The following is a 114,277-nucleotide window of genomic DNA, read 5'->3' as shown; positions in this document are numbered from 1 at the left end:
CGGTCAGTTCGGTCGCTCCGGGATTTGTCGCAACACCGAGACAGCTGTCGAAACTCGATGGCGCGGAGGGAGATGCTCTTCGAGCGCAGAGCCCTTTCGGGCGCGTCGGCACTCCGGCCGAGATTGCGGAAGCCGTGTTCTGGTTGGCTTCCCCCCAGGCAGTGTGGTCGTCGGGCGCCATTCTGGACGCGAACGGCGCGTCCTACCTCCGGACGTAGCACCGACAATCACATCTTTCTATCTAACGAGGAAGGAACAGGGAGGCCGTTTCGCCCTGAAGCTGACGAGCTATCGAGGGTCGATCGAGGACGACATTGATCCAGTCGAATCGCCCGTCGCGGAACCGGTACATGGCGAACTCGAGGAAGTGGATCTGCGCACCATTGGGCTGAAGTCCAAGCCACTCTTTCGTGGGCGTTCCATGATCGAGCAGCCTGACGAATACGTCGTTCTCGTCGATGACGAATTCGTCTACCCACCACGTGAAGTCGGGCACGCTGTCGATGTGAACTTCCATCGCCGCCCGGTACTCGGCGCGCGTCATCTGTTGGCCGTTGAAGCTCAGCGAGTCATGGGTGAACTGCTCCAGTTCATCGAGACGGCGGTGATTGATCGCGTCGATGTAGCGGCCGTACAGATCGCGAATGTGGTTCTCGTTCTGGCTCATGTCATGTCTCCTCATCGGTCTTGGTAGCACGGCGCTCATCTCGATTGAGGATGAAGATCGTGGTTGAGCAAGAGAACTCGCGCCGGTTACACTGTAGCCAAAATAGTGCGACCTAGGCAATCCGCCAGCAGGTGGCCCGTGATCGAAATGGTGGGACTCATGAGTACGTGGTTCATAACCGGAACTTCGTCTGGATTCGGTCGGCTGATGACGGAGAGGCTGCTCGATCGAGGACATTCGGTAGCGGCAACACTCCGCCGCCCAGAGGTGCTGCGCGACCAATTTCCCGATGCCAAGGATCGGCTCTGGCTGGCCGAACTGGACGTGACCGATAGTGTCGCTGTTGAACGAGTCGTCAGTGAGGCCTTCGCTCATTTCGGTGTCATAGATGTACTCGTCAATAACGCAGGATATGGCACGTTCGGCGCAGTAGAAGAGCTCACTGGGGAGCAGATCAGGCGAGCGATCGCGACGAACCTCGTTGGTTCCATTGACGTTGCCAAGGCCTTCATTCCTCGGCTGCGCGCCCAGGGCCACGGGCGCATCATTCAGGTTTCATCGGCGGGTGGTCAGACTGCCTACCCGGGGTTCTCGGCGTACCATGCAAGCAAGTGGGGCATTGAGGGCTTTATGGAAGCTCTGGCGGCGGAGGTTGCTCCATTCAACATCGGTGTCACCTTGGCTCAGCCGGGTGCCACTCCCACCGGATTCACGGCCGGACGCGACGACGGTGTCATCCTCGAGCCGTACGACGTCGGGCCGGTTGGCGACACGCGTCGCGGCATAGCAAACGGAGCTTTTCCGATTCCTAACGATCCCGCAAAAATAGTGGACGCCATCATCGACAGTGCGTTGGCCGATAATCCACCAATGAGATTGCCGCTCGGGCTCGACACCGATGCCGATCTTCGGGCTGCCTATAGACGGCGCCTTGAAGCTCATGACGCTCTGCAGGAGACTGCCCTCAGCGTCGGCCTGGATTGAGCCTCAAATACCGGTGGTTTCGTGAAGCCGGCTCGATTCCGAGTCGCCGTTTTCTAGTCTGAAAGGCAACGTATGGAACTGCATGGCAGCACGGCCCTCGTGACGGGCGCTAATCGTGGAATCGGACGGCATTTCGCCATCGAGTTGATCGATCGTGGAGCAAAGGTCTACGCCACGGCCCGCCGTCCCGAGCTCGTGGATGTGCCGGGAGCAATCGTGCTTAAGTTGGACATCACCGACGAGGCATCAGTCCGAGCGGCTGCCGATGCAGCGGAGGATGTGAATGTCCTGATCAACAACGCTGCGTCCACAGTTGGCGGGAATCTGGTGACCGGAGACCTGTCCAGCATCCGAGCAACTATGGATTCGAGCTACTACGGCACCCTGCACATGATTCGCGCTTTCGCGCCTGTTCTGGCCGCAAATGGCGGCGGGGCCATTTTGAATGTCCTATCGGCGGTTGCATGGACAACGATTGACGGCAACACCGCCTACGGAGCCGCAAAGTCCGCAGAATGGGGTCTCACCAACGGGGTTCGACTGGAGTTGGCCGCGCAGGGCACCTTGGTCTCGGCTTTGGTGCCTGGAGTGACTGCGACGGAAACGATGCGCGAGTACGCCCAGGAGGCCGGCATTCAGATTCGTGACGGGGCCCTGAATGAGCCAGTTGATCTCGTTCGTCTGGCTCTGGATGGCCTTGAAGCGGGGGACATCGAAATCCTTGACCGGTTCGGCCTTGAGGCCAAAGCGACTCTGGCTGGTCCGCCGCAGGCTTTCGACCTCAACAGGGCTCTTCGCTGACCCGTTCGTCCGTGGCCGTGGCCTAACGGTCGACAGCTGGCCCATTCGCCGTAACCCTTGACTTGTTCACTGAACAAGTAGAGACTCGTCGCGATGACCGATGCCTGGCGTGATTCGTCTGCAGTCATCCGCCGGAGCATGTTTGTGCGCCGGATGGGTCTCAGATGAGGGTGGTATGCGTGGACGCCGTAAATGTACAGGTCGACGGGAAATCGGGCGGAACCGATGGCGCAGCTCTGCCGGGCTTCGGAGGACTGTGGATACTGCTCGGCCCGATCCGCTGGCGACTGCTTGTCGCGTGCGTGATCGGGGCGATCGGGGCCGCCGCTTCCATCGTTCCGTTCATCGCAGTGGCGCAGCTCGCGGGGGTTCTGCTGGCGTTTCAAGAGGGCGCGGCGACTGCCGTGTGGCAATGGGGGTGGGTCGCTGTGGCGGCGCTACTCGTGCGGTTGATGTGCGTATTCGTCGCCGGTGGGATCACGCATTTCGCGGATACTCGATTTCAGTTGATCGTGCGGAGGCGGATGGCGGCGCGACTCGGCCGAGTGCCTTTGGGGTGGTTCACGGCGCGTACGTCGGGAACGGTGAAGAAGGGCGTTTCGGACGATGTGCTGCACATGCATCACTTGGTCGCGCACACGGCTCTGGAGATCGTCGACGGGGTGGTGGTTCCGGTCGTGACGCTGGTGTACCTATTCAGCATCAACTGGGTGATGTCACTCTTCGTGATGCTGCCTCTGGTAATTGGGATCGCTCTGTACGCAGCGCAGATCGCGAAAGTCCGGCCGCGGATGGCGGAATACTCCACGGCGATGGGTGAGATCAGCGGCACCGCGGTGGAGTTCGTCCAAGGCATCAGCGTCATCAAGGCCTTCGGGCAATCCGGACGGGCCTACCGCCGGTTCCTAAACGCGACCAAGCGCTTCATGGAATTGATGGTGGGAGTCACGAGCGGATCGATGCGGCCCAGTGCCCTCGCCGAGGTCGTGCTGGCACCGTTGACATCGCTCGTGATAGTGACCGCTGCGGGTGCAGCCCTGGCCGGGGCGGGGTGGATCAACCCGACCGATGTGATCCCCTTCGTGTTACTCGGTCTCGGAGTGACCGCACCCGTAATGGCGCTCTTCTTCAGCGCGACAGCGACAACGCAGGCGGCTGAGGCCAGCGAACGGGTTCTCGCTCTACTGGCCACTGAGATGCTGCCGACGTCAGATGCGCCCCGCGTACCCGCGGACTCCACGATCGCATTGGAGGACGTGCGATTCAGCTACGACGGAGAACACGCGGCACTCGATGGCATCGATCTCTTACTTGCTCCAGGCACGACGACCGCGCTGGTGGGGCGGTCTGGCTCCGGCAAGACGACGATCGCGAAGCTAATTCCTCGCTTCTGGGACCCTGACGCCGGGCGAATTACCTTGGGCGGCATCGATCTTCGTGATATCGCGCCGAGTGAGCTGTACCGGCACGTGACGTTTGTGTTCCAGGATGTGCAACTGCTGAGTGCCTCGGTCGCGGAGAACATTCGTCTCGCCAAGCCCAACGCGACACTTGCCGAAGTTGAGGCCTCTGCGCGGGCTGCACAGATCCACCGTCGCATCCTTGAACTGCCTCGAGGGTACGAGAGCGTGGTGGGCGAGGACGCCTTGCTCTCCGGAGGGGAGGCGCAGCGCGTCTCGATCGCGCGGGCGTTGCTCGCCAACGCTCCGGTCCTGGTCCTGGACGAGGCCACGGCGTTCGCCGATCCAGAGTCCGAAGCGCTCATTCAGGATGCGCTGTCCGAGCTTGCCGTGGGGCGCACGCTACTGGTGATCGCCCACCGACTCTCGACGATCCAGGGGGCGGATCAGATCGCCGTTGTGGAGCATGGACGCATCGTCGAGCGGGGCACGCACGACGATCTCCTCGCGCGAGCGGGAACGTACGCCGGATTATGGGCGAACCACGAGAGATCAGCGTCCTGGCATCCCGAAGTCCGTCCCACCGCTGGTTCCACGATGGAGGTCAACCGATGATCCGACGCATGCTACGCGTAATGGGAGACGATGCACCCACCTTGCGTCTTCTTATAGCGCTGACCGTCGTAGGCGCCGCCCTCCAGGGCGTCGCGTTCGTCCTGCTCGTTCCGCTCATCCAGGCCTTGTTGGAGGGCGACTTCCCGCGGCTCTGGCTCTGGGTCGGGATAGAAACAGCGATTGTCTTGTTATTCGGAGTGCTCAATTACCGGACAAAGATGCTTGGGCTGACCTCTTCTGTGTCGCTGACTTCACGTCTGTGGCAACGCCTCGGAGACCATATCTCGAAACTTCCGCTTGGCTGGTTCGACGCAGATAAGGTCGGATCGGTCTCGCGACTCGCGAGCGTCGGCGTGTTCAGCGTGAGCGGATTCCCGACGCAGATGCTTGGCATGCTAATCAATGCATTCGTAACGCCCGCCGTGGTCGTTGCCCTTATGTTCGTCTTCCAATGGCAGCTCGCCCTGGTCGCAGCTATTACCGCCCCGCTATTGTGGGCGGCCTATCAACTCGCCGGCGCGATCGTGGGAGCCGTCGATCGGCGCACCCACGGCGCCAATGTCCGCACCGCGAATCGACTGATCGAGTTCGCTCAGACTCAGCCGGTCCTGCGAGCATTCGGTCGCACGGCTCACGGCCACAAGATGCTCGATGACGCCCTGGTGGCACAGCGCAAGGCAGACAACACGCTGATCGCCTGGGGCGGTGTGGTCGGTGACGGGATCTTTCGACTCACCGTCCAGGCGGCGTTCACCGTCATCCTCCTCACCGGCATCACCCTTGCAGTCAACGCCACCATCGGCCCGGTGCAGTTGATCGCGCTGCTCATTCTCGCGACCCGATTCGTGCAGCCGCTGATGGAAGGGGCGGCAGCGGGCGGCGCCATGCGTACCGTGCGTAACAATCTCGACCGGATGGACACAGTCTTCGGTACCTCGCCGTTGCCTGAGCCCACAAGCGATGTCGCATTGGCGGAGCCCAGCGTCGAGTTCGAGCACGTGCGCTTCGGGTACGGCGACCGTGAGGTGCTGCACGGCGTCACCTTCACGGCGGCACCGCGAAGCATGACCGCGCTCGTCGGGCCATCTGGTTCTGGCAAGACGACGATAACTCGCCTCGTTGCCCGCTTCTGGGATGTCGAATCGGGCAACGTGAGGGTCTCCGGTGAGAGCGTCCGCTCGATGCCTGTGGAGCAATTGATGGCGCAGCTGTCGTTCGTTTTCCAGGACGTGTACCTGTTCTCTGGCACCATTCGCGAGAACATCCTGATGGCCCGTCCAGATGCCACGGGTGATGAGTTGCACGAGTCGATACGTCTGGCGCGAGTTGACGAGATCGCCAACCGCCTGCCCGGTGGACTGGACACCCCGGTCGGCGAGGGGGGCAGCGCACTGTCTGGTGGCGAGCGCCAGCGGGTCTCGATCGCGCGGGCGATTTTGAAGGACGCTCCGATCGTGCTCCTGGATGAGGCCACTGCCGCTCTCGACGCAGAGAATGAGGCACTCGTTCAGGATGCCCTGAACGCTCTCACTGCCAACCGCACCCTCATCGTCGTCGCCCACCGTCTGCAGACCATCGCTGCCGCAGATCAGATCGTATTCCTCGAGCAGGGAACCATCGCCGAACGCGGCACCCATGATGAGCTGATCGCTGCGCAGGGTCGATATGCCGACTTCTGGCGCGAACGCAGCCGTGCACGGGGCTGGCGTCTGGGGGCAAGGCCTGACTCCAAGATCGAATAATCCCATCGAATCCGATCTCGTCCGCCAAGTCGGCACCCAGCGAGGGGTGTCAGCTCTCGATGAGTTTCGAGCACAATGTAGCGTTTAACGGTACGGTGCGAAGTGGGCCACGTCGTCTAACGATGGAGAAGGAGCGATCGATGAGCAGCGAAATCATCTACCAGGATGCGACGTCACTTGCGGAGCTGATCAGGTCCGGTGATCTATCGCCTGTCGAGGTGGTCCAAGCGCACCTCGACAGGATAGACGCCGTCAACCCCGACATCAACGCGATCGTGACGCTTGCCGACGACGTTCTAGAGAAGGCCCGAAAAGCCGAACGCGCCGTGCGGGAGGGAGGAAAGCTCGGAGCATTCCACGGCGTACCGTTTACAGTGAAGGACTCGATCGATACCGGCGGACTCCTGACGCAACGTGGATCACCGATTTTTCGTGGACGTACGCCGAGTTCGGACGCGACCGTCGTCACCCGCATGAAGGCCGCCGGCGCGATTGTCCTGGCAAAGACCAACCTTCCCGAGTTCTCCTACGCCACGGAGACAAATAACCTCCTTACCGGCCGGACCAACAATCCGTGGGATCTCGATCGGACACCGGGAGGCTCGAGCGGCGGAGAATCCGCAGCAATAGCCGCAGGAATGTCCCCGATCGGCCTCGGAAGCGATGTCGCGATCTCGCTACGCGGCCCCGCGGCCCACACGGGAATTGTTGCGCTGAAGGCCAGCCACGGCCGCATCCCCATGACGGGCCTGTGGCCGAGGGTGCCGCGTCGCTTCTGGCATGTGGGGCCGATGGCGCGGAGCGTCAGGGACATCGCGCGTGCGTACCACCTACTCGTCGGGCCGGACGGTGCCGACGGGTTCGCGGTAACCACGCCTGAAACGGATCTCGGAATCGGCGACGATCGACGACCACTGCGCATCGGGTGGGCGACGTCGCCGGAGTTCGGGCTCATTGACTCCGAGGTATCGGCCACAGTAGAGGCTGCCGCCGACGCGCTAAGGGACGCTGGCGCTCACGTAGAGCATGTCGACATCCCATCACTTGCGGAGCTGGACACAGTCGAGCTGTTCTGGAAGCTGCAGGTCATGGAGGCGAAAGCGGCCTTCCATGAGGTCACAGACGGACACGAATCGGAGGTGTACAAGTACGTCAGGACCGTCTATGACACTCCTGACACGGGTATGCGAGATTTCGTCGTCGCCGAACAGCAGGCCGAGTCGCTTCGAGACGTGTTCGCCTCCTATTTTCACGAGCGCGACGTCCTGATCTGCCCGGTTACGCCGGTTCCCGCGCACGGCCACGACGCCGCAGAACTCTCGATCGACGGTCAGATGACGCCGAATGTGCACATCATGCAGGCCACCTCTCCGTTCAACATCACCGGTCTTCCCGCGCTCTCCATGAGATTCGGGACAAGTCGGGACGGACTACCTATCGCCGTGCAGATTGTTGCACCCTGGTTGGCTGAATCAACAGTCCTGCGGGTGGCGGCGGAGCTGGAGCGCGTCAGTCCAGTGCGCGGCGCGCACCCCGACTTGTGATGGGCGCGTACAAGGGCTGGGAGCACCGTTGACTGTATATCTGATTTTGGTTACGTTGTAGCCATCTTTCCTTAGGAGGTCAAATGGCTCGCGTTCTGTTCGATCTCACTGCTGCGCAGTACTGGACTCTGAAAGATGGTCACCGCCATCCGACCGGATATTGGGCCGAAGAGTTCGTCGCTCCATACCGCGTCTTCACGGGCGCCGGTCACGAGGTCGTCGTGGCTACACCCGCGGTACGAGTCCCCACGGTGGACACCATGAGTTTGCGCGATGGGATGGAAGGAGGGCAACATGCATCTCTCCGTCTAGAGGAAACGATTGAGGCGGCGGAGGAACTCAGGCACCCGCTCGACCTGAGGGAGGTCGACCTCGACGTGTTCGGTGCCGTGTTCTACCCAGGCGGGCATGGTCCGATGGAGGATCTGTCCGTTGACCTTGTCTCGGGGATGCTCTTGCGGAAGGCGCTCAACTCCGGAAAGCCCTTGGGGGTTGTGTGCCACGCGCCCGCGGCGTTCCTTGCCACGCGAGACGAGAAGGGCGACACCCCCTTCGCGGGGTATGAAGTGACCGGCTTCTCAAACGATGAGGAGGCCGATGTGGGCTTCGCCGAGAAGGCGAAGTGGCTCATGGAGGACAAGGCACGTGAGCTACCCATGAAGTACTCCTCGGGTCCGAACTGGGGCGTTTACACCGTGGTCGACCGAAGCCTGTTTACCGGTCGGAATCCGGCATCGTCAAGTCCCGTAGCCACTGAAAAATTGAAAGCTCTTTGAGAGGGACCACCGATGATTTCTGAGATCACGACGTTCGACGCGACCCGCCTCGCTAACCTCATTCGATCGGGCGAGCTATCTCCCGTGGAAGTGGTCCAGGCTCACCTGGATCGCATCGCATCTGTCGACCCGAAGATCAACGCGATCGTCACTGTTGCGGACAACGCGTTGGCCGAGGCCAAGCGGGCCGAAGCGGCGGTCAGATCGACTGACCGACTCGGCCCGCTGCACGGGGTGCCTTTTACAGTCAAAGATTCCATCGACACGGCGGGCGTGCTCACCCAGAGAGGATCTCCGATCTTCCGTGGCAGGACGCCGGACAAGGACGCTGTCAGCGTGACGCGCATGAAGGGTGCGGGCGGCATCCTTCTCGCCAAGACCAACCTCCCCGAGTTCTCCTACTCGACAGAAACAGACAATCTGCTCACGGGCCGAACCAATAACCCCTGGAACCTGCAGCGCACCCCCGGAGGGTCCAGCGGCGGAGAATCCGCAGCAATCGCGGCTCGCATGTCCCCGCTCGGGCTCGGCAGCGACCTGGCAATCTCTGTACGGGGACCGGCAGCCCACACGGGCATCGTCGCACTCAAGGCGACGCACGGACGCATCCCGACGACCGGAATCTGGCCAAGGGTGCCCCGGCGCGACTGGCACGTTGGGCCGATGGCGCGCACGGTACGCGACATCGCGTTGTCGTACTCGATCCTGCAAGGCCCCGATGGCGTCGACGGATACTCGATAGTGCCTCGCGCAGTCGCCGCTGGTCTTGGTGCCTTTCCGCAGCGTCAGCTCAGAGTCGGGTGGTTGGTCGAGCCGGGGTTCGGCCCGATCGACTCGGAGATCGCCGCGACCGTCGAAGCGGCAGCGGCGGCACTGCGCGCCGAGGGAATGGTCGTGGAGGCGGTTCGCGTACCCGCGCTGGAGCGGGACCTTCCGTTGAACATTTTCAACAAGCAGCACGTGATGGAGCTCAAGCCCGCGTTCGCGGAAGCCACGCGCGGACACGAGGACGAGATGTTCTCGATCTCGAGAGCGATGCTCGCTACTCCAGACACGTCGGTCGCGGACTATGTGCTCGCAGAGCAATGGATGGAGGAGCTGCGCGACGGATTCGCCGAATACTTTGAGGGATATGACGCCTTGATTCTCCCCGCAACGCCGATTCCGGCGCACGCTCACGGAATGAGCGAGTTCGTCATCAACGGTCAAACCGTCCCGGCGACATACATCCAGAACGCGACGGTCCCATTCAACATGACGGGCCTGCCGGCGCTGTCGATGCGCTTCGGCACAAGCAGCGATGGACTTCCGATCGGAGTGCAGATCGCGGCATCGTGGCTGGCCGAGTCCACAATCCTTAACATCGCTTCGGTTCTTGAATTAGTGAGCCCCGTCCGCAACCTTCACCCCACCATCTCCTAGGTGGAGCCCGCGTCAGACCTGAGACGAGATACATCGAAGTCTGCAGACCATCGCCGCCGCAGATGAACGCAGCAGTGCGCGGGGCTGGCGTGTGGGGGCAAAGGCCTGATTGTCCATCGCGCTGCCGCGCACCGTGACGATCGCGGTCGCGCCCGTAGGCTGGGGCATGACGATTAAACACACGAGGGAGGCGCGATGGCCGCGAAGCGCCACAACCGGGATGACGTCGTGCGCGGAGCGTTTGCGGTTCTCGACGAGTCGGGTATCGAGGCCGTCACACTCCGTGGCGTCGCAAAGCGAATGGGACTGCACCAGAATTCCGTGACTTTCCAAGTCACCAGCAAGGCGTTCCTGTTCGAGCTCATGGCCGAGGTCATCCTCGGCGAACTCTCTCTCGATGACCTTCCCGAGAAACCGCCTGAACGGATCGCGGAGGTCAGCAAGCGGCTCCGGCTCGCGATGCTCTCCCACCGAGACGGTGGACGGGTGATCGGAGGGACGGATACCGCCGACGCCAACGCCTTGGCATACGCCGACGTCACCATCTCTGCGTTCCTGGAGGCGGGCGTGAGCGCTGTCATTGCTACCCGAGCCAGCGTGGCGCTGCATTGCCTGATCATCGGGCTCGTCGAGGAAGAGCAGGCAGAACGGCCGAACCCGCGCCGGCACCATATCTCGCCCGATGACTACCCGGGACTGGCGCACATCGGGGGACTGCTCGACGAGGATTCCTATACCGAGCGAGCCGCGTTCGGTATCGAGGCGCTCATCAATCAGGCCCTCCTGACGGCCGAGGTCCGGTAGCCCTCGCTCGACGCGAGCCTAAACGGTGCGGAATGGGACAGGCGACGAGAATTTGCCGCGCACGGGGAACTCCGACACCCGAATTCGAGCCGATCCGTACGGAACGAGCGCGACGTCGACCGGCGGGCCAGCGTCGATCACCGGGCTATCTGGAACTCTGCCCGCCTGGGCGCCGTCGAGGGTCCAAGACGGGGTATGGGCGCCACGCACGTCGAACCGTAACGGAGCATCCGCAAGGCTGAAAGGCACGGGACCGGGCGCCCGCCTGATGACCGCCCAATCAGGCGCGGCATCGACGCTGTCGATCGCAAAGTTCCAGGATGTTCGAGGGCGCACCTCCCATTCTCCGAGGCCTGGGGCGCCAGCGACAGGAATCCAATTCTCGGGCACGCGGAGCGCGAGTTGCAATGGTCCGAAGCGGAGTCCGATAGCTCCGCGGTCTCGTTCGATCACTCGGGGACGCATGGGTAGGAGCAGTCGGATGAGACTCCCGTCGCGCCAGGTGCGCTCGATCGAAACGTATCCGTCGTCGAGAAGTCCTCTGAGATCTACTGCCTCTCCGTCGACAGTCAGGGTGGATGTGTCAGCCCACGCAGGGATTCGAAGTCGGATTGCGCGATCGAACTCCCGTTCGGTACGGACACGAATGGAAATGACCTCGTCGAACGGATACTCGGTATCGACCTCAAGTCGGATGTCCTTCCCTCCAGCGTTGGCATCGATGACGGCCGGGGCATATGCGATGACGCGCAAACCACCGTCCGGATCCTGCACCCACAGCGACCGGACGAGCTTGGGCCAACCCTGATGCAGGTTGGCCGTGCAGCATCCGAAGTGCGGTTCGAGACCGAATATGTTCGCATCGTCGCTGGAGTGGGTCCACGGTCGACTGGCGACGGACACGAGGACCTGGTTTGCCTGCTGGTGATATTGATGTGCCGTCATCTCTGGATTGCAGGCGGCCGCAAGCAGGTTGAAGGCCAGCGACTCGAGACGATCACCATAGACGCCTCCGCCGTAGATCTGAGCGCAGTTTTCAAGCGTGAACATCAACTCGACGACCTGGCAGGTCTCCAGTCCGGCGGTTGCCTCGCGTCCGCCGAGCCACTCGTCGCCGGAGAAGAACCCGTGCACCTGACCGTGCCACCGATCGAGTGCTGCGAATGAGCGTTCCGTCGCCTCTCGGCGGTCACAACCGTCGACAGCGCTGGCCACGGCACCGGTCTTCAGCCCCATAGCAACATTGGTGCCATGTGTCAGATGGTGAAACTCCCGAGCCGGGCCGCTGATCAGCTGCTCACCGAGGTACGTGTCCCAGTCGGCGGTCTGCTTCAGGAGCAGGGCCGACAGATCGAGAAGCCAGCTTTCCCCGGTGCGAGCATGGAGCCACAGCACGCTCAGCACGTTATCGGCCCCTCGTGCGCACGCCCAGTCCGTCAGCGGCTCTGTCGGAAGGTGGGCCAGTTGGTAGCGCAGATATGCATCGACGAATGCAGGAACCCGTTCATCGCCCGTCGCATCTGCGTACTGCGTGATCGCCTTTAGCGCTACGGTCCGGGGCCACCAGTCGCGATTGGTTGCCGGCCCGAAGAACCCGGACGAGTCTTGCGAGTCCAAGATCCACTCGATCCATGGGCGCGCTCGTGCGATCAGTCTCGGATCGTCGAGAATGTAGGCGAGTGGGACGAGTCCGTCGAGATAGTACGGCCCCCGCTCCCAGCTCTCGCCGTTCCCACCCAGCCATGCGCTGTCGGGACCGACATCGGTCCACATCTCTTCCAGTCTGCCCGTGAGCCCATCGGCCTGGAGGCGAAGTTGATCGAATAACCAGCCGCGAGGACGTATGGCGCCAGGAGGCAGCTGGGTGGATCGGCCGTGGAGCGATGGCTTCAGCATGGCGAGCCTTTCTTTGCCGGGAAGATGAGTGTTGGTGTCGACGTCATCCGCGGAGCGCGCCGTTCACCAGACCTGAGACGTAGTAGCGCTGCAGGAAGAGATAGACCACGAGCACGGGGGCGATCGACAGCACGATGCCCGCCTGGAGGGCTCCGTAGTCGACGACCCCGTACGCTCCGGATTGCAGGCTGACCAGCATGATCGGCAGCGTGTACTGAGACCCGTCGTTGAGGAAGATGAGTGGAGCCAGGAATTCGTTCCAGGATGCGATGAAGGAGAAGAGCCCTACTGTCACCACACCGGGCATAACGAGTCGGAGGGACACACGGCGTAGGACGCCGATGTCACTGCACCCGTCGACGAGTGCTGCTTCCTCGAGCTCTCGCGGAATGGACTCAAAACTATTTCGCATCAGGATGACTCCGAAGGGCAGTTGGAACATGATGAGGATGAGGGCGACCCCGAACACCGTGTTCGTCAGGCCCAGGCTTCCCAGGACGATGTAGAGCGGCAGGAGAATGGTTGCGTATGGCACCATCAGGATCAGCAGGGTCGAGCCGAACAGGAGCCGTTTACCCCTGAAATCGAAGCGCGAGAAGCCGTAGCCTGCCAGCACCGTGACGAACACCGTCCCGCCGACGGACAGGACGCTGATCAGCACACTGTTGCCCAAGTAGACGCCGATTCCCTCTCCGTAGCTGGAGAGCTTCTCGTAGTTGCCAAGGGAGAAGGTCTGCGGGAACCAGGTCGGGGGTTGCTGGTTCGCCTCTGCGGGCGACTTCACCGAATTCAAGACAGCCCCGATGATGGGCAGAAGGAAAGCTGAGGCGAGGATGGCGCTGAACAGGTGATACCCCGTGCCCGCGATGGCGGACCGGCGGCGGTTCCTTGCCGGCCTCCGACCGCGTGCGAGGGTGATCGCCGCAGTACCGGACGATGGGGCCATTCGGTCATCGCTCTCAGGTCAGTCGTTCTTTGCGCGAAGGAATCGGAATTGCACCGAATTCAGGACGACCAGCGCCGCCAGAAGCACGATCGACAGCGCAGCTGCTTCTCCGAGGTCGAACTGCTCGAAGGCTGTGTTGTAGACGGCGAACATTATGGTGACCGTGCTGTTGTCGGGGCCTCCCCGGGTGAGGACGAGGAACTGGTCGAACGCGAGCAGGGACCCCGTGACAGAGAGCATAAAGAGCAGGGCCAGGGTGGGGCGAAGGTACGGGAAGGTGATGTACCGCAAGCGCTGCATGGTGCTTGCCCCATCCATCCTCGCCGCTTCGTACAGCTGGTCGGGAATCGACTGCAGCCCCACGAGCAGCACCAGCACTTGGAATCCGATGAACTTCCACACAACGAGCGTTAGCACGGTGAACAGCGCCTGCGGTGGCGTGCTGAGGAAGCCCCACGGTCCGTCGGTCAGCCCCACCGCCTGGAGCACTTCGTTCGCTATCCCGTTCTGGTCGTTCACGCTGGTGTACCAGATGAGGGAGGCCGCGGCGGTCCCGACAACGTAGGGCAGGAAGAACGCCGTTCGGTAGAAGCGCGCGCCCCGCCGCCGAGAGTTGGAGATCGCCACCAGCACGAAGGAGACGGCGAAGATGATAATTGTCGCAATGAGGGTGTAGATCAGAGTGAAGCTGATGGCTCCCAAAAACAGGTCATTGGAGCCGATCGCGGCGTAGTTGTCCATACCATTCGGCGTCGGTCCGCCGAGGAGCGGCCAGTCCTGGAAGGACATGAATACCAGGACACCGAGCGGGATGAGGAATACCACTGCGACCACGAGCGCGAGTGGTGCGACAAGAAGCATCCCTAGACCGGATGAGCGAGCGCGTCCGCCGAACTTCCGCCGCAGGCTTATCGACGTGGTGTCGGTCTTCTCCCTCAGGGCTGTCATCGTGATCTGCGTGATCGGGTAGAGGCGGTAACTCCCCGGTCCGACGGGGCGGGGACCTTATTGGGCATCGTCGATTATCACCTGGATCTTCTCCTGCGCCTCTGCAAGAGCGGCGTCATCCCCGTTGAAGATGTAGGCGCGCAGACCCTGCAGCCAGGGACCCGTTGCGCTGTTGAAGATCTCGCCGTAGGGGAGCGTCGCCGGCGTGTATCCGTTCTGCAGGCCCTCGATTGCCTCGATCATGATCGCGTTGTCCGCCGTGTAGTCGTTGTCAGCGAGATCGTACCTCGGCGTCAAAAACCCGCCTTTCGCCCAGACCTCGAGCTGCGGCTCATCTGTCAGCGACCACTCCAGGAACTCGGTCGCGGCCTCCACCTGGTTGGACGAACGGGTGATTCCCACTACGTCCCCGCCTACGAAGGTGGCGCTCGCCGAACCGTCTGGCGCCGGCAGGGGCGCGATCCCCCAGTCGAACGGGACGTCCGCAAGCCCACCGAAGTTGAAGGTCCCCACCGGAAGGATGCCTATCTGGCCGGCGTTGAATGCTGCGGTCCACGTGGCTCCATCGTCAGACTGTGCAGCCGAGGGCACGAGATCGTCGGCGAAGAGCTTGCGGTAGAGGTCGGCCACGGAAGCCATCGCGTCGCTGTCGACATCGGCCTTCGTGCCGTCATCTGAGAGGGGAGGCATGCCTGCGGCAGCGGCGTACGGCATCACGGAGAATGACATGCAGCCGGCGCAGTTCCCCGCGAAGTAGAACCCATAGATGTCGCCGCCCAGGGCGCGCACAGCACTGGCCTGCTCATAGATTTCATCAAAGCTCGTAGGCGGTGCTTCCGGGTCAAGACCTGCCTGCTCATAGAGCGACTTGTTGTAGATGATGAGTGAGGACTCGACTAGCAGCGGCAGGCCGTAAATCTTGCCATCCTTACTGGCGGCTTCTTGGTGTGCTTGCGAGAGGTCGTCCTTGAACGGGAGGGAGTCCGCCAAGTCGGTGATGTCTAGGTAGATGCCATCCGCGACGTAGTTCGGCGAGTAGACGACGTCGGATCCAAGGATGTCGGGCAGCGAGTTCGAACCGGCCGCAGCACCCACCTTCTGCTGGTAGGTATCGCCGGGGATGACGGTCAAGTCGATCTGCGTGTCGTGCGTGGAGTTCCAGAGGTCGACGAGCACCTGGACGGGCTCGCCCTCGGTGTGGCGGACCCACATCGTCATCTCGCCGTCGGCGCCGTCGTCAGACCCGCAGGCAGTGAGCACGAGGCCCATCGACACGACTGCGATCGCCGCGGCGAAACGATGCCGTCGCATCCCGCGGCTGATTCTGACGCTCATGATTTCCCCTTTGAACTCAGTAAGGCCACCGCATTCCGGAAATCGCGGCTAACGATTTCCGTTTACCATATAGTCGAGATTCACGCGGTCGCAACGTAATTGATGTAACGATGTCAGAATAATTTCAGGAAACATTTCCGAGGAGGCGCAGTGACGCGCAGGCAGTTGACGACGGTGACCGACGTGGCCCGTCTCGCGGGAGTCTCCCCGGGTACTGTGTCCAAGGCCCTCTCCGGACAGGGCCAACTGCGCAGCGCTACCCGCGAACGAGTCCTCGCTGCCGCAAAGGAGCTCGGGTACCGGCCCAGTCAGCTTGCCAAGAGCCTCCAGACAGGGCGCTCGTACATGGTCGGTGTCCTCACCACCGACAGCATCGGTCGGTTCACCATCCCCATCCTGACCGGCGCCGAGGACGTGCTCGAGGCTGGTCAGGTCTCGATGATGCTCTGCGAGAGCAGAGGTGACCGCGTGCGCGAGCGGCACTACCTCCAGACGATGCTCTCTCGAAGAGTGGACGGCATTATCGTCACCGGGCGATCGAGCGACGAGCGGCCTTCGATCGGCGACGATCTCCCGGTACCGGTCGTGTACGCACTCAACAAGTCGACCGATCCGTCGGACATCTCGGTGCTCCACGACGACCGCAACGGCGCCGCGCTCGCCATAGAACACCTCATTAGTACGGGCCGTCGCCGGATCGTCCTCATCTCGGGGCCTCCACATCACGCGGCGACGACCAATCGACATTCAGGGACCATCGAGGCGCTCCACCGCGCAGGCCTGCATCTTGCTGCGGACCCCGTTTTCGGACCCTGGAGTGAGGAGTGGGGCCGAGAAGCCGCAGCGTGGCTCGTAAGAGCGGGCGTCGAATTCGACGGGGCGTTCTGCATGAGCGACCAGATAGCGCGCGGGTTCTCCGACGGCTTGCGCGAGCTCGGGCTGCGCGTGCCGAACGACGTTGGCATTGTCGGCATGGACAATTGGGACGCAATGGTGGGCGCATCCCGACCACCACTGACCACCATCGACCTCCAGATGTCGAGACTGGGATACGTCGCGGCGAGCCTGATGCTTGCGCAGATCGATGGAGAGGACATTGAGGGAGGCAGTCGACTCGTACCGAGCATCCTCGTAATGCGCGAGTCGACGCGGGTCGCCACCGCCTGACGTCGAGTTGCAACGGAGGATCCAACGAAAGTCACTAAGAAGCGGGCCTATTCTCGGTCGCTCACTGCAGCGATTATCGAGCGGCTAGTCGAGGGTCGACCAGAATTCGCGGAGCGCTGCTGCTGCCGGGACGGGGTTTTCGACCGGCCACCAGTGGCCCAGCCCTTCGAGAACGACGACTTTGGCCCCGGCCTGATCTGCGGCCCAGCGATGCATTGCCGCAGTGCCATTGCCGTCGTCTGCGCCGGCGATGAGAGACAATCCTGGTCGCGTGGCCGCGTTGGGCAGTCCCCGACCAGCGTCGGACATAAAGGGCTGGGCGGCTGAGCGAAGAAGGGACAGCACGGCTCGGCTCATCTCGGCGTCGAGACCCGCGGCGATGCGCTCTCCGGTCGGACCGTGCATGCCTAGACCATCCACTACGGCAAGGCGTTCCGTCAGGGTGCCCTCGAAGAGCTGCGCCACGAGTTCCTCTCCCTTTTCCGGTGTCTGCCAGGTCTGGGCAAGCGGATGCCAGACGTAGTCGGGGGAGTACACACCGAGGCCGTCGGACACCCAGCTGCGGAGAAGGTCGGGCCTCGTCATGGCGATCTGGACGGTGTGGGCGCCTCCCCAGTCGTGGCCTACCAGGTCAACGGGTCGACCGAAGGCCTCAAGCTGGGAGGCGAGCCAAAACCGGTATCCCGTCGCGGAGACGTCGAAACCGCTGGGAATCGGTGCGCCGAACCCCGGGGGAGAGACGAGGAATGCATCGGCCCGATCCAGCTCGGAAAGCAGCGGCCCCCAGACCGCGGCATTCTCGGGATTGCCGTGAACAAAGACCAGGGGAGTTCGTTCAGCCACTATTTTCTCCTTGTGTCGAGTCGCGATCTAATTCCGCGGCCGTTTCGGGTCGAGTCGTCAGCCAACCGCCCCGCAGCGACAACACAAGCACCGATACAGGTGCGAGGGGACCTTCAATATAGCCGGTTGTGAATACAGTGTAGCCATAACAACTCGACGCAGGTTCGGACTGTTTCCCCGCGAAGACGCAGCGCACCTCCGTCGACTCGCACATCAGGCAGTCGACTCGGCCGGGTCCGCGACCTGGAGCGATATTGCACCAACGGCAGAAGAGTGCAATAATGCACTCTATGAATGAAAGTGCAACGATCGATCGGCGTCAGCGGCGCATGGTCGAGACGGCATCCCGCCTCACCTCGATCTCGCGTCGGCTCACGGCCGAACACGGGCTCGGCGGGTTCACGATCGAAGAGCTCTGCGACCTGGTCGGCGTCTCGCGGCGCACCTTCTTCAACTACTTCCGCACGAAAGAAGACGCCGTCATCGGCGCCGATCCCGAGGCCGAGTCGCTCGTCTTCGCCGAGCAGTTCCGGGCCCGCGGGTCGCGCGGCTGGCCCGTGGTGATCGACGACCTGCTCGAGCTGGCCATCCATCACTTCGGTGCCATGGAGGGCACGGCCGAGGAGCACGCCCACTTCTTCGCCGCCCTCGACCGCGAACCGCGACTGCTCAAGCGCTTCATCGGCATGAACATCGAACGCGAGAAGCAGGTGATCGCCCTCGTCGCCGAACGCGAGGGCGTCACGACCGACGACCTGCGGGCGCAGGCCGTCGTGCACATCTTGTTCAGCCTTCTGCGCAGCGTCGGCGACCGCCTGCACGACCTCGCCGGCCCGCCCGATCTCGCTTCCCTCCTCACCGAGTCCCTCGCCGCCGCACGCATCGTGATGGCCGCTCCCACTCCTCGAAAGGCCCACCCGTGACCACTGCTTCCACCGCCGAGAGGCCGATGCTCCTCACGAAGAGGCGCATCTGGATCATCTTCGGCGCACTCATCGCCGGCATGCTGCTCTCGAGCCTCGACCAGACGATCGTCTCCACCGCCATGCCCACCATCGTCGGGCAGCTCGGCGGCGTCGAGCACCAGGTCTGGCTGACCACGGCCTACCTGCTCGCGACCACGATCGTGATGCCCGTCTACGGCAAATTCGGTGACGTTCTCGGCCGCCGCAATCTGTTCCTCATCGCCATCGCGCTGTTCACGATCGCCTCGGTCGGCTGCGCATTCGCGGGCGACTTCACCCAGCTCATCGTCTTCCGCGCCATGCAGGGCCTGGGCGGCGGCGGACTCATGATCCTGTCGCAGGCGATCATCGCCGACATCGTTCCGGCTTCCGAGCGCGGCAAGTACCTCGGCCCGCTGGGCGCGATCTTCGGCCTCTCCGCCGTCGGCGGCCCCCTGCTCGGCGGATTCTTCGTCGACCACCTCACCTGGCAGTGGGCGTTCTACATCAACATCCCCGTGGGCATCGCGGCGTTCGCCATCGCCTGGTTCGCGCTGCGGCTGCCGAGCAAGAAGGCCACGCAGCCGATCGACATCCTCGGTGTGATCCTGCTCTCCGCCTTCACGACCTGCCTCATCTTCTTCACCGACTTCGGCGGCGACAAGACCGACCACGGATGGACAGCCCCCGAGACCTGGATGTTCGGAGGCGGCATGCTGGTCGCCGCCATCCTCTTCGTCATCGTCGAGGCGCGCGCGAAAGACCCGGTCATCCCGCTGGCGCTCTTCAAGAACCGCACCTTCGTCAACGCGACCCTGATCGGGCTCACCCTCGGCCTCGGCATGTTCTCGGCCATCGGCTTCATCCCCACGTTCCTGCAGATGTCGTCGGGAACCTCCGCCGCGGCATCCGGACTGCTGATGCTGCCCATGATGGCGGGCCTCATCGGCACGTCGATCGTCTCGGGAATCGCGATCACCCGCACGGGCCGCTACAAGCTCTTCCCGATCGTGGGAACGCTGCTGACGGCCGCCGCGATGGTCGCCATGACGACGCTGACCGCCGACACGCCTATCTGGCTGATCTGCGTGTTCCTGTTCGTCTTCGGCGCGGGCCTGGGCCTCATCATGCAGGTCGTCGTTCTCGTTGCGCAGAACTCGGTGAACCCGTCGATGGTCGGAACCGCGACGAGCACGAACAACTACTTCCGCGAGGTCGGCGCCTCGCTGGGTGTGGCCGTGTTCGGCACGATCTTCACCACCCGCCTCTCCGAGAACCTCACGACGGTGTTCACGAACGCCGGCGCCAGTGCATCGGATGCCGCGGCCTCGACATCGACGCTCGACCCGCAGACGCTCTCCCAGCTGCCCGACAGCGTGCGCGACGGCATCGTCACGGCCTACGCCGACGCGCTGGCGCCCGTGTTCTGGTACCTGCTGCCGTTCATCGGCCTGGCTTTCCTGCTGTCGCTGTTCCTCAAGCAGATCCCGCTGTCCGACGTCGCCGGCCTCGTGGCCCGCGGAGAGGCCGTCGGGGGAGAGGAAGCCGAACGCCTCGAGGCCGAGGAGCGCGCTGCCGCGGTATCCGCCTCGGACAGCACGGATGTGCCCGAGAGGTCACACGCCGACGACCGCAGCTGACCGCGGCCGCCAGACCAGCGTGAGCACGATGCCGATGGCGGCGCCGAAGACCGTCTCCACGAGGCGATCGGCGATGAGTGCGCCGCCGTCGGCCGCGTGGGCGAGTTCGACCATGCACAGGGCGAGGGGTGTGACGAATACCATCGTCAGGCCGTAGTTGCGGCCGACGAACAGTTCGGCCGCCACCTGCAGCGCGACCACGACGGCGATCGTGCCGAGCGCGGGCAGGTCGAGTGCGAAGAGAACGGCTGCGAGGCCGATGCCGACGACCGTGCCCAGGATGCGGTGGCCGGCGCGCACGAGCCGCGCCGTCGCATCCGGGCCCGACAGGGCGGCCACCACCGCGACCATCGCCCAGTACGGATGCCCGATGCCCGCCAGGGTGGGCACGGCTCCGGCGACCAGGACTCCCGTGACCAGGCGCGCGACGGCGGATGCTTCGCCCGGCTTGGCGAGGGCGTCTCGGAACGACACGGCGAAGGTCGAACGAGGCCGGTGCCTGGCAGACGGCCGGACCGCTCCGACGGCGCCGACGGCCAGCGACAGAGCTGCGCTGGCGGATGCGACGGCCAGGGCGAGACCGATCGTTGCGGGCGAGCTCGGCACCGATGCGCACGCCGCGACGGCGAAGGCGACGAACAGCGCGCCGGGCGGGTGGAGCGCGACGGCGTTCGACAGCAGGGTGGCGAGCGCGGCGGCGGCCGCGACGACCGGCACGACGATCCACTCGCGCGCGTCGGAGATGCCGACGGCAGTTCCGACCACGACGGCCGAGACCATCATGGCGGCCGCCACGGACTGCATGCGGAACCGGGCCAGGTGGCTGTGGCTTCGCCCGTACAGCGAGGTGAACGCGCCGAAGGTGGCGTACAGCGACAACTCGAGGTGGCCGGTGAACCAGAGCGCGAGCAGAGGGGCGGCCATCGAGATGCCGGCGCGGAGGGCCACGGTGTGCGCCCCGTTGTGCGGGCCGAAGGCGACGAGATGGCGGGCGCGAGGTAGGGTGGCGGAACTCATTGGATATAGTTTACTAGTAAATTACTTCTGGGAGGGCCGATGATCGACCGCACGCCCGACGCGCGCCGACCGGCGGACGCGGTCGACGACATCCAAGCCGAATGGCGTCGGCTGAGGCCAGACCTCGATCTCGACGCCATCGGCATCGTGGGGCGCGTGCTGCGCAGCGCCGCTCGCATCGTGCACCACAGCGACGACGTGCTCGCCGCCCACGGCCTCACCCGTGGAGAGTTCGACATCCTCGCCGCACTTCGGCGCTCCGGTGCGCTGATGTCGCCCGGCGAACTGCGCACCATCTCCCTCGCGACCGCCCCGTCGACGACGAAGAGGCTCAAGGGGCTCGAGCATCGCGGCCTGGTGCAGCGGTCGTCGAACCCGGCAGACGGCAGGGGAGCGTTGATCGCCTTGACCGACTCCGGCCGCGCCCTCACCGACGAGGTGTTTCCCCTGCAGCTCTCCGCCGAGGAGGCTCTTCTGGCCGGACTCACGACCGACGAGCGCGCCGCCCTCGAGCGCTCCCTGGCGCTGCTTCTGGCCAGTATCGAGCGCGAGTGAAGCGCAGGCCCGCTCCGTACCTATAATTCGACGTATGCTCCGGGGGATGATTCGCGCGTCCCACCCGGGGCCCGCCGCCGCCGTCACGCTCGTCACCGTGGTCCTGGCCATCGGAACGGGCGTCGAGCCGATGCGGGTCGTCCTGGTCGGTGCTGCCATGCTGGCGGGCCAGCTGTCGATCGGGTGGAGCAACGACTGGATCGACGCCGACCGCGATACGGCCGTCGCCCGCTCGGACAAGCCCATCGCATCCGGTCTGGTCACCCGCTCTGCGGTTCGAGCCGCGGCCATCGCGGCCGCCGCGATCGCGATCCCGCTCTCCCTGCTGCTCGGCCCCCTCGCGGCGGTCGTGAACATCGTGGGCATCGCATCCGGCTGGAGCTACAACGCGTGGCTCAAGCGCACGCTCGCATCGGGAGTGCCCTATCTCGTGACCTTCGGAACGCTTCCGCTGTTCGTGACGCTGTCACTCTCGGAGCCCCGACCCTCGACCTGGTGGGCGATCGCCGTGGGAGCGCTTCTGGGCTTCGGCGCGCACTTCGCCAATGTGCTGCCCGATCTCGCCGACGACGCCCGCACGGGAGTTCGGGGACTGCCGCACGCCCTCGGGCGCGGGGCGTCGAGCGTGATCGCCTTCGCCTCGCTGGCACTCGCCTCGATTGTGGCATGCCTCGGTATCGCGGCCGCCTCGCCCGCGCTCGTCGTGGTGGCGGTGATCGGGCTCGTCGCCGGGGTGGCCCTCGCGGTCGCGGGCATCATGCTGGCCCTGACCAGACCGCCGACGCGACTGCTGTTCCAGCTCATCATCGCCAGCGCCGTCGTCGACGTGATCCTGCTGGCTGTGGCGGGACCGGCTATCGTCGCGCGGTGATCAATACCAGTGCGGCGAGCGGGCGTTCCAGCTGGACAGGGCGTTGCACGGGGTGCCGTATCTGTCGCTGATGTAGATGAGACCCCAGGTGATCTGGGTGGCTGCGTTGGTTCGCCAGTCCGTGCCGACGCTGTCCATCTTGTTGGCCGGCAGCGACTGCGGAATTCCGTAAGCGCCGCTGTCTGTGTTGTAGGCGTTCACGCGCCAGCCCGATTCCCCGTTCCACAGCCTGACGAGGCATCCGAACTGGTCGCCGCCCCAGCCGTAGTTGCCGAGAACCGATGACGCGTACGCCTGCGCTTCGGCCGGCGATGCCACCGACGACGAGTCCGGCACCCACGAGCTGCCGTCCCCTCCGGAGTCGGAGGCCGCTGCCGCTGCTGCCGCTGCGTCGGCAGCAGCCGCGTCGGCGGCTGCTTTGCGCGCGGCCTCCTCGGCGATCTTGGCCTGGCCCTCGCGGTAGCCCTGCTCGGCAGCTGCGGTCGAGTTCTTGAGAGAGGCGAGCTGCTCGTAGAGGGTGGCGCTGTGCGCCTTCTCTTCGGCGACCTGGGCATCGACCGCAGCCTGGGCGTCTTCGGCGGCCTCGAGCGCTGCCTGGGCCTCGGTCGACAAGCGATCGCGCTCGGCGAGCGCGGCATCGGCCTGGGCCCGCAGCGACGAGGCGTTGTTCGCCGCGATCTCGGCCGCGTCGCGCAGACCGACCGTCTGCGAGGTCAGCTGGCTCATGGTTCCGAGCTTGTAGAGGAGCTCGTCGGACTTCTCCCCGTTGAGCAGCAGATTGACCGTGCCGTTGTCGCCGCCCGATTTGTAGAGCTGGGCCGCGATCTGGCCGACCTGCTTCTTCGTGGCCTCGGCCGTCGCCGCCGCCTGGTCGGCGCGGGTCTCGAGGTCGTCGGCGGAGGTCTGCGCCGCGTCTCTGTTGTAGGTCGCGATGTAGTACTCCTCACCGCGCTTCAGGGCCTCGTTGCTGAGGGTGGTCGCCGTCTCCTCGAGCTCGTCGAGCAGCCCGGTGATGCGGTCGGCCTCCGCCTGGGCGGTGGCCTCGTTCTGCTTGGCGGCCTGCACGTCATCCCACGAGGGGTAGTCGGCCGCGCGGAGCGGCCCGGCGGCCGCACCCGTCAACGGCACCGCGACGAGCGCGGTGACCGTTGCGAGCACGCCGAGGAATCGCAGAACGGGGTGGGCCATGGTTCAAGGGTAGGCGACCCGTCTGGGAATCCCGGGATGAGGGGGACTACGAGAAGATCGGGTCGCGGGTGCGGCTGCGCTTGAGCTCGAAGAAGCCGTCGTACGAGGCGACCGCGACCACGCCGTCCCAGAGGGCGAGCGCCTCGTCTCCATGGGGAGCGGGGGAGATGACGGGGCCGAAGAACGCCACGCCGTTCACCGCGATGATCGGGGTTCCGACGTCGTCGCCGACGAGGTCGATGCCACTGCGGTGCGACGCGCGGAGCTCGGCCTCGAACTCGAACCGGCCATCGGCATCCGGAAGCGCGCGATCGGCGATCGACGCATCGAGACCCGCCTCGGCCAGCGACTCGGCGACCACGGCCTCGACGTCGGTCGCCCGCTCGTCGAGATGGATGCGCGTGCCGAGCGCGTCGTACAGCGGCTTGAGCGTGGCCTCGCCGTGCAGCGCCTCGGCGGTCGCCACCACCCGGGCGTAGCGCAGGGCACGGGGGAAGAACGCGCGGTAGGACTCGTCGACGTCGTTGTTCTCGTTGAGGATCGCCAGGCTCATGATGTGCCAGTGCACATCGAGGTCGCGGTGGCCCGCGACCTCATCGACCCAGCGGCTCGCCATCCACGCCCAGGGGCAGGAGGGGTCGAACCAGAAATCCACGCGTGTTCTGTCATTGGTCATGGTGCAATCCTCTCAACTGTGTCGTCGCATGACGACATTCATCGCGCATTCAGGATCTCGTTTCCTCGGCATGGAATAATCCGGGAGGTACATGCATTTGTATCGAAGTGGGTTCTGCTCCCACTCCCTTCTGTCTCAGACGAAAAGAGAAATCATGACCGACACGATCACCATCCCGGGTTACAAGGCCGGCACCTGGACCATCGACCCCTCGCACTCCGAGGTCTCGTTCAGCGTTCGCCACCTGCTCATCAGCAAGGTCAAGGGCAAGTTCGAGAAGTTCGACGCCACGTTCACCACGGGCGAGAACCCCCTCGACTCGAGCGTCTCCGCCAAGGCCGAGGTCGTCTCGATCAACACGAACGACGAGAACCGCGACGGTCACCTGCGCACCAATGACTTCTTCGACGCTCCCACGCACCCCGAGCTGACCTTCGTGTCCACGGGCATCCGCTACGAGGGCGGCGACTTCCTCGTCGACGGCGACCTCACCATCAAGGGCGTCACCAAGCCCGTCACGTTCGACCTCGAGTTCGGCGGCTTCCAGGACGACCTGTACGGCAACTACAAGGCCGGACTGACCGCGACCACCAAGATCAACCGCAACGACTTCGGTGTCAGCTGGAACGCGCCGCTCGAGACCGGCGGAGTCCTCGTCGGCGACGAGGTCACCATCACGATCGACCTTCAGGCCTCGCTGCAGAAGTAGTCGCACCCCCGGCGGGTCATCCGCCTGTCGAAGCCGTCGCCCGGAATCACCGGGCGGCGGCTTCGTCGTTTCACGGGAGAGCGCGCCGTACCGGCCTGTTGGCGACTCGCTGCAGGATCGCGCTGAGCAGGTAGACAAAGAACGCCCACGGGCCGACGAACGCCGACAGCACGACCACGACGACGCCCAGCCCCACGGCGATGAGGCCGTTGGTGCGGAATCTGCGCCGGGTCTCGTCGGACAGGCCTTCCACGAGTCCGCGCTTCGAGCCGGTCGCGTACTGCCACTGCGCCACTCCCATCGCGACCACGAACAGGAAGTTGAGCGGCAGGGCGAGCCGCCCCGCCAGAAGCTCCGAGTACTCGCTGTTCAGGCTCGTGGTGAAGGGGATCAGCACCACCCCGAGCAGCCGCACCGTGTTGAGCAGGGTCAGCGTGCCGTCGATGCGTTCGAGGTACTCGAACTGCCGCACGTGCACCGACCAGAGAAAGCACAGCAGTAGAAAGCTGATCACGAACGAGAGCAGGTTCTGCTGCAGCCCGAGCAGCTGGTGCCACAGCTGATCGTTCGTCTTGGCCTTGTCGAACCCGTCGATCGTGAGGTCGAGCACCAGCAGGGTCGCCGCGATCGCGAAGACGCCGTCGGTGAAGGCCTCGACCCGTCGCGTCGAGACCGGCTGCCGTGCGGCCGAGGGGGGTTCCGCTGCCATGATCCGACTTTAGCGGCGTGCGGCCGTCAGGCCGAGGGCTTCGAGCGTCTCGTGCGGCCGCTCGACATGGGCGAAGTGGCCGCAGTCGCCGATCTCCGCGAGCGTCGCCTGCGGCATCGCCCCGAGCAGGCCCGTGAGGTCGCGGTACGGCACGAACGAGTCCGTGTCGCCCCGCACGGCCCAGACGGAGCAGCGGATGCCCCGCCACCGCCGCGCCGCATCGTAGCCGCGCGTCGCGTCGGCGGCGCGCACGAAGCTGTCGGGCCGCACCTCGTCGGCCAGCGCGTCGATCACCGAGCGCGGCACGCGCAGAGGGTGCCGGAACAGGGGACTCACGGCGAGTCTCAGCAGCCCACGGCGCCGCACGGCCTGCACTAGCCCGATCCCGCGGTCGTCGCCCATCCGAAGCGCCCGGAAAACGGCGAGCAGCATCGTGAAGCCGGGCACGGCCGAGAACGATCGCACCGGGTGCTCCACGCTGGCCAGCACCGAGAACGCCGTGGCCGAGATCAGCCGCACGGCCTCGACGTTGCCCGGTCGGGTCGCTGCCAGGTGCAGCGCGATGAACGCGCCGAGGGAGTGTCCCGTGATGTCGGCGCGGTCATATCCGAGCCGGGTGTGCACGACCTGCCACACGACGTCGGCGAGGGCGTCGAGGGTGAGCTGCGACCGGATGCGCGGGCCGGGCGAGGCGCCCCAGCCCGGCAGGTCGATGGCGACGACATCGGTGAGCGGGCGGCCCGCAGCGACCGCGGCCTCGAGCAGGGGCGTCCAGGTGGTCCACGATCCTGCCGCGCCGTGCAACAGGAGGGTTGCGGTCGATCCGCTCTTAGTGGGCGAGTGGTGCACGCGGACCGGCCCGAGAGGGGTGTCGACCGTGAGCGGTACGAGCTGCAGGGATGCCGCGTCGTCGACCAGGCCGAACGGGGCGTACTGCGGGGAGGCGGTGTCGAGATCGGTCATGTCTCCCCGTATTCGTAGGCGGCACAGGCGATGGATTGCGCCCGCGCAGCCCGGGCGTCGTTCAGGAGCCGATCACGCGTCGATCACGCGTCGATCACGCGTCGATCACGCGTCGACGACCGTGGTCGATCCGGGCTCCAGGCCGAGATACCGGGCGTAGCCCGCCGCAGCTCTCTCGACGCGCCCCACGGTCGTTCGCGCCATCGGTTCGAACGCGGTGGCCACCGTGTCGACCGTGCCGCGGCGGACCGTGCGCCGCCACGTGCCCACCACCTGCCCCTTCGCCACGACCATGGGCAGGAAGATGCCGTTCGCCCCCGGCACGACCCGCTCGCTGTGCTCGGGCGGAAGCACCGCATCGCGATCGGCGTACCCCAGGAGATACTCGTCGAAGCCGGGCAGCAGCAGTACGGGGGGAGCGGGAGAGGCCTCGGTCTGCTCGGCGCCGAGGTAGTAGACCGTGTCGTCGACGACGAGCTGTCGCAGTCGGTCGCCCGCACCCTCGATTGCTCTCCGGGCCTCCGGCACGAGGATCTTGCTCCACCACAGGAGGTCCCGCACTGTCGCCGGTCCGTGGGAGGTGAAGTAGCGCACGGCGAGCTCGGTCAGGGCCTCGTCGGGCGTGAGGCGACGAGGCTCGGGGATCCATTCGTCGGTGAGAACCACCGCCTGGCCCGAATCCTGCATCGGTCCGAAGCAGATGAGCCCGGTGTGAGCCAGGTACCAGAGCAGGTGTCCGCCTCGCTGATGGTCGGTGGCGACTCCGGATGCGTCGAGCTCGGCGAAGAGTTCGGCCCGCGACAGTCGGACGCCGCCCTGGAGGGCCCCGCGCACGACGTCGGCGGCGCGGGCGAAGACCGACTCGTCGAGGCCGAGGCCCGCGTGCCTCGTGGCTGCACCCCGCACGATCCTGTCGCGGGTGAGCTCGAGCATCCAGCCGAGATCGACCGCCGGGGTCACGTGGAGCGTTCCCCGAAAGGGCCACGAGCGCACGATCGCGCCCGTGTCGAACGCCCGGTCGACGTCGGCGAGCGTCGTGGAGGGACTGCGCACGGCCAGCGCCCACTGCGCGCTCGACAGGTCTTGCGCCTGCAGCGCGAGCATCGCCGTGGCCACGTCGGCGGGTGCGGTGAGCGTGCTGCCCGCGAGCTGCTGCGCGGCAAGCCGGAGGTTCGCGATCAGGGTGCGGTCTGTGCGGCGCATCTGCCTATTGTGCGCCCCGGCTCGCCCGCCGCACTACGAGGCCTCGCGCGCCTGGTGGCGCTGGGTCTGCTGCCACTGCGCCCACAGCGCCTTGAGGTCCCACGCATTGGTCGCCTCGATGGAGATGCCGCGCTCGCCCGTGCGCCTCGTCTTGCCCTGGATCACCATGAGCTTCGTGCCGAACAGCAGCGCACCCGCACGGTCTTGCGCCTCTTCAAAGAAGGTCGAGTCCGAGCATCCCGAACCGTCGTCGAGGCTGATGAAGACCACGCGTTTGCCACTGCGCATCGGTGGCGTCTGCGTGGCGACGCGGATGCCGGCCACCAGCACGGTGGTGCCGTTCCAGCACCCGAGCAGCTCGCTCGCGGGGATGACGCCCAGCTCGTCGAGCAGGGGGCGGTAGCTCTCGATCACGTGCTCGCTCACCTCCATCTGCAGAACATCGAGTTCGGTCGCGACGCGCTCGACCATGCTCGGTTCGGGATTCGCCTCGGTGAGCTGCTCGCGGTCGTCGACGAAGATCGGCAGTGTGGGCTGAGCGTTGCGCGTCGCCGGGCGTTTGGACCGGGCGACCAGCTCGCGCACCCGGGCCATCACATCTCCGCGGGTGGGCTGTGCGCCGCCCGACGAGCCGTCGTGCGCCGCGAGCGAGTCAAGGGCCCCGACGAGGGCGAGTCGGGTGAGCAGCGCGCGCGACGGTGCGGCCCGCTGGTAGAAGTCGCCGATGCCCGCGTAGGGCTGGCCTGCGAGGATGCGGTCGAGTTCTGCGGAACTGATGCCGTGCACGTCGCTGAGCGACAGCCGTATTCCCAGGATCACGTCGTCGGGATCGGCGAGCACGCCGTGCGATCGGGGCGGCTCGATGCGCTCGACCCTGTAGATGTCGCGCGAGGCGCTGACATCGAGCGGCAGGATGGGCACGCCCATGCGCCGGGCCTCGGCGAGCAGCAGCCGGCGCGGATACATGCCCGGGTCGTGGGTGAGCAGGGCGGCAACGAACTCGGCCGGATAGTGGGTCTTCAGCCAGGCGCTCTGAAACGTCGGCAGCGCGAAGGCCGCCCCGTGGGCCTTGCAGAACCCGAAGGAGCCGAAGCCCTTCAGCACAGCCCAGATGCGATCGATCGCGGCGTCGTCGTAGCGACGGACTCCCGCGGCGTCGACGTTGGCGGCGGTCTCGAGCCGGAACCGCTGCTCGACCATCGCTTCGGGATGCTCGATGGTTCGTCTCAGCTCGTCGCCCTCGGCGAGGGTGACCTGCATGCACAGGGCGAAGATGCGCAGGATCTGCTCGTGGTAGATGACGACGCCGTAGGTGCTCTCGAGGAAGGGGCGGAACGTCGGGTGCAGGTACTGCGGCTGGGCGAAGCCGTGCTTCACGTCGAGGAACGGAGCCACCATGTTGCCCTTCATCGGCCCTGGCCTGAACAGCGAGATATCGGCGATGAGGTCTTCGAACTCGGTGGGCTGCATCTTGCCGATGAGTTCGCGCTGGCCCGGGCTCTCGATCTGGAACATGCCGAGGGTGCGGGTCGTTCGGATCGCCTCGAACGTCGCCTCGTCGTCGAGCGGGATCTCGTCGAGCTCGATGATGCCGTCGGCGCTCACGTAGCGCGCGTCGACCGGAAGTCCGCCGGCATGGGCGGCGCGACGGCCGTGGATGCGCTGGATCTCGGACACCGCGTAGGCGAGGGAGCTCTGCATGCGCACGCCGAGCACGTCGAGCTTCAGCAGGCCCGCGTCGTCCATGTCGTGCTTGTCGTACTGGCTCATCGGAAGACCCATGCCGCTCGGCTGCACCGGGGTCGTGCTGAGCAGGTCGTCGTTGCCGAGGATCACGCCGCACGGGTGCATGCTGATGTGCCGGGGAAGACGGTCGAGCCGTTCGGTCAGATCGACGAGCATGTCGATCTGGGCGTCGTTCTTCACGAGCGCTGCGATCTCGCGCAGCTCGGGCTTCTCGGTGAGCACCTGGCGGAAGTCGCGGGCGTTGAACCGCCACAGGTTCGTGGCGACGAGGTCGATCTGGGCATCGTCGAGCCCGAGGGCGAGTCCGGCGTCGCGCGCCGCACCCCGTGCCCGGTAGGTGTTCTGCATCGACATGAGGCTGACCCTGTTCTGGCCGAAACGCTCGAAGATGGCCCGGTAGATGTCGTGCCGTCGGGCGGACTCGACGTCGATGTCGATGTCGGGCAGGGTCGACCTCGCGTTGCCGAGAAAGCGCTCGAACAGCAGATCGTGCCGCGCGGGATCGACGTTGGAGATGCGCAGCAGGTAGTTCACCAGGCTGCCCGCGCCGGAACCGCGCGCCTGGTTGCGCACATTCATGGAGCGCATCAGCGACGACACCTCGGCCACGGTGAGGAAGTAGCTGGCGAAGCCGAACCCGGCGATCGTCGAGAGCTCGTCGTCGAGGCGCGTTCGCAGCGACTCGAGCTCGCTCGGTTTCGCATCGGCATAACGCTCGAGCAGCCCTGATTCGCTGCGGCGGCGCAGTTCGACGACCGGGTCGCCCTCGATGCCGAGCACGGCCGAAGAGGGGATCTTGGGGCGACGCCAGGCCAGGTCTGCGTGCGCGTCGAGCCGGCAGGCGTCTGCAAGGCGTTCGGTGGCGGAGAGCAGCTGTTCGGCGGCGGATCGGGGCAGGGCCGAATGATCGACGACGAGCAGGGCGAGCCGCCTCATGGTCTCGGCGGGCTTGAGCCAGGCCTGCGCATTGGGCTGCGGCTGGAAGGCGCCGAGGGGTCGGAGCCTGTCGGCCGCGTCGAGCACGTCACCGGTGACGGCGTCGTCGGGTTGCAGGTAGCGCACGGCATTGCTGAGAACGGCGGGAACACCGACCGTGTCGGCCAGCTCGAGCAGGCGCGCGGCATGCCGGATGCTCGCCCGGTCGCCCGGCTCGGTGAGGTGGCACACGATCTCGACCGCGAGCGCGCCCGGCAGCAGGCGCTTCCACTCGGTCAGAAGAGAGGCCGCCAGAGAGAGGTCTGCGGCGGCGACGGCCTGTGCCACGTCGGAATCGGGTCCGAGCAGCACGGTCGCGACGGGGCCGGATTCGCCGAGGATGAACCCGCTCGGCCTGGACTTCTGCACACCGACATCGCCAGGCTGCCGGGGCATGCCGTCGGCGGCCGGGCTGTGGGCCGCGCTGATGAGACGGCAGAGCGCGGCCCACCCCTCGCCGGAGTTCTGGCCGTGGGCGAGCACGGTGATGCGGGCGGGCGCCGCCGCCGCGGCTGTCGCGAGGTCGGCGGACGCGCCGCGTCGTCGTTCGGGCAGTAGCGCGAGATCGACGCCGACGATCGCGTCGATGCCGGCGGAGAGGCAGGCGCGCACGTGGCGGATCGCGCCGTAGAGGCCGTCGCGATCGGTGATGGCCGCGGCCTCGGCGCCGTCGTGCACGGCGGCGGCCACGAGGGCCTCGGGCTGCGACGTGCCGAAGTGCGCCGAATAGGCCGACGCGACATGCAGATGAGTGAACCGGGCCATGGTCGTCAGGCGAAGAGCTGTGCGTCGAGCACGTCGTCGGATGCGCGGCTCAGGCTCCAGACGCCGGTGGCCGCGTGCAGACCGAGGTCGAACGTGCCGTCGAGCAGGGAGGCGCCGGAGGTGAGGGGCAGGGCGTCGACCCTCCACATCTCACGGTCGATCAGGGTGTGGCCCGCGCCGCGCGGCGCACGGGCATCGAGCTGCCACCAGGGACGTCGCGCGAACCAGCGTTCCGGGGCGCTGATGACCCCGTAGACGACACCTCGCCACACGAAGCGCGCGGGGGAGCCGTCGTCGGACAGCTCGACGCTCACGGGTTCGTCGATGTTCATGGGCCGCTCTCCGATCGGGAGACATTCGAATATATCTTCTATATTCGAAGTGTACGAAGCAGCACCGACATGCGCCAGTCGACCCGGCGTGGCGGCAGACGACTCAGGGTGCCAGACGTCTCAGAGTGCCAGGCGACTCAGAGAACGCCGGCGTCGTGGAGCTGGTCGGAGAGGCCGGCGCCGTCGGGCGCGTAGACCCAGGTGGCCCCGGTGCGCTCGGTGTGCACCTCGTCTTTCGAGCGGCCACCGGCCAGCACGGCCTCGCTGTTCGAGAGCTGCCGGATCGCGACCGCGGCGACGTTCTTCGGGAAGTCGGTCGTGAACTCGGCGTAGATCTCCTCGTCGTGCTGGCCGTCGTCGCCGATCAACAGCCATCGCATGTCGGGGAACTCCCGGGCGAGCCGGCGCAGGTTCTCACGCTTGTGTTCGCGCCCGCTCCGGAACCAGCGGTCGTGGGTCGGCCCCCAGTCGGTGAGCAGCAGCGGGCCCGCGGGGTAGAGGTTGCGCGAGAGGAAACGAGTGAGGGTGGGAGCCACGTTCCAGGCGCCCGTCGAGAGGTAGATCACGGGAGAACCCGGGTTCTCCGTGGTCAGGCGCTCGAGCAGCACGGCCATTCCGGGCGTGGGCACTCGGGCGTGCTCGTCGAGCACGAAGGTGTTCCACGCGGCGAGCAGCGGACGCGGCAGCGCCGTGACCATCACCGTGTCGTCGATATCGCTCACCACGCCGAAGCGGATCAAGGGGTCGAGCACGAACACGGGGGCCTCGACGGTCTTGCCGCCCTCCGTTCCGATCGTGACCGTCTGCCAACCGGGCTCGAGCGCGACCTCGATGACGACATCCACGACCCCGCCGCGGTCGGCCGCGACGGTGTGCGACTGTCCGCCCGCCTCGATCGTGACCGGCACCTTGCCGAACGGCACGCTCGTGAAGCTGCGCCATCCCCTGATGCTCTCGATGTGCTTCTGGGCCTTGCGGTCCGCTCGCGAGCCCGGGCGCGGAGGCGTCGTGAGAAGCACTCGGGCGAGTACCCGCAGCCACGTGGTCGAGCCGTATCCCGCGTAGGGGATGATCGTCGGGACCTTGCCGCTGGCCTGCGCACGCTTCTGCCGGAACTCGTGCACGGCGTCTTCGATGCGCGCCGCGCGATGCATGATGACCTCGGCACCCTGCTTGGCCGAGAGTGTCTTGTCTGCTTTCCGCACACCCCAGTGTTGCACGCATCCCCTGTCGGGGTCGGGGTCAGTGAATCGGCAGCACGAGTTCCGGAGAGTCGTTGCCGACCGTGCCGACGGCCGTGCCGACCGTGTGGAACACCATGTCGTCGGCGAGTTCCTCGGCCGCGAGGGAGATCTCCGCCAGAAGCCGTGCGTCTCCCGTGGTGCGCGGGTCGAGCCAGTCCTCCATGAGGCCCGGCTCCAGGAACACCGGCATCCTCTCGTGCAGCGACGCGAGCGGGCCTGCGCCCTCCCTTGTCAGGATCGTCGTCGACAGCAGCCAGCGCGCGGGGTCGTCGGCCGCAACGGTCGGGTTGCGCCACCATTCGTACAGGCCCGCGAAGAGGATGGGCTCCTCGTCGCCTGACGACACGAACTGCGGCGTCTTGCCGCCGTCGGGCGCGACCAGCCACTCGTAGTAGCCCGAGGCGGGGATCGCCGCACGGCGGGAGACGACGGCCTCGCGGAAGGCCGGTTTCTCAGCGGCGGTCTCGATGCGCGCGTTGAACAGGGGTGCGGATGCCGTGGGCTCGGTCGCGAACGACGGCACGAGTCCCCAGCGCGCCGCCTCCAGCCGCCTCAGCACCTCGGGGGCGTTCTCGTCGGTCGCCGCGGCGCGATTGACCGCGTCGATGATCACCGGGATGCGCTGGGTCGGCGCGACGTTCCACGACGGCTCCGGCAGGTCCGCCCCCTCCACATCGACGTCGAAGAGGGCGACGAGGTCGCCGGCTGCACGGGACACGACGAAACGACCACACATGTGCTCTATTCTGCCGCCCCGGCGCAACTAGTATGATCACGACATCCCCATTGAAAGGATCGGCGCCGTGCCCAACAACGTCTTCGAGGAAACCCGCGCCGAGGCCGTACAGGTGCGCAACGAGCCGATCCAGGCGCGCAGCTCCGACCGCATCGCCGCCCTGCTCGACGCCGCCGCCGCCGTTGTCGACGAAGTGGGCATCGAGCGCCTCACGACCGCCCTCGTCGCCGATCGCGCCGAAGCTTCTATCGGCACCGTCTACCGCTACTTCCCCGACCGCATCGCGGTGCTGACCGCCCTCGGCACGCGCAGCGTCGAGCGCTTCCTGCGCCAGTTCGAGGCAGACCTGGCCGAGAAGAAGCCCGCCGGATGGGTCGACGCCGTCGTTGTGTCGATCGGATCGTCCGTGGCGATGCACCGTGGCGAGGTGGGATTCACCTCCATCCGGCTCGGTGACCTCGTCTCCTCGCCCGAGACCGACGTCTCGCGCATCAAGTCGCACCGCATCGCCCAGACCCTGCGCGACGTGCTCGTCGACGACTACGGAATGCCGCAGGACGCGGCCCTGCTCACGCGTCTCGAGATCGCGGTCACCATGATGGACGCCCTCCTCGTGCGCGCGTTCATGCTCGGAGGCACCGGCGACGAGAAGATCATCGGCGAGTGCGAGCAGATCGTGCACGACTACCTCACGGGGCACTACGAGAGCGACTCGCAGACCGTCTGACGCGCGACCGGCTGCACCTTAGCCTGCCGGACACAATTCGTCATGCCCAGCGGGTGTGCTTTGCCTATCGAGGCGCTCCGTGTTTGGCTGGTCATACACGCGTGCACTCGGGCGCGCCAGACGAACGGGCCAAGACATGATCGAGTTCCGTCAGGTGTCGAAGCAGTTCCCCGACGGCACACTCGCCGTCGATGACTTCAGCTTGGTCATCCCCTCGCGCAAGACCACGGTCTTCGTGGGCTCCTCGGGCTGTGGCAAGACCACCATCCTCCGCATGATCAACCGCATGATCGACCGCACGTCGGGTTCGATCGAGATCGATGGCGAAGACATCGTCGGACTCGACAAGGTAAAGCTCCGTCGGCGCATCGGCTACGTCATGCAGAACTCCGGCCTGCTGCCTCACCGCAAGGTCATCGACAACGTGGCGACCGTCCCCCTGCTCAACGGCGTGCCGAAGAAGCAGGCCCACGCACGGGCCATCGAGCTGCTCGACACAGTCGGCCTCGATCGTTCCCTCGCGAACCGCTACCCGAGTCAGCTCTCGGGCGGGCAGCAGCAGCGTGTGGGTGTCGCGCGCGGGCTCGCGGCCGACCCGAACATCCTGCTCATGGACGAGCCGTTCGGCGCCGTCGACCCCCTGGTGCGCGCCGAACTGCAGCAGGAGCTCATCCGCCTGCAGCGCGAACTCGACAAGACCGTCGTCTTCGTCACCCACGACATCGACGAGGCCTTCCTCCTGGGCGACCAGGTCGTCATCCTGCAGAAGGGCGGCGTCATCGTGCAGAAGGGGTCTCCCACCGAGATCCTCAGCGCCCCGGCGAACGACTTCGTCGCCGACTTCATCGGGGCGACGAAGGGCAAGCGGGCACTGCACATCGACCGCCGAGACGGCCGCGAGGTCGTACTCGACAGCGAGGGCCGCGCGGCCGGGGTGCTGGTAGACGGCCCCACCGGCGGCAGCAAAGACGCGCCCGCATGAACTGGGTCATCGAGAACCTGCCCCTCATCGGCCAGCGCACCCTCGAGCACCTCGCCCTCAGCATCCCGCCGATCGTCCTGAGCTTCGTGCTGTCGGTTCCGCTCGGCTGGCTGGCCAACCGCTACCGACCGAGCCGCGGCGTGCTGCTCACCGTGCTCGGCCTGCTGTACGCGGTCCCGTCGCTGCCCCTGCTCATCGTTCTTCCGATCATCCTCGGAACCGGCGCGAGGGACTCGATCAACGTCGTCGTCGCTCTCACCCTCTATGGCATCGCACTGATGGTGCGCACGACATCGGATGCGCTCGGCTCGGTCTCGCAGGACATCAGCCAGTCGGCCACCGCGATGGGATTCTCGCCCTGGACGCGCTTCTGGAAGGTCGATCTGCCGTTGGCGGGGCCGGTGCTGCTCGCCGGCATCCGGGTCGTGGCCGTCAGCACCGTCAGCCTGGTGACCGTCGGCGCGGTCCTCGGCATCAAGAGCCTCGGCCTGCTCTTCACTGACGGATTGCAGCGCAACATCGTGGCCGAGGTATTCGCCGGCATGGTCGCCACCATCGCCCTCGCCCTGGTGATCGACGCCGTGCTCGTGCTCATCGGCAGACTGGTGATGCCATGGACGCGCGCGACACGCGTCGCCTCGACCCGCCGCGCACGTCTGACAGCAGAGGCGGCCGCATCGTGAACCTCCTCATCGAGGCATTCGCCTGGATCTTCGATCCCGCACATCAAAGCGGTCCGAACGGTATTCCGATCCGCCTGGTGCAGCACCTCACCATCAGCCTCGTCGTGCTGGTGATCTCGAGCGTCATTGCCATTCCCCTCGGCTATCTCATCGGCCACACCGGCCGCGGTCGTAGCCTTGCCGTGAGCCTCACCGGAGGGTTCCGGGCGCTTCCGACCCTCGGACTGCTCATCATCCTCGCGCTCTGGCTCGGCATCGGCGTGGAGGCGCCCGTCATCGCCCTGGTGGTGCTTGCAGTCCCGCCCATCCTGGCCGGCGCCTACTCCGGTTTCGAGGCGATCGATCGTCGCACGATCGACGCCGCCAGGGCCGTGGGAATGACGGAGTGGCAGATCGTGCGCAAGGTCGAGATTCCTCTCGGCCTGCCGCTTCTGATCGGCGGCCTCCGCTCCGGCACGCTGCAGATCATCGCGACGGCCACGCTCGCCGACTACGTGGGCGCCGGCGGGCTGGGGCGGTTCATCTTCGTGGGCTTGAAGTCCAACGACTACCCGCAGATGCTCGCGGGTTCTGTTCTCGTGATAGCGCTCGCGTTGCTCAGCGAGGGAATCTTCGCGATCATCCAGAAGTTGGTCGTACCACGCGGCGTCGTCGCGAACCAGAACACAGACGTCCGCACGCCGTCATCCCGACGCGTGGCGGTGGTGGGGTCTCCCACCGAAGAGAGGAAATAACGATGTTCACAGCAAACATTAAGAAGGGCCGGGTCGTCGCAGGCGTTATCGCGGTCGGCGCCGTGGTGGCGCTGGCAGGGTGCGCAACGAGCGATCCGCTGGACGCCGGATCGAGTGACTCGGCCAGCACCGACTCCATCGTCATCGGTTCGCAGGACTACTACTCGAGCGAGATCATCGCCGAGATCTACGCCCAGGCGCTCGAGGCCAACGACTACACCGTCGACCGCCAGTTCCGCATCGGTCAGCGCGAGGTCTACCTTCCCGAGATCGAGGACGGCAAGATCGACCTGTTCCCCGAGTACACCGGAAGCCTGCTGCAGGCGCTCGAGCCCGACACGACGGCCACGACGAGCGATGACGTCTACACCGCGCTCGAGTCGGCCCTGCCCGACGGCCTGCGCGTGCTCGACAAGTCGGAGGCATCCGACCAGAACTCGTACACGGTCACCGAGGCCTACGCCTCCGAGAACAACCTGACCGACATTGCGTCGCTCAAGAACGTGAAGACCCCGATCGTCGTCGGCGGCAACGCCGAACTCGAGACCCGTCCCTACGGTCCCGCCACGCTGAAGGAGAAGTACGGCATCGACACGACGTTCCAGTCGATCGAGGACTCCGGCGGACCGCTGACCGTGAAGGCGCTCGTCGACAACACGATCCAGCTGGGAAACATCTACACGGCCGACCCCAACATCAAGTCCAACAACCTCGTGGCCCTCACCGACCCCGACGGACTGTTCGTGGCCGACAACGTCGTTCCCGTCGCATCGACCAAGGTCGACGACAAGGCGGCCGACATCATCAACAAGGTCAGCGCAGCGCTGACGGAAGACGACCTGGTCGACCTCAACTCGCAGAGCGTCAACGACCAGAAGTCGGCCGAGGTCATCGCCAAGGCCTGGCTCGACGAGAAGAAGCTCTTCTAGTCGCCGATCTTTGAGAGAACGGGCCCGTCGACCTCGGTCGGCGGGCCCGTTCTCATTCCCGTTCCGGAGCGGGTTCGTTCTCCGGCGCGCCGTCCATGTGCCGCTCCTCGCCGCGGGCGATGAGCTTCTTCACCACGATCACCGCGATCACGAAGACGACGATGACCCCGACGAAGATGTACCCGGCGAAGTGCAGCCGGTCTGCCAGTTCCCTGTATCCGCCCGCAGCGGCCGACCCGGCGGTGACGTAGGCGAACGACCAGATGACGCACGCGGGCAGCGTCCACGCGATGAAGCGCCGGTAGGCCATCGTGCTCATGCCGACGGTGACGGGGATCAGCGAGTGCAGCACGGGCAGGAAGCGCGACAGGAACACGGCGATGCCGCCGCGGCGATCGAGGTAGCGCTCCGCGCGCTGCCAGTGCCGTTCGCCGATGCGCCTGCCGAGGCGGGAATGACGGATGCGCGGTCCGAAGTAGCGACCGAGCATAAAACCGATGCTCTCGCCGGCGAGGGCTCCGACGATCGATGCGAGCGCGAGGGCGAAATACTGCACGGGACCCTGCACCCCGGTCGCCGTGACGAGCAGCACGGTGTCTCCGGGCACGATGAGCCCGAGCAGGATGCTTGTCTCGAGAAGCATGGCGACGCCGGCGATGAGGGTGCGCCAGACGGGGTCGACGCTCGACACCGTGTCCAGGATCCAGCTGAGAATCTCGTTCACGCCTCGAGCCTATGACCTGGGCGCCGATAGCGGCTGGGCATGCGCCGGACTAGAACAGGGTGATGAGCACCGCGACCGGTGCCGCGACGAGGGCGACGCCCGCAGTGAGCACGAGTGCGCGGGCCGCGGGGGAGAGCGCCCCGGGCGGGGAGATGAGGCGAGACACCCGTGCCCCGAGCGTCTCGGGGTCGGCTTCGGGCACGATCTCGTCGGATACGACGGGTGCGGTCGCCGGGTCTCCGTCGCGCCAGGGCGATCCGACGATCGCGATCGCCGTGGCGAGGGACGCGTCGTCGACCTCGCGGCGGGCATCGTCGTCGGCGAGCATCTCGACGAGGGTGGCGACCGCCTTCTCGGCCCGGTTCGCGATGGGAAACCACGGGAGGGCGATGTTCCATGCCTTGAAGGCGAGCAGCACCAGGTGGTGGTATTGGCGCAGGTGGGCCCGCTCGTGGGCCAGCACCGCGCGCAGCTGTGCGGCATCCAGAACCCGCACGAGCCCCTCGGTGAGAACGGTGATCGAGCGCACCCCCGGCAGGCAGTAGGCCACGGGCGCGGGGAAGTCGAGCATGCGGGTTCCCGGGCTGCCCTGCACCGGCGAGCTCAGCAGCTCGATCAGGGCCCTGTGCCGCCGACGTTCGCGCGCGGTGGTGACCGCGGTCGTCGCGAGACTCAGCACGATGTGCGCTCCGAGCACGACGGCGCCGGCCAGCGACACGATCTGGAGGGCGCCGGTCTGCGCGGGGACGGGGCCGTCGAGCAGGTGGCCCGACAGCAGGGTGGATGCGACCCCCAAGTCGTTCTCGAACGGCGTCAGTCCGAACGCGAGCAGGGCGCCGATCATCGACAGGCCACCGGCGAGCGCGATGGCCTGCCAGAGCGCCAGGGCGGTGCCGGGCGCGCGGGCGGGCCACGCGGCCCTCGACAGCGCGATGGGAACGGGCCACGCCAAGGCGAGGGCGAGGATCGCGAGCCCTGTCCAGGCTCCGAGCACGGCTAGAGCCCGGTGCCGCGGGATGCGAGCAGTCGGCGAAGCGTCTCTGCCTCGGTCGGCGAGACGCCTCCGACGAATCGGGCCAGCGCGTCGTCTCGATCGGGTGCCAGTTGCAGCACCTCGTGCATGAGCTCGGCCGTGTGCTCCGACCGCGAGTTGACCGCGTGGTAGCGGTGCGGCCTCGTGGCGCGGGTGCGCGAGACGAACCCCTTGCTCTCGAGCCGCGAGAGCACGGTGAGGAGGGTTGTGGTGGCGAGTTCGCGTCGTTTCGCGGGAGCCTCGGCGGCCACCAGTCGTTCACCGAGCTCGGGTGAGGAGAGGCCGTCGGGCGAATCCCAGAGTGCGTTCATGACGGAACGCTCGAGGACGCCGAGAGTGATCATGGGTCCAGACTACCTTTTCGTTCGAGGATGTTCTACGCTCTGTAGAAGAAGGATTTCTACATTGTGTAGAAGTCTACTTCCGAAGGGGAATCCCAGATGAACGAGTGGCTCGATCCACTTCTCCTGTCGCGCTGGCAGTTCGGCCTCACGACGGTGTACCACTTCTTGTTCGTGCCGCTCACGATCGGCCTTGCGCTCACCGTCGCACTCTTCCAGACGGCATGGGTTCGCACCGACAAGGAGAAGTACCTGCAGCTGACGAAGTTCTTCGGAAAGCTGTTCCTCATCAACTTCGCCATGGGCGTCGTCACGGGCATCGTGCAGGAGTTCCAGTTCGGCATGAACTGGTCGGACTATTCGAGATTCGTCGGTGACGTCTTCGGTGCGCCGCTGGCGATGGAGGGGCTGCTGGCGTTCTTCTTCGAGGCGACGTTCATCGGCCTGTGGATCTTCGGCTGGGACAAGCTGCCCCGGGGCCTGCACCTCGCCACGATCTGGGCGACCACCATCGGCAGCGTCCTCTCGGCCTATTTCATCATCGCGGCCAACGCGTTCATGCAGAACCCGGTCGGCTTCCAGATGAACGAGGAGAAGGGGCGCGCAGAGCTGACCGACATCTGGGCCCTGCTCACGAACAAGGTGGCGCTCGCGGCGTTCCCGCACACGATCTTCGCCTGCTTCATGGTGGCCGCCGGCCTCATCGTCACAGTGGCCGCCTGGCACCTCTCGCGCAACCAGCACCTCGACACCATGCGACCTGCCCTCAAGTTCGGCCTGTGGATGATGATGATCGCCGGAGCGCTCACCGTCTTCACCGGGGACTCGCTCGGCCTCGCCATGGTGCAGACCCAGCCCATGAAGATGGCGGCCGCCGAGGCGATGTACACGACGTCGACGGGAGCCGACGCCTCGTTCAGCATCTTCACCCTCGGAACGCCTGACGGGTCGAGCGAACTGTTCTCGATCCGCATCCCGTATCTGCTCTCATTCCTGTCGACGCACACGTTCGACGGCACGGTCGAGGGCATCAACGACCTGCAGGCACAGTATGTGCAGCTCTACGGCCCCGGCGACTACACGCCGACCATCTGGATCACGTACTGGGCGTTCCGCTGGATGATCGCCCTCGGCGTGCTGCACGTCTTCACCGCGTTCGTCGGCCTGGTACTGACCCGCAAGAAGAGCGTCTTCGGCGCCAAGGTCCTGTCCGGCCGCTGGTCGAAGTGGGTGTGGAAGGCTGCGATCTGGGCGTTCCCGCTCTCGCTCGGCGCCATGATCATGGGGTGGATCTTCACCGAGATGGGCCGCCAGCCCTGGCTCGTCTTCGGCCTGCTCAAGACGGCCGACGGAGTATCACCGAATGTCACAGGACTCGAGGTGCTGATCTCGCTGATCGCCTTCACCCTGATCTACGGCACGCTCGCCGTGGTCGAGTTCAAGCTCATCAAGAAGGCCGCCCAGAAGGGTCCGGACGATCTGCCGCAGCCCGACCCGGAGACCGGAGTCCGCAGAGTAGAAACGACGGTGTACTGACTATGGACCTTCCCACCCTCTGGTTCGGAATCATCGCATTCCTCTTCATCGGCTACTTCGTTCTCGACGGCTTCGACTTCGGCGTCGGCATGTCCATCCCCTTCCTCGGCAAGGACGATGTCGATCGCCGCGTGATCATCAACACGATCGGGCCGATCTGGGATCTCAACGAGACGTGGCTGATCGTCGCCGGAGCCGCGATGTTCGCGGCGTTCCCCGAGTGGTACGCCACGCTGTTCTCCGGCTTCTATCTCGCCCTTCTGCTGATCCTGCTTTCGTTGATCCTGCGCGGCGTCTCGTTCGAGTACCGGCACCAGCGCCCCGAGGCCTCGTGGAAGCGTCGCTTCGACGCCATGATCGTGATCGGTTCGGCTGTTCCCGCCTTCCTGTGGGGGGTGGCGTTCGGCAACATCGTTCGCGGTGTTCCCCTCGACGACGGTTTCAACTACACGGGTACCTTCTTCGACCTCCTGAACCCGTATGCGCTGCTCGCGGGCCTCACCACGCTGCTGCTGTTCTTCACCCACGGAACGATCTTCGTCTCGTTGAAGACCGACGGTGCCCTGCGGCAGAGAGCTCGCAGGCTGGCGACGCGATCCGGCGTCCTGACCATCGTCGTCGCGGCATCCTTCCTGCTCTGGACGACCCTGGCCTATGGCAGCTTCCTCTCCGCGGTGCTGTCGGCGGTCGCGGCGGTCACCCTCATCGCAGCCGTGCTGGCGAATTCCCGGGGAAGGGAGGGCGCAGCCTTCGCCTCGATGGCCGCGACCGTCGCGTTCGCCGTGCTGAGCCTCTTCCTGTCGCTGTTCCCCGACGTGATGCCGGCGTCGAACGACGCTGCCAACAGCCTGAATATCGTGAACGCCTCATCGACGCCGTACACCCTCCAGGTGATGAGCTGGATCTCCCTCATCGCGCTTCCCTTGATCCTCGCCTACCAGGGCTGGACCTACTGGGTGTTCCGCAAGCGGGTCACCCGTGCGCACATCGAGGGTGTACAGACGGCACACTAGACGAGTGAAACCTCTCGACCCCCGGCTGCTCGCCTACGCCCGGGCGGCCCGGGCATTCCTGGCGGCGGGCGCGGTGATCGGCCTGGCCCAGACGGCCTGCATCGTCGCGTTCGCCTGGCTCCTGAGCCAGGTGATCGTGCGAGCCATCGCCGGCGAGGGCCTGGCCGCGCTGGTGCCGATGATCGTCGCGCTCGCGGGCGTCGTGGCCGCGCGGGCCACGCTGCTCTGGCTCGCCGAGGTCACCAGCACCCGCGGGGCCGCGAGGGTCAAGAGCCAGCTTCGCGCCCGCGTCCTGCGGGCCGTCGTCGACCTCGGACCGGGATGGATGGCCGGGCGCAACGCCACGTCGGTCGCCACCGTCACCGGACCAGGGCTCGACGCCCTCGATACCTACTTCTCCCGCTACCTTCCCCAGCTCATCCTCACGGCCATCGCCACTCCGGTGGTCGTGCTGGTCATCTTCCTGCAGGACTGGCCGAGCGCCCTCGGGGTCGTTCTGACCCTGCCGATCATCCCCGTCTTCATGATCCTGATCGGCTGGGCGACCCAGACCGTGCAGAAGACCCAGTGGCAGTTGCTCACGAGGCTCTCCACGGGATTCCTCGACATCGTCGGCGGTCTCTCGACGCTGACGCTGTTCGGGCGGGCAGCGCGCCAGGCCGGGCGCATCCGGGATGTCACCGAGCAGTATCGCGTTCAGACGATGAAGGTGCTGCGCGTGTCGTTCCTCAGCGGATTCGTGCTCGAGCTCGTGTCGAGTCTCGCCGTGGCCGTCGTCGCCGTCTCGGTGGGCCTCCGGCTGATCGACGGCTCGCTCGGCCTCTCTGTCGGCCTGTTCGTGCTCCTCCTCGCGCCCGAGGCCTTTCTGCCGATCAGGCAGGTCGGCACCCAGTTCCACGCCGCGGCCGACGGGGTCGCGGCCGCCGACGACGTGTTCGACATCCTCGATGCAGCGGCAGCGGCAGCGAACAAGGGTGTCGTCGATCCGGAGGCGGGGCTCGACGAGACCGTCGGCCCGCACACGGGCCATCTTCGCAAGCCCCGGTCGTCCCGGTCTCTCGTGCTCTCCGGCTTCGGCGCGGGCTACGACGGCCGTGCGGTGATCGGTCCCCTCGATGCGGAGTTCGCCCCCGGCGGGCTGACCGCCGTCATGGGCCCCTCCGGCGTGGGCAAGTCCACCCTCGTCGCCGCCCTGCTCGGATTCGTTCCGCACACCGGCCGCGTGACGCTCGGCGACGCAGACATCGCATCGGGGGAGACGGGTCTCGACTGGATCTCGTGGTGCGGCCAGCGCCCGGGGCTCATGGCGGGCTCGGTGCTCGAGAACGTGACCCTGGGCAGCGCCGCCCCTGATCGCGCCCGAGCCGCGCGCGCCCTCGAGATCGCCGCCGCAGGCGAGATCGACCTCGATCGACCGCTCGGCGTGGCCGGTGCCGGACTGTCGGGCGGGCAGGCGCAGCGCATCGCCATCGCGCGGGCTGTCTACCGGGCCCTCGAGCGGCGGTCGTCCGTGCTCGTGCTCGACGAGCCGAGCTCGGCCCTCGACGAGCAGACCGAGGCGCGGCTCGTGCAGGGGCTCGCAGCCCTCGTCGAGAGCACGGGCCTGGCCCTGGTCGTCGTGACGCACCGAGAGGCGATCGCCCGCGCTGCGGACGGCATCCTCGCGCTCGAGCCCGCAGCGGTGGTGGCCTGATGCGCACGACAGAGGTGCTGCGCCTCGCTCAGCCGCGCGCGCGCCGATTCGCCCCCGGTGCGCTGCTCGGCCTGCTCAGCGCCCTCTGCGCCGTCGGACTGATCGCCACCTCGGCCTATCTGATCACCAGGGCGGCCGAGATGCCGCCGATCCTCTACCTCAACATGGCGATCGTCGGGGTGCGGGCCTTCGCTCTGGGCAGGGCCGGCTTCCGCTACGCGGAGCGCCTCGCCAGCCACGACGCCGCGTTCCGCACCCTGGCGACTCTCCGCGTGGGCATCTACGAACGACTCGTTCCGCTGGCACCCGACGGCCTGTCGGGCACCCGGCGCGGTGACCTGTTGACCCGCCTCACGGCCGACGTCGACGAGCTGCAGAACCTGCCGCTGCGCGTCGTGCAGCCTCTGCTCATCTCGGGCGCCGTCGCCGCAACCAGCGTGGTCACGGTCTGGATCCTCCTGCCGGCGGCCGGCATCGCCCTCCTCGTCGCCCTCGTGTTGGCCGCTCTCGTCGGCACGGTGGTCAACAGCGTCATCGCGGCACGGTCGGAGCGCTCGATCGCCCCGCTCCGGGGCGCGTTCGCCGACGAGGTACTCGACACCGTCGTCAACCTCGACGTGCTCACCGCGTTCGACGCGACCGGATCCCGCCTGGCCGCCGTCGAGACCGCCGATCGTCGACTGACCCGCGCCGTGCTCTCGAGCGCCGCCGGGTCGGGGGTCGCCACAGGCATCCTGTCTCTTCTCGCGGGTGCCGCGAGTGTCGCGGCGCTCCTGGTGGGCATCCCCGCGCTCGCGACGCCCGGCTTCGACGGACCGGTGCTCGCGATCATCGCGCTTGTGCCCATCGCGGTCTTCGAGGTCGTGTCGAGTGTGCCCCTGGCGCTCGCGGCACTGCGCCAGGTGCGTTCGAGCGCCGAGCGGGTCGCCTCCGTCGTTCCCGACGCCGTGCCGACCGAGATTCCCGTCGACGGGCCCGGCGTCTCATCCCGCACCGCCGAGCCGACGGGCACGGTCATCGAACTCCGGGGGGTCTCGGCCACCTGGCCGCAGGCGGCTGCGCCCGCCATCAGGGGCGTCGACCTCACCATCTCGCCGGGCGACCGCATCCTGGTCACGGGAGCCAGCGGCTCGGGAAAGACCACGCTCGCGCACGTGCTCGTGCGGTTCCTCGAGTTCGAGGGCTCCTACAGCCTGGGCGGTGTCGACGTGCGCAGCCTGCCGCTCGCCGACGTGCGCCGCGTCGTCGGGCTCTCCGAGCAGATCCCGTACCTGTTCGACGAGTCCATCCGCCAGAATCTGCTCTTCGCCCGCGACGACGCGAGCGACGCCGAGCTGCTCGGCGTTCTCGAGAGGGTCGGGCTGTCGGGGTGGGTCGAGGGCCGGGGCGGCCTCGATGCCCGGGTCGGCGAGCGCGGTTCGCTCGTCTCGGGGGGCCAGGCCCAGCGCATCGCCCTTGCCCGGGCTCTGCTCGCCGACTTCCCTGTGCTCGTGCTCGACGAGCCCACGGCCAACGTCGACGCCGACCGGGCCGACGCGCTCCTCGTCGACCTGCTCGCGGCATCCACCGACCCCGACGGTCGCCGCGCCGTCGTGATCATCAGCCATCTGCCGGTGCCCGACGACCTCATCACCTCACGCCTGCGGCTGGGCTGAGCCTCCGTCAGGGCACAGCCTCGGTCAGGGCAGGGGGCGAACGAGCGCGTCGAGGCGCCGCTGCCAGAGCGCAGCGCGGCGCGGGTTGCGGGTGAGTCTCGGGCCATTCCTCCACGAGGTGACGACACGGATTCCGTGAAGCGCGTTCACGACCCAGACCTCGCACCCGGCGAGCTGCGCCGCCGTCGCGAACTCCTCGCCCGACTCCGTCGCGGTGGCCGAGGCCAGCAGGCGAATGGACTTCGCCGTCACGCTGTCGACACGGCGGAGGGATGCCGACGGTGCGATCAGCCGGTCGCCCCTCCACCACAGGAGGGCGCTCGTCGCGCCATCGACCACGTGACCCGTGGCCGACACGATCACGGGCTCGTCGACGTCGTCGCGGGCGGCCTCGCTCTTCAGCGCGCCGAGGCGCTCGATGTCGGGGCCCTTCACTGAGGCCACGGTCCTCGGGTCGCCCGCATCGAGAGAGGCGACGCGCACGGAGGCGCCGAGCGGAGGAGCGGGACGGATGCGCAGGGCCAGGGTCGTCTCGTCGCCCGTTCGCAGCGCGTCGACCCGGGGGAACCAGTCGCCGGTGCGGGGGAGCTCGGCGACCGCCACGTTCCAGAACCGCTCGGCCGACGCGGGGTCGATGCGGGTCTCCGACGCGAGCCCGGCCAGGAACCTGTCGTGGTGCAGCTGCAGGGCCCGCACCCCGCCGTTCGCGACCAGCCAGCTGTCGGCCACCTGCACGCCCTGATGGGTCGGCTCGGTTTCGGTCTCGACCAGCGCCTCCCCGGTCCAGGCGAGAAGGCGGGGCGTGATCACACGGCCTACGCTAATACAGTGTCCCGCCGCCTCCTCACCAGAGCACTGCAGCACTGGGTCGATCCCGAGCGGGTGTTCGTCGAGGTCTACTCTCGGCAGCCGAACGCCTTCTGGCTCGATTCCGGCGTCGACGCCACCGCGGGTACGAGCTATCTCGGAGCGGGCGAGCCGATCGCGTCGCCGCACGACCTGGCGGGGCTCGTCGAACAGCTCCGAGATCGCAGGAGCGAGGTCGCCCTCGCCGATGGCCCGGCCGACGGATTCGCCCTCGGCTGGGTGGGGTGGCTCTCCTACGAGTTCGGCGCGGCCCAGCATGGCGTCGACACCGAGCCGACCGGGCTGCCCGGTGCCGCGCTGCTCTGGGTCACCCGCGCGATCGCGTTCGACCACGACGCGGGCATCGTCACCCTCCTCGCACTCGACGGCGAACCGGATGCCGCGGGCTGGCTCGACCGCACGGCCCGGCTGATCGACACGGCCCGGCTGGGCCGCGACCCCGCCCTCGAGCCGTTTCCGCTCCCGGGACCCCGCGGCATCCGGCCCCTCGAGCGGGCACCGCGGGCGCAGTGGCGGCACAGCGCCGACGACTACGAGCACCTCGTGCGCGACTGCCAGGAGTCGATCAGGCAGGGCGACGCCTACCAGCTCTGCCTGACGAACCAGATCACCGCCGCCGTGCATCCCGACCCCCTCTCGACCTACCTCGCGGTGCGCGCCTCGAACCCGAGCCACCACGGCGGCTACCTGCGCATCGACGGGGTAGCGCTCGTCAGCGCGAGCCCCGAGCGGTTTCTGCGGGTCGACGCGGGCGGCTCGGTCGAGACGAAGCCGATCAAGGGCACCCGTCCGCGCGGCGAGACCGACCACGACGACGCCCGCCTGCGCGCCGAGCTCCTCGCCAGCGACAAGGAGCGCGCCGAGAACCTCATGATCGTCGACCTGATGCGCAACGACCTCTCGCGGGTGGCGCTGCTCGGCTCGGTCGAGGTCACCCGTCTGCTCGCCATCGAGAGCTACAGCTCGGTGCACCAGCTCGTCAGCACGGTCACGGCGCAGCTGGCGCCGGGCGCCGACTCCCTCGATGCCGTCGCCGCGCTGTTCCCCGCCGGCTCGATGACCGGAGCACCGAAGATCAGCGCCATGCGCATCCTGGCAAGGCTCGAGGGCGGACCGCGCGGGGTCTACGCCGGTGTCTTCGGCTACCTCGGTCTCGACGGGGCGCTCGACCTGGCCATGGTGATCCGCAGCATCGTGCTCACCGCCGACGGCGCATCCATCGGCACGGGCGGGGGCATCACGGCACTATCGGTGCCCGAAGACGAGGTCGAGGAGACGCGCCTCAAGGCCGCACCCCTGCTGTATGCGCTCGGCCTGTAGGCGGCAGGGCGGCTACAGCGCGCCGGGTTCGCCGACGGCCAGGTGGCATCCCGCCGCATGGTCGTTGACCAGACCCGCGTACTGCATCAGGGCGTAGAGGGTGGTCGGTCCCACGAAGCGGTAGCCGAGCTTCTTGAGTGCGGCGCTCGCGGCCGCGGACTCCGGCGTCGACGCGGGAATGGAGGCGTAGGACTCGGGGGCGGCCGTGCGCCGCGGGGGAGCGAAGCCCCAGAGGAGGGAGTCGAGAGCCCCCGGCTGGTACTCGACGAGTCGCTTCGTCGCCCCTGCGTTCGAGATGGCGGCGCTGATCTTCGCTCGGTTGCGCACGATCTGCGCATCCGCCAGCAGCCGGTCGAGGTCACCGTCGTCGAAGGACGCCACCCGCTCGATGTCGAACGACGAGAACGCGTCGCGGAAGGCCTCGCGCTTGCGCAGGATGGTGATCCACGACAGCCCGGCCTGGAACGTCTCGAGGCAGAGCTTCTCGAAGAGCGGCTGGTCGCCGTGCAGGGGCCTGCCCCACTCCTGGTCGTGGTACGGCAGCATCTCGGGTGCCGAGTGGGCCCAGCTGCAGCGGGTCGTTCCGTCGGCATCGGTGATGGTCGCATCCACGCCTTCAACGATACGCGGCGGGCAGGTTTAGTACGATGGATTGCTGCCGCGCCCCGGTGCCACGGAAGAAGTCGTGCATCCCGGGTGTCCACCGCGGCGATCTTGGCCCCAGCAGCCGAACCCAAGCAAGAATTGAGAGTCGCGTGACCATCGAAACGACGAGCGCCGAGCAGTACGATCCCCGCAACGACCCGGCCCTCCACTACGACTTCGCAGCCATCCAGAACAAGTGGCTCCCTCGCTGGGACGAGATGCAGCCGTTCAAGACCGACCTCGACGGCGACAAGCGCCCGCGCAAGTACGTGCTCGACATGTTCCCGTACCCGTCGGGCGACCTGCACATGGGCCACGCCGAGGCGTACGCACTCGGAGACGTCATCGCCCGCTACTGGCGCCAGCAGGGATTCAACGTTCTGCACCCTATCGGCTGGGACTCCTTCGGCCTGCCGGCGGAGAACGCCGCCATCAAGCGCGGCCTCGACCCGCGCCAGTGGACCTACGACAACATCGAGCAGCAGAAGCGCAGCATGCGCCGCTACGCCGCCTCGTTCGACTGGGATCGCGTGCTGCACACCAGTGACCCCGAGTACTACAAGTGGAACCAGTGGCTGTTCCTGCAGATGTACAAGAAGGGCCTCGCCTACCGCAAGGCCAGCTGGGTCAACTGGGACCCGGTAGACCAGACCGTGCTCGCCAACGAGCAGGTGCTGCCCGACGGCACCTCCGAGCGCAGCGGCGCCGTGGTCGTGAAGAAGAAGCTCACCCAGTGGTACTTCAAGATCACCGACTACGCCGACCGCCTGCTCGACGACCTGAACCAGCTCGAGGGCTCGTGGCCCTCGAAGGTGCTCAGCATGCAGCGCAACTGGATCGGCCGCTCGATCGGGGCCGACGTCGACTTCGCCGTGGAGGGCCGCGACGAGCCCGTCACCGTGTTCACCACGCGCCCCGACACGCTCTTCGGAGCGACCTTCATGGTCGTCGCCCCCGACTCCGACCTCGCCATCGAACTGGCGGCCGAGTCGACCCCCGAGGTGCAGGCTGCCTTCAAGGCCTACCTGACCGCCGTGCAGAAGAGCACCGAGACCGAGCGCCAGGCCACCGACCGGCCCAAGACCGGTGTGTTCCTCGAGCGTTACGCGATCAACCCGGTCAACGGCGAGCGCATGCCCATCTGGGCCGCCGACTATGTGCTCGCCGACTACGGAACCGGCGCCGTCATGGCGGTGCCCGCGCACGACCAGCGCGACCTCGACTTCGCCCGCGCGTTCGACCTGCCGATCCGCATGGTCGTCGATGTCACCGCACCCGCGACCGGCGCCATCCCGATCATCACCGACGAGATGCTCGACGATGAGAACTTCGGCAGCTACGACCCCGCCGTCACGGGCATCGCGCTCGCGGGCGACGGCCGACTCATGAACTCGGGACCGCTGAATGGTCTCTCCAAGGTCAACGCCATCAAGAAGGCCATCGAGGTCCTGCAGCAGCAGGGCGCAGGCAGGCCGGCCAAGAACTACCGGCTGCGCGACTGGCTGATCTCGCGCCAGCGCTACTGGGGCACGCCCATCCCGATCATCCACGGCGAGAACGGCGAAGAGATCCCCGTTCCCGAGGACCAGCTGCCCGTGCTGCTGCCCTCGAGCGACGGTCTCGACCTCAAGCCGCGGGGCAGCTCGCCGCTCGGCGCCGCGGAGGACTGGGTCAACGTGATCAATCCTGTCGACGGAACGCCGGCGCTGCGCGATGCCGACACGATGGACACCTTCGTCGACAGCTCGTGGTACTTCCTGCGCTTCCTCAACCCGCACGACAGCGAGAAGGCGTTCGACCCGAAAGACGTCGACAAGTGGGCTCCCGTCGACCAGTACGTGGGCGGCGTCACGCACGCGATCCTGCACCTGCTCTACGCACGCTTCATCACGAAGGTGCTGTTCGACCTCGGCCTCGTCTCGTTCACCGAGCCTTTCAGCGCGCTGCTGAACCAGGGCATGGTGCTCATGGACGGGTCGGCGATGTCGAAGTCCAAGGGCAACATCGTGCAGCTGAGCGACCAGCTCGACGAGCACGGCGTCGACGCGGTGCGCCTCACCATGGCCTTCGCCGGCCCGCCCGAAGACGACATCGACTGGGCAGACGTCTCGCCGGCCGGTTCGTCGAAGTTCCTGGCACGCGCGTGGCGTCTGGCGGGAGACGTCACCAGTCGCCCCGAGGTCAACTGGCGCGACGGCGACATCGCCCTGCGCCGAGTCACTCACCGGTTCCTGGCCGAGGCTCCCGGACTCATCGAGGCGTTCAAGTTCAACGTGGTCGTGGCCCGCATCATGGAGCTCGTCAACGTGACCCGCAAGGCCGTCGACTCGGGCCCCGGTGGCGCAGACCCCGCCGTGCGCGAGGCCGTCGAGACCGTGGCCCTGGGGCTCAGCCTGTTCGCGCCCTACACGGCGGAGGACATGTGGGAGCGCCTCGGCTACCCGGCGTCCATCTCGGCGTACGGCTGGCGTGGAGCCGACCCGGCCCTGCTCACCGAGGAGTCGGTGACCGCGGTCGTTCAGGTCGACGGCAAGGTGCGCGACCGCCTCGAGGTGGCGCCCACGATCGCCGGCAGCGACCTCGAGTCGCTGGCGCGAGCATCCGCCGCCGTGCAGCGGGCGATCGGCGACCGGCAGATCGTCAACGTCGTGGTGCGCGCGCCGCGCGTGGTGAGCATCGCGACGAAGCCGGCCGAGTAGCGGCCCACCCCTCCTCACCAATCGCCCCGGTGCGCGTGCTGTTCACAGTGCGCACACCGGGGCGATCGTCGTCGGTGGTCGCGCGCCTACCGTGATGACATGGATGCCGAATCGCCGCCACCGGCGCGGGCTCGGCTCGGCATCGGGGTCGGCGCAGGCATCGTCATCGTGCTCGCGGTGCTCGTCGTGGCCGTGCTGGTGTCGGCGCTGGCGCCGCGGGGCAGCAGCGAGGTCCTCGTGACGAACCCGGGCGGCGCCACGAGCGAGTCGATCTCTGACAGCACGGCTCCGCCGGGTCCGGATGCCGATGGCCAGGCGGCCGCGCCGGTCATCTTCGTACACGTGCTCGGCCAGGTGGCGAAGCCCGGGCTGTACGAGCTGCGCGAGGGCGCCCGAGTCGTCGACGCCGTTGCCGCAGCCGGCGGATACACGGCGGAGGCCGACCAAGCGCAGCTGAATCTCGCCCGGGTCGTCGTCGATGGAGAGCAGCTTTATGCGCCGGCGGTGGGCGAGGTTCCTCCGCAGCCGCCAGAGGGTGCGGCGACCGGTGCGGGTGACTCGGCGCCCGCCGCGGTCGATCTGAACACCGCCGACGCGGCTGCCCTCGAGACCCTTCCCCGCATCGGACCGGAGACGGCGAAGAAGATCATCGACTACCGAGACGAGCACGGGCCGTTCACCTCGCTCGACCAGCTGCTCGAGGTTCCGGGAATCGGGCAGAAGACGCTCGACGGTCTTCGCGATGCGGCGGTCGTATGACCGGGGCGGCGGCGGGGGAGCAGCGTTCGACGAACTCGCGGTTCGCCGATCATCGCCTCACGGTTCCGGCCGGCGTCACCTGGGCTGCGGCATTCGTGCTCGTCGCACGACCGCACGCCGCTGCCGCAGTTCTCGTGGGCGTCGTCGCCGCACTACTCGTCTGCCTGCTGCTCTGGCGCGCACTGACGGCGAGACGCCGGCTGTCGCCGTGGGGTCGCGTCGGGGTGGGCCTGCGCCAAGTGTTTCCCAGTCTCATGGTGTGCGCCGCGCTCTGCTCGTGCGTGGCGGCGGGCGTGCTCGTCATGCAGCCGGCACGAGAGCCCCCGCTGCTCGTGGAGCAGGCGCACGGGGCCATGACCGCGCAGCTCTCGGTCACGGGTACTCCCTCCGAGACGGCGCACTCGGGATTCGGCGGAGAGGCCGTGTCGGGCGTGCGGTTCGAGGCGACCCTCGAACGCATCGACGACGGCCGCGGTCGCAGCGACGTGACGTCGACGCGGGTCCTGCTCTTCGTCGACGGCCTCGACACGGCCGATGCCCCCGCGATCGGGTCGACCATCCGCGTCGAGGGCCGTTTCCGCGCCACCGACGACGGGTCGCAGACCTCCTGGCTCGTGTTCGTCGAGGGTCATCCCCAGATCATCCGGCAGCCGGGCTGGCACCTCGCCTGGGCGGCGGGACTTCGTGCAGGGTTCGCCGACGCCGCGCGCAGTCTCCCGGGCGACGGTGCCGACCTGGTTCCCGGGCTCGCGTTGGGCGACGACTCGCTCGTCGACGCATCGCTCGATCAGGCGATGAAAGACAGCGGGCTCAGTCACCTCACGGCCGTGTCCGGTGCCAACTGCGCCATCGTCATCGCGGGCGCGCTGCTGCTCGCCGGATTCGCCGGGCTCCGTCGGGTGGCGCGACTGTGCGCGGCCGGGGCCGTGCTCGTGCTCTTCGTGGTGCTCGTGACTCCGCAGCCGAGTGTCGTGCGGGCGGCGGCCATGGCCGCGATCGTGCTGCTGTCGATCGGTGCATCGAGATCGGCGCGGGGAGTGCCCGTGCTCTGCCTTGCCGTCGTGAGCCTCATCGTCACCGATCCGTGGCTCTCGCACAGCTTCGGCTTCGCGCTGTCCGCTCTCGCCACCGCCGGCCTGCTGGTGCTCACTCGTCCGCTCACGACCGTGCTCCGACGGTGGATGCCGTCATGGCTCGCCGCCGTCATCGCCGTTCCGCTCGCGGCCCAGATCGCCTGCCAGCCGGTGCTCGCCCTGCTCACGCCCACGATCGCGCCGTACAGCATCCCGGCGAATCTGGTCGCGGCTCCGGCCGCGCCGGTCGCCACCGTCATCGGGCTGCTGGCCTGCCTCCTCGGCGCGATCGTGCCTCCGCTCGCCGTTCCGGCGGCCTGGCTGTGCTGGCTTCCCGCCGCCTGGATCGGGGCCGTCGCCCGCTTCTTCGCCGACGCGCCCGGCGCCCGGTTGCCCTGGGTGCCGGGCGTCGTCGGCGCCCTTCTCGTACTCGCGCTCACGGGGTCGGCGCTCTGGGTCGTGCTCGCCTCCCGCGCACCGCGACTCCGTCGTGCGGTGGGCGTGTTGCTGGTCACGGCGGTCGTGGGGGTCTACGGGGGAGTGCTCGTCGGAGGCACGATCGCACTCCGACTCTCCGTGCCGCAGAACTGGCGCATCGCGGCCTGCGACATCGGTCAGGGCGACGCGGTGCTCGTGAGAAGCGGCGACTCCGTCGCCCTCGTCGACACGGGCCCGGAGCCGGAGGCCCTCCGATCGTGCCTCGAGAGGATGCAGATCGACCGCATCGATCTGCTGGTGCTCACGCATTTCGATCTCGACCACATCGGCGGTGTCGCCGCGGTGGCGGGAATGGTCGACACCGCACTGATCGGGCCGACCGACGAACCCGCCGACGAGGCCGTGGTGCGACGGGTGATCGAATCCGGTGCGTCCGTACACGAGGCGGTACGCGGAGATCACGGGGTACTCGGCGCGCTGTCGTGGAGCGTGCTGTGGCCTCTCGAGCGCACGACGCTGCGAGGCAACGGGGCGAGCGTCACCCTTCGCTTCTCAGGCGACCTCGACGCCCTCTTCCTGGGCGACCTCGGCGAGAGCGATCAGCTGCAGCTCCTGGCCGAGGGGCCGCTCGCTCCGGTCGACGTCGTGAAGGTGGCGCACCACGGCTCGGGCGACCAGAGCGCCGAACTCTATGATCGCATCCACGCCCGCGCCGGCATCATCTCCGTGGGCGCCGACAACGACTACGGGCATCCGAACGACCGCATCCTCGCAATCCTCGCCGACGCGGCGACGCAGGTCTTCAGAACAGACCGGATGGGGCTGATCGTCATCTCCGTCGAGGGCGGCGAACTGGTCGCCTGGAGCGAGAAGACCCCGTCGGCTGTCGGCGCGTCCGCGCTGTCGGCAGGGGCGACTAGGCTCGATCACGACGATCGACGGAGTGAGGATACGTGGCGACTGCACGCGGCGCAAAACCAACGGCGAAGGCCGCCATCCCGCAACTCTCGTGGGAGCAGGTGCGCCCTGCGCCGGTCGTTCTGGTGTCCGGCACGGAGTCGTTCCTCGCCGAGCGCAGCATCCGTCAGCTGCGAGACCTGCTGAAGCTCGAAGACCCCAGCATCGAGGTCTCCGACATCGACGCGTCGTCGTATGCTCCCGGCGAGCTCCTCACCGTGGCCAGTCCGTCGCTGTTCGCCGAGCCGCGCATGATCCGGGTGTCCTCCGTCGAGAAGTGCACCGACGACTTCCTTCTCGAGACCATCTCGTACCTCGAGAATCCCGCCGACGACACCTACCTGGTTCTCCGACACGGCGGTGGCGTGCGGGGCAAGAGACTGCTCGACGCCATCCGATCGGGTTCAGGCGGCGGCATCGAGATCGTCTGCGCCGAGCTCAAGAAAGACGCCGAGCGCTACGAGTTCGCCGCCTCCGAGTTCCGCGCGGCCGGTCGTCGCGTCTCGGCCGGGGCGCTCAGGGCGCTCGTCGCCGCGTTCTCCGACGACCTCGCCGAGCTCTCCAGCGCCTGCCAGCAGCTCGTCGCCGACGCATCGGCCGAGATCACCGAGGCCACGGTCGACCGCTACTACGGCGGAAGGGTCGAGGCCAGCGCGTTCGCCGTGGCAGACATGGCGATCGCGGGCAGGCATGGCGAAGCCCTCGCCCTCGCGCGCCACGCCTTGGCCTCCGGGGCCGACCCCGTGCCCATGGTCGCCGCGTTCGCCATGAAGCTGCGCACCATGGCGAAGGTGCTCGGCACGCGCGGCGGATCGGGCCAGCTCGCCGGCCAGCTGGGCCTCGCGCCCTGGCAGATCGACCGAGCACGCCGCGACCTGGCCGGATGGTCGGGCGCGGGTCTCGGCCGGAGCATCCAGATGCTCGCCGAGACCGACGAGAACATCAAGGGCGGCAGTCGCGACCCGGTCTACTCGCTCGAGCGCATGATCGGAGTCATCGCCGAACGCGGCGAATCGCCCCGCTGACCCTCCAGCACGAATGAGCTCGAGGCACGAAAAAAGCCCCGCAATCGCGGGGCTTTTTTCGTGCGGGTGCCTCTTTAGAGGGAGGCGACCGTCTTCGCGAGAGCCGACTTGCGGTTCGCGGCCTGGTTCTTGTGGATGACGCCCTTCGAGGCAGCCTTGTCGAGCTTCTTGCCCGCTGCGGTCAGCGCGGCGAGGGCCTTGTCTTTGTCGCCAGTGGCGACAGCGGTCTTGGTGGCGCGGATGGCGGTCTTCAGCCCACTCTTGACGGCCTTGTTGCGCTCCTGAGCCTTCTTGTTGGTGCCGATGCGCTTGATCTGCGACTTGATGTTTGCCACGAAATAACCTCTTGTATGTGTTCGGATGAATGCAATGCGATCGACCGGCGACCGCGAGTTCGCTCCGCATAGTAGGACGGAAGCGTAAGCCAACAGGCAACGTTACCAGACGGGTGCCGTCTCGACAATATCGAGGCGACCCGAAAGGCGTGCTGCGTGTGCGGACTGCGGCGTTTCACCGTACCCCGACCGAGGCGTAGCGTTAATGGTCTCATGCCACAGCTCGCATCCCACATCGATTCCGTTCCCGCGTCGGGAATCCGCCGCATCTTCGAGATGGCCCTCGCGCTCGACGACGTGCTGATGCTCGCCGTGGGGGAGCCCGACGTCGACGTGTCGGCCGAGATCCTGAAGGCGGGGTCCGACGCCTGGCTCGCCGACGAGACGAATTACGGGCCCAACGGCGGCCTGCTTCCCCTGCGCGAGGCGCTCGTGCGCAAGCTCGCCCGTGAGAACGACGTCGTGGTCGACACCGAGCAGGTCTGGGTCACCTGCGGCGGCATGCAGGCCCTCTACCTCGCCATGAGCCTCACGCTCGCCCCCGGCGACGAGGTGCTCATCCCCGATCCCGGGTATTCGACCTTCGCGATGAACGCAGCCATGATCTCGGCCGTCTCCGTTCCCTACCCCCTGCGACGCGACAACGCGTTCCTGCCCGATCTCGACGAGCTGCGACGACTGGTCACCCCGCAGACCCGCATGATCATCATCAACTCGCCGTCGAACCCGCTCGGTGCCATCTTCCCCATGGAGACGCTGCGGGCGCTCGTCGACTTCGCCCGGGAGCACGATCTCTGGATCCTGAGCGACGAGGTGTACGAGGCGTTCAGCTACGAGGCTCCCCATGTCTCGGTCGCCAGCCTCGACGCCGACGATAGGGTCTTCTCGGTGTTCTCCCTGTCGAAGACCTACGCGCTCACCGGCGCCCGGGTGGGCTACCTCGTGACGCCTCCCGGTCTCGCGACCACGATGCGCACGGCGCAGGAGGCGATGATCAGCTGCGTCAACACGCCCGCCCAGCTCGCCGCCCTCGCAGCCGTCGAGGGCGACCAGTCGCACGTGGCGGCCGCCGGCCTGCACTATCGGCAGAACCTCGAGGCCGCCACCGCACTGCTCCAGCAGCGCGGCATCGAGTACCTCCAGCCCTCGGGCGCGTTCTACCTGTGGATCAACGTCGGCTACGCGACCGGCGGCGACGTCGCCGGATGGGCCGAGCGCTTCCTCCTGGAGAAGCGCGTCGCCGTCGCCCCCGGCAGCGCGTTCGGCCGCGGGGGAGAGGGCTGGATCCGCATCTGCGTCGCGGCGGGCCTCGACGACCTGCTCGAAGGCATCCGGCGCCTGCCCGAGCCCGTGATCCGCGGATCGGATGCGCACGCGGCCGAACGTGAGGGCGTCACGGTGCGCCTCGCCAGGCCCGACGAGCACGACCTGATCGGGCGCCAACGTCTCGACGCCTACAAGCTCGAGTTCACGATCGGCGACGACTATGCCGTGCAAATCCTCGACGTGCCGCACCACGCGACCGTCGGCGAGGTCTGGGTCGCCGTCGACGACGTGACCGGCAGCATCCTCGGGTCGGTCACGACGCCGCGGCCCGGCGAGCTTCTCACCCCGCTCGGACAGCCGGGCGAGTTCGACTTCAGGCTGCTCGCGGTCGACCCGGCAGCGCGCGGTCGCCGGATCGGCAGCATCCTCACCGACTTCGTGATCGAGCTAGCGAGGCAGCGCGGTGCCCGGCGCGTGGTGATGAACAGCGGAACCGAGATGACGACGGCCCACGGGCTGTATGAGCGGCGCGGCTTCTCGCGCATGCCGGATCGCGAGAACCCTCCGGGGATCGAGCCGTCGCGCGCCTACGGCCTCGACCTCTGAGGCGTCGCTCAGAGAAGTCGCGGCCGCAGGCGCGTGTGCGAGGTCGGCTAGCCCTTCGACGCGAACGAGCCGGTGCGCAGCTCGTCGAGGATGCTCGGACCGTTCGGCTCCCAGCCCAGATCGATGCGTGCTGCGCTTCCCCGTGCCTGCTGGTCGAGCAGCAACGCGTCGGCGAACGCCTCGCCGAGACGGGCCCGGGTCTCCTCGACGGTGTGCTCCTCGACGCGGGAGTCGAGCTTCTGGCCGACCGCGGCGGCCTCGCCGATCTCGCGCACGGTGGGGTTCTCGCCACTGGCGCCGATGTAGGTGGAGCCGGACTCGCCGAGATCGAAGGCGAGGATGTACAGCTCGGCCAGGTCGTCGACGTGCACCGTCGTCCAGTGCTGCGAGCCGTCGCCCACGAGCTGCACGGCGGGCGCCGTGCCCGAGCCGTACTGGCCGTCGACGAAAATGCTCGGGATGCCCGCACCATGCCCGAAGACGATGGCCGGCGCGATGAGGGTGGTGGAGACGCCCTGCGCCTCGAGTACGCGCTTCTCGATCTCCCAGCGCCACGCGGTGATGGGCGGGGCATTGCGGGGTGAGTCCTCGGAGATGTCGGGGTTGCTGCCCCACACCCAGATGCCGCCCGTGTGCACGTAGCGCTTGTCGCTGCCCTCGAGTCCGGCGAAGACGGCCGTCACGAATGCGTCGTCGACGTCGCGGCTGGAGTCGTCGCCGGGGGAGGCGAGGTGGATGACGCCGTCGCTCGCGATCGCCTGTTCCGTCACCAGCTCCGAGTCGGTGATGTCGCCGATCACCGCCGTGGCTCCGAGAGCCTCGACCTTGGCGGCCTTCTCGGGCGAGCGCACGATGGCGGTCACGTCGCGCCCCTGCAGTCGGAGCTGGCGGAGGACTGCAGAGCCGATGAAGCCGGAGGCGCCGGTAAGGAGAATACTCATGACCATATTCAACCGCGCCGGAGAACCGACCGCCTCCTCTCCATGACGAAAAGCGTCGGCCTCGAACAACGTGAGAGAATGGGCGCTTACCTGCCGTACGACACAAGAGGAACGTGTGAGCCCGCTAGCTACGAAGGCCCTGGAGCCGGCATCCACCGACCCCGCGTTCATTCGCAATTTCTGCATCATCGCCCACATCGACCACGGCAAGTCCACGTTGGCCGACCGTATGCTGCAGATCACCGGTGTGGTGAGCGACAGAGACATGCGCGCCCAGTACCTCGACCGCATGGACATCGAGCGCGAGCGCGGCATCACCATCAAGAGCCAGGCCGTGCGCATGCCCTGGTCGCTCGACGGCCAGACTTACGCGCTGAACATGATCGACACCCCGGGCCACGTCGACTTCACCTACGAGGTGTCTCGATCGCTCGCTGCGTGCGAGGGCGCCCTCCTGCTCGTCGATGCCGCGCAGGGCATCGAGGCGCAGACGCTGGCGAACCTCTACCTCGCGCTCGACAACGACCTCACGATCATCCCGGTGCTCAACAAGATCGATCTGCCCGCTGCAGACCCCGATAAATACGCCCAAGAACTGGCGAGCCTGATCGGAGGCAAGCCCGAAGACGTGCTGCGCGTCTCGGGCAAGACCGGCGTGGGCGTGCCCGAACTGCTCGACCGTCTGACGGCCCTCGTTCCCGCGCCCCAGGGCGATCCGGATGCCGCGGCTCGCGCCATGATCTTCGACTCGGTGTACGACTCCTACCGCGGCGTCGTCACCTACGTGCGCATGATCGACGGCAAGCTGTCGCCGCGCGAGAAGATCCAGATGATGTCGACGCGGGCCACGCACGAGATTCTCGAGATCGGCGTCTCCTCGCCCGAGCCCACTCCCAGCAAGGGTCTCGGCGTCGGCGAGGTCGGATACCTGATCACGGGTGTGAAAGACGTTCGCCAGTCGAAGGTGGGCGACACGGTCACCACGCACGCCAAGCCCGCCACCGAGGCGCTGCCCGGATACACCGAGCCCCTGCCGATGGTCTTCTCGGGTCTGTATCCCATCGACGGAACCGACTACCCGGCGCTGCGTGAAGCCCTCGACAAGCTGAAGCTCAGCGACGCGTCGCTGGTGTACGAGCCCGAGACCTCCGTGGCGCTCGGCTTCGGCTTCCGCTGCGGCTTCCTCGGCCTGCTGCACCTCGAGATCATCAACGAGCGGCTCGAGCGCGAGTTCGGGCTCGACCTCATCGCCACGGCTCCGAGCGTCATCTACGAGGTGACCACCGAAGACAAGAAGACCGTCACCGTCACCAACCCGAGCGAATTCCCGTCGGGCAAGATCACCAGCGTGCAGGAGCCGATCGTCAAGGCCGCCATCCTGGCGCCCAAAGACTACGTCGGCGTCATCATGGAGCTCTGCCAGAGCCGTCGCGGCACTCTCCTGGGCATGGAGTTCCTCGGCGAGGACCGCGTCGAGATCCGCTACACCATGCCGCTCGCCGAGATCGTCTTCGACTTCTTCGACAGCCTCAAGTCCAAGACCGCGGGCTATGCCTCGCTCGACTACGAGCCCGTCGGAGACCAGGAGGCCGACCTGGTGAAGGTCGACATCCTGCTGCAGGGCGAGCAGGTCGACGCGTTCAGCGCGATCGTGCACCGCGACAAGGCCCAGGCCTACGGCGCCCTCATGACCGAGCGCCTGCGCAAGCTCATCCCGCGCCAGCAGTTCGAGGTGCCCATCCAGGCGGCCATCGGCGCCCGCATCATCGCCCGCGAGTCGATCAGGGCCATGCGCAAAGACGTTCTCGCCAAGTGCTACGGCGGTGACATCAGTCGCAAGCGCAAGCTCCTCGAGAAGCAGAAAGAGGGCAAGAAGCGCATGAAGATGGTCGGCCGCGTCGAGGTGCCGCAGGGTGCCTTCATCGCCGCGCTCTCCGGCGACACGGAGACGAAGAAAGACAAGAAGTAGCCGATGGCACAGCGCTCCACCCACACCGGCGAGTCCCTCACCTACGCGGCCGTCGGCGCCTCGCAGGCCGCCGACCTCATGTTCTATCCGCCCAAGGGGTACAGGCCGGCCGAGGACAGCATCCGCATCGGCTCCGGTCGCGACCGCTTCGAGGCCGCTGCGGCCACCCTGCTCGCCTGGGGCGTGCAGAAGAACAGCGGCATCGTGGTGTCGAACATCGAGTTGCCCACGCCCAGCGACACCGACTACGCCGGACTCGTCTACGACGCCGACGGCACGCCGCTCGCCCCGCGCGACGTCAACCCCGAGCTCACCTACTCCGAAGACGGCACGCCGCAGATCTCGGCCGGGGTCACGGCCGACCTGCGCATCCGGGCCTACGGCCGCCAGGTCACGGCACCCGTGCGCGTGGTGCTCGTGATCGACGAGCCGAACGAGGCGGGCTTCGCCTACGGAACCCTCCCCGGGCATCCGGAGGAGGGCGAGGAGAGCTTCGTCGTCACCCACGAGCCCGACGACTCGGTCTGGTTCACGGTTCGCGCCTTCTCCAGGGGCAGCACGCCGTTCTACCGGGCGGTATCGCCACTGCTCCGTCGCCAGCAGCGACTGATGACGAAACGCTATCTGCGGGCTCTTCTTCCCGGACGCGCAGCGTGAGCACCCTCCGCATGATCAGCTGTCTCTGATGGGTGCCGCGCTTCCCCTCGGCGATCCCGCCCCCCTCGACGGCATGCTGCCCGCGGATTCCGCACGGGATGCGGCCTCCCGCAACTTCGGCGTGTACCTGCACGTTCCGTTCTGCCGGGTGCGATGCGGCTACTGCGACTTCAACACTTACACGGCCACCGAGCTGCGAGGAGCCAAGCAGTCCGACTATGCGTCGCAGGCCGTGGTCGAGGTCGAGCTCGCCCGTCGTGTTCTCGACGAGTCGGGGGTGCCGGCCCGGCCCGTATCGACGGTCTTCTTCGGGGGAGGCACGCCGACGCTGCTGCCCGCCGAGAACCTCGTTCGCATGCTCGCCTCCGTGCGCGACGCCTGGGGGCTCGAGCCGGGCGCAGAGGTCACGACAGAGGCGAACCCCGACAGTGTCGATGCCGACTACCTGAAGACCCTCGCCGACGCGGGGTTCACCCGGGTCAGCTTCGGCATGCAGTCCGCCGTTCCCCACGTGCTGCGCACCCTCGACCGCACCCACGACCCCGAGCGGGTTCCGCTGGTCGTGCAGTGGGCGCGCGAGGCCGGGCTCCAGGTGAGCCTCGACCTCATCTACGGAACGCCGGGGGAGTCGCTCGAGAACTGGCGCACGTCGCTCGAGAGCGCCCTCGCGTCGGCTCCCGATCACCTGTCGGCCTACGCGCTCATCGTCGAGCAGGGCACGAAGCTCGCGCGGCAGATCAAGTCGGGAGAGGTCGAGGAGCCCGACGACGACCTCGAGGCCGACATGTACGAACTGGCCGACGCCATGCTCGCCGCGGCCGGATACTCCTGGTACGAGGTCAGCAACTGGGCCGCAGACGAGAGCTTCGTATCGCGGCACAACCTCGCGTACTGGCTGGGGCACGACTGGTGGGGCGTTGGCCCCGGTGCCCATAGCTACGTCGGCGACACCCGGTGGTGGAACGTCAAGCATCCGGCCGCCTACGCCGAGCGCATCGCCGCGGGCCACTCGCCGGCCGCCGGCCGAGAGACACTGGATGCCGCGACGCGCGAGACCGAGCGCGTCCTGCTCCTCACGCGCATCCGGGAAGGCCTGCGCGTGGACTCGCTCGCGGCGGAGCCGAGACGAGAGGTCGCCGGCCTGATCGCCGACGGCCTCATCGACGGGCGCTCCGCGATCGCGGGCACCGTGGTGCTGACGCTGCGCGGTCGGCTGCTCGCCGACGCCGTCGTGCGCCGACTCACCGATTAGCGAGCCGGCGAGACGGCTACTTGACGAAGCGGAAGATCAGCGGGTAGCGGTAGAACTCGCCCGCGTTCGACTTGACGGCGGCGATGATCATGAAGATGATCGCAGCGATTCCCAGCGGCACGGCGAGGATCGTGCCGATGAAGAACGTGGGAATGCCGATGAGCACGAGGGCCGCCATGTAGATGGCCAGGGAGATCTGGAAGTTCAACTCCTCGAGGGTGTGCTGCCGGATGAACTCGCCCCGGCTCTTCAACACGAGGTATCCCACGAGCGCGGGCAGGAATCCGAACAGGATTCCTCCTAGGTGGATGAGCGTCGACCAGAGGCGCTGATCCTGCGGCGTCATCGGCGGCTGGGGCTGGTATGCGGTCTCGAACGGAGGCGGGGCTGCAGTCATGTCACCCATTAAACCAAGAAGCGCCGGCCGACACGAGGTGTCGACCGGCGCTCAGTGCTGAACGGGCTATGTGATGGGGGATTACTTGACGGGGGATTACTTGATGAGTCGGATGGCGAACGGGTACCGGTACGTGCCGCCACCGTTGACCTTGACGCCGCCGATGATGGGGAAGACCACCTGGGCGGCCAGCACGGCGAGCCAGAGGAGAGTCACGATGATGCCACCGAGGATAGGAATGAAGCCGAGGATCACGGCGACGATGGAATATGCCACCCACGCGATCGCGATCGTGATCTGGTAGTTGAGCGACTCCTTGCCCTCCTGGTTGACCAGGGGGCCACGGTCTTTGAAGACCAGCCAGATGATGAGGGGAGGGATGAAGCTCAGCACGCCACCGAAGTGCGCAAGCGAGGCCCACAGCTTGTCGTCGGACTGGCTCAGCGGTGCGCCCGGCGCCGCGGCCGGCTGCGGCGTGTAGCCGGGAGGCGGCGTCTGGCCTGCGGACGGCGAACCGTACTGCGGTGGAACGGAGCCGCCGGCCGGTGTTCCGAAGTCAGGCGGCACCTGCCCTGCCGGTGGGGTGTACGGGGGAGGTGTCGGCTCGCCCGAGCCCGGATTGTTCTGCGGCGTCGAGTTGGGATCGGACATGAGTCGCGGCCTTTCGTCACTGGATGTGGGCTTCAGCACAAGATACTGCGGAACGGGTTCGGCGGGCAATGATCCCCATGCTCTGTGGGCGAGATATAATTGGCACTCAGGATCTCGGAGTGCCAATCGTTCGCGGGCCTGTGCGGGTGATCGATGTGCAGACGAGAGAGAGGTGACGACATGGTCTCGGACCGCAGCCTCGAAGTGCTCCGCGTCATCGTGCAAGATTATGTGGCCTCACGCGAGCCTGTCGGGTCGAAGTCGATCGTCGACCGGCACTCCTTCGGCGTCTCGGCCGCGACCATCCGCAATGACATGGCCCTCCTCGAAGAAGAAGAGCTGATCACCGCCCCGCACACCTCGTCGGGCCGTATCCCCACCGACAAGGGATACCGGCTCTTCGTCGACCACCTCGCCGATCTGAAACCGCTCACCCCGGCTCAGCGGCAGGCCATCGAGACGTTCCTCGGCGAGTCCGCCGACCTCGACGACGTGCTGGCGCGCACCGTGCGCCTCCTCTCCCAGCTCACCCGGCAGGTCGCCATGGTGCAGTACCCGTCGCTGCAGCAGGCCCGTTTCCGTCATCTCGAGGTGGTGGCCCTCGCCCCGCAGAAGCTGCTTCTCGTCGTGATCACCGACTCCGGCCACGTTGACCAGCGGGTCGTCGATGTGCCCGGCGAGGTCGACGTCGACTTCATCGGCGAGATCCGGGCCAAGCTCAACACGGCGCTCGCGGGCGTCGGCGTCGTCGAGGCGGCGGCCCGGCTCGCAGACATCCCCGGTATGTTCGCCGCGTCCCGGATGCCCGTGGTGCGGGTCATCGTCGCGGCGATCGCCGAGCATGTGGCGGCCACGCGACACGACAAGCTCGTGATCGCCGGGGCATCCAACCTCGTGCGCACCGAGAACGACTTCCACGGAAGCATCCTGCCCGTGCTCGAAGCGGTCGAGGAGCAGGTCGTGCTGCTTCGGCTGTTCAGCGAGCTCGAGGCCGACCAGCGCGGCGTATCCGTGAGCATCGGCCGTGAGAACGCTCCGTTCGGGCTGGGCGAGACGTCCATCCTGGCGAGCGGGTACAGCGCGCAGGGCGGATCGCTCGCCCACCTCGGTGTGCTCGGCCCGACACGAATGGACTACTCGAGCAACATCGCCGCGGTGCGCGCGGTGGCCCGATATCTCTCCCGAGCACTCGGGGAGAGTTGATCCTGTACTTTCTCGCGCCGATCCGGCGACGACCCGATCCGACAGAACGCTGCCGTCCCACGGCCAGCGAATCCCGAATCATAAGGAGACGCCCGCGTGGCTGACCATTACGACGTGCTGGGTGTGGACAAGAGCGCCACGCCCGAAGAGATCAAGAAGGCCTATCGACGGCTTGCCCGAGAGCTGCACCCCGACGTCAACTCGGCGCCGGATGCTGAGGAGAAGTTCAAGGCGGTCACCCACGCCTACGACGTGCTCAGCGACCCCGGCCAGCGGCGCGACTACGACCGCGGCCCCCAGCAGGGCTTCCCGGGCGGCGCCGGCGGTTTCGGCGGCTTCGGTGACATCTTCGAGACCTTCTTCGGAGCACAGGGCGGCTCGCGGGGTCCGAAGTCCCGTGAGGAACGCGGCCAGGACGCGCTGCTCCGGGTCGAGATCGACCTCGGCGAGGTCATCTTCGGAACGCACCGCGACCTCGAGGTCGATACGGCCGTGGTCTGCGAGACCTGCAACGGGTCGTGCTGCCAGCCCGGCACGTCTCCCGTCACCTGCGACATCTGCGGCGGCAGCGGCCAGATCCAGCGGGCAGTGCGCTCGCTGCTCGGCAACGTCATGACGAGCGCACCCTGCGGAACCTGCCGCGGCTACGGCACCGTCATCCCCGCGCCCTGCGTCACCTGCCAGGGCCAGGGTCGCGTGCGCGCCCGGCGGTCGATTCCCGTCGACATCCCCGCCGGCGTCGACACGGGTCTGCGGCTGCAGCTCATCGGCCAGGGAGAGGTCGGCCCGGCGGGCGGCCCGAACGGCGACCTGTACCTCGAGATGAAGGTGCGCCACCACGATGTCTTCAGCCGCAACGGCGACGACATCCTCTGCACGCTCGAGGTGTTCATGTGGGATGCGGTGCTCGGCACCACGTCGACGGTCACGGCGCTCGACGGCGACATCGAGGTGGAGATCAAGCCCGGCATCCAGAGCGCTGAGATCATCACGGTCAAGGGCCGCGGCATAACGCATCTGCGCGGGCAGGGCAGGGGAGACCTGAAGATCGGCGTGCAGGTCACCACACCGACCAAGCTCGATCACAAGCAGAAGGAGCTCATGAAGCAGCTCGCCCAGGCCCACAAGTACCCGGCTCCCAACCTCGGGCACTTCCAGCAGGGTCTGTTCGCCAAGCTGCGCGACCGCTTCCTCAACGTCTGAGCATGAGTTCGCTCTTCCTCCGCTCCGACCTGGCTGCCGTGCCGCACGCGGTCGGCGACGGCGTGGCGCTGGCGGGTCCGGAGGCGCGGCATGCCGTGACCGTGAATCGTCTCCGCGTCGGAGAGGTCATCTCGATCGGAGACGGCGCCGGGCTCGTGGTTCGTGGCCCGATCACGGCCGTCGAGGCGGGAGCGCTCGAGATCCGGGTCGAGTCGGCGGCCCGTGAGGAGGCTCCGGTTCCCGAGGTCTGGCTCGCCCAGGCGCTCGCCAAGGGCGATCGAGACGAGCTCGCCGTGCAGGCCGCGACCGAACTCGGCGTCTCCGGAGTCATACCCTGGGCCGCGGAGCGCTCGATCTCGAAGTGGTCCGGCGCGAAGATCGCCAAGGGCATGGAGCGCTGGGGCGCGATCGTGCGCGAGGCGGCGAAACAGTCGATCCGGTCGTGGGTGCCGTCCGTCGAGCAGCACATGACCACCAAGCAGCTCGCCCGGCTGGCCGAGGACGCCACAGTTCTCGTGCTCGATCCCACGGCCGAGGCGCGCCTGTCCGAGGTCGTGCTGCCGCCGGATGCGCGCATCCTCGTTCTCGTGGTCGGTCCCGAAGGCGGCATCGCCCCCCACGAGCTCGACCTCTTCGAGCGCCAGGGCGCCATCCGGGTGCGCCTCGGCGGCGAGATCCTGCGCACCTCCACGGCCGGCCCATCCGCGCTCGCCGTGCTCAACGTGAGACTGAAGCGCTGGTGACCGGCCTGCGGGTGGACTGTGCCGAGAGCGAACGTGCCGGTCGGCACCCGCGACGGCGGGCTTCGCGCTCTTAAGATAGAGGCATGTCACCCACAGCCGACTCGCCTTCGATCTTCTCGCGCATCGTCGCGCGCGAGATCCCTGCCACCATCGTGGCCGAGACCGACACCGTGATCGCCTTCGAAGACATCGCCCCCAAGGCGCCCGTGCACGTTCTCGTGGTTCCGAAGACCGAGGCGTACCGCAACGTCGTCGAACTGGCCGAGGGCGACCCGGCCCTGCTCGCAGAGGTCGTGGCACTCGCATCCCGCATCGCCGACGAGCGCGCGGGCGGCGAGTTCAGGCTGGTCTTCAACACCGGTGAGGCAGCGGGCCAGACCGTGTTCCACGTGCACGCGCACGTTCTCGCGGGCGGGCTCGGAGAGGACTCCCTTGCCGACGGCTGAGAATTCCACACCGGGCGAGGCCAGACTCTTCATCGACGGCATCGCCATGGTGCGCCTGCTCGGTCCGCAAGACCGACTCCTGTCGACGATCGAGAAGCAGTATCCGGGCGTCGACGTGCATGTGCGCGGCAATGAGGTCACCCTCACCGGCGATGACGCAGACGAGGTCGAATCGGCCCGACGCCTCGTCGACGAACTCCTCGTGATGATCAAGAACGGACAAGATTTGACCTCCACCGAAGTCACGTCGAGCGCAGCGATCCTCGACGCCGACAAGACCGCGAGCCCTGTCGACCTGCTCGGCCAGGCCATCCTCTCGACGCGGGGCAAGAGCATCCGGCCCAAGACCGCCGGCCAGAAGGCATACGTCGACGCGATCGACCTCAACACCATCGTCTTCGGCATCGGCCCGGCCGGCACGGGCAAGACGTACCTGGCCATGGCCAAGGCCGTTCAGGCCCTGCAGCGCAAAGAGGTCAACCGCATCATCCTCACGCGGCCGGCCGTCGAGGCGGGGGAGCGCCTCGGCTACCTGCCCGGAACGCTCACAGACAAGATCGATCCCTACCTGCGCCCTCTCTACGACGCCCTGAACGAGATGCTCGATCCCGAGGTCGTTCCGAAGCTTCTGGCCGCCGGCACGATCGAGGTCGCCCCCCTCGCCTACATGCGCGGCCGAACGCTGAACGACTCGTTCATCGTGCTCGACGAGGCTCAGAACACGAGCCCCGAGCAGATGAAGATGTTCCTCACGCGACTCGGGTTCGGGTCGCGCATGGTGATCACCGGCGACATCACCCAGGTCGACCTCCCGGTCGGAACGAGCGGGTTGCAGCTCGTCACCCGGGTGCTCGGCGACATCGACGACATTCATTTCGCCACCATGACGAGCGCCGACGTCGTCCGACACACCCTCGTGGGTCAGATCGTCGACGCCTACACGAAGTACGACCAGATCCAGATGGCACGGAAGGCCGGCGAGAAGATCGGCGCCTCCGAGCGAGACCAAAGGTATAAGAAGCAGCGATGACGATCGAGATCAACAACGAGTCCGCGATCGAAGTCGATGAGACGGCGATCCTGAGGCTCGCGACCTACGCGCTCGACCAGCTGCACGTGCACCCCGATGCCGAACTGGCGATCGTGCTCGTCGACGAGGCTGCCATGGAGCAGCTCCACGTGCAGTGGATGGACGAGCCGGGTCCGACAGACGTCCTGAGCTTCCCTATGGACGAGTTGCGCCCGGGAACAGAGGACGCCCCCACCCCTCCCGGCCTGCTCGGCGACATCGTGCTGTGCCCCCAGGTGGCGGAGGTGCAGGCGGTCGGCGCGGGTCACTCCACTCTCGACGAGCTCCAGCTCCTGACAGCCCACGGTGTTCTCCACCTCCTCGGCTTCGACCACGCCGAACCCGACGAGGAGAAGGAGATGTTCGGTCTGCAGCGAGACATCCTCACCGGGTTCGCGGCCACTGAGCGCCGCCGCCGTACATGATCACAGCACTCTTCCTGGTCGCGGCATTCATGCTCGTGGCCTTGGGCGGGCTGTTCGCCGCGACGGACGCGGCCCTCGTCGTGCTGTCGCGCGCCGATATCGCCGAACTCGCCGAGAAGTACCGGGCGAAGAGGTCGCTCCGCGCGATCGCAGCAGACCCCAGCCCCCACATGAACGTGGTCAACTTCGCCCGTGTCGTCTCCGAGACGACCGCCGCAGTGCTGGTGACCATCGTGCTGTCGGTGTGGATCGAAGGTCCGTGGCTCGTTCTTCTGTTCGCCGCGCTCATCATGACCGTCGTGTCGTTCGTGCTCGTGGGGTCGAGCCCGCGCAGCGTGGGCAGGGCGCACCCCCAGGCGGTTGTGGGACTCACAGCTCTGCTCGTGCACAGCCTGCGGGTCGTGCTCGGCCCCATCGCGGGCGCGCTCGTGGCGTTCGGCAATCGCGTCACTCCCGGGCGTCCCCGTTCCGCCGCGTTCACCTCCGAGCAGCAGCTTCTCAGCATGGTCGACGAGGCGACCGAGCTCGATGTGCTCGAGGAGGAGGACAGGGAGCTCATCCATTCGATCATCGACTTCAGCGACACCGTCGTGCGCGAGGTCATGATCCCGCGAACCGACATGGTCACGGTCGACGCCACGGCCACCGTGGGCCAGGGCATGGGGCTCTTCCTCAGCACCGGAGTGTCCCGTATGCCCGTCGTCGCCGATGACGTCGACGAGATCGTCGGCATCCTGTATCTGCGCGATGTGGCGCGTCTCGCCTACGAGAAGCCCGCCGCGCTCGACAAGCGCACCGTCGGCAAGCTCGCGCGCCCTGCCCTCTTCGTTCCCGAGTCGAAAAAAGTTGACGACACGCTGCGACAGATGCAGCTCGACTCCAATCACCTCGCCATGGTTGTGGATGAGTACGGCGGAATCGCCGGTCTTGTGACCCTCGAGGACTTGATCGAGGAATTGGTCGGAGACATCTCCGACGAGTACGACCGAGAGATCGTGGAGGTGGAGAACGTGTCGGAAGGCGTCTATCGCGTCAGCGCGCGTCTCCCCGTCGACGAGCTCGGCGAACTCTTCGACCTCGAGCTCGACGATGACGACGTCGACTCCGTGGGAGGGCTCCTGTCGAAGGAGCTCGGGCGCCTGCCCTCGAGCGGCTCCCAGGTCACGACGTCGGGCCTCGTCCTCACCGCCGAACGCACCGAAGGCCGCCGCAAACGAATCAGCACCGTCCTGGTGCAGCGAGACCAGTCGGCGCAGCCGCTCGTCTCAGAGAGAGGACCCGAGTGACCGACCCCGGCACCGACAGCCCGACACGCGACTTCCGGGCGGGATTCGTCTCGTTCGTCGGTCGTCCCAACGTGGGAAAGTCGACCCTGACGAACGCCCTCGTGGGCGAGAAGGTGGCGATCACGTCCTCCAAGCCGCAGACGACGCGTCGCGCCATCCGCGGCATCGTGCATCGCGAAGATGGACAGCTGATCCTCGTCGACACACCGGGCATGCACCGACCGCGCACGCTCTTGGGCGAGCGGCTCAACGCGATCGTGCAGACCACCCTGGGCGACGTCGACGTCATCGGGTTCTGCATTCCGGCCAACGAGAAGCTCGGCCCTGGCGACCGCTTCATCAACGAGCAGCTCGACAGCTTTCCCAAGGCCAAGAAGGTCGCGATCGTGACGAAGATCGATGCGGCCTCGCGGCCCGCGGTGGCCGAACAGCTTCTTGCCGTGTCGGAACTGCGCGACTGGGAGGCCGTGGTTCCCCTGTCGGCCCAGAGTCGCATCCAGCTCGACACCCTCTCGACCGAGCTCATCCGCCTCCTTCCCGTCTCTCCCCAGCTGTACCCGGCTGAACAGACCACCGACGAGGGGCTCGAAGCGCGCATCTCCGAGCTCATCCGGGAGGCCGCGCTCGAGGGGGTGCACGACGAACTGCCGCACTCGCTCGCCGTGACCATCGACGACATCATCGAGCGCGACGACCGCGAGCTGGTCGAGATCTACGCCAACGTGTTCGTCGAACGCGACAGCCAGAAGGCCATCATCATCGGCAAGGGCGGGTCACGGCTCGGCGCGGTGGGCGCCACCGCCCGCGAGCAGATCGAACCCCTGATCGGCAAGCAGGTCTTCCTCAGCCTGCGTGTCAAGGTCGCCAAAGACTGGCAGCGCGATCCGAAGCAGCTCGGGCGGCTCGGATTCTGAGCACTCCCTGTCGGCGCGTATGCCGACGCGACCGGTAGCCTGTAACCCGTGATAACGAAAGAGAATCCGTTCGGCCAGGTGCTCGTGGCCCTCGTCACCCCGTTCACCGCCGATGGCGAGGTCGACTGGCCCAGTGTCGAGAAGCACATCGACAACGTCATCAGCCATGGAGCAGACGGCATCGTGGTGTCGGGAACGACGGGGGAGACCTCGACGCTCACCGACGCCGAGAAGCTGCAGCTCGTGCAGGTCGCGAAGTCCGTTTCGGCCGGTCGGGCGAAGGTGCTCACCGGCGGCGGATCGAACGAGACGGCCCATGCCATGCAGCTCGCCCGCCAGAGCGAGAAGGCCGGCGCCGACGGCAACCTCGTCGTCACGCCCTACTACAACAAGCCCACCCAGGCCGGGCTCCTCACGCACTTCCGTATGATCGCGGACTCGACCGACCTCCCGGTCATCCTCTACGACATTCCGGGCCGCACCGGCGTGCCGATCAAGTACGAGACGATCCTCCGCCTCGCCAAGCACCCGAACATCCTCGCGATCAAAGACGCCAAGGGCGACTTCAGCGAGGTGAGCAGGGTCATCAACCAGACCGACCTCATGTACTTCTCCGGCGACGACGCCAACGTGCTGCCGCATCTCTCCATCGGCGCGACCGGGCTCATCGGGGTCACGAACAACATCGCCTCGGGTCCGTACCGGGTCATGGTCGACGCGGTCAACGCCGGCGACCTCGCCACGGCGACAGCGGCGCACCAGGCGCTCGAGCCGCTCGTGCGCGCCGTCATGACCCACGTTCCGGGCACCGTAGCGGCCAAGTACATCCTGCACGGTCTCGGCCGCATCTCGAGTCCCCGGGTACGACTGCCGCTCGTCGGTCCCGAGGAGTGGGAAGCCGCGCAGATCGAGAACGAGATCGACTTGGTCAAGGGAATCCCCTCGATCGACTTCACCAACTTCCGCCCCGACCGCAATGCCGCCGCCGGCGGCGCACTGCCGAAGGTCGCGGGCACAACACGCTGACCCTTCGGGGTCGGCACCACGAGCTAGGAGGGCACATGCCCAACATCGCATACGAACCGCGCGCCCTCGCCCCTGACACCCTCCGGATCATTCCGGTCGGTGGCCTCGGCGAGATCGGCCGCAACATGACCGTCTTCGAGATCAACGGCAAGCTGCTGATCGTCGACTGCGGCGTGCTCTTCCCCGAAGAGCATCAGCCCGGGGTCGACCTGATCCTCCCCGACTTCTCGATCGTGCGCGATCGACTCGACGACGTCCTCGGCATCGTGCTCACACACGGTCACGAAGATCACATCGGCGCCGTGCCCTATCTGCTGCGCCTGAAGCGCGACATCCCCCTCATCGGCTCGGGCCTCACGCTCGCGCTCATCGAGGCGAAGCTCAAAGAGCACCGCATCAAGCCCTACACGCTGACCGTCGCCGAGGGCCAGATCGAGCAGTTCGGGCCGTTCGAGCTCGAGTTCGTCGCCGTCAACCACTCCATCCCCGATGCCTTGGCCGTAGCAATCAAGACGGTCGCAGGCACCGTCCTGCACACGGGCGACTTCAAGATGGACCAGCTGCCGCTCGACAACCGGCTCACCGACCTCCGTGCGTTCGCCCGTCTCGGCGAAGAGGGCGTCGACCTCTTCCTGGTCGACTCCACCAACGCCGACGTGCCGGGATTCACGGCGCTCGAGCGCTCCATCGGTCCCGTGCTCGACGACGTCATCCGCCGCGCTCCGCGCCGGGTCGTCGTGGCCAGCTTCTCCTCGCATGTGCACCGCGTGCAGCAGGTTCTGGATGCCGCGCACAACAACGGCCGTCGGGTCGCCCTCCTGGGTCGGTCGATGGTGCGCAACATGCAGATCGCGGCCGAGCTCGGATACCTGCGGGTGCCCGAGAACGTGCTCATCGACTTCAAGAAGGCCGGGGACATCCCCGACAACAAGATCGTCTACATGTCCACGGGCTCGCAGGGTGAGCCGATGGCCGTGCTCAGCCGCATGGCGAACGGCGAGCACCAGGTCGAGATCGGCGAGAACGACACCGTCATCCTCGCCTCGAGCCTGATCCCCGGCAACGAGAACGCCGTCTACCGCATCATCAACGGACTCATGAAGCTCGGCGCCAACGTGGTGCACAAGGGCAACGCGAAGGTGCACGTCTCCGGTCACGCGGCCGCCGGCGAGCTGCTCTACTGCTACAACATCCTGAAGCCCAAGAACGTGCTGCCCGTTCACGGCGAGCAGCGCCACCTGGTCGCGAACGCGAAGCTGGCACAGCAGACCGGCATCCCCGAAGAGAACACGATCATCGCGGAGGACGGCACGGTCATCGACCTCAAAGACGGCGTCGCCTCCGTCGTCGGCCAGTACGACCTGGGCTTCGTCTACGTCGACGGCTCGAGCGTCGGCGAGATCACGGACGCCGATCTCAAGGATCGTCGCATCCTCGGCGAGGAGGGCTTCATCTCGATCATCGTGGTGATCGAGGCGCAGACCGGTCGCGTCGTGGTCGGCCCCGAGATCCACGCGAAGGGCTTCGCCGAAGACGAGTCCGTCTTCGACGATGTGAAGCCGAAGATCGTCGCGGCCCTGGCCGAGGCATCCAAGAACGGCATGCACGACCAGCACGCGATGCAGCAGGTCGTGCGCCGCACGGTCGGTCGCTGGGTCAACACGTCGTACCGTCGCCGCCCGATGATCGTGCCGCTCGTCATCGAGGCGTAGAGCACCGCTACACGTTGGGCCCGGCGATCGTCGCCGGGCCCTCGTTCGTTCCCGGCGTATCGGCCGCGCGCCTCGTTGGTGTGACCTCGACGGCAAGGGCCACGAGCCCCGCGGCGAGCAGAAGCATGGCCAGGGTTCCGAGACCCGGGTAGATGTGTCCGGGCTGCACGAGCACGGCGCCCGCGACCGCGAGGACGCCGCCGGGGAGTGCGCGCAGCCGTCGCCGCACGAAGACCGCGACCGTCGCCGCGAGGCAGGCGATCACGAGCGAGACGACGCCGATGAGGCCGACCTCGCGGGCGATCTCGTAGACCGGAGCCTTGCCTTCCGTCACGCCGGCCAGCTGGAGCGTGCCGGCCGCGACGCCGGCCAGGAGATCGAGCGACGTGTAGAACGTGGCGAACCCGTAGCCGGCCACGGCGGCGACGATGCCGAGCGCTCTGCTCGTGCGACGCGCGATCAGCCACGGGGCGAAGCCGATCAGCGGAAAGACGGGGATGAGCACCAGGTGCATCAGCTGCCAGCGCGCCGCAGTGTCAGCCGTCAGATGGTGCGGATGCAGCAGGCCGATGAGCGCGCACGCCAGGGCTGGAATCGAAACGAGCAGCACGAGACGGAGGCGAGGCGACATGGCATGAGGGTACGCCGAAATCAGACACCCGGCCCGCGCAACCGGCGATCGTCGGCACCCCCGGGTAGCGTGACACCATGGCTACGAGTACCAAGTCGACCTCCCGCGCACGCGGTGCATCCTCCGGTCGCGCGGGTGCGTCCACGGGCGCACGAAAGACGCCCACGCGCGCTGCGGCGACCCAGAAGACCGTGCGCCTGAACCCGGCCGCGAAAGACGATCGCGGCCCCGGTCTCGTGACTCGCGCCTGGCTGGGCATGGCCCACGTCGTCGGCGGCGCATTCCGCGCGTTCTCTCCGGCAGAACTCGACAAAGCCGAGCGGCGCGACGGACTGCCGTTCCTGCTCGTGCTGCTGGCGATCGCCGGCGCGGTCGTCGAGTGGTTCCTGGTCTCCAACACCGTGGCCGTCGCCGTCGAGGCGTGGACCTTCGGGCTGCTGTTCGGACGGGTGGCCTACGCCCTGCCGGTGGTGCTGCTCCTGCTCGCGGCCTGGCTGTTCCGGCATCCCAGCTCCGTGCACAACAACGGCCGCATCGGCATCGGGCTGGGTCTTATGCTCATCACGGTGTCGTCGCTCTGTCACATCTACGGCGGGCAGCCCAATCCGTCGGGCGGGCAACTGGCCACGGGCGGCGGCATCCTGGGGTGGGTCCTCGCGGCACCACTGGTCGCACTGATCACGCCCATCGGCGCGACCATCGTCGTTTCGGCCCTCCTGCTGTTGAGCGTCTTCATCCTCACCAAGACTCCTCCGAACCGCATAGGATCGCGGCTCCGCGAGCTGTACGCCTACCTGTTCGGAGCAGCCTTCCCCGACGAGGCGGAGCACCGCGAGGCGAAGAAGGCGGCCAAGGCCGAGAAGGCGGCGAAGGCCGCCGAGGCCGACGTGCTGACGACCGAACAGATCGATCTCGCCGCCCGCGAGGTCGGCTCCGACGGTCTGCCCTGGTGGAGACGCAACTCGTCCCAGCGTGAAGAAGACCCCGAGTTCGACGCCCCCGCGATGGCGCCCCGTGTCGAAGATCGCACTCCGGCGTCAGACGAGCCGTTCGCCAGCGCCGCAAGCGTGGCAGACCCCGACGACGACGACGCGCAGGCCGCACTTCTCAACGACATGAAGGCGGCCGAACGCGCCGTCCGACGCTTCACCGGCGAGGTCCGACCGGGCGCCGCTCCGCAGACGAGCCTCCTCGACGACGCGGCCACCGAATCGTCCTCGGCGTATCCGCCGCCCCCGGTACGCGTCGTGCAGCCGGAGCTCGAACTCGACGACGACTCGGTCGGGTCCGGCATCGAGATCGACACGCCCGCCGCCGACTACAGGCTTCCCGCAGCGGCCAGCCTCAAGGTGGGCGGACCGTCGCTTGCACGGTCGGCCGCGAACGACGAGATCGTCGCCGCGATCACCGAGGTGCTGAAGCAGTTCTCCGTCGACGCGACCGTGACCGGCTTCTCGCGAGGCCCCACGGTCACCCGGTACGAGATCGAACTGGGCCCCGGTGTCAAGGTCGAGCGGGTCACGGCCCTGTCGAAGAACCTGTCGTACGCCGTGGCGAGCAACGAAGTGCGCATCCTCTCGCCCATTCCTGGCAAGAGTGCCATCGGCGTCGAGATTCCCAATACAGACCGGGAGATCGTCTCGCTGGGCGACGTGCTGCGTTCGTCGAAGGCCGCGTCCGACAACCACCCCATGACCATCGGTGTCGGAAAGGACGTCGAAGGAAAGTTCGTCATGGCGAACCTGGCCAAGATGCCCCACCTCCTCGTGGCCGGCTCGACCGGTTCCGGAAAGTCGAGCTTCGTCAACTCGATGGTCACGTCGATCCTGATGCGCGCGAAGCCCAGCGAGGTGCGCATGGTGCTCATCGACCCCAAGCGCGTCGAGCTCACCGCCTACCAGGGTGTGCCCCACCTCATCACACCCATCATCACGAACCCCAAGAAGGCGGCCGAAGCGCTGGCCTGGGTGGTCAAAGAGATGGACATGAGGTACGACGACCTCGAGAGCTTCGGCTTCAGGCACATCGACGACTTCAACAAGGCCGTCGTCAACAACGAGATCATCCTTCCTGCGGGCAGCCTCCGGCAGCTGAAGCCCTACCCCTACCTGCTCATCGTCGTCGACGAGCTCGCCGACCTGATGATGGTGGCTCCCCGCGACGTCGAGGATTCCATCGTGCGAATAACACAGCTGGCGCGCGCCTCGGGCATCCACCTCGTGCTCGCCACGCAGCGGCCGAGCGTCGACGTCGTCACCGGACTGATCAAGGCGAACGTGCCGAGCCGGCTGGCCTTCGCGGTCACCAGCGTCACCGATTCGCGGGTCATCCTCGACCAGCCCGGCGCCGACAAGCTCATCGGCCAGGGCGACGGTCTCTTCCTCCCCATGGGCTCCTCCAAGGCCATCCGGGTGCAGGGCGCGTGGGTGAGCGAGGCCGAGATCGCGACCGTCGTTCAGCACGTCACCCACCAGGCTCGACCGGAGTACCGTGACGACGTGGCCGTCGAGGCCGTCAAGAAGAACATCGACGCCGATATCGGCGACGACCTCGAGATCCTTCTGGCCGCGGCGGAGCTCGTCGTGAACACCCAGTTCGGGTCGACCTCCATGCTCCAGCGCAAACTCAAGGTCGGCTTCGCGAAAGCCGGGCGCCTGATGGACCTGATGGAGTCGCGCGAGATCGTCGGCCCGTCCGAGGGCTCGAAGGCCCGCGACGTGCTGGTGACCGCCGAGCAGCTGCCCGAGATCCTCGCGATGCTGCGTGGTGCGCCCGCGGCAGCTGCGCCCGCAGCAGCCGCATCTCTCGCTCCCTCTGCTCCGGCGGCAGGCGCGGCCGACGACCCCTACGCCGACGACCCCGTGGCGAGAGGTCTGGAACGGTACCCTGAGGAAGAGGGCGACTCAGACGAGGATGCCTGGGGCCTGACCGGCAGAGAGTAGACGAACGTGACCGAGGCCGCTCCGCGGGTGAGCAACTGGAATCTCCCGAACATCATCACGGTCGTCCGCATCCTGCTGGCGCCGGTGTTCTTCTGGATGCTGCTGGCCGACGGCGGTGCCGACACACCGCTGCGCTATGCCGCTGCGGCCCTGTTCATCGTGGCGATCGCGACCGACGGCATCGACGGGCACATCGCTCGATCCCGCAACCAGGTCACCGACCTGGGCAAACTCCTCGACCCGATCGCCGACAAGGTGCTCACGGGCGCTGCCCTCGTCGGGCTGTCCATCCTGGCCGAGCTTCCCTGGTGGGTCACGGTGATCATCCTCGTGCGCGAGGTGGGCATCACCGTGTTCCGTTTCGCCGTCCTCAGCGACCGGGTGATTCCGGCATCGCGCGGGGGAAAGCTCAAGACGCTGGCCCAGTCCATCGCCATCTCGCTCGCCCTCGTGCCGTTCCCTTCGCTGTTCGGCAGCTGGTTCGACTGGGTCAACATCATCACGATGTCGATCGCGTTCGTGCTCACGGTCATCACGGGGATCGACTACCTCGTGCAGGCGCGCCGCCTCAGCAGATCGGCCAGAGCAGCGTCGTGACCGACTCCGCCGGGCCCGACGAGACCCGCAGACTGATCGAGGAGCTCCGTGAGCGGCGGCTCACGGTGGCCGTGGCCGAGTCGTTGACCGGCGGTCTCCTGGTGGCCGAGCTGATCCGCATCCCGGGCGCATCGCATGTTGTGCGCGGGGGAGTGGTCGCCTACGCCACCGACCTCAAGAGCACGCTGCTCGGCGTCGACGCCCGTCTCCTCGCCACCCGTGGTCCGGTCGATCCCGACGTGGCCGTGCAGATGGCATCCGGTGCGCGAAACCGCCTCGGAAGGGAGCAGCCCGCCGATTGGGGGCTTTCGACCACGGGGGTGGCTGGCCCCGGCGCCCAGGACGGACATGAGGCCGGCACCGTCTTCATCGGCCTGGCCAGCGACGGAGCGGAGTCCTCCCACAGGCTGCAGCTTTACGGAGACCGCGACGCCGTGCGGCAGCAGACCGTCGCGGCGGCCATCCGGATACTGCTCGACGCGGTGCTCGCGACACCCTCCGGTGAAGCCTGATCTCATGGCGTTCAACCAATCCGTCTGCCCGAGCGCCTCGAATTCCTCATAAGAACTATCCGGATGCGGTATCGAAGTCGGGAATGAACGGCATTTCCATCTCGTTACAACTGATGTCATTCACAGAAAAGACGGTTCAGTGTCGTTTAGAGTTTCAGACAGTACCGGTCGGGCTTTGTCCGATCGGTCGCATCGTATTGACGCAAGACAAACAGCAAGGAGGGGTCCAGTGATTTTAGTTCGCCAAGAAATCGGCGACGTGCTGCGAGACTTTCGTCTCCAGAAGGGTCGCACCCTTCGGCAGGTGGCCAGCAAGGCGAGTGTCGCCCTGGGTTACCTCAGCGAAGTCGAGCGTGGACAGAAAGAGGCGTCGAGTGAGATCCTCGCGTCGGTGGCCGAGGCCCTCGACACGCCGATCTCCGTCATCATGCGCGAGGTCGGAGACCGCCTCGCCGTGATCGAGGGTATCGACACGATTCCCGACACCGTCCCCGACGAATTCGTCGCGGGCTACGATTCCAAGCTTCTCGCCCGGTAGTTCCACTCCGGCACGAGATCGACCATGCGAGGGCCTCGTCACGATTGATGTGACGAGGCCCTTCGCTATGCCCGTGGGTGCATCCGGGCAGTGAGGACACCATGAGACTGAGCGAATTCCGACAGGCGGTCGCCGACGAGTTCGGCGTGGCATACGGCCGTGTGGTCACAGGGGACCTCGTCATCGCCGAACTCGCCGACAGAACAGCCGACGATGCGTTGAAGCAGGGTGTGGCGGTGCGGCAGGTCTGGCTGGCTCTCTGCCGTGCCAGCGGGGTGCCCGAATCACGCTGGCACGGTGTGGGCCTGCCCGCCCCGCGCTCCTGATTTCTCGTCGATTCGAAGCGACACGCCCCGTGCCGCTCGAATATATGTTCTAGACCTGTGTAGTCTCCTTCACAGCAGAAGTGTTGGCCGTGTTGTCCACTGTCCGACCCCGCCCCGACCCCCGTGTCGGTGGTCGTGTCTACAGTCGGATCAGACGCACACCACGATGCGAACGCCTTGTCGACACCCGGTTCGCCGGAGCGACAGCCTATAGGCGAAAAACTCACGCGACGGATTCCGCGCACGACAGAAGGAGACAGCAATGCCATCAGATGCCACACGAGAAAAGGCACTCGAAACCGCACTTGCACAGATCGACCGACAGTTCGGCAAGGGGTCCGTCATGCGCCTCGGCAGCGACGATCGGGCGCCGGTCGAGGTCATCCCCACGGGGTCGATCGCCCTCGATGTCGCGCTCGGAGTCGGAGGGCTCCCCAGGGGCCGCATCGTCGAGATCTACGGCCCGGAGTCCTCGGGAAAGACCACCCTCACGCTCCACGCGATCGCCAACGCCCAGAAGGCCGGCGGAATCGCCGCGTTCATCGACGCAGAGCACGCTCTCGACCCGGCCTATGCACAGAAGCTCGGAGTCGACATCGACGCACTCCTCGTTTCTCAGCCCGACACCGGTGAGCAGGCGCTCGAGATCGCCGACATGCTCGTGCGAAGCGGCTCCATCGACCTCATCGTCATCGACTCCGTCGCAGCCCTGGTGCCGCGTGCAGAGATCGAGGGAGAGATGGGCGACTCCCACGTCGGTCTGCAGGCACGACTGATGTCCCAGGCTCTCCGCAAGCTCACGGGTGGCCTCAGCACCACGAACACCACCATGATCTTCATCAACCAGCTGCGCGAGAAGATCGGCGTCTTCTTCGGCAGCCCCGAGACGACCGCGGGTGGCAAGGCGCTCAAGTTCTACGCCTCCGTCCGCCTCGACATCCGACGCATCGAGACCCTGAAAGAGGGAACAGACGCCGTCGGTAACCGCACCCGGGTGAAGGTCGTCAAGAACAAGATGGCGCCGCCCTTCAAGCAGGCGGAATTCGACATCCTCTACGGCATCGGCATCTCCCGCGAGGGCAGCCTCATCGACTTCGGTGTCGAGCACGAGATCGTTCGCAAGTCCGGTGCCTGGTACACCTACGAAGGCGAGCAGCTGGGCCAGGGCAAAGAGAACTCTCGCCGGTTCCTCACCGAGAACCCCGAGGTCGCTGCAGAGATCGAGACGAAGATTCTCACCAAGCTCGGCATCGGCGCAGACAAGGCCGCCGCCGCTCCGGCTGCGCCCGTGGCCCTGGCATCGAAGACACCGGCGCGCAAGGGCGCCTGACCCTTCGTCGTTCATCGAACCGAACAGAAAGGCCGCGATCGTGGTCAGATTCACCCCATCCTCCGACGAGACAGTCGATGGTCCCGAGGGCGACGTCCCCGAGAAGACGATGGCTCCGGTCGCCTTTCTGTTCGGTTCGCCCGACGAACAGCCCCAGACCGGTCGTCACCCTTCCGGCCCGGTCGCCGTGCCTGTTCTCGACACTGCCGGGCTCACGTCCGAGCAGGTCGACGAGCAAGAGCTGCAGCTCGCCGACCTCGAGAATCTCGTTGTGCGGGCCCTGGCGCGAAAAGACCTGTCCGAATGGCAGGTCACCGAGATCCTCGCGGCGAACGGGGTGCACCCCTCGGCATTCGAGGGCTTCCTCACGATCTACCGGTCCAAGGGGTATGTCGACGACTACGCGTTCGCAGAACGCGAGATCGAGCGCCTTCACCGGCGCAAGGGGTTCGGCCGCAGCCAGATCCAGCGCGAACTCGGTGCCAAGCGCATCAGCCAGGAGATCGTCTCCGACCTGCTGACCTCCCTCGACGACGACGATGAACTCGCCCGCGCGCTCGAGCTCGCAGAGAAGAAGGCTCCCAGCCTTCTGCGTCTCGACCGGGCGACGGCGGAGCGCCGTCTCAGCAGCTTCCTGCAACGCAAGGGATATCCGTCCAGCGTTGTTCGCGATGCCGTCTCCAAGACGCTGGTGGCCGGCACGAGCACGGTTCGCTTCCGCTGAGAAGGCCCGGGGCCTGTCGCACCCCGCGTCGAACGTAAACTGACACCATGAGCAGCGTCACCGCCCCGCCCCGCACACGAACCTACGAGGTTCGAACCTTCGGGTGCCAGATGAACGTCCACGACTCCGAGAGGTTGTCGGGGTCGCTCGAGGCGGCGGGCTACGTGAAGGCCGACCCCGGAACCGAGGCCGACACCGTCGTCATCAACACGTGCGCCGTGCGCGAGAACGCCGACAACAAGCTCTACGGCAATCTCGGCTATCTGGCCAGCGTGAAGCGCCGCCACGACGGCATGCAGATCGCGGTCGGCGGGTGCCTTGCCCAGAAAGACAAGAACACCATCCTCACCAAGGCCCCCTGGGTCGACGTCGTCTTCGGCACGCACAATATGGGATCTCTCCCCAGCCTGCTCGAACGCGCCCGGCACAACGGTGAGGCGCAGATCGAGATCCTCGATTCGCTCGAGACCTTCCCCTCGACCCTGCCCACTAAACGTGAGTCGACCTACAGCGGCTGGGTGTCGATCTCGGTCGGCTGCAACAACACCTGCACGTTCTGCATCGTGCCCGCGCTGCGAGGCAAGGAGAAAGACAGGCGTCCAGGAGACGTACTGGCCGAGATCCAAGCCCTCGTCGACGACGGCGCCATCGAGGTGACCCTGCTCGGACAGAACGTCAACTCCTACGGCGTCGAGTTCGGCGACAGGTTCGCCTTCTCCAAGCTCCTGCGGGCGGCAGGAGCCATTCCCGGCCTCGAGCGCATCCGCTTCACCAGCCCGCACCCCGCGGCGTTCACCGACGACGTGATCGACGCGATGGCCGAGACTCCGTCGGTCATGCCCCAGCTTCATATGCCGCTGCAGTCGGGCTCGGATCGTATCCTCAAGGCGATGAGGCGTTCCTACCGCTCGGCCAAGTTCTTGGGCATCCTCGACCGTGTGAGGCAGCAGATTCCGCACGCGGCGATCAGCACCGACATCATCGTCGGGTTCCCGGGGGAGACAGAAGAGGACTTCGCAGAGACGCTGAGGGTCGTCGAAGAGGCGCGGTTCGCCACGGCCTTCACCTTCCAGTACTCGGTGCGACCCGGAACTCCTGCGGCGACCATGCCCGACCAGGTTCCGAAGGCGGTGGTGCAGGAGCGCTACGAGCGGCTGGCCGCCCTGCAGGATCGCATCTCCTGGGAGGAGAACCAGCGCGTCATCGGCCGTGAGGTCGAGGTGCTCGTCGCCAACGGTGAGGGTCGCAAAGACTCCGACACCCATCGGCTCAGTGGCAGGGCCGAGGATTCCCGTCTCGTGCACTTCGAGGTCACGGCCGAATCGACCGTTCCTCGACCCGGCGACATCGTCACTGTCGTCGTGACGGAGGCAGCGCCGTTCCACTTGATCGCCGACTCTGATGGGCGGCCGCTCAGGGTCCGTCGCACGAGGTCGGGTGACGCGTGGGATCGCGCGGCGGCAGAGTCCTGCGGTGTCCCGGCACAGCCCAGCGGGTCCGCGTCGGCCGGGCCGCGGCCCGTCTCGCTCGGCCTTCCAACGCTCCGCGTGGGCACCGTCCCCATCTACGACCTCGCCGACGGTGAGCGGTAGCCGCCCGAGCGGTGACTCGACCGTCGCAGACGTGATCGCGGTCGTCGGGGCGACGGGCACGGGAAAATCCGGCCTCGCACTCGACCTCGCAGAGGGTCTCGCGCATCGTGGCCTGGTCGCCGAGATCGTCAATGCCGATGCGATGCAGTTGTACCGCGGCATGGACATCGGAACGGCCAAGCTGTCGCTCGACGAGCGCCGGGGCATCCCTCATCACCTGCTCGACGTGCTCGATGTCACCGCCGAGAACTCGGTGGCCGACTACCAGGCGGCTGCTCGCACGGCGATCGACGCGATCCTGGCGAGGGGGCACGTTCCGATCCTGGTGGGCGGTTCGGGCCTGTACGTGTCGAGCGTCATCTTCGACTTCACCTTCCCCGGCACAGACGCCGTGATCCGGGCACGTCTCGAGGCAGAACTCATCTCCCACGGTCCGGGAACGCTGTACCGGCGGCTCGCCGAGCGCGACCGGCCCGCGGCCGAAGCCATCGGCTCGCAGAACGGGCGTCGCCTGGTGCGAGCTCTCGAGGTGCTCGAGATGACAGGAAGCACGCTGACGGGAACGCTACCCGCGGCTCCCGTTCCCTGGCGCAGCTCGACCATCATCGGCCTCGAGATGCCGCGACCCGAGTTGCTCCTTCGCCTCGACGAGCGGGTGCAGGTCATGTGGCGAGACGGAATAGTCGAGGAGGCGCACCTGCTGCTCTCGGCGGGCCTCGACCCCCGAACCACGGCGGGCAAGGCGATCGGATACGCCCAGGCCCTCGCACAGCTTGCAGGAGACCTCTCGGCCGACGAGGCCATCGAGTCGACGCAGGCACTCACGCGCCGATACGCGCGCCGACAGGTGGGCTGGTTCCGGCGGTACGACTCGGCGCTGACACTGGATGCCCGTGACCCGGCCGCGTCGGCCCGGGCGCTCGACGAGACCTTAGGCTTGCATGATGGCGACTGAACTCCACTTCACCAAAGGGCACGGCACCGGCAACGACTTCGTGCTCTACACCGACGCCGACGGCACCAACGACCTGACGCCCGCCCAGGTGGCGGCCATCTGCGATCGACACTTCGGCGTCGGCGCCGACGGGGTGATCCGTGCAGTGCGGTCACAGAACGTCGCCGACGGCCAGGCCGCACTCGCCGAAGAGCCTGCCGCCGAGTGGTTCATGGATTACCGCAACGCCGACGGGTCGATCGCGGAGATGTGCGGCAACGGCATCCGGGTCTACGCCCGCTACCTCATCGACAACGGGCTCGTCGAGCTGAATACCGGTGACACGCTCGCGATCGGCACGCGGGCGGGAGTCCGGGACGTGCAGCGCAGCACCACGGGCTTCCAGGTCGACCTGGGGCGGTGGCGACTCGAACAGGGCGAACCCCTCGTGCGCGCCCGCAACCTGGCCGTGGCCCGTCCAGGGCAGGGCATCAATGTGGGGAATCCCCATATCGTCGTCGCCCTCGCCGACGCCGACGAACTCGCGTCGGCCGACCTGAGCTACATTCCGCAGGTCGACCCGGAGCCGCGCGACGGAGCGAACATCGAGTTCGTCGTTCCCCACGAACCCCTTGTCGCCGACGGCGTCGGACGCATCACGATGCGCGTTCACGAACGGGGCAGTGGAGAGACGCTCTCCTGCGGCACGGGAATCGCTGCCGCGGCCCTCGCCACGAGGCATTGGGCCGGGCGTGGAGCGCCGAACATCTGGCGGGTCGACGTGCCGGGCGGAACGGTGGGGGTTCGCATGTTCGCCGCGGAAGACGGCGAGCACGTCTCGCTGTCAGGGCCGGCCGAACTCGTCTTCGAGGGCGACCTGTCGTTGGCGTGACGCCCGGTCAGGACGAGGCGCGAGCCCGAAGAACGCGGTAGCCCTTGTTCGTGGCGGCTCGAGTCACCTGGAGATCGTTGGGGAACTCCGCCTGAAGCCAGCGCTGCAGCGAGTCGGAGCCGAGGTTGCGCTGCACGACGAGCCAGGCATCCGACCCGGTCTCGAGCCGGGGGAGCCACGTCTTCATGATGTTGTGCAGCTCGGCCTTGCCGACGCGAATCGGCGGATTCGACCAGATCGTCATGAACCGAACGTCGTCGGGAACATCCGGCGCGAGGACGGCGTTGATATTGGTGAGGCCGAGGCGCTCGGCGTTCGAACGCACCAGATCGAGAGCCCGCTCGTTCACGTCTACCGCCCAGACCTGAGCCCGGGGCGACAGCAGGGCGAGCGTCAAGGCGACGGGTCCCCATCCGCAGCCCAGATCGAGCAGATTGCCGCCGGGCGGGGGAGCCGGGGTGTTGGCGAGCAGCACCTGCGTGCCGGCATCGATGCGGTCGGGGCTGAAGACGCCACCGGCGGTGACGAGCGAGTAATCCGTATCGGCGAGGCGCACCGAGATCTCTCGTGGGATGAGCGGGCTCCCCGGGGTGGCCGAGAAATAGTGCTCATTCGTCATAGAGGGACAGTAGCAAACCGGGAGGGATATCCTTGAGTCAGATGACCGAAAACACTGAAGCAACAACAGAGGCTCGCGACACCGACGACGTGGTCGCGAGAGTGCTCGCCAGGGCGGAGACGCGGGCGGCCGGCTATTCGCTGTTCACCAACTCGGCGGCACAGGCCCTCCAGCGTGACACCACGGGCCGGGAGTCCGGATTCGACGGCGACCAGAGCGAGCGCGAGGACCGCCAGGCGCTTCGTCGTGTCGTGGGTCTCTCCACAGAGCTCGAAGACGTCACAGAGGTCGAGTACAGGCAGCTCCGCATCGAGAATGTCATTCTCATCGGCGTGTACACCCAGGGCAGCCTGACCGATGCCGAGAACTCCATGCACGAACTGGCTGCGCTGGCCGAGACCGCCGGAGCCGTCGTGCTCGAGGGTCTCCTGCAGCGCCGTCCGACACCCGACCCCAGCACCTACTTCGGCAAGGGCAAGGCGCAGGAGCTGCGCGACCTCGTACAGTCTCTCGGCGCGGACACCGTCATCGCCGACAGCGAGCTCGCTCCCAGCCAGCGTCGTGCGCTCGAAGACGTGGTCAAGGTCAAGGTGATCGACCGCACGGCCGTGATCCTCGACATCTTCAGCCAGCACGCCAAGAGCCGCGAGGGCAAGGCGCAGGTCGAACTCGCGCAGCTCGAATACCTGCTGCCGAGGCTCCGAGGCTGGGGTGACTCCATGTCGCGCCAGGCCGGTGGCCAGGTGGGAGGCGCGGGCGCCGGAATGGGATCCCGCGGACCCGGTGAGACGAAGATCGAGCTCGATCGTCGCCGCATCCACACGCGCATGTCGAGGCTGCGCAAGCAGATCGTCGAGATGAAGCCGGCGCGCGACGCGAAGCGGGCGAATCGCAAGCGCAACGCCGTGCCGTCGGTGGCGATCGCTGGTTACACCAACGCCGGAAAGTCGTCGCTGCTCAACAGGGTGACCCGCGCCGGTGTGCTGGTCGAGAACGCCCTGTTCGCCACGCTCGATTCGACGGTTCGCAAGACCACGGCGAAAGACGGTCGGCAGTACACCTTTGCTGACACGGTCGGCTTCGTGCGCAATCTGCCCCACCAGCTCGTCGAGGCCTTCCGGTCGACCCTCGAGGAGGTCGCAGACGCCGACGTCATCATCCACGTCGTCGACGGCGCGCATCCAGACCCCGCGAGCCAGCTCGCGACGGTGCGCGACGTGATCGGCGAGGTCGGGGCGCGGGGCATCCCCGAGATCGTGGCCTTCAACAAGAGCGACCTGATCTCCGACAGCGATCGCATCGTGCTGCGCGGCCTCGAGCCACGCAGCGTGTTCGTGTCCGCACGAACCGGCGAGGGCATCGCAGAGCTGCTCGAGATGGTCGAGCAGGCGCTTCCACGGCCGACCATCACGGTCGACGTTCTGCTTCCGTACGAGCGCGGCGACCTGGTCGCGCTGCTCCACGACCACAACACCGTGCTGAGCACCGACTACGAAGAAGGCGGAACCCGGGTGCGCGCGCTCGTCAACCCGGAGTACGAGCAGGCCCTCGAGGAGTTCGCGGTCGCCCACTGACCCGCAGAACCCACGAGGTCTCCCTCAGACCGAACACCGAGAGAGGGCCCCCGGCGAATGATCGCCAGGGGCCCTTTCTGTGTGAACGGGGAGTCGCGTCTGCGTCTGCCTCAGCGAACCGAGCGAAGAACCGACACGACCTTGCCGAGCACCTGTGCATGGTCGCCCACGATCGGTTCGAAGTTCGAGTTGCGGGGCAGGAGCCACGTGTGGCCGTCGCGCTGCCTGAACACCTTCACGGTCGCCTCGCCGTCGAGCATGGCCGCAACGATGTCGCCGTTCTCCGCCGTCTGCTGTGACCTGACCACGACGAAGTCTCCGTCGCAGATGGCGGCGTCGATCATGGACTCTCCCACGACCTTCAGCATAAAGAGGTCTCCGCTGCCCACGAGCTGGCGGGGGAGAGGGAACACCTCCTCGACCTGCTGCTCCGCCGTGATCGGAATACCTGCGGCGATCCGACCCACCAGAGGCACAAGGGCCGCGTCGCCCATGGGTGCCGAGGACTCGGACTGTTCGCTGGTCTCCGTGACCGAATCGGGCGTCGGGACGTCGATCAGCACCTCCATGGCGCGTGGCCTGTTCGGGTCGCGCCGAAGGTAGCCGCTCAGTTCGAGCTGGTTGAGCTGGTGCGTGACGCTCGACAGCGACGCCAGGCCGACGGCGTCTCCGATCTCCCGCATGCTCGGCGGATATCCGCGCTGACTGACGGAGCGCTGCACGACCCCGAGGATGGCCAGCTGCTTCTCCGAGAGACTCTTGCGTCGTCTCGTTCCACGTTCCGTGGTCATTTCTCCTGCTTTCCGGGCGGGTCGTTTGCGGGTGTGCCGGTCGCCGTCGACGAGCGATGTCGGTGGCTGCTGATGCACTGTCGGTGGCTGGTGATGCAATTCATATCGACAGTCGAAACTGTATCCAACTCAGGGTGCAAACAAAACACATGTTCGAGTGTGTCGCGATATTTCTCGGCTTTCGAACTTGATCTATCGAACATTCGAAGCTATATTCGGAACACAGCTTCGTATCCGGTGCTCCCGGCCGAGCACCGGATACGAATTTCTCCTGGAGGTTGCCATGACCGCTCTACCCGCTCCCACGACGAACACCGTCCACCTGCGCATCACGCGCCGTGGTCGCATCGTGCTCGCGGCGCTGGCGTCGCTTCCCCTTGTGGCCGCCCTGGTCGCCCTGGCCGTGTTCGGTGCGAACAGCGCCGTCGCCAGCGGCGCCGAGTCGTCCGCAGCCTCGCAGTCGTTCGACTACGTCACGGTGCAGGCAGGCGAGACCCTGTGGGGCATTGCAGAAGAGATGGCGCCGACGGCCGACCCGCGCGATGTCATCGCAGACATCGTGAGCCTGAACCAGCTTCCTTCCTCTGAGGTTCAGCCGGGCCAGCGTCTCGCCGTTCCCAGCAAGTACTGATCACCGTCGGCGCCGGGGCGCGTGGCACGGTGGAGTAGTCGCACTAAAATCGTCGAGTGACCTCTCTCGAAGACCTCCCGATCCGTGACGACCTCAGGGGCAAGTCCCCATACGGCGCACCTCAAAAGCACGTGCGCATCGAGCTGAACGTCAATGAGAACACGCACCCGATTCCCGAGCCGGTTGCACGAGACATCATCGAGTCCCTCGCCCGTGCGATTCTCACGATTAATCGATACCCCGATCGCGAGTTCACTCAGCTTCGCGACGGCCTCGCAGAGTATCTCGGGCACGGTCTGACCCGAGACAACATCTGGGCCGCCAACGGATCGAACGAGATCCTGCAGCAGATCATGCAGGCCTTCGGCGGGCCGGGCAGGTCGATACTGGGCTTCCCGCCCACCTACTCGATGCACTCCATCATCGCCTCGGGAACGGGTACGACGTGGATCGGTGCTGAGAGAGACGCCGACTTCGAGATCTCTCCGAGCACGGCGGTCGCGGCGATTCGCGAACACGATCCCGACATCGTGATCTTCTGCTCCCCGAACAATCCCACGGGCACCCCGCTGTCGCTCGACACCATCGAGGCCGCCTACGACGCCACAGACAAGATCGTCATCGTCGACGAGGCCTACGCCGAGTTCGCGCCCGCCGGTGCGCCATCGGCGCTCACTCTGCTGCCGGGCCGTCCGCGACTGATCGTCTCCCGAACGATGAGCAAGGCGTTCGCGTTCGCGGGTGCGCGGCTCGGCTATCTGGCCGCCGACCCCGCGATCGCGGATGCGCTGCGCCTCGTTCGGCTTCCGTATCACCTGTCGTCGCTGACGCAGGCGGCGGCGGTGGCCGCGCTGCAGCACTCCGCCGAGATGCTCGCGATGGTCGACGACATCGCGCACGAGCGCGATCGCATCGTCGAGCGACTCGCCGAGCTGGGCTACCACCCCTGGCCCACGTGGTCGAACTTCGTGCTGTTCGGGGGCGTCGAGAATCCGCCGGAGGTCTTCGAGACCCTGCTCGAGAAGGGCATCATCATCCGCGACCTGGGCATCCCCGGTCACCTGCGGGTGAGTGCGGGCACGCACGCCGAGACCACGGCCTTCCTCGACGCGATGGCCGCGCTGTCCTGACTCAGGGCTCCGCCTGTCGGCAAGAACGGCAGGTGCGGCGCCGTCGTCGGTAAACTGGAGACATGGCACACCCTTCCCGCACCGCCCGCCTGCAGCGTGCGACCAGTGAATCCAGCATCGACCTCTCGCTCGACCTCGACGGCACCGGCGAGAGTTCGATCTCGACCGGGGTGCCGTTCTTCGACCACATGCTCACGGCTTTCGCGAAGCACTCCCTCACCGACCTGACAGTGACGGCGACCGGCGATATCGCGATCGATGTGCACCACACGGTCGAAGACATTGGAATCGTTCTGGGCACGGCGATCAAGCAGGCCCTCGGCGACAAGTCGGGAATCTCGCGGTTCGGCGACGCCCTGGTGCCCCTCGACGAGGCCCTCGTGCAGGCTGTCGTCGACATCTCCGGCCGGCCGTTCCTCGTGCACACCGGGGAGCCTGCCGGCTTCGAGTTCCACCTCATCGGCGGCCACTTCACCGGATCGATGGTGAGGCACGTCTTCGAGGCGATCACATTCCACGCAGGTCTGACCGTGCACGTCACGGTGCTCGGGGGTCGTGACCCCCACCACATCGCCGAGGCCGAGTTCAAGGCATTCGCCCGCGCCTTCCGCCAGGCCAAGGCCTTCGACTCTCTCGTCTCGGGAATCCCGTCGACCAAGGGAGCCCTGTGACCCGCAAATCCGTCGTCGTCCTCGACTACGGCAGCGGCAACATCCACTCCGCGGCCAAGGCGCTCGAGAGGGCGGGAGCGGATGTGGTGCTGTCGCGCGATCGAGCGCGCGTCATGGAGGCCGACGGCCTGTTCGTTCCCGGTGTCGGAGCGTTCTCCGCGGTGATGGAGCAGCTGCGCAGCGTGCGCGGCGACGAGCTCATCGACCGGCGACTGGCCGGCGGACGCCCCGTTCTCGGAATCTGCGTGGGCATGCAGGTCATGTTCGACCGCGGGGTCGAGCGAGGTGTCGACACCGAGGGGCTGGGCGAGTGGCCCGGCGCGGTCGATCAGCTGCCCGCCGAGATCCTGCCCCACATGGGCTGGAATCTCGTCGACGCGCCGAGCGAGTCGGTGCTGTTCGAGGGCATCCGCGACGAGCGGTTCTACTTCGTGCACTCCAATGCCGCCCAGCAGTGGCTTCTTCCCCCTCAGCCTCCGCTGCCCGCCCCGCGCGTCACGTGGGCCGACCACGACGGCCGGTTCATCGCCGCTGTCGAGAACGGCCCCCTCTCGGCGACCCAGTTCCACCCCGAGAAGTCAGGCGAGGCGGGACTGCGCCTGCTGCGCAACTGGATCGCGTCGCTCTGACCCGACACCGATTTCGTCGGGTCCACCAGAATCGTTAAGATCGCACGGGGTGTCCGCACGTGCGCCTGACAGAGACCAGAAGGACGCCATGAGCGAGTTCAGCACCAAGACCCCCGCCCTCACCCTGCTGCCGGCCGTCGACGTCGCGGGCGGCAAGGCCGTGCGGCTCACGCAGGGCAAGGCGGGCACGGAGACGAATCACGGCGACCCCGTCGATGCCGCGGCCGACTGGATCGGCCAGGGTGCCGAGTGGATCCACCTCGTCGACCTCGACGCCGCCTTCGGGCGGGGAGACAACCTCCACGTCATCAAGCGCGTCATCCACGCGGCCAAGGGCGTGAACGTGGAGCTCTCCGGCGGCATCCGAGACGACCGCAGCCTCGAGACCGCCCTCGAGACAGGAGCCAAGCGCATCAACCTCGGCACCGCGGCGCTCGAGAACCCCGAATGGGCGGCCAGCGTGATCGCGAGCTACGGCGAGGCCATCGCCGTGGGTCTCGACGTGCGGGGCACCACGCTTGCCGCACGGGGATGGACCGAGGACGGGGGAGACCTGTGGGAGGTCCTCGCCCGACTCGAGGAGGCGGGCTGCGCACGGTACGTCGTGACCGACGTCACCAAGGACGGCACTCTCAAGGGGCCGAACGTCGACCTTCTCAAGCAGGTCATGGAGCGAACGGACCGCCCGGTCGTGGCGTCCGGCGGCATCTCGAGCCTCGACGACATCGCGGAACTCCGGTCCCTCGTCTCCCTCGGACTGGAAGGGGCGATCGTGGGTCGCGCCCTGTACGCGGGGGCCTTCACCCTCGCGGAGGCGCTGGACGTGGCATCTGACTGAGCATCCGGGCGAGCATGCGCACCACGACGCCGGGGCGACGGACTCGGCGGGCCAGCCGTGGGCCGGCCGCTCGTTCGACACGAACTTCTTCGCCGGCGACTCGGGGGATGCGCCGGAGCGGCTGATCGAGGCGCTCCGCCGGTTCCGCGCGTCGGAGCTCGATCAGCGGGACGTGCTCGACGCCGTGCGCGATGTGCGCCTGCTGGTGCCGCTCGTCGCCCACGCGGGGGAGACGGGCCTCGATTCGCACGGCCGCCGTATCGATAAGACCCAGGAGCTCTCGCTCGTCACGGTCAGCGCGCCGGACGGACGTCGGGTGCTCCCGGTCTTCACCTCCACCGAGGCCATGACGGCCTGGAATCCGGCGGCCAGGCCCATACCGGCGTCGGCCCGCCGTGCAGCCCTCGCCGCAGCGGGAGAGGACACGCCGCTCATGGTGCTCGACGCCACGAGCGACACGGAGTTCGTGTTCCGTCGGCCGATGCTCAGGGCCATCGCCGAGGGAACCCCGTGGGTTCACCCGGCCGTCGACCCCGCCATCGTCGCCGAGGTCGAGCGGTCGATCATCGGTGTGCCGGCCGTCCGTGCCGTACGGCTCGTAGACGGCGATCCGGATGCCCGGCTGTCGGGCCCGCAGGTCGTCGTCGAGCTGGGGCTCGTGCCCGGCCTGACGCGCCCGGAGCTCGACGAGGTGCTCGCCGCCCTGCAGCAGCGCTGGCAGCTCAGCGAGCGCATCGCCGATGGCGTGGATTCGCTGGGCGTCAGGCTCGCCGAAGCCCGCTGAGCCTGCCGGTCAGTTGACCGGGCCGGTGAGCTTCTCCCCGGGGCCCTGGCCGACCGCATCCGGAATCGCCGATGCCTCGCGGAACGCGAGCTGCAACGAACGGAGACCGTCGCGAAGACTGCGGGCGTGCTGGTCACCGATCTCCGGCGAGGCGCTCGTGACGAGCCCCGCGAGGGCGATGATGAGCTTGCGCGCCTCATCGAGGTCGATCTGGTTCTCGGGATCGTCGGCGAGTCCGGTCTTGATGGCGGCGGCGCTCATCAGGTGCACGGCCGTGGTGGTGATCAGTTCGACCGCGGGCACCTCGGAGATGTCGCGCGTGGCGGAGGATGCCGAGTCGTCGTATGCAAAGCTCATGATGCGAGTCTAGGTCGCCCGCGACGCCGGACTATGCCGTCGGCCGTTCCTCTGCTAGTATCTTCAAGGCTCTGGGGAACATGTACGCCCCCAGTACGAAAAGTGGAGAATCTCCCACCCGCACACCGCTTCAACAGGTTACCGGGTAGATTGCACTCCGCTCCGGGTCAGAAGATTGATCCGGGGTAGACAGGGTGCGGTGCACGACACGGCGATCGCCGAGGATGTGCGCAGATTATTCAAGGTTCGTGGCTGCGTTGTCACCTACGATCGCGCTGCCGAGCCCGGTGCCCAGACATCAACCGTCTGTGGGCGCCGCACCAGCGATTGAAGGAGTAACGCATCAGCGATCCCCGTACCAACGACCGTATCCGGGTTCCCGAGGTCCGCCTCGTCGGACCGGCCGGTGAGCAGGTCGGCGTCGTCAGTATCGACGTCGCACTCAAGCTTGCCCAGGAGGCAGACCTCGATCTGGTTGAGGTGGCCCCCAATAGCAAGCCGCCCGTTGCCAAGATCATGGATTACGGCAAGTTCAAGTACGAAGCTGCGCAGAAAGCCAAGGAAGCACGCCGCAACCAGGCGAACACGATCCTCAAAGAGGTTCGATTCCGTCTGAAGATCGACGTGCATGACTACGAGACGAAGCGCAAGCGCGCCGAGGGATTCCTCAAGGCGGGCGACAAGGTGAAGGCCATGATCCTGTTCCGAGGCCGCGAGCAGTCGCGACCCGAGCAGGGAGTCCGCCTCCTCCAGCGCTTCGCCGAAGACGTGTCCGAGTTCGGCACCGTCGAGTCGACGCCCACGATCGATGGCCGCAACATGGTCATGGTCATCGGGCCCCTGAAGAACAAGTCCGAGGCGAAGGCCGAGGCGAATGCCCAGCGGGCCGCGTCGAAGTCCCGTCCAGGTGCAGACGAAGCGGCGGACGAGACCCCCGAGGTCGCGTCACCGGCTGCAACAGACACCGTCACGGCAGACTCTGCCGAGACGAAGTAGCACCCCACATACCGAGCACGTCCCAAGGAGATATCAATGCCCAAGATGAAGACCCACTCCGGGTCCAAGAAGCGCTTCAAGGTCACCGGCACCGGCAAGCTCATGAAGCAGCAGGCTGGAATGCGTCACAACCTCGAGGTCAAGTCGGCGAAGCGCAAGGCTCGCCTGAACCAGGACCAGGTGTTGGCTCCGGCCGACTCGAAGGTCATCAAGAAGCTTCTCGGCCTGTAGTCGCCGACTCCACACGGAATAAGGAATTAGGAAATGGCAAGAGTAAAGAGGGCCGTCAACGCCCACAAGAAGCGTCGGGTCATCCTCGAGCGCGCCAGCGGTTACCGCGGACAGCGTTCGCGCCTGTACCGCAAGGCCAAGGAGCAGGTCACCCACTCGCTCGTCTACTCGTACCGCGACCGTCGTGCCCGCAAGGGTGACTTCCGTCGCCTGTGGATCCAGCGCATCAACGCTGCGTCCCGCGCGAACGGCCTCACGTACAACCGCCTGATCCAGGGTCTCGGCCTTGCGGGCATCGAGGTCGACCGTCGCATCCTGGCCGACCTCGCCGTTCACGAGCCCGCCACCTTCGCGGCGCTCGTGGAGAGCGCTCGTGCCGCCCTCCCCGCCGACACGTCGGCGCCGAGGACCGCAGCCTAATAAGCTGTAGGGAGCATCCACGTTCCCTGACCCGAAAGAGGTCGCATGTCCCTCCTGGATAACCCGCGGTCGCCGCGGGTCCGGGCAGTGGCAAAACTCGCCAAGAAAGGAGCCCGGTCTGAGACCGGGCTCTTTCTCTTGGAGGGGCCACAAGCCGTTTCCGAGGCGCTGACCTTCGCGCCCGACCTCGTCGTCGACCTGTTCGCCACGCCGTTCGCCCTCGATCGCTACGCCGACATCGGCGCCGCGGCAGAGCAGGCCGGTGTCGAAGTCGAGTTCGTGACCGAGACCGTTCTGCAGGCCATGGCCGACACGGTCACGCCGCAGGGGTTCGTCGCCGTATGCCGGCAGTTCCCCACTGCGCTCAAAGACATCTTCAGCGCGTCGCCGCGTCTGATCGCCATTCTCGAAGAGGTGCGCGATCCCGGCAACGCCGGAACGATCATCCGGGCCGCCGACTCGGCCGGCGCCGACGCCGTGATCCTCACGGGTCGCAGCGTCGATCTCTACAACCCCAAGGTCGTGCGTTCCACGACGGGGTCGCTCTTCCACCTGCCTGTCGCGGTGGAGGCGAGCCTCGCCGACGTGCGCGCACGGGCCACGGAAGCAGGCATCCAGATTCTCGCCGCCGATATCAAGGGCGACGACATGCTGACGGCCCGCAACTCCGGCGTTCTCGACGCGCCGACGGCGTGGCTGTTCGGCAATGAGGCGCGGGGCCTGAACGACGAGGATCTGGCCCTCGCGGACCACGCGATCTCGGTTCCCATCTACGGCCAGGCGGAGTCGATGAACCTGGCGACGGCAGCATCGGTGTGCCTCTACGAGAGTGCTTTCGCACAGCGCAGCGAGTGATTCCGGCGCAGGAGAGCGCGCCATGAGAGCGATCACGGTTGGGTAACCGTCGACCGTCCGACACACGCCGGTAACACGAGGTCCCCTACTGTGGGGGTCATGGACTCAACCAACACCGATGGCCCTGTCAACGACGCGGTGGCCGGTCCGGCGACGTCGAACATCTCCGTTCGTCGGGGTGAACCTCTCGTCGTCCTCACAGATGTCAACAAGCACTACGGCGAACTCCATGTTCTGAACAACATCAACACGGTCGTCAATCGTGGCGAGGTCGTGGTGGTGATCGGCCCCAGCGGATCCGGCAAGTCGACGTTCTGTCGCGCCATCAACCGGCTCGAGACGATCGATTCCGGCAGCATCACCATCGACGGCAAGGTCCTTCCCGAAGAAGGCAAGGCCCTGGCCCAGCTGCGTGCCGACGTCGGCATGGTGTTCCAGTCGTTCAACCTCTTCGCCCACAAGACGATCCTCGAGAACGTCACTCTGGCCCCTATCAAGGTGCGCAAGCTGTCGAAGAAGGCGGCCGAGGCGCGGGGCATGGAGATGCTCGACCGCGTCGGCATCGCGAATCAGGCCAACAAGATGCCGGCCCAGCTCTCGGGCGGGCAGCAGCAGCGCGTCGCCATCGCGCGATCGCTCACGATGCAGCCGAAGCTCATCCTCATGGACGAGCCGACGAGCGCGCTCGACCCCGAGATGATCAACGAGGTCCTCGACGTGATGGTCGGGCTCGCGAAAGACGGCATGACCATGATCGTCGTCACCCACGAGATGGGCTTCGCGCGCAAGGCGGCCGACCGCGTCGTCTTCATGGCCGACGGCCGCATCGAAGAAGAGACGACCCCCGAACAGTTCTTCACGAACCCCCAGTCGAACAGGGCGCAGGACTTCCTGTCGAAAATACTCGACCACTAAACATCGGTGGTCGGGCACGCAGCATACGGAGAGAGGTACGAAACCGATGAGAGCATCGAAAAAACTGAGCATCGCCGCGCTGGCCGCGGCGACCATGATCGCCCTGGCCGGATGCGCCGGGTCGCTCGATGAGGCCGAGACCACCACGACGCCGGAGCCGGCACCCACATTCGCCGCCGGGTCGACCATGGAGCGCCTCGCGGAGTCGGGCACCATCACGATCGGCACGAAGTTCGACCAGCCGCTGTTCGGCCTCACCGACATCGACGGAACCCCCAAGGGCTTCGACGTCGAGATCGGCAAGCTGATCGCCGCGAAGCTCGGCATCGCCGAAGACAAGATCGTCTGGAAAGAGGCCGTCTCGGCCAACCGCGAGCCCTTCATCCAGAACGGCGAGGTCGACATCGTGGTCGCCACCTACACGATCAACGACAAGCGCAAAGAGGTCATCTCCTTCGCCGGTCCGTACTACGAGGCCGGCCAGTCGATCCTGGTGAAGGCCGACAACGACGACATCAAGTCGGAGAAGGACCTCGTCGGGCAGCCGGTCTGCTCCGTGACCGGCTCGACTCCTGCAGCCAAGCTCACCGAGATCGGTGCGGAGCCGCTGCTGACCGACACGTACACGAACTGCCTCGAGCCCCTCCGCGGCGGCCAGGTCGTCGCTGTCTCCACCGACAACGTGATCCTTGCAGGCCTCGCGCAGCAGAACGAGGGTCAGTTCAAGGTCGTCGGCAAGCCGTTCACCCAGGAGCCCTACGGCATCGGACTGGCGAAGGACGACACCGACTTCCGCAACTTCATCAACGACGTGCTCGAGGAGTCGTATGAAGACGGCAGCTACGAGGCCGCGTGGGATGCCACGGCGGGCGAGGTCCTCGAATACGTGGAGCCGCCGGCCGTCGACCGGTACTGATCCACAGCCTGCTCGGAGGGCCGGCCGCGATGTCCGCGGACGGCCCTCCGGACAGGTCGACACCTCGACCGTCCCTCCTCATGAGATGAGCCCACAGTGAACGCCGTCATCGAGAACCTGCCCCGGTTCATCGAAGCCTTTGGGATGACCCTGTGGCTGCTCGCTACCTCCGGCGTCTGCGCCCTCATCATCGGCACGGTGATCGCCGCAATGCGCATATCGCCGGTGCCCTCGCTGAACGTCTTCGCGAGCGTGTACACCGAACTGCTCCGCAACACCCCGTTGACGCTCGTGCTGTTCTTCTGCTCCTTCGTGCTGCCCCAGCTGGGCTCGCGGCTGCCCTACGAATGGGCGGCCTTCATCGGTCTCACTCTCTACACGTCGCCCTTCGTGGCCGAGGCCTTGCGCTCCGGCATCAACGGCGTCGCCGTCGGCCAGGCCGAGGCGGCCCGCAGCCTGGGGCTCGGCTTCATGCAGTCGACGACGCTCATCATCTTTCCGCAGGCCTTCCGCATGGTGATTCCGCCGCTGATCAACGTGCTGATCGCGCTCACGAAGAACACCTCGGTCGCCGGCGGGTTCTTCGTCTTCGAATTGTTCTCAGCCGCCAAAGAGCTGGCGAATGCCAACGGCAACGCCGTGATCGCCATCCTGCTCGCCGTCGCGGCCTTCTACCTTGTCGTCACCATTCCGCTCGGCATCCTGTCCGCGCACCTCGAGAAGAAGCTGGCGGTACAGCGATGAGCGCCTCCGTTCTGTTCGACACCCCGGGGCCACGCACCCGCCGCCGCTCGCGCATCGCCTCGGTGATCGTGGTCGTTCTGATCGCGGCCGGCCTGGCCTGGGTCGTCTACACCCTCGCCCAGCCGCGCGACTCCTCCGGCATCACGCTCCCGGGCTACTTCGATGCGTCGCGCTGGGACATCTTCGTGCTGGCCGAGCTCTGGGTACGCATCGGGGGAGGCCTCCTCGCGACCCTCCAGGCCGCCGCCGTCGCCGCGGCGATGGCCCTCGTCATCGGGGTGATGTTCGCCATGCTGCGCACCTCGGTGCACGCGGCCGTGCGCATCCCCGCCACGATCGTGCTCGAGTTCTTCCGCGGCATGCCCGTGCTGCTGATGATGCTCTTCATCCTGCTCGTGGCCTCGACGGGAGCGTTCTGGGCTGTCGTCCTCGCCCTCGGTATCTACAACGGCGCGATCATCGGCGAGTCGCTGCGCGCGGGCCTCGCCGCCCTGCCCCGGGGGCAGCGAGAGGCCGGGCTGAGCCTCGGACTGACCCGGTTGCAGACGAAGACGTTCATCGAGTTCCCGCAGGCCTTCCGCCAGATGCTGCCGGTGATCATCGCGCAGCTGGTGGTGCTGCTGAAAGACACCAGCCTCGGCTACATCGTCGGCTACAACGAGCTCATCCGCACCACCATGAACAACCTCGGCAGCAGTGTCGGCAACCGCTACCTCTTCTCCCTGTTCCTCGTGACGCTCGTGATCTACCTCGCGGTCAACCTCTCCCTCTCGGCGGTGGCACGACGAGTCGCGCGTCGACGCAGCCCGGGCAAGATCCTTGCCAAGGATCAGATCACCCCGACCGCATCGATCTCCGCGCTCGGTGCCCCCACCAGGAACCCCGAGGACCGCACGACGGAGTAGCTCGTCGCGGGTCGCTAAACTTGTGACTCGTGTCTGACCCACTAGTGATATCCGACGAGTCCGTCGCTGCAGCCGTCGATGCGGCGTTGTCCGCCATCGCGGCAGCCGATGACTCGACCGCCCTGAAGGCCGCGCGGAGCGCGCACGTGGGGGAGGCGTCGGTGCTGTCCCGCCTGAACGCCACACTCCGCGACGTCGCCAAAGATCAGAAGGCTGCCGCGGGCAAGCTCATGGGCCAGGCCCGCGCCCGGGTTGCCCAGGCCCTCGCCGCGCGGGAGTCCGAGATCGTCGCTCACGAGGAGGAGGCTCGGCTCGAGGCCGAATTCGTCGACGTGACGGCCCTGCCGACGCGCGCCCGTGTGGGCGCCCGGCATCCGCTGTCGCTTCTGCAGGAGCGTATCGCCGACATCTTCGTGGGCATGGGATGGGAGGTCGCGGAGGGCCCGGAGCTCGAGAGCGAGTGGTTCAACTTCGACGCGCTCAACTTCGCACCCGATCACCCGGCCAGGGCCATGCAGGACACGTTCTTCATCTATCCCGTCGAGTCGCACCTCCTTCTGCGCACGCACACGTCGCCGGTGCAGGTGCGGTCGCTGCTTTCTCGCGAGCTTCCCGTCTACGTCATCGCGCCGGGGCGGGTCTACCGCACCGATGAGCTCGACGCCACGCACACACCCGTCTTCATGCAGGTCGAGGGCATCGCGATCGACAAGGGCCTGACGATGGCCCACCTGCGCGGCACCCTCGAGCACTTCGCCCGCGCCATGTTCGGCGAGGGCGCCAAGATCCGCCTGCGCCCCAACTACTTCCCCTTCACCGAGCCGAGCGCCGAGATGGACGTCTGGCAGCCGAACGCCAAGGGCGGCGCGCGCTGGGTCGAGTGGGGCGGATGCGGAATGGTCAACCCGAACGTGCTTCTGTCGGCCGGCATCGATCCCGAGGAATACCAGGGCTTCGCCTTCGGCATGGGCATCGAGCGCACCCTCCAGTTCCGCAACGATCTCAACGACATGCGCGACATGGTCGAGGGCGATATCCGCTTCAGTCAGCAGTTCGGAATGGTGGTCTAGCCCATGCGTATCCCACTCGGATGGTTGGCGGAATTCGTCGATCTCGCCCCCGGTTCCACGATCGACGATGTGCACGCCGCGCTCGTCAAGGTCGGGCTCGAAGAAGAGGGCTCGCACGGGTTCGACCTCACGGGCCCCATCGTCGTCGGCGAGGTGCTCGAGTTCGTCGAGGAGCCGCAGTCGAACGGCAAGACGATCCGCTGGTGCAGCGTGCGTGTCGCGCCCGAAGGCCAGACGGCAGCGGATGGCGGAGAGGACGTGCGCGGAATCGTCTGCGGCGCTCACAACTTCGTGGTCGGCGACAAGGTCGTGGTGACGCTCCCCGGCGCCGTCCTGCCCGGCGACTTCGCGATCGCCGCACGCAAGACCTACGGCCACGTCTCCGACGGCATGATCGCGTCGAGTCGTGAGCTGGGCCTGGGCGACGAGCACGACGGCATCCTGCGGCTCGTGACACTGGGCCTCGATCCCGCCGTCGGCACAGACGCGCTCTCCCTGCTCGGGCTCGACGACCAGGCGGTCGAGGTCAATGTCACGCCCGACCGCGGGTACGCCTTCTCCATTCGAGGAATCGCGCGCGAGTACGCCCACGCGACGGGTGCGGCGTTCCGCGACCCGGCCCTCTCGCCCCAGTTAACCGACGCGTCGGGCGTCAGCGTCGTCATCGACGACGACGCCCCGATTCGCGGTCGCGTCGGCGCCACGGTCTTCATCACGCGCGTGGTGCGAGACGTCGACCCGACGAGGCTGACACCGCCGTGGATGGCGACCAGACTGAACCTCGCCGGCATCCGATCGATCTCGCTCATCGTCGACGTCACGAACTACGTGATGCTCGAGCTCGGCCAGCCCACCCACGGCTACGACTTCGACAAGCTGAGCGGCGGCATCCGCGTACGTCGGGCGAAACCGGGCGAGACGCTCGTGACCCTCGACGACCAGAAGCGGTCGCTCGACCCTGAAGACCTGGTGATCGCCGACGAGTCCGGTCCCATCGGGCTCGCGGGCGTCATGGGCGGCGCCTCGACCGAGATCGACTCCTCGTCGCGAACCGTGCTCGTCGAAGCCGCCAACTTCGATCCGGTGTCGATTGCGCGCACCGCCCGCCGGCACAAGCTGCCGAGCGAGGCCTCGCGTCGCTTCGAACGCGGCGTCGACCCCGCGGTCGCCGCTGCTGCAGCCGCGAGGGTGGTTCAGCTGCTCGTCGATCTGGGAGGCGGAACGGCCGACGAGCTCGGCTCGTCGTACTCGCAGCACGACGCACCGGCTCCGGTGGAGCTGCCCGACGGCTATATCGCTGGTCTGATCGGTGTCGACTTCACAGCCGAGGAGATCCGCACCTCACTCGCGGAGATCGGTGGCCAGATCGTTGAGGTCGACGGTGGTCTCGTGGTGACACCGCCCACGTGGCGCCCGGACATCACCCACAAGTCGGCGCTCGCCGAAGAGGTCGCCCGCATCGTCGGCTACGACCGCATCCCGAGCGTTCTTCCCGTCGCGCCGCCGGGTCGGGGGCTCACCAGGGAGCAGCTGCTCCGACGTCAGGTCTCGCAGACCCTGGCGTCGAGCGGTCTCGTCGAGGTGATGGCCTACCCGTTCCTGTCGCAGGCCGCGACCCAGCTCTTCGGCTCGCGTTCGGGGGAGCCGGTCACGGCCATGCGTGTGGCGAACCCACTCGACGCCGAGGCTCCGCTGCTGCGCACGACCCTGATCCCGGGGCTGCTCGACATCGCGCGTCGCAACCTGTCGCGCGGCCTCCTCGACCTGGCGCTCTTCGAGACCGGTCTCGTGTTCCTTCCTGAGCCCGGTGTCGTGTACGGGCAGACCGAGCTGCCGCCGGGCGGCGCTCGTCCCAGCGACGAGGTGCTGGCACAGCTCGACGCGGGCCTGCCTCCTCAGCCACGACACGTCGCGTTCGTCCTCACGGGCAACGCCTGGGAGAAGCAGCCGGCACTCGAGGCCCGTGCCGTAGGCCTGGCCGACGCGCTGGATTCGGTGCGGCAGCTCGGGCTCGCACTCGGTGTCGACATCCGTGCCGTGCAGGGCTCGCACCCCGCCCTGCATCCGGGTCGCACGGCGTCGCTCACCGTCGGTGATGTCGTCGTCGGTGTCGCGGGGGAGCTGCTCCCTCGAATCGCCGAGGAGGCACACCTGCCCCGCGTCGTCGCCGTCGCCGAGATCGACCTCGACGCGCTGATCGCCGTGTCGCCGCGAGAGATCGCGGTACGACCGATCTTCGGCTTCCCTGCGGCGACGCAGGACCTGTCGCTGGTCGTTCCGCGCACGACGCCCGCGGGCGAGGTGTCTGCGGCCGTGGCGCGAGGAGCCGGTCCTCTGCTCGAAGACATCCGATTGGTCGACGACTACCGGGGCTCCGGGGTGAATGACGATCAGAAGTCGCTCACGTTCGCGCTCCGCTTCCGCGCGACCGATCGCACGCTGACGGCGAAGGAGGCGTCTGACGCCAAACTCGCCGGCCTGGCGGTCGCATCCGAGGAATTCGGCGCGACACTCCGCGACTGAGCCTGAACACACGGGTCCGGCCGACGCTGATGCGACGGACGGACCCGTGGTGCGTGGCGCGCGGGGCTGCGGAACTAGACCTACTTCTTGCCGCCGCCCAGCAGGCCGCCGAGCAGGTCGCCGATGCCGCCGCTCGAGCCGCCCGAACCGCTGGTCTTGCCGCCGCCCAGCAGACCCCCGAGCAGGTCGCCGATGCCTCCGGATGACCCTGAGGCCGTGCCGCCCGACCCTCCGCCGAGGAGACCGCCCAGCACATCGCCGATTCCTCCGCCCGACGTCTCGGCGGAGCCCTTCGTGTCACCGCCTGTCTTGGCGAAGAACTTCTGCGCGAGCCACGCGAGAACGATCGGCGCGACGATCGGCAGGATCTTCTGGATGACGGACTGGGTCGTCGACGTCTTCGTCGAGGCCAGGGCCGACACGACCTGATCCTTGTTGCCGCCGAAGATGTTCGACACGATCTTCTCGCCGTCGTGGGTATCGACGGCGTCGACGTCGACACCGCCGTCGAGCAGGGAGCTGTCGGAGTGCTTCTGCAGTGCCTTCTCGAGCGACTTCTCGCCCTGCGGCGTCGCGCTGTTGGCCGCCAGACCGGAGACCAGCGCGGGCAGCGCCTCGTCCACGGCCTCCCTCGCCTCGGCCTCGCTGACGCCGAGTCTCGTGGCGATGGCACCGATGGGAAGCTGCCTGGCCAGTTCGTCGAGTCCATCCATGATGAGCCTTCTTTCCCTCTGGCGGGCGCGCCGTCGCGCCCGGATCATGCTTCCACAGTAGTGACGCCGCCGCGGCTGGGCGGCGCGCGCCGTCGGTGAATCCGGTCGCCTCCGTGAGAGCGACTAGATTTAAGGCATGACTTTTTCGGTGGCTGTTGCCGGTGCGAGCGGATACGCGGGTGGCGAGGTGCTCCGACTGCTCGCCGACCATCCCGAATTCGAGGTGGCGACCGTCACGGCGCACGCCAACGCCGGACAGCGCCTGATCGACGTCCATCCGCACCTGCGATCCCTTGCTCATCTCGAACTCGTCGACACGACGGCCGAGAACCTGGCCGGCCACGACGTCGTCTTCCTGGGACTGCCGCACGGCAAGTCCGGCGAGCTGACCGAGCAGCTCGATGCGTCGACGCTCGTCGTCGACTGCGGCGCAGACCACCGCCTCGTCGACGAGAAGGACTGGGCCGAGTTCTACGGCGGCGAGTTCTACGGCTCCTGGCCCTACGGGCTTCCCGAACTCCTCCGGCACGACGGGTCGAGGCAGCGCACAGCGCTCGAAGGTGTGAAGCGCATCGCCGTTCCCGGCTGCAACGTCACCGCCATCTCGCTGGGCCTCGCGCCCGGCCTGGCCGCCCACGTCATCGAGGGTGAAGACATCGTGGCTGTTCTCGCTGTCGGTCCCTCGGGGGCAGGCAAGGCGCTGCGCACCGATCTTCTCGCCTCCGAGATCCTCGGATCGGCCAGTGCCTACGGTGTCGGCGGGCGGCACCGCCACGTGCCGGAGATCATCCAGAACCTCAGCGGCGCATCGGGCGAACGCACCTCGGTGTCGTTCACGCCGATGCTCGTGCCGATGGCCAGGGGGATCCTGGCCACCTCTACCGCTCGACTGGCGCCCGGAGTCACCGCGAGCGATGTACGGAGCGCCTGGGAGCTCGCGTACTCCGACGAGCCGTTCGTGCATCTCCTTCCCCAGGGCCGCTTTCCGCGCACGGCCGATGTCCTGGGCGCCAACGTCGCCCTGGTCGGGTTGGCGGTCGATGAGGCCGCAGGCCGCGTCGTGACCGTCACCGCCCTCGACAACCTCGTCAAGGGCACGGCCGGTGCCGCCATCCAGTCGGCGAATATCGCGCTCGGTCTGGCAGAAACGACCGGCCTGCCGGTGAATGGAGTCGCACCGTGAGTGTCACAGCAGCGCAGGGATTCGTCGCGGCGGGCGTCGCCTCAGGGCTCAAAGCGTCGGGTGATCTCGACGTCGCGCTCGTTCAGAACCTCGGCCCCCGCAGCTCGGCTGCTGCGGTGTTCACCAGCAACCGCTGCACGGCGAACCCCATCATCTGGTCGCGCCAGGCGATCCTCGACGGGTCGATCGAGGCCATCGTGCTCAACTCGGGCGGCGCCAACTGCTACACCGGCGCGTTCGGGTTCCAGACCACCCATCAGACTGCGGAGCAGGTCGCTGCCCGCCTCGGCATATCGTCGGGCGACGTTCTCGTCTGCTCCACCGGGCTGATCGGAACGGGCGACCAGAGCTTCCGCGACCGCCTGCTGGCGGGCGTGGACGTCGCGGCGCCCGCCCTGACCGGCGAGGGTGGCCCGGACGCCGCGCGTGCCATCATGACGACGGACTCGCATCCCAAGCAGGCCTCCGTGACCTCGCCGTCGGGGTGGGTGATCGGCGGCATGGCCAAGGGCGCCGGCATGCTCGCCCCGGGACTTGCGACCATGCTGGTGGTCATCACCACCGACGCCGATGTCTCAAGCCCCGAACTCGACTCCGCACTTCGCGCCGCGACCCGGGTGACGTTCGACCGCCTCGACTCTGACGGCTGCATGTCGACCAACGACCAGGTCACGCTCATGGCCTCCGGCGCATCCGGAATCGTGCCCGACCCAGCCGAATTCGCGGCCGCCGTCCAATCGATCTGCGCCGATCTCGCCGAGCAGCTGCAGGGCGATGCGGAGGGTGCGAGCCACGACATCACGATCGAGACGATCCGGGCGGCATCCGAAGACGACGCCGTCGACGTCGGGCGCGCCGTGTCGCGCAGCAACCTGTTCAAGGCGGCCGTGTTCGGCAACGATCCCAACTGGGGACGCGTGCTCGCCGCCGTGGGAACGACCCAGGCCGAATTCGATCCCTTCGACATCGACGTGACGATCAACGGGGTGCGTGTCTGCTCGGCGGGCCAGCCCGACCAGCCGAGCGATGCCGTCGATCTCTCCCCGCGCGCCGTGCACGTGCTGATCGACCTCAAGGTCGGCACATCGACGGCCACCATCCTCACGAACGACCTCACCCACGACTACGTCCACGAGAACAGCGCATACGCCACCTGATGACTGACATTCCTTTCTCGCCCACCGCAGGCGACAAGGTCGCGACCCTGATCGAGTCGCTTCCCTGGCTCAAGAGATTCCACAACCAGATCATGGTCATCAAGTTCGGCGGCAACGCCATGGTCGACGAGGCGCTGCAGAAGTCGTTCGCCGAAGACATGGTCTTCCTCCGCTATGCGGGCATCCGGCCGGTCGTTGTGCACGGCGGCGGGCCGCAGATCTCTGCCATGCTCGATCGCCTCGGCATCCAGAGCGAATTCCGCGGCGGATACCGGGTCACCAGTCCCGAAGCGATGGATGTCGTGCGCATGGTGCTCGCCGGACAGATCAGCCGCGAGATCGTGGGACACATCAACGAGCACGGACCTCTGGCCGTCGCGTTCTCAGGAGACGATGCGGGCCTGTTCGCCGGCCGCAAGCGCACCATCGAGATCGATGGGGAGCAGATCGACATCGGCCAGGTGGGCGACATCGTCAGCGTGAATCCGGATGCCATCCGGCAGCGACTCGACGCGGGGTACATTCCCGTCGTGTCGTCGATCGCGCCCGACGCCGACAACCCCGGCCAGTCGCTCAACGTCAACGCCGACGCGGCCGCCGCGGCACTCGCCGTCGCGCTGGGAGCGGTGAAGCTGGTCATTCTCACCGACGTGGCGGGTCTGTACAGCGACTGGCCCAACAGGGACTCGCTCGTGAGCAGCATCGATTCCGAGGCGCTGCGCGCGCTGCTGCCCGGTCTCGAATCGGGCATGATCCCGAAGATGGCCGCCTGCCTCGAAGCCGTCGACGGCGGCGTGGCCAAGGCCGCGATCATCGACGGACGCACACCGCATTCGATCCTGCTCGAGGTCTTCACCCGCAGCGGCATCGGCACCGAGGTCAGCCGGGAGGCATCGTGAGCACCGAAACACCATGGACGAATAGATTCGGCGATTCCCTGATGAAGTCGATGGGCGCGCCCCTCGGGCTGCTCGCCCGCGGCGAGGGATGCTACGTCTGGGACGAGTCCGGAAAGCAGTATCTCGACTTTCTGGCCGGCATAGCCGTCAACTCGCTCGGCCACGCGCATCCGGCCTTCGTCGAAGCCGTGTCTCGCCAGGCCGCGACCCTGGCGCATGTCTCGAACTACTTCACGACGGCCCCGCAGCTCGCCCTCGCCGAACGGCTCAAGCGCATCACGGGGGCGGGGGCCGAGGGTCGTGTGTACTTCGGCAACTCCGGCGCCGAGGCGAACGAGGCCGCATTCAAGCTCGCGCGGCTCAATCGCGCGGGCGGCAACCGCCACCGGGTGCTGGCCCTGCACGATTCCTTCCACGGTCGCACGATGGGCGCACTGGCCCTGACCGGAAAGCCGAGCCTGCGCGACGCATTCGAGCCCATGCCCTCCGGCGTCGAGCACATCGACTCGACGATCGAGGCGCTCGAGCGGTCGATCGACGGATCCGTCTCCGCGCTCATCGTCGAACCGATCAAGGGGGAGGCCGGCGTGGTCGACCTGCCCGACGGGTTCTTGGTGCGTGCCCGTGAGCTGACGGCCGAGCACGGTGTGCTGCTGATCCTCGACGAGATCCAGACCGGCGCCGGCCGCACGGGTACCTGGTTCGCCTACGAGCAGTTCGGCATCCTCCCCGACGCGGTGACGATGGCCAAGGGCATGGGCGGCGGATTCCCCATCGGTGCGCTCGTCACGTTCGGATGGGCGTCGGAGCTCTTCCAACGGGGCATGCACGGCTCCACCTTCGGCGGCAATCCTCTCGCCACGGCGACGGCCGACGCGGTCCTCAGCGAGATCGAGGCGGCAGGGCTCCTGCAGAACGCGGCGCTGCGCGGCGAACAGCTGCGGCAGATCATTCGAGACATCGGATCTCCCCGCGTCGCGGAGGTCCGCGGTCGCGGACTTCTCGTCGGCGTCGGTTTGACGACACCGGTCGCGGGTGCGGTGGCTGCGGCCGCCCTGGCCGCCGGGCTCATCGTCAACGCGGCGAACGACTCGAGCATCCGCATCGCCCCGCCGCTCATCGTGGGCGACGCCGAGCTCGCGCTCTTCGCAGAGCGGTTCCGCAGCGCCCTCGACGCGGTGCCCGCCTCCTGAGCCTTCGCGGCCCGCGCTAGTCTTTCCCTTTCCGCCATTTATCGAAAGATCTCCCGTGACCAGACATTTCCTGCGCGACGACGACCTCTCACCTGCCGAGCAGGCTGAGATCCTCGACCTGGCATTGGAGCTCAAGCGAGACCGATTCCAGACGCAGCCCCTGGCCGGGCCGCAGACCGTGGCCGTGATCTTCGACAAGTCGTCCACGCGCACCCGCGTCTCGTTCGCGGTCGGCATCGCCGATCTGGGCGGCAGCCCGTTGATCATCAGCATGGCGTCGAGCCAGCTCGGCGGCAAGGAGACCGCCTCCGACACGGCCCGGGTGCTCGAGCGGCAGGTCGCGGCGATCGTCTGGCGCACCTATGCGCAGACTGGTCTGGAGGAGATGGCGAAGGGAACGACGGTTCCCGTCGTGAACGCCCTCTCCGACGAGTTCCACCCGTGCCAGCTGCTCGCCGATCTGCTGACCATCCGTGAGCATCGCGGGTCGCTCGCCGGGCAGACCGTCGCCTTCCTCGGAGACGGGGCCAGCAATATGGCGCAGTCGTACCTGCTCGCCTGCGCCACGGCGGGCATGCATGTGCGCATCGGGGCGCCGGCCGAATTCGCACCGGATGCGGCCGTGTTGGCCGACGCCGAGGCTCGTGCGGCCGAGACCGGGGGATCCGTCGCGGTGCACGTCGACCCCGCCGACGCGGTCCGCGATGCGGACATCGTGGTCACCGACACCTGGGTGTCGATGGGCAAGGAAGATGAGAAGGCCGAGCGCGTGGCGATCTTCGGCGGCTACCAGGTCGATCAGGATCTCCTCGACAAGGCGAAGCCGAACGCCCTCTTCCTGCACTGCCTTCCGGCCGACCGCGGCTACGAGGTCAGCGCCGATGTCATCGACGGGCCGCAGAGCGTCATCTGGGACGAGGCGGAGAACCGACTCCATGCCCAGAAGGCGCTTCTGGTCTGGCTCCTCCGCCAGCAGGCGCCGGTCACCGTGGGAGACTGAGAGCGATGAGTGAACACGACGTCTCCAACCGCGCCGGCGAAGCGGGAGCCCTCTGGGGCGGACGCTTCGCGGGTGGCCCCGCCCCCGAACTCGTCGACCTGAGCCGGTCGACCCACTTCGATTGGCAGCTCGCCGCCTACGACATCGCCGGATCGCGTGCCCATGCGCGGGCCCTGGCGCAGGCCGGGTACCTCGCTGCCGACGAGCTGACCGGCATGCTCGATGCACTCGACGCACTCGACTCCGACGTGGCCGACGGCACGTTCCGGCCGCTGGCATCCGACGAAGACGTTCATTCGGCGTTGGAACGCGGGCTCATCGATCGCGCCGGTGTGGATCTCGGCGGCAAGCTCCGCGCGGGGCGGAGCCGCAACGACCAGATCGCCACGCTCGTGCGCATGCTGCTGCGCGACCATGCCGCGCGCATCCGTCATCTGGTGACCGATCTCGTCGACGCGATCGCGGCCCAGGCCGACAGGCATTTCGGGGCGATCCTTCCCGGGCGCACCCATCTGCAGCATGCCCAGCCCGTGCTGCTGTCGCACCACCTTCTCGCGCATTGCTGGCCGCTCGTCCGCGATCTCGAGCGCTTCGTCGACTGGGATCGTCGAGCGAACTGGTCGCCCTACGGGTCGGGAGCCCTGGCGGGAAACACCCTGGGCCTCGACGCTCAGGCGGTCGCCGTCGAGCTCGGCTTCGACCAGAGCTCCTGGAACTCGATCGACGGAACGGCGAGCCGCGACGTCGTGGCGGAGTTCGCCTTCATCACCGCTCAGATCGGCATCGACCTCTCCCGCTTCGCCGAGGAGATCATCCTGTGGAACACGAAGGAGTTCGGCTTCGTCACGCTGTCCGACTCCTACTCCACGGGCTCGTCGATCATGCCCCAGAAGAAGAACCCGGATATCGCCGAGCTCGCTCGGGGCAAGTCCGGTCGGCTCATCGGTAACCTCACGGGCCTGTTGACCACGCTCAAGGGACTCCCGCTCGCGTACAACCGCGACCTGCAGGAGGACAAGGAGCCGGTCTTCGACTCCATCACCACGCTCGAGGTGCTGCTGCCGGCGTTCACGGGGATGGTCGCAACGATGACGTTCCATACCGACCGCATGGCGGAACTCGCGCCGCAGGGGTTCTCCCTCGCCACCGACGTGGCGGAGTGGCTGGTGAAGCAGCACGTGTCCTTCAGGGATGCCCATGAGATCACGGGCGCTCTTGTGCGGTTCGCAGAGGAGAACGACCTCGAGCTCGACGAGTTGAGCGACGAACAGTACGCCTCGCTGTCGCCGCACCTGGTGCCGGCGGTGCGATCCGTGCTCACGATCGAGGGGTCGGTGTCGAGCCGAGACGGCCGCGGCGGAACCGCGCCCGATCGAGTCAGGGAACAGCTTGCGGCGCTCACGCAGAGCGTTCGTGCCCTTCAGGCCGCCGCCGCACCCGAGATCGGAGCCTGATGACCCTCCGCAATGAGAACAACAAGAAGAAGCGCAGCCGGCCGCCGATGTCTCGGCGCACGACCTGGATCGTCGTGGCCGTCGCCGTTGCGGTTCTCGTGTTCGTGGTGATCGTCTCGGTGGTCTCGGGCAAGGGCATGTTCTAGACGGTGTTCACGCCGGCGTCGAACGAGTCGGGCTTCTTCGACAGGTCAAGCGTCGAAGTCGCTCCGTCGTTGCTCGGCGCGCGGCTCACCCGGCACTCTCCGCTGGGTGACATCTCTCTGCGCATCACAGAGGTCGAGGCATACCTGGGCGTCGGGGAGGATCCGGGGTCGCACAGTTTTCGCGGGAAGACAGCGCGCAACGCGGTGATGTTCGGACCGCCGCTGCACCTCTACACGTATTTCACCTACGGCATGCACGTGTGCGCCAACATCGTCTGCTCTCCGGAGGGACAGTCCTCGGCCGTGCTGCTGAGGGCGGGCGAGATCGTCGCCGGTGCGGAGCACGCGCGATCGAACCGCGGGGAGCAGGTCGCGTTCCGCGATCTCGCCCGGGGACCGGCCCGGCTCACCAAGGCGATGGGCATTCCGCTCTCAGACGGCGGGGCCGACCTGACGGGTGCGGTCTACACGCTCGAGCTCGATGACCAGGTTCCGGATGTCGGCACGAGTGTGCGCACGGGAGTCAGCGGGCCGGGTGGACTCTCCGAGTACCCGTGGCGGTTCTTCATCCCGAACGATCCGACCGTCTCGCCCTATCGGGCGAGCGTGCCGAGGAAACGCGATTGACCCGTCGACCGCGTTCTACCGCAGGACGAGTGCGCAGGCACCGGCCCAGACGAAGCTCGCGAGGGTTCCGATGATGAACCGCTCCTTGGCCTCCGGCGCCGCCAGTTCGCTGAAGCGGCCGACGCCCTTGATCGCGATGATCACGGCGACGGCCTCGGGGAACCCGGCGACGATCGAGCCGGCGATCGCGAGTCGCTCGAGGACTCCGATGGTCGTTCCTCCGCGCAGCACCTCGACCGCCGGGGTTCCCATCGCCTGAGAGGGCGACGCGGGGGAGGTGCGGGGGGCCTCTTTGCGTCGGCGGAAGATGCCGAGTGGCGAGGAGGGTGCGGGTGCGGCGGCCGGAACCGCCTGCGTCGAGTTCTCGCCGATGAGGATGCCTCCGTGCGCTCCGGCGCGGCTCGCTCCTCGGGTTGCGAGGCGCAGAGCGAGCACGGCGAACGGTCCTCCGCCGACGGTCGCCAAGGCGAGTGCAAGGGCAGTCGTGAGGACTCGGGTGATGGGTTGCGCGGAGTCGTCGTGCGGAGCGAGCGCCTCGCAGGCCAGTGCTGCGACGAGACTGCCTGCGGCGAGGACGGTGGTTGCGGCGAGGATGACGTCGGCGGATCGAGCACCGCGCGGTCGTCGAGGCCGGGCGCCGCTCGTTCGCAGATCGAGGGCGAGAGCGATCACGCTCGCGAGGAGACCCGCGGCGAGGAGGACAACGATCACGGTGTTCACGTCAGACCTCGTCTTTCGAGTGTTCGGATGATTCGGTGAGCCGCGACAGCAGCCGGCTGAGGGGTGCGTGGGCTTCGAGGTCGATTCTGACCTGGGCCGCCGACATCCGGTCGCTCACCGCCTGGGGTGTGATGCCGAGGATGTCGGCGGCCTCCCTCTGCGTGCGTCCTTGGGCGAGCAGGTCGTAGACCTGCCATCCCTGTTCGGTGCGGCGGTCGCGCACCGAGAGCAGGAGAAGCATGAGGGCCTCGATGTCGGTCGCGTCGGTCTGCCTCGAGGGCGTTCCGTCTCGGAAGGCGAATCGCAGGGGCGACTTCTTTGCCGAGTCGACGGCCGCCCTGGCCGCGATGAAGGCGGGGCCTCGAGTCTCGCGTGTCGACGAGGCCAGGGGCCGCTCGACGTCGCCTGTTCCGAGCCCGACGCTCCAGTCGCCCGTGCGGGTGAGTTCGAGGACCATCGCGACGGCGGTGGCCGAGTCGACGACGAGAGCCTGCAGCTCGTCACCGGCGTTCCTGTCTACCGGCAGGGCGAGTCCCGCTCCGAAGACGTCGTCGAGGTGGGCAACGGCCGGTGATACGAGGTCGGCGGAGTGGCGGCTGTCGACCTGGTCTGCGGTGATGACGAACATGGGATCCCCTCTAGTCAAGGCTGGAGCCTTGATGTCTCGATAATCAAGTCTATAGGCCTGATTGACAGCACATCAAGGCCAGAGGCCTGTTCCATTCGCCCGAAGCACCCCGATCGCCGCTGATACTGTGATCAGGTGTCGATGATCCAGAGCGAACTCCTGTCCCGCCAGCACAACGATTCCTCGTTCGACGACGTCTGGGACGAGATCGAGTGGCGCGGCCTCGTCCATGTCTCCACCGACCGGGACTCTCTGAAGAAGCTTCTCTCAGGGCCGCCGATCACCTACTACTGCGGATTCGACCCGACCGCTCCGAGTCTCCACTTGGGCAACCTGGTGCAGATCCTTCTGCTGCGCAGATTGCAGCTCGCCGGGCACCGGCCTCTCGGTCTTGTGGGAGGGTCGACCGGTCTCATCGGCGATCCGCGCCCCACCGCCGAGCGCACGCTCAACACCAAGGACACGGTCGCCGAGTGGGTCGAGTACCTCCGGGGTCAGATCGAGAGGTTCCTGAGTTTCGACGGCGACAACCCGGCTCGCATGGTCAACAACCTCGACTGGACGCAACCTCTCTCGGCGATCGACTTCCTCCGTGACATCGGCAAGTACTACCGCGTCGGCACGATGCTGAAGAAGGATGCCGTCAGCGCGCGGCTCAACTCCGACGCCGGTATCAGCTACACGGAGTTCAGCTACCAGATCCTGCAGGGCATGGACTTCCTCGAGCTGTACCGCACCTTCGATTGCGTGCTCCAGACCGGCGGCAGCGATCAGTGGGGCAATCTCACGAGTGGAACGGATCTCATCCACCGGGCCGAACACGGCAGTGCTCACGCGATCGGCACACCGCTGATCACGAACTCCGACGGAACGAAGTTCGGCAAGAGCGAGGGCAACGCCGTCTGGCTCGACCCTGCACTCACGAGCCCGTACGCGTTCTACCAGTTCTGGCTCAACACGCTCGATGCCGACGTCATCGCGAGACTCAAGATCTTCACTTTCCTCTCCCGCGCCGAGATCGAGCGCATTGCGGTGCTGGTCGACGAGGAGCCGTTCCGCCGGGAGGCCCAGAAGACGCTGGCCTACGAGGTGACCTCGCTCGTGCATGGCGTCGCCGCCACCGAATCCGCGATCGCCGCGGCCCAGGCCCTCTTCGGGCAGGGAGACCTCGCCGATCTCGAGACGGAGACCTTGGTCGCCGCCCTGCGCGAGCTGCCCAACACCACGTGCATGCCGGATGCCCCGATAGCGCAGCTGCTAGTCGATACCGGGCTGACCAAAAGCGCGAGTGAAGCGCGGCGCGCCATTGCCCAGGGCGGTGTGTATGTCAACAATGTCGTGGTCTCAGAAGAGTCGGCCACGATCAGCGGTTCCATGCTGAGCGGGGGAGTGGCGGTGCTCCGCCGGGGCAAGAAAACACTCGCGGGAGTCTTCGTCGAGTGAAGAACCGCGGGATTCCGGGGCGACACGCCCGGGCTGCACGCCGGTTTTGACGGTCGCAGAATCTGCCCGTAATGTTTTCTCTTGTCACCCCACAGGTGCGGAAAGCCGAAGAGCTTCCGGCCTCAAGCGGGACCAAATCCCAAGCTGAATCAGATTCGCTCTAGAAGTGTTCTGTAGGACTGCTTTAGGATGTATAACGCCTCTTCCCAGGAACGTTCTGTTGGAAGTCGTGTTGAGCGCCCGGAATCATCCGGAACACCGCAAAAACACGATTTGACAGAAACGAAGATCGGGTCTAGGCTTGAGAAGTTGCCTCGATGTGATGCTGTGCCGGTTGGTGTGGTTGATGTCGGGTGCGTCCGATCCTTGAGAACTCAACAGCGTGCACTAAGTCAAATGC

At 66.9% G+C, this 114,277-nt stretch carries 111 protein-coding genes (1 of these 111 cut by a window edge); 79 read left to right on the top strand and 32 right to left on the bottom strand.

The window, feature by feature from the left end:
• On the top strand, positions 1 to 218 hold the 3' portion of the coding sequence (locus tag ASF06_RS18085) for an SDR family NAD(P)-dependent oxidoreductase (RefSeq protein WP_055950334.1). 544 nt of this gene lie to the left of the window's left edge; 218 of the gene's 762 nt are visible here — the last part of the coding sequence; its start codon lies beyond the left edge, outside the window; its stop codon occupies positions 216 to 218.
• Positions 219 to 241: 23 nt separating this feature from the next.
• Here ASF06_RS18085 and ASF06_RS19740 read toward each other — a convergent pair whose 3' ends face one another.
• Positions 242 to 667, bottom strand: coding sequence for an ester cyclase (locus ASF06_RS19740; RefSeq protein WP_055950331.1), 426 nt, complete (start codon positions 665 to 667; stop codon positions 242 to 244).
• 147 nt (positions 668 to 814) lie between these two features.
• Between ASF06_RS19740 and ASF06_RS18075 the strand changes: the two genes are divergently transcribed.
• From ASF06_RS18075 to ASF06_RS18040, 8 genes are all read left to right on the top strand, one after another.
• On the top strand, positions 815 to 1,651 hold the full coding sequence (locus ASF06_RS18075) for an SDR family oxidoreductase (RefSeq protein ID WP_326942382.1): 837 nt from the start codon (positions 815 to 817) through the stop codon (positions 1,649 to 1,651).
• 72 nt (positions 1,652 to 1,723) lie between these two features.
• Complete coding sequence (locus ASF06_RS18070) at positions 1,724 to 2,452, top strand: SDR family NAD(P)-dependent oxidoreductase (RefSeq protein ID WP_055950328.1); 729 nt, start codon at positions 1,724 to 1,726, stop codon at positions 2,450 to 2,452.
• A gap of 179 nt (positions 2,453 to 2,631) precedes the next feature.
• Positions 2,632 to 4,467, top strand: a complete 1,836-nt coding sequence (locus ASF06_RS18065) for an ABC transporter ATP-binding protein (protein WP_200920413.1) — start codon at positions 2,632 to 2,634, stop codon at positions 4,465 to 4,467.
• A 20-nt stretch (positions 4,468 to 4,487) separates the two neighbouring features.
• Positions 4,488 to 6,209 carry an ABC transporter ATP-binding protein gene (locus ASF06_RS18060; protein ID WP_200920412.1) on the top strand — a complete coding sequence of 574 codons (1,722 nt, stop codon included), beginning with the start codon at positions 4,488 to 4,490 and terminating at the stop codon, positions 6,207 to 6,209.
• A gap of 140 nt (positions 6,210 to 6,349) precedes the next feature.
• The gene (locus tag ASF06_RS18055) at positions 6,350 to 7,753 is read left to right on the top strand and encodes an amidase (RefSeq protein ID WP_055950320.1); all 1,404 of its coding nucleotides are present in this window, start codon (positions 6,350 to 6,352) and stop codon (positions 7,751 to 7,753) included.
• Positions 7,754 to 7,836: 83 nt separating this feature from the next.
• Complete coding sequence (locus tag ASF06_RS18050; RefSeq protein WP_055950317.1) at positions 7,837 to 8,529, top strand: type 1 glutamine amidotransferase domain-containing protein; 693 nt, start codon at positions 7,837 to 7,839, stop codon at positions 8,527 to 8,529.
• 12 nt (positions 8,530 to 8,541) lie between these two features.
• Positions 8,542 to 9,951 (top strand): amidase, encoded by a 1,410-nt coding sequence (locus tag ASF06_RS18045; RefSeq protein WP_055950314.1) that lies wholly within the window; start codon positions 8,542 to 8,544, stop codon positions 9,949 to 9,951.
• Positions 9,952 to 10,146: 195 nt separating this feature from the next.
• Entirely contained in the window at positions 10,147 to 10,755 is a 609-nt protein-coding gene (locus ASF06_RS18040; RefSeq protein ID WP_055950311.1) for a TetR/AcrR family transcriptional regulator C-terminal domain-containing protein, read from the top strand.
• Positions 10,756 to 10,773: 18 nt separating this feature from the next.
• On the opposite strand, the gene ASF06_RS18035 is transcribed toward ASF06_RS18040, so the two are convergent.
• From ASF06_RS18035 to ASF06_RS18020, 4 genes are all read right to left on the bottom strand, one after another.
• Positions 10,774 to 12,528, bottom strand: coding sequence for a beta-L-arabinofuranosidase domain-containing protein (locus ASF06_RS18035; RefSeq protein ID WP_162237727.1), 1,755 nt, complete (start codon positions 12,526 to 12,528; stop codon positions 10,774 to 10,776).
• Positions 12,529 to 12,694: 166 nt separating this feature from the next.
• Positions 12,695 to 13,597, bottom strand: a complete 903-nt coding sequence (locus ASF06_RS18030; protein WP_055950307.1) for a carbohydrate ABC transporter permease — start codon at positions 13,595 to 13,597, stop codon at positions 12,695 to 12,697.
• Positions 13,598 to 13,615: 18 nt separating this feature from the next.
• Positions 13,616 to 14,458 carry a carbohydrate ABC transporter permease gene (locus ASF06_RS18025; protein WP_162237726.1) on the bottom strand — a complete coding sequence of 281 codons (843 nt, stop codon included), beginning with the start codon at positions 14,456 to 14,458 and terminating at the stop codon, positions 13,616 to 13,618.
• A 144-nt stretch (positions 14,459 to 14,602) separates the two neighbouring features.
• Positions 14,603 to 15,880, bottom strand: coding sequence for an ABC transporter substrate-binding protein (locus ASF06_RS18020; protein ID WP_055950304.1), 1,278 nt, complete (start codon positions 15,878 to 15,880; stop codon positions 14,603 to 14,605).
• A gap of 150 nt (positions 15,881 to 16,030) precedes the next feature.
• On the opposite strand from ASF06_RS18020, the gene ASF06_RS18015 reads away from it, so the two are divergent.
• Entirely contained in the window at positions 16,031 to 17,047 is a 1,017-nt protein-coding gene (locus ASF06_RS18015; RefSeq protein ID WP_055950301.1) for a LacI family DNA-binding transcriptional regulator, read from the top strand.
• 84 nt (positions 17,048 to 17,131) lie between these two features.
• Here the strand turns inward: ASF06_RS18015 and ASF06_RS18010 are convergent, their stop codons facing one another.
• On the bottom strand, positions 17,132 to 17,890 hold the full coding sequence (locus ASF06_RS18010) for an alpha/beta fold hydrolase (protein ID WP_235501068.1): 759 nt from the start codon (positions 17,888 to 17,890) through the stop codon (positions 17,132 to 17,134).
• Between the two features lie 290 nt (positions 17,891 to 18,180).
• On the opposite strand from ASF06_RS18010, the gene ASF06_RS18005 reads away from it, so the two are divergent.
• Both ASF06_RS18005 and ASF06_RS18000 read left to right on the top strand, forming a co-directional pair.
• On the top strand, positions 18,181 to 18,813 hold the full coding sequence (locus ASF06_RS18005) for a TetR/AcrR family transcriptional regulator (RefSeq protein ID WP_162237725.1): 633 nt from the start codon (positions 18,181 to 18,183) through the stop codon (positions 18,811 to 18,813).
• A 26-nt stretch (positions 18,814 to 18,839) separates the two neighbouring features.
• Positions 18,840 to 20,474 carry an MDR family MFS transporter gene (locus ASF06_RS18000; protein WP_055950427.1) on the top strand — a complete coding sequence of 545 codons (1,635 nt, stop codon included), beginning with the start codon at positions 18,840 to 18,842 and terminating at the stop codon, positions 20,472 to 20,474.
• On the opposite strand, the gene ASF06_RS17995 is transcribed toward ASF06_RS18000, so the two are convergent.
• On the bottom strand, positions 20,451 to 21,491 hold the full coding sequence (locus ASF06_RS17995; RefSeq protein ID WP_055950295.1) for an FUSC family protein: 1,041 nt from the start codon (positions 21,489 to 21,491) through the stop codon (positions 20,451 to 20,453). The genes ASF06_RS18000 and ASF06_RS17995 overlap by 24 nt on opposite strands.
• A gap of 39 nt (positions 21,492 to 21,530) precedes the next feature.
• On the opposite strand from ASF06_RS17995, the gene ASF06_RS17990 reads away from it, so the two are divergent.
• Positions 21,531 to 22,046, top strand: coding sequence for a MarR family winged helix-turn-helix transcriptional regulator (locus ASF06_RS17990; protein ID WP_055950291.1), 516 nt, complete (start codon positions 21,531 to 21,533; stop codon positions 22,044 to 22,046).
• 46 nt (positions 22,047 to 22,092) lie between these two features.
• Positions 22,093 to 22,917, top strand: coding sequence for a UbiA family prenyltransferase (locus ASF06_RS17985; protein ID WP_235501067.1), 825 nt, complete (start codon positions 22,093 to 22,095; stop codon positions 22,915 to 22,917).
• On the opposite strand, the gene ASF06_RS17980 is transcribed toward ASF06_RS17985, so the two are convergent.
• Both ASF06_RS17980 and ASF06_RS17975 read right to left on the bottom strand, forming a co-directional pair.
• Positions 22,918 to 24,105: a coiled-coil domain-containing protein gene (locus tag ASF06_RS17980; RefSeq protein WP_055950285.1), complete on the bottom strand. Its 1,188-nt coding sequence runs from the start codon at positions 24,103 to 24,105 to the stop codon at positions 22,918 to 22,920.
• Positions 24,106 to 24,151: 46 nt separating this feature from the next.
• On the bottom strand, positions 24,152 to 24,781 hold the full coding sequence (locus ASF06_RS17975; RefSeq protein ID WP_055950282.1) for a mycothiol-dependent nitroreductase Rv2466c family protein: 630 nt from the start codon (positions 24,779 to 24,781) through the stop codon (positions 24,152 to 24,154).
• Between the two features lie 154 nt (positions 24,782 to 24,935).
• On the opposite strand from ASF06_RS17975, the gene ASF06_RS17970 reads away from it, so the two are divergent.
• Positions 24,936 to 25,490 (top strand): YceI family protein, encoded by a 555-nt coding sequence (locus ASF06_RS17970; protein WP_055931921.1) that lies wholly within the window; start codon positions 24,936 to 24,938, stop codon positions 25,488 to 25,490.
• Between the two features lie 70 nt (positions 25,491 to 25,560).
• Here the strand turns inward: ASF06_RS17970 and ASF06_RS17965 are convergent, their stop codons facing one another.
• From ASF06_RS17965 to ASF06_RS17935, 7 genes are all read right to left on the bottom strand, one after another.
• On the bottom strand, positions 25,561 to 26,199 hold the full coding sequence (locus ASF06_RS17965) for a TMEM175 family protein (RefSeq protein ID WP_055950279.1): 639 nt from the start codon (positions 26,197 to 26,199) through the stop codon (positions 25,561 to 25,563).
• A gap of 9 nt (positions 26,200 to 26,208) precedes the next feature.
• Positions 26,209 to 27,162: an alpha/beta fold hydrolase gene (locus ASF06_RS17960; RefSeq protein WP_055950276.1), complete on the bottom strand. Its 954-nt coding sequence runs from the start codon at positions 27,160 to 27,162 to the stop codon at positions 26,209 to 26,211.
• Positions 27,163 to 27,267: 105 nt separating this feature from the next.
• Positions 27,268 to 28,365, bottom strand: a complete 1,098-nt coding sequence (locus ASF06_RS17955; RefSeq protein WP_055950273.1) for a winged helix DNA-binding domain-containing protein — start codon at positions 28,363 to 28,365, stop codon at positions 27,268 to 27,270.
• Positions 28,366 to 28,398: 33 nt separating this feature from the next.
• Positions 28,399 to 31,851 (bottom strand): DNA polymerase III subunit alpha, encoded by a 3,453-nt coding sequence (locus tag ASF06_RS17950; protein WP_055950271.1) that lies wholly within the window; start codon positions 31,849 to 31,851, stop codon positions 28,399 to 28,401.
• Between the two features lie 5 nt (positions 31,852 to 31,856).
• On the bottom strand, positions 31,857 to 32,183 hold the full coding sequence (locus tag ASF06_RS17945) for a DUF6504 family protein (protein ID WP_055950268.1): 327 nt from the start codon (positions 32,181 to 32,183) through the stop codon (positions 31,857 to 31,859).
• A gap of 137 nt (positions 32,184 to 32,320) precedes the next feature.
• Complete coding sequence (locus tag ASF06_RS17940) at positions 32,321 to 33,337, bottom strand: App1 family protein (protein ID WP_055950425.1); 1,017 nt, start codon at positions 33,335 to 33,337, stop codon at positions 32,321 to 32,323.
• 88 nt (positions 33,338 to 33,425) lie between these two features.
• On the bottom strand, positions 33,426 to 34,163 hold the full coding sequence (locus tag ASF06_RS17935; RefSeq protein WP_055950265.1) for an SOS response-associated peptidase: 738 nt from the start codon (positions 34,161 to 34,163) through the stop codon (positions 33,426 to 33,428).
• Positions 34,164 to 34,230: 67 nt separating this feature from the next.
• On the opposite strand from ASF06_RS17935, the gene ASF06_RS17930 reads away from it, so the two are divergent.
• The 5 genes from ASF06_RS17930 to ASF06_RS17910 all read left to right on the top strand — a co-directional run bounded on the left by ASF06_RS17930 (position 34,231) and on the right by ASF06_RS17910 (position 38,218).
• On the top strand, positions 34,231 to 34,890 hold the full coding sequence (locus ASF06_RS17930; protein ID WP_055950263.1) for a TetR/AcrR family transcriptional regulator: 660 nt from the start codon (positions 34,231 to 34,233) through the stop codon (positions 34,888 to 34,890).
• A gap of 136 nt (positions 34,891 to 35,026) precedes the next feature.
• Positions 35,027 to 35,872 (top strand): ABC transporter ATP-binding protein, encoded by an 846-nt coding sequence (locus ASF06_RS17925; RefSeq protein ID WP_055950261.1) that lies wholly within the window; start codon positions 35,027 to 35,029, stop codon positions 35,870 to 35,872.
• Positions 35,869 to 36,555 (top strand): ABC transporter permease, encoded by a 687-nt coding sequence (locus tag ASF06_RS17920; protein ID WP_055950258.1) that lies wholly within the window; start codon positions 35,869 to 35,871, stop codon positions 36,553 to 36,555. Before ASF06_RS17925 ends, ASF06_RS17920 begins: the two co-directional genes overlap by 4 nt.
• Positions 36,552 to 37,289, top strand: coding sequence for an ABC transporter permease (locus ASF06_RS17915; protein ID WP_055950422.1), 738 nt, complete (start codon positions 36,552 to 36,554; stop codon positions 37,287 to 37,289). The genes ASF06_RS17920 and ASF06_RS17915 overlap by 4 nt, the downstream gene beginning before the upstream one ends.
• A 2-nt stretch (positions 37,290 to 37,291) precedes the next feature.
• Entirely contained in the window at positions 37,292 to 38,218 is a 927-nt protein-coding gene (locus ASF06_RS17910; protein WP_055950254.1) for an ABC transporter substrate-binding protein, read from the top strand.
• A gap of 52 nt (positions 38,219 to 38,270) precedes the next feature.
• On the opposite strand, the gene ASF06_RS17905 is transcribed toward ASF06_RS17910, so the two are convergent.
• From ASF06_RS17905 to ASF06_RS17895, 3 genes are read right to left on the bottom strand one after another with little or no spacing between them, the layout of a single operon-like run.
• Complete coding sequence (locus ASF06_RS17905) at positions 38,271 to 38,942, bottom strand: DedA family protein (RefSeq protein ID WP_055950252.1); 672 nt, start codon at positions 38,940 to 38,942, stop codon at positions 38,271 to 38,273.
• A 49-nt stretch (positions 38,943 to 38,991) separates the two neighbouring features.
• On the bottom strand, positions 38,992 to 39,936 hold the full coding sequence (locus ASF06_RS17900) for a M56 family metallopeptidase (protein WP_200920411.1): 945 nt from the start codon (positions 39,934 to 39,936) through the stop codon (positions 38,992 to 38,994).
• 2 nt (positions 39,937 to 39,938) lie between these two features.
• Positions 39,939 to 40,319, bottom strand: a complete 381-nt coding sequence (locus ASF06_RS17895; RefSeq protein ID WP_055950247.1) for a BlaI/MecI/CopY family transcriptional regulator — start codon at positions 40,317 to 40,319, stop codon at positions 39,939 to 39,941.
• Between the two features lie 96 nt (positions 40,320 to 40,415).
• Here ASF06_RS17895 and ASF06_RS17890 point away from each other — a divergent pair, with 96 nt between their 5' ends.
• The 4 genes from ASF06_RS17890 to cydC are packed head-to-tail and all read left to right on the top strand — an operon-like array spanning position 40,416 to position 46,213.
• The gene (locus ASF06_RS17890) at positions 40,416 to 41,852 is read left to right on the top strand and encodes a cytochrome ubiquinol oxidase subunit I (protein ID WP_055931970.1); all 1,437 of its coding nucleotides are present in this window, start codon (positions 40,416 to 40,418) and stop codon (positions 41,850 to 41,852) included.
• Between the two features lie 2 nt (positions 41,853 to 41,854).
• The gene (gene cydB / locus ASF06_RS17885) at positions 41,855 to 42,865 is read left to right on the top strand and encodes a cytochrome d ubiquinol oxidase subunit II (protein WP_055950244.1); all 1,011 of its coding nucleotides are present in this window, start codon (positions 41,855 to 41,857) and stop codon (positions 42,863 to 42,865) included.
• A gap of 4 nt (positions 42,866 to 42,869) precedes the next feature.
• A complete protein-coding gene (cydD, locus tag ASF06_RS17880) occupies positions 42,870 to 44,558 on the top strand; it encodes a thiol reductant ABC exporter subunit CydD (RefSeq protein ID WP_055950242.1) in 1,689 nt (562 codons plus the stop codon).
• Positions 44,558 to 46,213 (top strand): thiol reductant ABC exporter subunit CydC, encoded by a 1,656-nt coding sequence (gene cydC / locus ASF06_RS17875; RefSeq protein WP_055950239.1) that lies wholly within the window; start codon positions 44,558 to 44,560, stop codon positions 46,211 to 46,213. Before cydD ends, cydC begins: the two co-directional genes overlap by 1 nt.
• Before the next feature lie 24 nt (positions 46,214 to 46,237).
• Here cydC and ASF06_RS17870 read toward each other — a convergent pair whose 3' ends face one another.
• Complete coding sequence (locus tag ASF06_RS17870) at positions 46,238 to 47,023, bottom strand: aminotransferase class IV (protein ID WP_055950236.1); 786 nt, start codon at positions 47,021 to 47,023, stop codon at positions 46,238 to 46,240.
• Between the two features lie 18 nt (positions 47,024 to 47,041).
• Between ASF06_RS17870 and ASF06_RS17865 the strand changes: the two genes are divergently transcribed.
• Positions 47,042 to 48,400, top strand: coding sequence for an anthranilate synthase component I family protein (locus tag ASF06_RS17865; RefSeq protein WP_055950234.1), 1,359 nt, complete (start codon positions 47,042 to 47,044; stop codon positions 48,398 to 48,400).
• A gap of 12 nt (positions 48,401 to 48,412) precedes the next feature.
• Here the strand turns inward: ASF06_RS17865 and ASF06_RS17860 are convergent, their stop codons facing one another.
• Entirely contained in the window at positions 48,413 to 49,012 is a 600-nt protein-coding gene (locus tag ASF06_RS17860) for a DNA-3-methyladenine glycosylase I (protein WP_268750650.1), read from the bottom strand.
• Positions 49,013 to 49,263: 251 nt separating this feature from the next.
• Between ASF06_RS17860 and leuS the strand changes: the two genes are divergently transcribed.
• The 4 genes from leuS (at position 49,264) to holA (ending at position 55,996) form a co-directional block, all read left to right on the top strand.
• Positions 49,264 to 51,744, top strand: a complete 2,481-nt coding sequence (leuS, locus tag ASF06_RS17855; RefSeq protein WP_442853937.1) for a leucine--tRNA ligase — start codon at positions 49,264 to 49,266, stop codon at positions 51,742 to 51,744.
• Positions 51,745 to 51,843: 99 nt separating this feature from the next.
• Positions 51,844 to 52,503 (top strand): ComEA family DNA-binding protein, encoded by a 660-nt coding sequence (locus tag ASF06_RS17850; protein WP_055950225.1) that lies wholly within the window; start codon positions 51,844 to 51,846, stop codon positions 52,501 to 52,503.
• Positions 52,500 to 55,118 (top strand): ComEC/Rec2 family competence protein, encoded by a 2,619-nt coding sequence (locus ASF06_RS19275; protein WP_082501060.1) that lies wholly within the window; start codon positions 52,500 to 52,502, stop codon positions 55,116 to 55,118. Before ASF06_RS17850 ends, ASF06_RS19275 begins: the two co-directional genes overlap by 4 nt.
• Complete coding sequence (holA, locus tag ASF06_RS17845; RefSeq protein ID WP_442853936.1) at positions 55,010 to 55,996, top strand: DNA polymerase III subunit delta; 987 nt, start codon at positions 55,010 to 55,012, stop codon at positions 55,994 to 55,996. Before ASF06_RS19275 ends, holA begins: the two co-directional genes overlap by 109 nt.
• Before the next feature lie 74 nt (positions 55,997 to 56,070).
• Here holA and rpsT read toward each other — a convergent pair whose 3' ends face one another.
• On the bottom strand, positions 56,071 to 56,331 hold the full coding sequence (rpsT, locus tag ASF06_RS17840) for a 30S ribosomal protein S20 (RefSeq protein WP_055774365.1): 261 nt from the start codon (positions 56,329 to 56,331) through the stop codon (positions 56,071 to 56,073).
• 213 nt (positions 56,332 to 56,544) lie between these two features.
• Here rpsT and ASF06_RS17835 point away from each other — a divergent pair, with 213 nt between their 5' ends.
• Complete coding sequence (locus ASF06_RS17835; RefSeq protein WP_082501059.1) at positions 56,545 to 58,203, top strand: aminotransferase class I/II-fold pyridoxal phosphate-dependent enzyme; 1,659 nt, start codon at positions 56,545 to 56,547, stop codon at positions 58,201 to 58,203.
• A 47-nt stretch (positions 58,204 to 58,250) separates the two neighbouring features.
• On the opposite strand, the gene ASF06_RS17830 is transcribed toward ASF06_RS17835, so the two are convergent.
• Positions 58,251 to 59,144: an NAD-dependent epimerase/dehydratase family protein gene (locus ASF06_RS17830; protein ID WP_055950419.1), complete on the bottom strand. Its 894-nt coding sequence runs from the start codon at positions 59,142 to 59,144 to the stop codon at positions 58,251 to 58,253.
• Between the two features lie 115 nt (positions 59,145 to 59,259).
• Between ASF06_RS17830 and lepA the strand changes: the two genes are divergently transcribed.
• From lepA to hemW, 3 genes are read left to right on the top strand one after another with little or no spacing between them, the layout of a single operon-like run.
• Entirely contained in the window at positions 59,260 to 61,113 is a 1,854-nt protein-coding gene (gene lepA / locus ASF06_RS17825; RefSeq protein ID WP_055932005.1) for a translation elongation factor 4, read from the top strand.
• A 3-nt stretch (positions 61,114 to 61,116) separates the two neighbouring features.
• Positions 61,117 to 61,770, top strand: coding sequence for a DUF1990 family protein (locus tag ASF06_RS17820; protein ID WP_055932008.1), 654 nt, complete (start codon positions 61,117 to 61,119; stop codon positions 61,768 to 61,770).
• A gap of 28 nt (positions 61,771 to 61,798) precedes the next feature.
• A complete protein-coding gene (gene hemW, locus ASF06_RS17815; protein ID WP_055950219.1) occupies positions 61,799 to 63,022 on the top strand; it encodes a radical SAM family heme chaperone HemW in 1,224 nt (407 codons plus the stop codon).
• 16 nt (positions 63,023 to 63,038) lie between these two features.
• Here hemW and ASF06_RS17810 read toward each other — a convergent pair whose 3' ends face one another.
• Both ASF06_RS17810 and ASF06_RS17805 read right to left on the bottom strand, forming a co-directional pair.
• A complete protein-coding gene (locus ASF06_RS17810; protein WP_082501078.1) occupies positions 63,039 to 63,419 on the bottom strand; it encodes a DUF4870 domain-containing protein in 381 nt (126 codons plus the stop codon).
• A gap of 96 nt (positions 63,420 to 63,515) precedes the next feature.
• A complete protein-coding gene (locus ASF06_RS17805) occupies positions 63,516 to 64,070 on the bottom strand; it encodes a DUF4870 domain-containing protein (RefSeq protein WP_055950217.1) in 555 nt (184 codons plus the stop codon).
• Positions 64,071 to 64,250: 180 nt separating this feature from the next.
• Between ASF06_RS17805 and hrcA the strand changes: the two genes are divergently transcribed.
• The 10 genes from hrcA (at position 64,251) to ASF06_RS17755 (ending at position 74,097) form a co-directional block, all read left to right on the top strand.
• The gene (gene hrcA, locus ASF06_RS17800) at positions 64,251 to 65,273 is read left to right on the top strand and encodes a heat-inducible transcriptional repressor HrcA (RefSeq protein ID WP_055950214.1); all 1,023 of its coding nucleotides are present in this window, start codon (positions 64,251 to 64,253) and stop codon (positions 65,271 to 65,273) included.
• Positions 65,274 to 65,369: 96 nt separating this feature from the next.
• Positions 65,370 to 66,476 carry a molecular chaperone DnaJ gene (dnaJ, locus tag ASF06_RS17795; protein WP_055932023.1) on the top strand — a complete coding sequence of 369 codons (1,107 nt, stop codon included), beginning with the start codon at positions 65,370 to 65,372 and terminating at the stop codon, positions 66,474 to 66,476.
• Positions 66,477 to 66,478: 2 nt separating this feature from the next.
• Complete coding sequence (locus ASF06_RS17790) at positions 66,479 to 67,219, top strand: 16S rRNA (uracil(1498)-N(3))-methyltransferase (RefSeq protein WP_055950212.1); 741 nt, start codon at positions 66,479 to 66,481, stop codon at positions 67,217 to 67,219.
• An 83-nt stretch (positions 67,220 to 67,302) separates the two neighbouring features.
• Positions 67,303 to 67,665, top strand: a complete 363-nt coding sequence (locus tag ASF06_RS17785; protein WP_055932027.1) for a histidine triad nucleotide-binding protein — start codon at positions 67,303 to 67,305, stop codon at positions 67,663 to 67,665.
• 46 nt (positions 67,666 to 67,711) lie between these two features.
• Positions 67,712 to 68,695 carry a PhoH family protein gene (locus ASF06_RS17780; protein WP_082480284.1) on the top strand — a complete coding sequence of 328 codons (984 nt, stop codon included), beginning with the start codon at positions 67,712 to 67,714 and terminating at the stop codon, positions 68,693 to 68,695.
• Positions 68,692 to 69,159: an rRNA maturation RNase YbeY gene (gene ybeY, locus ASF06_RS17775; protein WP_055932033.1), complete on the top strand. Its 468-nt coding sequence runs from the start codon at positions 68,692 to 68,694 to the stop codon at positions 69,157 to 69,159. Before ASF06_RS17780 ends, ybeY begins: the two co-directional genes overlap by 4 nt.
• Positions 69,156 to 70,445, top strand: coding sequence for a hemolysin family protein (locus ASF06_RS17770; protein WP_055950207.1), 1,290 nt, complete (start codon positions 69,156 to 69,158; stop codon positions 70,443 to 70,445). Before ybeY ends, ASF06_RS17770 begins: the two co-directional genes overlap by 4 nt.
• On the top strand, positions 70,442 to 71,359 hold the full coding sequence (gene era, locus ASF06_RS17765; protein WP_055950205.1) for a GTPase Era: 918 nt from the start codon (positions 70,442 to 70,444) through the stop codon (positions 71,357 to 71,359). The genes ASF06_RS17770 and era overlap by 4 nt, the downstream gene beginning before the upstream one ends.
• Before the next feature lie 48 nt (positions 71,360 to 71,407).
• Positions 71,408 to 72,385, top strand: coding sequence for a 4-hydroxy-tetrahydrodipicolinate synthase (dapA, locus tag ASF06_RS17760; RefSeq protein ID WP_055932044.1), 978 nt, complete (start codon positions 71,408 to 71,410; stop codon positions 72,383 to 72,385).
• Between the two features lie 35 nt (positions 72,386 to 72,420).
• Positions 72,421 to 74,097, top strand: coding sequence for a ribonuclease J (locus tag ASF06_RS17755; RefSeq protein WP_055932047.1), 1,677 nt, complete (start codon positions 72,421 to 72,423; stop codon positions 74,095 to 74,097).
• Between the two features lie 7 nt (positions 74,098 to 74,104).
• On the opposite strand, the gene ASF06_RS17750 is transcribed toward ASF06_RS17755, so the two are convergent.
• On the bottom strand, positions 74,105 to 74,728 hold the full coding sequence (locus tag ASF06_RS17750) for a hypothetical protein (RefSeq protein WP_055950202.1): 624 nt from the start codon (positions 74,726 to 74,728) through the stop codon (positions 74,105 to 74,107).
• 77 nt (positions 74,729 to 74,805) lie between these two features.
• Here ASF06_RS17750 and ASF06_RS17745 point away from each other — a divergent pair, with 77 nt between their 5' ends.
• The 10 genes from ASF06_RS17745 to dapF all read left to right on the top strand — a co-directional run bounded on the left by ASF06_RS17745 (position 74,806) and on the right by dapF (position 85,115).
• On the top strand, positions 74,806 to 77,670 hold the full coding sequence (locus tag ASF06_RS17745; RefSeq protein ID WP_055950199.1) for an FtsK/SpoIIIE family DNA translocase: 2,865 nt from the start codon (positions 74,806 to 74,808) through the stop codon (positions 77,668 to 77,670).
• A 6-nt stretch (positions 77,671 to 77,676) separates the two neighbouring features.
• Positions 77,677 to 78,267 (top strand): CDP-diacylglycerol--glycerol-3-phosphate 3-phosphatidyltransferase, encoded by a 591-nt coding sequence (gene pgsA, locus ASF06_RS17740; protein WP_055950196.1) that lies wholly within the window; start codon positions 77,677 to 77,679, stop codon positions 78,265 to 78,267.
• Positions 78,264 to 78,779: a CinA family protein gene (locus ASF06_RS17735; protein WP_235501066.1), complete on the top strand. Its 516-nt coding sequence runs from the start codon at positions 78,264 to 78,266 to the stop codon at positions 78,777 to 78,779. The genes pgsA and ASF06_RS17735 overlap by 4 nt, the downstream gene beginning before the upstream one ends.
• A 229-nt stretch (positions 78,780 to 79,008) precedes the next feature.
• Positions 79,009 to 79,317 (top strand): helix-turn-helix domain-containing protein, encoded by a 309-nt coding sequence (locus tag ASF06_RS17730; RefSeq protein WP_055932059.1) that lies wholly within the window; start codon positions 79,009 to 79,011, stop codon positions 79,315 to 79,317.
• A 101-nt stretch (positions 79,318 to 79,418) separates the two neighbouring features.
• Complete coding sequence (locus tag ASF06_RS17725) at positions 79,419 to 79,643, top strand: DUF3046 domain-containing protein (protein WP_055950193.1); 225 nt, start codon at positions 79,419 to 79,421, stop codon at positions 79,641 to 79,643.
• A gap of 262 nt (positions 79,644 to 79,905) precedes the next feature.
• Positions 79,906 to 80,973 (top strand): recombinase RecA, encoded by a 1,068-nt coding sequence (gene recA, locus ASF06_RS17720; RefSeq protein ID WP_055950192.1) that lies wholly within the window; start codon positions 79,906 to 79,908, stop codon positions 80,971 to 80,973.
• A gap of 40 nt (positions 80,974 to 81,013) precedes the next feature.
• Entirely contained in the window at positions 81,014 to 81,697 is a 684-nt protein-coding gene (locus tag ASF06_RS17715; protein ID WP_055950188.1) for a regulatory protein RecX, read from the top strand.
• A 47-nt stretch (positions 81,698 to 81,744) separates the two neighbouring features.
• Entirely contained in the window at positions 81,745 to 83,289 is a 1,545-nt protein-coding gene (miaB, locus tag ASF06_RS17710) for a tRNA (N6-isopentenyl adenosine(37)-C2)-methylthiotransferase MiaB (protein ID WP_055950184.1), read from the top strand.
• Positions 83,279 to 84,244, top strand: coding sequence for a tRNA (adenosine(37)-N6)-dimethylallyltransferase MiaA (gene miaA, locus ASF06_RS17705; RefSeq protein WP_157439253.1), 966 nt, complete (start codon positions 83,279 to 83,281; stop codon positions 84,242 to 84,244). The genes miaB and miaA overlap by 11 nt, the downstream gene beginning before the upstream one ends.
• Positions 84,234 to 85,115: a diaminopimelate epimerase gene (gene dapF / locus ASF06_RS17700; protein ID WP_055950181.1), complete on the top strand. Its 882-nt coding sequence runs from the start codon at positions 84,234 to 84,236 to the stop codon at positions 85,113 to 85,115. Before miaA ends, dapF begins: the two co-directional genes overlap by 11 nt.
• 7 nt (positions 85,116 to 85,122) lie before the next feature.
• Here dapF and ASF06_RS17695 read toward each other — a convergent pair whose 3' ends face one another.
• Positions 85,123 to 85,734: a class I SAM-dependent methyltransferase gene (locus ASF06_RS17695; protein ID WP_055950178.1), complete on the bottom strand. Its 612-nt coding sequence runs from the start codon at positions 85,732 to 85,734 to the stop codon at positions 85,123 to 85,125.
• Between the two features lie 41 nt (positions 85,735 to 85,775).
• On the opposite strand from ASF06_RS17695, the gene hflX reads away from it, so the two are divergent.
• A complete protein-coding gene (hflX, locus tag ASF06_RS17690; RefSeq protein ID WP_055950175.1) occupies positions 85,776 to 87,308 on the top strand; it encodes a GTPase HflX in 1,533 nt (510 codons plus the stop codon).
• 110 nt (positions 87,309 to 87,418) lie between these two features.
• On the opposite strand, the gene lexA is transcribed toward hflX, so the two are convergent.
• Positions 87,419 to 88,099, bottom strand: a complete 681-nt coding sequence (gene lexA, locus ASF06_RS17685) for a transcriptional repressor LexA (protein WP_055950172.1) — start codon at positions 88,097 to 88,099, stop codon at positions 87,419 to 87,421.
• Positions 88,100 to 88,382: 283 nt separating this feature from the next.
• Here lexA and ASF06_RS17680 point away from each other — a divergent pair, with 283 nt between their 5' ends.
• The 6 genes from ASF06_RS17680 (at position 88,383) to ASF06_RS17655 (ending at position 92,782) form a co-directional block, all read left to right on the top strand.
• Positions 88,383 to 88,730 (top strand): LysM peptidoglycan-binding domain-containing protein, encoded by a 348-nt coding sequence (locus ASF06_RS17680; protein ID WP_055950169.1) that lies wholly within the window; start codon positions 88,383 to 88,385, stop codon positions 88,728 to 88,730.
• A gap of 56 nt (positions 88,731 to 88,786) precedes the next feature.
• The gene (locus ASF06_RS17675) at positions 88,787 to 89,860 is read left to right on the top strand and encodes a histidinol-phosphate transaminase (RefSeq protein ID WP_055950166.1); all 1,074 of its coding nucleotides are present in this window, start codon (positions 88,787 to 88,789) and stop codon (positions 89,858 to 89,860) included.
• A 62-nt stretch (positions 89,861 to 89,922) separates the two neighbouring features.
• Complete coding sequence (hisB, locus tag ASF06_RS17670) at positions 89,923 to 90,531, top strand: imidazoleglycerol-phosphate dehydratase HisB (RefSeq protein ID WP_055932084.1); 609 nt, start codon at positions 89,923 to 89,925, stop codon at positions 90,529 to 90,531.
• Positions 90,528 to 91,160, top strand: a complete 633-nt coding sequence (gene hisH, locus ASF06_RS17665) for an imidazole glycerol phosphate synthase subunit HisH (RefSeq protein ID WP_055950162.1) — start codon at positions 90,528 to 90,530, stop codon at positions 91,158 to 91,160. The genes hisB and hisH overlap by 4 nt, the downstream gene beginning before the upstream one ends.
• 88 nt (positions 91,161 to 91,248) lie before the next feature.
• Positions 91,249 to 91,998, top strand: a complete 750-nt coding sequence (gene priA / locus ASF06_RS17660; protein ID WP_055950160.1) for a bifunctional 1-(5-phosphoribosyl)-5-((5-phosphoribosylamino)methylideneamino)imidazole-4-carboxamide isomerase/phosphoribosylanthranilate isomerase PriA — start codon at positions 91,249 to 91,251, stop codon at positions 91,996 to 91,998.
• Entirely contained in the window at positions 91,991 to 92,782 is a 792-nt protein-coding gene (locus tag ASF06_RS17655) for an SseB family protein (RefSeq protein WP_055950157.1), read from the top strand. The genes priA and ASF06_RS17655 overlap by 8 nt, the downstream gene beginning before the upstream one ends.
• A 9-nt stretch (positions 92,783 to 92,791) precedes the next feature.
• Here the strand turns inward: ASF06_RS17655 and ASF06_RS17650 are convergent, their stop codons facing one another.
• Positions 92,792 to 93,139 (bottom strand): DUF1844 domain-containing protein, encoded by a 348-nt coding sequence (locus tag ASF06_RS17650; RefSeq protein WP_044443027.1) that lies wholly within the window; start codon positions 93,137 to 93,139, stop codon positions 92,792 to 92,794.
• A gap of 342 nt (positions 93,140 to 93,481) precedes the next feature.
• Between ASF06_RS17650 and infC the strand changes: the two genes are divergently transcribed.
• From infC to pheT, 10 genes are all read left to right on the top strand, one after another.
• Entirely contained in the window at positions 93,482 to 94,135 is a 654-nt protein-coding gene (gene infC, locus ASF06_RS17645; RefSeq protein WP_200920416.1) for a translation initiation factor IF-3, read from the top strand.
• A gap of 36 nt (positions 94,136 to 94,171) precedes the next feature.
• The gene (gene rpmI, locus ASF06_RS17640; RefSeq protein ID WP_044443028.1) at positions 94,172 to 94,366 is read left to right on the top strand and encodes a 50S ribosomal protein L35; all 195 of its coding nucleotides are present in this window, start codon (positions 94,172 to 94,174) and stop codon (positions 94,364 to 94,366) included.
• 33 nt (positions 94,367 to 94,399) lie between these two features.
• Positions 94,400 to 94,786 (top strand): 50S ribosomal protein L20, encoded by a 387-nt coding sequence (rplT, locus tag ASF06_RS17635; protein WP_044443029.1) that lies wholly within the window; start codon positions 94,400 to 94,402, stop codon positions 94,784 to 94,786.
• Between the two features lie 45 nt (positions 94,787 to 94,831).
• Entirely contained in the window at positions 94,832 to 95,641 is an 810-nt protein-coding gene (locus tag ASF06_RS17630) for a TrmH family RNA methyltransferase (protein ID WP_055932098.1), read from the top strand.
• Positions 95,642 to 95,740: 99 nt separating this feature from the next.
• Complete coding sequence (locus ASF06_RS17625; RefSeq protein WP_055932100.1) at positions 95,741 to 96,556, top strand: amino acid ABC transporter ATP-binding protein; 816 nt, start codon at positions 95,741 to 95,743, stop codon at positions 96,554 to 96,556.
• A 46-nt stretch (positions 96,557 to 96,602) separates the two neighbouring features.
• Positions 96,603 to 97,472 (top strand): glutamate ABC transporter substrate-binding protein, encoded by an 870-nt coding sequence (locus ASF06_RS17620; protein ID WP_055932103.1) that lies wholly within the window; start codon positions 96,603 to 96,605, stop codon positions 97,470 to 97,472.
• Between the two features lie 96 nt (positions 97,473 to 97,568).
• A complete protein-coding gene (locus ASF06_RS17615) occupies positions 97,569 to 98,216 on the top strand; it encodes an amino acid ABC transporter permease (RefSeq protein ID WP_055950149.1) in 648 nt (215 codons plus the stop codon).
• The gene (locus ASF06_RS17610) at positions 98,213 to 99,121 is read left to right on the top strand and encodes an amino acid ABC transporter permease (RefSeq protein WP_082501058.1); all 909 of its coding nucleotides are present in this window, start codon (positions 98,213 to 98,215) and stop codon (positions 99,119 to 99,121) included. Before ASF06_RS17615 ends, ASF06_RS17610 begins: the two co-directional genes overlap by 4 nt.
• A gap of 29 nt (positions 99,122 to 99,150) precedes the next feature.
• Positions 99,151 to 100,191, top strand: a complete 1,041-nt coding sequence (gene pheS, locus ASF06_RS17605; RefSeq protein ID WP_055950147.1) for a phenylalanine--tRNA ligase subunit alpha — start codon at positions 99,151 to 99,153, stop codon at positions 100,189 to 100,191.
• A 3-nt stretch (positions 100,192 to 100,194) separates the two neighbouring features.
• Complete coding sequence (gene pheT, locus ASF06_RS17600) at positions 100,195 to 102,714, top strand: phenylalanine--tRNA ligase subunit beta (RefSeq protein ID WP_055950144.1); 2,520 nt, start codon at positions 100,195 to 100,197, stop codon at positions 102,712 to 102,714.
• Positions 102,715 to 102,794: 80 nt separating this feature from the next.
• Here the strand turns inward: pheT and ASF06_RS17595 are convergent, their stop codons facing one another.
• Entirely contained in the window at positions 102,795 to 103,427 is a 633-nt protein-coding gene (locus tag ASF06_RS17595; protein WP_055950141.1) for a DUF937 domain-containing protein, read from the bottom strand.
• A gap of 136 nt (positions 103,428 to 103,563) precedes the next feature.
• Here ASF06_RS17595 and argC point away from each other — a divergent pair, with 136 nt between their 5' ends.
• From argC to ASF06_RS17560, 8 genes are read left to right on the top strand one after another with little or no spacing between them, the layout of a single operon-like run.
• On the top strand, positions 103,564 to 104,610 hold the full coding sequence (gene argC / locus ASF06_RS17590; RefSeq protein ID WP_055950139.1) for an N-acetyl-gamma-glutamyl-phosphate reductase: 1,047 nt from the start codon (positions 103,564 to 103,566) through the stop codon (positions 104,608 to 104,610).
• On the top strand, positions 104,607 to 105,767 hold the full coding sequence (gene argJ, locus ASF06_RS17585; RefSeq protein WP_055950136.1) for a bifunctional glutamate N-acetyltransferase/amino-acid acetyltransferase ArgJ: 1,161 nt from the start codon (positions 104,607 to 104,609) through the stop codon (positions 105,765 to 105,767). Before argC ends, argJ begins: the two co-directional genes overlap by 4 nt.
• Positions 105,767 to 106,666, top strand: coding sequence for an acetylglutamate kinase (gene argB, locus ASF06_RS17580; RefSeq protein ID WP_055932126.1), 900 nt, complete (start codon positions 105,767 to 105,769; stop codon positions 106,664 to 106,666). The genes argJ and argB overlap by 1 nt, the downstream gene beginning before the upstream one ends.
• On the top strand, positions 106,663 to 107,859 hold the full coding sequence (locus ASF06_RS17575) for an acetylornithine transaminase (protein WP_082501057.1): 1,197 nt from the start codon (positions 106,663 to 106,665) through the stop codon (positions 107,857 to 107,859). The genes argB and ASF06_RS17575 overlap by 4 nt, the downstream gene beginning before the upstream one ends.
• Before the next feature lie 55 nt (positions 107,860 to 107,914).
• The gene (gene argF / locus ASF06_RS17570) at positions 107,915 to 108,859 is read left to right on the top strand and encodes an ornithine carbamoyltransferase (protein ID WP_055950131.1); all 945 of its coding nucleotides are present in this window, start codon (positions 107,915 to 107,917) and stop codon (positions 108,857 to 108,859) included.
• Positions 108,860 to 108,864: 5 nt separating this feature from the next.
• Positions 108,865 to 110,313: an argininosuccinate lyase gene (gene argH, locus ASF06_RS17565; protein ID WP_055950128.1), complete on the top strand. Its 1,449-nt coding sequence runs from the start codon at positions 108,865 to 108,867 to the stop codon at positions 110,311 to 110,313.
• On the top strand, positions 110,313 to 110,459 hold the full coding sequence (locus tag ASF06_RS19620) for a hypothetical protein (protein ID WP_157412189.1): 147 nt from the start codon (positions 110,313 to 110,315) through the stop codon (positions 110,457 to 110,459). Before argH ends, ASF06_RS19620 begins: the two co-directional genes overlap by 1 nt.
• Positions 110,460 to 110,462: 3 nt before the next feature.
• The gene (locus ASF06_RS17560) at positions 110,463 to 111,086 is read left to right on the top strand and encodes a DNA-3-methyladenine glycosylase (protein ID WP_055950125.1); all 624 of its coding nucleotides are present in this window, start codon (positions 110,463 to 110,465) and stop codon (positions 111,084 to 111,086) included.
• A 15-nt stretch (positions 111,087 to 111,101) separates the two neighbouring features.
• Here ASF06_RS17560 and ASF06_RS19905 read toward each other — a convergent pair whose 3' ends face one another.
• Positions 111,102 to 111,806, bottom strand: coding sequence for a hypothetical protein (locus ASF06_RS19905; RefSeq protein WP_055950123.1), 705 nt, complete (start codon positions 111,804 to 111,806; stop codon positions 111,102 to 111,104).
• Position 111,807: 1 nt separating this feature from the next.
• Positions 111,808 to 112,434: a hypothetical protein gene (locus ASF06_RS17550; RefSeq protein ID WP_055950119.1), complete on the bottom strand. Its 627-nt coding sequence runs from the start codon at positions 112,432 to 112,434 to the stop codon at positions 111,808 to 111,810.
• Between the two features lie 141 nt (positions 112,435 to 112,575).
• Between ASF06_RS17550 and tyrS the strand changes: the two genes are divergently transcribed.
• Complete coding sequence (gene tyrS / locus ASF06_RS17545) at positions 112,576 to 113,877, top strand: tyrosine--tRNA ligase (protein WP_055950406.1); 1,302 nt, start codon at positions 112,576 to 112,578, stop codon at positions 113,875 to 113,877.
• Positions 113,878 to 114,277: the final 400 nt, after the last annotated feature.

It is taken from the genome of Agreia sp. Leaf244 (genome assembly GCF_001422695.1).
Taxonomy (GTDB): Bacteria; Actinomycetota; Actinomycetes; order Actinomycetales; family Microbacteriaceae; genus Agreia.
Note: the sequence above shows the minus strand (reverse complement) of the source record. Positions and strands in the feature narration are given on the sequence as shown.

Coding starts and splice junctions, on each gene's coding strand:
- ASF06_RS19740 (WP_055950331.1), bottom strand. CDS start 667: ATGAGCCAGAACGAGAACCACATTCGCGATCTGTACGGCCGCTACATC.
- ASF06_RS18075 (WP_326942382.1), top strand. CDS start 815: ATGGTGGGACTCATGAGTACGTGGTTCATAACCGGAACTTCGTCTGGA.
- ASF06_RS18070 (WP_055950328.1), top strand. CDS start 1,724: ATGGAACTGCATGGCAGCACGGCCCTCGTGACGGGCGCTAATCGTGGA.
- ASF06_RS18060 (WP_200920412.1), top strand. CDS start 4,488: ATGGGAGACGATGCACCCACCTTGCGTCTTCTTATAGCGCTGACCGTC.
- ASF06_RS18055 (WP_055950320.1), top strand. CDS start 6,350: ATGAGCAGCGAAATCATCTACCAGGATGCGACGTCACTTGCGGAGCTG.
- ASF06_RS18050 (WP_055950317.1), top strand. CDS start 7,837: ATGGCTCGCGTTCTGTTCGATCTCACTGCTGCGCAGTACTGGACTCTG.
- ASF06_RS18045 (WP_055950314.1), top strand. CDS start 8,542: ATGATTTCTGAGATCACGACGTTCGACGCGACCCGCCTCGCTAACCTC.
- ASF06_RS18040 (WP_055950311.1), top strand. CDS start 10,147: ATGGCCGCGAAGCGCCACAACCGGGATGACGTCGTGCGCGGAGCGTTT.
- ASF06_RS18035 (WP_162237727.1), bottom strand. CDS start 12,528: ATGTGGACCGATGTCGGTCCCGACAGCGCATGGCTGGGTGGGAACGGC.
- ASF06_RS18030 (WP_055950307.1), bottom strand. CDS start 13,597: ATGGCCCCATCGTCCGGTACTGCGGCGATCACCCTCGCACGCGGTCGG.
- ASF06_RS18025 (WP_162237726.1), bottom strand. CDS start 14,458: ATGCTTCTTGTCGCACCACTCGCGCTCGTGGTCGCAGTGGTATTCCTC.
- ASF06_RS18020 (WP_055950304.1), bottom strand. CDS start 15,880: ATGAGCGTCAGAATCAGCCGCGGGATGCGACGGCATCGTTTCGCCGCG.
- ASF06_RS18005 (WP_162237725.1), top strand. CDS start 18,181: ATGAATGAAAGTGCAACGATCGATCGGCGTCAGCGGCGCATGGTCGAG.
- ASF06_RS18000 (WP_055950427.1), top strand. CDS start 18,840: ATGCTCCTCACGAAGAGGCGCATCTGGATCATCTTCGGCGCACTCATC.
- ASF06_RS17995 (WP_055950295.1), bottom strand. CDS start 21,491: ATGAGTTCCGCCACCCTACCTCGCGCCCGCCATCTCGTCGCCTTCGGC.
- ASF06_RS17990 (WP_055950291.1), top strand. CDS start 21,531: ATGATCGACCGCACGCCCGACGCGCGCCGACCGGCGGACGCGGTCGAC.
- ASF06_RS17985 (WP_235501067.1), top strand. CDS start 22,093: ATGATTCGCGCGTCCCACCCGGGGCCCGCCGCCGCCGTCACGCTCGTC.
- ASF06_RS17980 (WP_055950285.1), bottom strand. CDS start 24,105: ATGGCCCACCCCGTTCTGCGATTCCTCGGCGTGCTCGCAACGGTCACC.
- ASF06_RS17975 (WP_055950282.1), bottom strand. CDS start 24,781: ATGACCAATGACAGAACACGCGTGGATTTCTGGTTCGACCCCTCCTGC.
- ASF06_RS17970 (WP_055931921.1), top strand. CDS start 24,936: ATGACCGACACGATCACCATCCCGGGTTACAAGGCCGGCACCTGGACC.
- ASF06_RS17965 (WP_055950279.1), bottom strand. CDS start 26,199: ATGGCAGCGGAACCCCCCTCGGCCGCACGGCAGCCGGTCTCGACGCGA.
- ASF06_RS17960 (WP_055950276.1), bottom strand. CDS start 27,162: ATGACCGATCTCGACACCGCCTCCCCGCAGTACGCCCCGTTCGGCCTG.
- ASF06_RS17955 (WP_055950273.1), bottom strand. CDS start 28,365: ATGCGCCGCACAGACCGCACCCTGATCGCGAACCTCCGGCTTGCCGCG.
- ASF06_RS17950 (WP_055950271.1), bottom strand. CDS start 31,851: ATGGCCCGGTTCACTCATCTGCATGTCGCGTCGGCCTATTCGGCGCAC.
- ASF06_RS17945 (WP_055950268.1), bottom strand. CDS start 32,183: ATGAACATCGACGAACCCGTGAGCGTCGAGCTGTCCGACGACGGCTCC.
- ASF06_RS17940 (WP_055950425.1), bottom strand. CDS start 33,337: ATGCATCGCGCGGCGCGCATCGAAGACGCCGTGCACGAGTTCCGGCAG.
- ASF06_RS17935 (WP_055950265.1), bottom strand. CDS start 34,163: ATGTGTGGTCGTTTCGTCGTGTCCCGTGCAGCCGGCGACCTCGTCGCC.
- ASF06_RS17925 (WP_055950261.1), top strand. CDS start 35,027: ATGATCGAGTTCCGTCAGGTGTCGAAGCAGTTCCCCGACGGCACACTC.
- ASF06_RS17920 (WP_055950258.1), top strand. CDS start 35,869: ATGAACTGGGTCATCGAGAACCTGCCCCTCATCGGCCAGCGCACCCTC.
- ASF06_RS17910 (WP_055950254.1), top strand. CDS start 37,292: ATGTTCACAGCAAACATTAAGAAGGGCCGGGTCGTCGCAGGCGTTATC.
- ASF06_RS17895 (WP_055950247.1), bottom strand. CDS start 40,319: ATGATCACTCTCGGCGTCCTCGAGCGTTCCGTCATGAACGCACTCTGG.
- ASF06_RS17890 (WP_055931970.1), top strand. CDS start 40,416: ATGAACGAGTGGCTCGATCCACTTCTCCTGTCGCGCTGGCAGTTCGGC.
- cydB (WP_055950244.1), top strand. CDS start 41,855: ATGGACCTTCCCACCCTCTGGTTCGGAATCATCGCATTCCTCTTCATC.
- cydC (WP_055950239.1), top strand. CDS start 44,558: ATGCGCACGACAGAGGTGCTGCGCCTCGCTCAGCCGCGCGCGCGCCGA.
- leuS (WP_442853937.1), top strand. CDS start 49,264: ATGCAGCCGTTCAAGACCGACCTCGACGGCGACAAGCGCCCGCGCAAG.
- ASF06_RS17850 (WP_055950225.1), top strand. CDS start 51,844: ATGGATGCCGAATCGCCGCCACCGGCGCGGGCTCGGCTCGGCATCGGG.
- ASF06_RS19275 (WP_082501060.1), top strand. CDS start 52,500: ATGACCGGGGCGGCGGCGGGGGAGCAGCGTTCGACGAACTCGCGGTTC.
- ASF06_RS17835 (WP_082501059.1), top strand. CDS start 56,545: ATGCCACAGCTCGCATCCCACATCGATTCCGTTCCCGCGTCGGGAATC.
- ASF06_RS17830 (WP_055950419.1), bottom strand. CDS start 59,144: ATGAGTATTCTCCTTACCGGCGCCTCCGGCTTCATCGGCTCTGCAGTC.
- ASF06_RS17820 (WP_055932008.1), top strand. CDS start 61,117: ATGGCACAGCGCTCCACCCACACCGGCGAGTCCCTCACCTACGCGGCC.
- hemW (WP_055950219.1), top strand. CDS start 61,799: ATGGGTGCCGCGCTTCCCCTCGGCGATCCCGCCCCCCTCGACGGCATG.
- ASF06_RS17810 (WP_082501078.1), bottom strand. CDS start 63,419: ATGACTGCAGCCCCGCCTCCGTTCGAGACCGCATACCAGCCCCAGCCG.
- ASF06_RS17805 (WP_055950217.1), bottom strand. CDS start 64,070: ATGTCCGATCCCAACTCGACGCCGCAGAACAATCCGGGCTCGGGCGAG.
- hrcA (WP_055950214.1), top strand. CDS start 64,251: ATGGTCTCGGACCGCAGCCTCGAAGTGCTCCGCGTCATCGTGCAAGAT.
- ASF06_RS17790 (WP_055950212.1), top strand. CDS start 66,479: ATGAGTTCGCTCTTCCTCCGCTCCGACCTGGCTGCCGTGCCGCACGCG.
- ASF06_RS17785 (WP_055932027.1), top strand. CDS start 67,303: ATGTCACCCACAGCCGACTCGCCTTCGATCTTCTCGCGCATCGTCGCG.
- ASF06_RS17780 (WP_082480284.1), top strand. CDS start 67,712: ATGGTGCGCCTGCTCGGTCCGCAAGACCGACTCCTGTCGACGATCGAG.
- ybeY (WP_055932033.1), top strand. CDS start 68,692: ATGACGATCGAGATCAACAACGAGTCCGCGATCGAAGTCGATGAGACG.
- ASF06_RS17770 (WP_055950207.1), top strand. CDS start 69,156: ATGATCACAGCACTCTTCCTGGTCGCGGCATTCATGCTCGTGGCCTTG.
- ASF06_RS17755 (WP_055932047.1), top strand. CDS start 72,421: ATGCCCAACATCGCATACGAACCGCGCGCCCTCGCCCCTGACACCCTC.
- ASF06_RS17750 (WP_055950202.1), bottom strand. CDS start 74,728: ATGTCGCCTCGCCTCCGTCTCGTGCTGCTCGTTTCGATTCCAGCCCTG.
- ASF06_RS17745 (WP_055950199.1), top strand. CDS start 74,806: ATGGCTACGAGTACCAAGTCGACCTCCCGCGCACGCGGTGCATCCTCC.
- ASF06_RS17725 (WP_055950193.1), top strand. CDS start 79,419: ATGAGACTGAGCGAATTCCGACAGGCGGTCGCCGACGAGTTCGGCGTG.
- recA (WP_055950192.1), top strand. CDS start 79,906: ATGCCATCAGATGCCACACGAGAAAAGGCACTCGAAACCGCACTTGCA.
- miaB (WP_055950184.1), top strand. CDS start 81,745: ATGAGCAGCGTCACCGCCCCGCCCCGCACACGAACCTACGAGGTTCGA.
- dapF (WP_055950181.1), top strand. CDS start 84,234: ATGGCGACTGAACTCCACTTCACCAAAGGGCACGGCACCGGCAACGAC.
- ASF06_RS17695 (WP_055950178.1), bottom strand. CDS start 85,734: ATGACGAATGAGCACTATTTCTCGGCCACCCCGGGGAGCCCGCTCATC.
- hflX (WP_055950175.1), top strand. CDS start 85,776: ATGACCGAAAACACTGAAGCAACAACAGAGGCTCGCGACACCGACGAC.
- lexA (WP_055950172.1), bottom strand. CDS start 88,099: ATGACCACGGAACGTGGAACGAGACGACGCAAGAGTCTCTCGGAGAAG.
- ASF06_RS17680 (WP_055950169.1), top strand. CDS start 88,383: ATGACCGCTCTACCCGCTCCCACGACGAACACCGTCCACCTGCGCATC.
- hisB (WP_055932084.1), top strand. CDS start 89,923: ATGGCACACCCTTCCCGCACCGCCCGCCTGCAGCGTGCGACCAGTGAA.
- priA (WP_055950160.1), top strand. CDS start 91,249: ATGAGCGAGTTCAGCACCAAGACCCCCGCCCTCACCCTGCTGCCGGCC.
- ASF06_RS17650 (WP_044443027.1), bottom strand. CDS start 93,139: ATGAGCTTTGCATACGACGACTCGGCATCCTCCGCCACGCGCGACATC.
- rpmI (WP_044443028.1), top strand. CDS start 94,172: ATGCCCAAGATGAAGACCCACTCCGGGTCCAAGAAGCGCTTCAAGGTC.
- rplT (WP_044443029.1), top strand. CDS start 94,400: ATGGCAAGAGTAAAGAGGGCCGTCAACGCCCACAAGAAGCGTCGGGTC.
- ASF06_RS17630 (WP_055932098.1), top strand. CDS start 94,832: ATGTCCCTCCTGGATAACCCGCGGTCGCCGCGGGTCCGGGCAGTGGCA.
- ASF06_RS17625 (WP_055932100.1), top strand. CDS start 95,741: ATGGACTCAACCAACACCGATGGCCCTGTCAACGACGCGGTGGCCGGT.
- ASF06_RS17620 (WP_055932103.1), top strand. CDS start 96,603: ATGAGAGCATCGAAAAAACTGAGCATCGCCGCGCTGGCCGCGGCGACC.
- ASF06_RS17610 (WP_082501058.1), top strand. CDS start 98,213: ATGAGCGCCTCCGTTCTGTTCGACACCCCGGGGCCACGCACCCGCCGC.
- pheT (WP_055950144.1), top strand. CDS start 100,195: ATGCGTATCCCACTCGGATGGTTGGCGGAATTCGTCGATCTCGCCCCC.
- ASF06_RS17595 (WP_055950141.1), bottom strand. CDS start 103,427: ATGGATGGACTCGACGAACTGGCCAGGCAGCTTCCCATCGGTGCCATC.
- argC (WP_055950139.1), top strand. CDS start 103,564: ATGACTTTTTCGGTGGCTGTTGCCGGTGCGAGCGGATACGCGGGTGGC.
- argB (WP_055932126.1), top strand. CDS start 105,767: ATGACTGACATTCCTTTCTCGCCCACCGCAGGCGACAAGGTCGCGACC.
- argH (WP_055950128.1), top strand. CDS start 108,865: ATGAGTGAACACGACGTCTCCAACCGCGCCGGCGAAGCGGGAGCCCTC.
- ASF06_RS19620 (WP_157412189.1), top strand. CDS start 110,313: ATGACCCTCCGCAATGAGAACAACAAGAAGAAGCGCAGCCGGCCGCCG.
- ASF06_RS17550 (WP_055950119.1), bottom strand. CDS start 112,434: ATGTTCGTCATCACCGCAGACCAGGTCGACAGCCGCCACTCCGCCGAC.
- tyrS (WP_055950406.1), top strand. CDS start 112,576: ATGATCCAGAGCGAACTCCTGTCCCGCCAGCACAACGATTCCTCGTTC.